We start from the raw sequence: 101,945 nt of genomic DNA, 5'->3' as shown, positions 1-101,945 counted from the left end.
ATGCTTGCATAGAGGAGGTATATAATCTAGTGTAGCTCTGATAAGGATATGGGTATCATATTTCATGATTTCGTTTAGTTTGATATTTTTATCTTTCATTCCGATGAGTTGTGTGGTATGATTGATGTGTTCCATAAGATGCTTTCTAATGAGTTGGTTAGCGCTTTTCATTATAAGTCTTATGGGACTTTTTGTGTACTCAAAAAGCCCTATACTATCCAAAGTGGAGTTACCCACTACAGATAGTATAGAGCCCTAAAAATCACTGCTGGTCGGTGATTTTTTCTTTATCTGCTTATCCATTTTCCCAGACTTGTGATACAATAGAAGCTGAGATTAATTCTAATGGAGAGTGTTTATGAAACGATCGCTTTATGCTGGATTGGTGCGTGCAGAGCATGTTGGTCAGGAATTGACCTTGAAAGGTTGGGTTAGCCGTCGTCGTGATCTTGGGGGCTTGATTTTTATTGATTTACGGGATCGTGAGGGGATCATGCAATTGGTTATCAATCCCGAGGAAGTAGCTGCTGATGTGGTGGCTGTGGCTGAAAATCTGCGGACTGAGTACGTGATCAGTGTAACAGGGACAGTTGCTCTTCGCGAGCAAGCTAATCCTAAGCTGCCGACTGGTGAGGTGGAATTGCAGGTGACTAGCTTAACTGTGCTCAATACTGCTAAGACAACACCGTTTGAGATTAAGGATGGTGTGGAAGTTAGTGATGAGACACGACTGCGCTACCGTTACTTGGATTTGCGTCGTCCTGAGATGCTAGCTAATTTTAAACTACGGGCAGCAGTGACACACAGCATTCGAAACTATTTGGATGCGCATGATTTTATTGATGTGGAGACGCCGATCTTGACCAAGTCAACGCCTGAAGGGGCGCGTGACTACTTGGTACCGAGCCGTGTTAGCCAAGGGCATTTTTACGCCCTTCCACAGAGCCCACAGATTACCAAGCAACTTTTGATGAATGCTGGTTTTGATCGCTACTATCAGATTGTCAAGTGTTTCCGTGATGAAGATTTGCGTGGGGACCGCCAACCAGAGTTTACTCAGGTCGATTTGGAGACATCTTTCCTTGATGAGCAAGAGATTCAGGACTTAGTAGAAGGCATGATTGCTCGTGTCATGAAAGAAACCAAGGGAATCGAAGTGACCTTGCCTTTTCCACGGATGGCCTACAACGATGCTATGAACAACTATGGCTCTGACAAGCCAGATACCCGCTTTGACATGCTTTTACAAGACATCACAGAATTGGCAAAGACTGCTGATTTCAAGGTCTTCTCAGAAGCACCTGTGGTCAAGGCTATCGTTGTTAAAGGTTTGGCAGACAGCTATTCGCGTAAGGACATTGACAAACTGACCGAGTTTGCTAAACAGTTTGGCGCTAAGGGGTTGGCTTGGGTGAAATATGCCGAAGGAGAGTTCGCTGGACCAATCGCTAAGTTCTTAGGCAGTGTGACATCAGGCTTGGTAGAGCGCTTAGAATTGGGTGATAAGGATTTGGTTCTCTTTGTGGCAGACGAGTTAGAGGTTGCTAATAACACCCTTGGTGCGCTTCGCAGCCGTATTGCCAAGGAGCAGGGTTTGATTGAGCAGAACCTCTTCAACTTCCTCTGGGTTGTTGACTGGCCAATGTTTGAATGGTCTGAAGAAGAAGGCCGCTACACCTCTGCTCACCACCCATTCACCTTGCCGACTGAGCAATCCGCTCACCATTTGGAGGGTGACTTGAGTCAGGTTCGTGCTGTTGCCTATGACATTGTGTTAAATGGTTATGAATTGGGCGGTGGGAGCCTTCGTATCAATCAGCGCGAGATGCAGGAGCGCATGTTTAGAGCGCTTGGCTTTTCAGCAGAGGAAGCCAACGAGCAATTTGGCTTCTTGTTAGAGGCCATGGATTATGGCTTCCCACCACACGGAGGGCTGGCTATCGGTCTTGATCGTTTGGTTATGCTCTTAGCTGGTAAGGACAATATCCGTGAAGTTATTGCCTTTCCAAAGAACAATAAGGCGTCTGACCCAATGACCCAGGCTCCGAGTCTGGTCGCAGACAAGCAGTTGGAGGAGTTGAGTCTCCAAGTACAGGAACATGAAAACGAGTAAATATTATCGCTTTTTTCGAAAAAAAATCCTTCGCTTAGCAAGAGAGCATGAAATTCTCAAGGTGCTCATCAGCATTTCAAGAGAAAAGTATGCCGAGCGTCTGACAGGGTCCATCATGTATGGGCTATTATCTGCCATTGCGGTCAACGTTTTTTATGCACCCAGCGGGGTCTACTCTAGTGGTGCGACAGGGTTGGCACAGATTATGTCGAGTTTAGTAGAACGCTTTTGGGGAGTTCATCTTCCGATTGCGGTCGGCTTTTATGTCATCAATGTCCCACTTCTACTGTTAGCTTGGTATAAGATTGGTCAAAAGTTTACCATCTTTACCTTTTTGACGGTGACGATGAGCGCTTTCTTTATCCATTTTGTGCCACAGATTACCCTGACCGATGAGCCTTTGCTCAATGCTATTTTCGGTGCCATCTTTATGGGAGCAGGTGTCGGCTACGCGCTTAAAAACCGTGTCTCTAGTGGCGGGACGGACATTGTCAGTATTTTAGTGCGCAAAAAAACAGGTAAGAATGTCGGTGTCATCTCAACAGTGGTCAATCTCTGTATTGTGACGATGGCAGGCCTTCTTTTTGGCTGGGAAGCAGGTCTTTATTCCATGGTGGCTGTCTTTGTGTCAGGTCGAGTGGTGGATGCGGTCTATGTCAAGCAAAAGAAAATGCAGGCCATGATCATCACTAATAAGCCAGAGCGGGTTATCGCACGGATTCACAAGAAATTGCACCGTGGGGTGACCATTATCAATGAAGCCGAAGGGGCTTATAATCATGAGAAAAAAGCAGTGCTGATCACTATCATCACTCAGGCTGAGTTTAATGACTTTAAATACCATATGCGAAAAGCGGATCCGGCAGCTTTTATTTCAGTCGCTGAAAATATCCAGATTATTGGGCGTTTCGTGGAAGATGAGACTTAGAACCTGTATTCACAAGTAAAATGCCTGGCTGAAAGTGCTGCTTTTGACTAATCAAGAGCGTTTTTGCCGAGCTTACAGGCAAACATTAACAATGAGTAGCCAAACAGGTAGTCTTTAAGGAGCGTGCTTGTGTGATAAATATAGAGCTACATACTTTAGAGAGTAACAAGTAAGGAGAATAGGAACAATTATATGAAGGTCGACTATCGGATCACACCCTTTAATATTTTGATGATTACCCTAGGTACGGCGCTTTATGCCTTTGGGTTTGTCAATTTCAATATGGAAAATCATCTGGCAGAGGGTGGTGTCAGCGGGATTACCCTGATCTTGCACAATCTGTGGGGGCTTAATCCTGCCTATACTTCTTTAATCATCAACATTCCCATTATTTACATGGGAGCTAAATATTTTGGCAAAACGTCTTTGCTATTGACGATTTATGGTACGGTTGCCTTATCTGTCTTTTTTGAAATTTTTCAGCGTTTAGGGCTTCATATCAATGTGGGGCAGGATTTGCTGATTGCAGCTTTACTGGCAGGCGTTTTTGCAGGAACAGGCTTGGGGTTGGTCTTTCGCTACGGTGGAACAACTGGTGGCACAGATGTCATTGCTCGGATTATGGAGCATAAGACTGGTAACCAGGTCGGCCAGAGTTTACTGATCTTGGATATTTTTGTCATGCTGGCATCGCTCAGCTACATTGACCTACGGCATATGATGTATACGGTCATTATGTCTTTTGTCGTCAGCCAGATTATTGACCTAGTGCAAAGTGGTGGTTACGCGGTTCGCGGGATGCTCATTATTACGAAAAAGCCTGAAGAAGTGGTTACGACTATTTTGCATAAAATTGGCCGTGGAGCGACTTATCTTAAGGCTCAAGGCGCCTATTCTCGGGCGGATATGGACGTTCTGTATGTCGTCTTGAACCCTCAGGAAATAAACTATGTCAAGGAGGTACTCAGCCAGATTGATCCTGATGCCTTTATCTCTGTCATCAATGTTCATGAGGTTATTGGCGAAGGCTTTACCTGGGATGTGCAGAAAAAATTACCTTGGAAAAAATAAGAACCTGTATTCACAAAGGAAGATCTCCCAGATTAGCTCTGATTTTAGGGGCAATCAAGGCAGAGTTTTGCAGAAATACTGACGTATTTCAAAAAAATCTAACGACGGGTGGCTCAAAATAAGGGCTGAGATGGGAAATATGCCTGTAAATACAGGTTCTAAGATAATCCACCTATGGTCAAACCAGTTATTTCAAAGAATGATCAATGAGCCGATGAAAACGGTTTGGTCTAAGAGCTTGGAGGTCAAGCTTAGTTAGGAAAGAACATGATAACATTACGATTTGTATACATTAGCTTAAGTGGTAACACAGCCTCCTTCGTCCGTCGAATGAGTCAGTATCTGGAGGAGAGACATGGTGATGCGATTGCGATTGAAACGGTTGACATCAAAGAATTGATCAGAGAAGATCACAGTTTTTATGCGATGCAGGGCGATTTTGTCGCCTTTTTACCAACTTACTTGGAGGGTGGAAACGGGATTGACAATGGCGATCAGGAAATTTTGACCAATCCGCTTGGAGACTTTATCGCTTTTGAAGATAATTTCAAGAACTGCCTTGGTATTGTCGGGTCAGGAAACCGTAATTTCAACAATCAGTACTGCTTAACAGCTAAGCAGTATAGTCAGCGTTTCGGTTTTCCTGTCTTGGATGATTTTGAAATGCGTGGAATGACAGATGATATCAAACGCATTGCAGAAAAAATCGAAAAGCTCTACAAAATTTAGTAAAATTTACTAAAATATGTTATACTAGAGAAAAACAAGGAAAATGGAGTAGCATATGGCGATTTTAATTACAGGTGGTGCAGGTTACATTGGTAGCCATACCGTGGTTGAGCTGATTTCGGCGAGTTATGATGTTGTGATTGTGGATAATTTTTCCAATTCGTCTCCTGAGGTTCTAAACCGTCTCAAGATGATTACAGGAAAAGACATTCCCTTTCACGAAGGCTCTATTCTTGATAAGGCGTTTCTAAGGAAAGTCTTTGCTCAACATACCATTGAGTCGGTTATTCATTTTGCAGCTTTTAAAGCGGTTGGTGAATCAGTGGAAAAACCGCTCATGTACTACCATAATAATATTTCTGGAACCATTGCACTGCTTGAAGTTATGGCAGAAGTTGGTGTTAAAAATATCGTCTTTTCCTCCTCAGCGACTGTGTACGGCATGAACAATCCAGTGCCTTTCCTTGAGGAGATGCCAACTTCGGCAACTAATCCGTACGGTTATACCAAAGTCATGATGGAGCAGATTTTGAACGATGTAGCTCAGTCTGATCCAGAGTGGTCAGTGGTCAATCTTCGTTATTTCAATCCGATTGGTGCACATGAATCGGGTCTGATTGGCGAAGCGCCAAATGGCATTCCTAACAATTTGATGCCCTATATTTCCCAAGTTGCAGTAGGCAAGCGCGAGCAGTTATCGGTTTTTGGGGATGATTATGATACGCCAGATGGTACTGGTGTACGCGATTATATCCATGTGGTTGACTTGGCTAAGGGGCATGTTTTAGCTGTTGCCAAAAATTTAAAAGAATCAGGTGCTAAGGTATATAACCTGGGAACAGGTATCGGCTACAGCGTGTTGGATCTGGTCAAGGCCTTCGAGCAGGAAAATGGCATTTCCATTCCCTACACGATCAGTCCACGGCGTGCTGGAGATATTGCAACATGCTATGCGAATGCTGAAAAAGCCAAGGCAGAGCTTGGCTGGGTAGCTGAGAAAGATCTAGCAGACATGGTACGTGACACCTGGCGCTGGCAAAAAAACAATCCGAATGGTTACGATGCTTAAGTAAGATAACAAAGAAAAGTCCCAATCGTGCGATTGGGACTTTTCTCAGGAGATTATGAAAAATTTTAGGATTGAGTTAAGTGTACATCACTTCGCTTAAGAAAACCTTAATTCTAGCAAGAGATTAATATTTAAAAAAACATCAAAATAAGTGCTAGTTTGGTGATGTTGCCTACTATCTACTCCTTGGTAGGGGGTCAACAAGAAAGTCATACGTTTGGGAAAATAAAAGTGAATAAGCTCTCTTTAGAAGCTATTAAATGAAGGTTCCTAAGATTTCTTTTTCAAGAATAAAATGAGCATCAACTATCATTTTAAAAATACTTGACTTACCGAACAGGTCTAGTATAGAAAATCGCTAATTGTCCTCTTGCAGATTTTCCTGTATCGAAGTAGAATGAATACATTAATCTCAGATTTCAAAGAAATTCTTCTACTTTTTCTTTGCTCTTGCATGATTTTTTGCTATACTATAAGAAACAAACGCAACCGGTTGCGTTGATAAAATATGGCCTCATGCTTGGTAAAATGTATGACTGTTTCAAGTTTAGAAACTTGTTTGCAGTTGAATTCGGACTAAAATGCTAAATGGAGGTTGGTATGGTTAGGGCCGTAGCCGTCTGGCTTTCCTTCGATTTTATCTGTGGAAATCCTAGTCGTCTGGGCCGGGGCGCGTCAACGTCATCGAAGATGACCGACTTACCGCCATTTTCCATCGCATTTTTGAACGCCCTCATATCTTAATTAACTGAATTCGGCCTAAAATCCTCGGTAAAATGCGTGAGTTCCCTTGAGTCTTTGGACTCATCGGTCACTCCCTTATTTTCCAACGCATTTCTACACGCCCTTTGTATCTTGGAATTGAACACGCCCTAAAAAGCTCGATAAAATTCAAAAATTTCCTAGAGTCTACAGACTCATCGTCAATTTTTTCATTTTTCGTCGCTTTTTTTAACGGGCTTTGTACCTTAATCTTAATACAGGAGAAAACGCATGCAAGAAAAATGGTGGCACCGCGCAACAGTTTATCAGGTTTATCCACGGTCTTTTAAGGACAGTAATGGAGATGGGATTGGTGATCTGAAAGGGATTACGGAAAAGCTAGATTACCTTGAAAAACTTGGTATCACAGCCATCTGGTTATCGCCAGTTTATCAGAGTCCTATGGACGACAATGGCTATGACATATCGGATTATGAAGCTATCGCTGAGATATTTGGCAGTATGGCAGATATGGAGGAACTGCTAGATAGCGCTAATCAGAGAGGAATTAAGATTATCATGGATTTGGTGGTCAACCATACCTCTGATGAGCATGCTTGGTTTGTCGAAGCGAGGAAAAATCCCGATAGCCCAGAGCGCGATTTTTACGTCTGGCGTGACCAGCCTAATCATCTCATGTCCACCTTTGGCGGATCTGCTTGGGAGTTGGACGAAGCTTCTGGTCAATATTATCTGCACCTTTTTAGTCGTAAGCAGCCAGATCTTAATTGGGAAAATGCTGCGCTTCGTCAGAAGATTTACGACATGATGAATGTTTGGATTGACAAGGGCATCGGCGGTTTTCGGATGGATGTTATTGACCTGATTGGGAAAATTCCTGATCAAGAAATCACAGGAAATGGCCCAAAACTGCACGATTACCTGAAAGAAATGAGCCTAGCTACTTTTGGCAACAAAGATCTCTTGACTGTCGGGGAGACTTGGGGAGCAACGCCTGAGATTGCTAAGACTTATTCAGGGCCTGATAATCAAGAGCTATCCATGGTTTTTCAGTTTGAACATATCGGTCTGCAACATAAGCCAGACCGCCCGAAGTGGGAGATTGAAAAGGAGCTGGATGTCCCTAAACTCAAAGAAATTTTTGCTAAATGGCAGTTAGAATTAGGTGTAAACGAGGGCTGGAACTCGCTTTTCTGGGACAACCATGATTTGCCACGTGCCCTTTCAATCTGGGGAAGCCCTGAGCATTATCGTGAAAAATCGGCCAAGGCCCTGGCTATCTTGCTCCATCTGATGCGAGGGACGCCTTACATTTATCAGGGTGATGAGATCGGCATGCTTAACTACCCGTTCAAGGATTTGACCGAAATTGCAGATATTGAGTCCATCAACTATGCCAAAGAAGCCTTGGGAGAAGGGCGATCTGAGCAGGATATCATGGCCAGTATCCGTCATATCGGGCGGGACAATGCTCGTATTCCAATGCAATGGAACACTTCTCCTCAGGCAGGTTTTACCACAGGTCAGTCCTGGTTGCCTGTCCATCCTGACTTTCAGGAAATCAATGTGGCATCGGCTCTTGCAGATCCACAGTCGATTTTTTACACTTATCAGCACTTGATTAGTCTGCGCAAGACGGAGGATTGGCTGATTTATGGGGATTTTGAGTTACTGGACACAGAGGATAAGGTTTTTGCTTATACGCGTCAGTATCAAGGAAAAGCCTATCTCATCGCTGTCAACCTGTCTGACGACACACAACCGTTCAGCTTTGCTGGTCAACCAGAAGCAACCGTCATCAGCAACACAGATGTTGCTTCCATTTTCCAAAACCAGATGATGCAGCCATGGGACGCAGTGTGTGTGGCAATCAGGTATTAGAATCGCTATTTACCAGTAAAATGACTTAATTCAGGAAATTATTTGGTGATAATATAACAATCAAAAACATAGAGCTGTAGGTAAATCTGTAACCACAACAGAAGAGCTGACGATGTGTTTTCTAATTTCCAAAGCGTATACAAAAAGAAGCATGGGCTCCAAATAGGGTTCATGCTTTTTCATAATATTTTTGACGGTAATGTTTAGGGCTAAGTCCGTAGAAATTTTTAAAGGAATGACTAAAGGCTAACTGGTCAGAATACCCGACAGAGATGGCGACATCTTGAATAGAAAGAGAGAGGTTTTGCAGGAGCTCATCACTTCGATTCATGCGGACTCGGATGAGGTATTCTTGGATGGACTGTCCTGTATGTGCCTTAAAAATCTGATAAAGGTAACTGCGATTGATATTGAGTTTTTGAGCAATTTCAGAAACCTGTAATTTACGATGGTATTGCCCATGGATCATTTTGACCGTTTGCTCGACGTAGGTCTTTGCTACACTAGCGTCTAAGTGATCTTGCATTTGACTAGGGCATTCTTCAATTAAAAGAGCTAGCAGCTTATAAAGTTCACTCGTCAGTAATAAATCATTTATGGCATCAAGCGGTTGACTACCATAGTTGTTAATCTGAATCATTTGTTGATAAATCTTGGAATCAAGCGTGGAATGCGCTATGTACTGTCCTTGGAGAGAGGTTTTTTGAAAAAGGTGTCCCGCTTGCGCGCCAGAAAATCCGACCCAAGAATATGTCCATGGATCTTCTTCATCTGCTTGATAAAAAGTCACCTTGTCAGGAGGAAGAATAAACAGGTCTCCAGCACGAAGATGATGCATTTGCTGATCGATGTAAAATTTTCCTGAGCCCTTGGAGATGAAATGAAGGACGTAGTTGTCTCGGACACTAGGACCAAAGCTGTAGTTAGATTGACAGGCCTCAGTGCCATAGTGGTCAACATTAAGCTCAAAATGGCTATTCTTAAATTCGTTATATGATTTTAAAATGTTCATGACAAATTCCTTTTCACTAACATTATAACATATAATGCAAACACCAGACTATTTTTGTAAGCGATTGCTTTTGGTAAACTAATTAGCAAGCGAGGAGAAAACGAATGATTTTATATGACGCTCAACGGCATATTTTTCACTTACAAACAGAAGAATTCTCATATGTCATGCAGATTTTAGAAGATGGCCAATTGATTCATCGGTATTTTGGTCAAAGGGTAAACTACTTTGGGGATCACCCCTTGGTTTTGCTCAATCGGTCTTTTTCACCAAATCCGACAGCGTCAGACCGCACCTATTCGCTAGATACACAACTTTTAGAGTATTCGACGAATGGTTTAGGGGATTTTCGGGAATCTGCTATTGCTGTCTCCTATGAAGATGGTTCTAGCTTGGACTTGAGGTATAGACAACATAGGATTTATAAGGGGAAAAAAGCACTAGCAGGCTTACCAAGTTCTTATGGGGATGATGATCAGGTAGAGAGTCTTGAAATCGATCTGTATGATGATTATCTGGATCTGACTGTCACGTTATTTTACAGCCTCTTTCCTGAGACAAATATGCTTGCCAAATCAGTGAAAGTAAGGGCAGGCCAAAGAGCTGTCTGTTTAGAAAAAGTACTATCGTTAAGTCTCGATCTGCCAGATTCAGCTTATCAAGTTCATACTTTAAATGGTCGCTATGCTCAGGAAAAGTTATGGACAATATCAGAATTACGTCAAGGTAAATTTAGTATTGAAAGTCGGCGTGGTGCTTCTGGTCACGCACAAACACCTTTCATCGCTTTAGCAGATGAGCAAGTGACAGAAGACAGTGGACAAGTCTACAGTGCGCACTTGATTTACAGTGGTAATTTTGTAGCCTTTGCTGAAGTCAATCAGTTAGAAATGACGCGTTTAGGTATAGGAATTAACGATTATCATTTTAGATGGCGACTTGAAGCTGGTGAGGAATTTCAAACTCCAGAAGCCCTGCTGAGTTATACGAATCGTGGTTTTTCTGGAATGACTCAGACGAGCCATCACTTTATTCGCAAGCATATCTTATCCGGAAAATATAAAGAAAAGACAAGGCCAATCCTTGTCAATAATTGGGAAGCCACTTATTTTCAATTTACGGAGCAGAAGATTTTAGAGCTTGCCGAGGTTGCTAGTCAAGCAGGCATTGAAATGCTAGTGCTTGACGATGGCTGGTTTGGGCACAGGGATGACGATAATAGTTCTTTAGGAGATTGGTTTTTATACCAAGCAAAATTACCAAACGGTTTGGCTCATTTGGTACAAAAAGTTAATGAAAAAGGGCTTGATTTTGGCTTATGGTTTGAGCCAGAAATGATTTCTGAAGACAGCAACCTTTATCGTCAGCATCCAGATTGGGCTATCCAAATGGCTGGTAGAAGTCATCGGTTTGGTAGAGAGCAACTTGTTTTAGATTTGACAAAACCAGAGGTCTGCGACTACATTGTCAAATCTGTCACGGCGGTTCTTGAGAGCGCCAATATTTCCTATGTCAAATGGGATATGAACCGAAACATTACCAATCCGTCAGATGATTTAGCCAATGATGTCAAGCAAGAATTCTATCATCGATATATGTTAGGCTTATACGATATTCTTGAGCGCTTGACAAAAGCTTTTCCAGAAGTTTTATTTGAATCCTGTTCAGGAGGTGGCGGACGGTACGATTTGGGAATGCTCTGCTACATGCCTCAGACTTGGACTAGCGACAATACCGATGCGATCAGTAGACTTAGCATTCAAGAAGGAACTTCGCTGATTTACCCAACGTTGACCATGGGAGCCCATGTTTCTGCGGTGCCCAATCACCAAGTTGGACGGCTTACCCCGCTTGAAACGAGAGGGCATGTTGCCATGATGGGAAATCTAGGATTTGAGCTTGATCTGACGAAGCTATCAACTCAGGACTTAAGCGGTATCAAGGAACAAGTCAAAACGTATAAAGCAATCCGAGATACGATTCAGCTAGGAGATTTTTACCGGCTTTCGACTAAGTCAGAAAATGAAAAAGCTTACTGCCAAGTCAGTTCTAATCGAGATCAAGCGGTTCTCACCTATGTCAAAATTTTGGCGCAACCAGAATCTCCCATCTCGCGGATCAAGCTGAAAGGATTGGACCCAGACGCTTGTTATGACTGTGACTTGTTAGGACGATCGTATTACGGTGATGAGCTTATGCGTATCGGTCTTGATATGCCGCTTATCCAACAGGATTACCAAAGTGTTCAATATTTATTTAATAAAAAACGAGGAGAAAACTTATGAAACTCAAAAAGATTATAGCAACAGTAACTCTAGCCTCAGCAGCGCTTCTGCTAGTAGCTTGTGGAAATGGCGGATCATCCTCAGATAGTGATGTCGTTGCCTTGGAATTTTTCTCTCAAAAGCCTGAAATGCAGGCAACTTTACAGGAAATTGTTGATGATTATAATGAATCTCAAGACAAGGTAGAAGTCACTTTGACAAATGTCCCTGATGCAGGGACTGTCTTAAAGACACGTATGGCTAATAAAGAAGCACCAGATATTATCAACATTTACCCTCAAAATGCCGATTTCAAAGAATACGCGGCAGATGGTCGTTTTGTCGAATTGACTGATGATGCAGGAATAGGCAATCTGAAAGAAGGAGCTGCTGAGGCTTACGCTGTTAATGATAAGGTTTACTCATTGCCGTTAAATGCCAACGCCTATGGCATTTATTACAATAAAGATAAATTTGAGGAGCTTGGCCTTGAAGTGCCAAAAACTTATGCTGACTTTAAAGATTTAGTCGCTACAGTCAAGGCAGACGGTTCAATCGCACCCTTTGCCCTGTCATTAAACGATGCTTGGTCACTTAATGGTTATCACCAATTGTCTTGGATTACGGTCGCTGGCGGCTTTGATGGTGCAGAAGACTTGCTAATCCGCAGCGCTAAAGGGGCTATTGATAGCAATGCACAAACGACTAAAGATGTTCTGGAGCGCTTGAAACTATTGACTGACAATGGTCAAAAGGGATTTAAAGGTGCGAAGTATGCTGATGCTGTCGCTGCGTTTGCAGCTGGCGAGGCACTTATGATGCCACAAGGCACATGGGCAGCAGCCGTTATCAATCAACAAGAGCCAGATTTTGATTATGGAATGTTTGCCTTTCCGACAGAAGATGGAAATAGCTACACAGTAGGTGCAGCCGATATGGCTTTGTCTATCAGTGCTGAATCCAAACATCCAAAGGAAGCTGCTGATTTCTTATCTTATCTCTCAAGTCCAGAAGTCTTCCAAAAGTATTATGACCAAGACGGCTCCCCAACTGCTGTCAATGGAGTAGATACAGCAGGCAAATTCCAAGAGACTGAGGGTGTTACGAAACTTGCCTTTACAGAGTTCCACCCTGTTTGGCTTCAAAGCGAATGGGAATCCGAAGATGGCTTTTGGAATGTTACTGTTGAGACGGTGAAAAAACCAGATGCAACCAAGCTAGCAAAAGACTTAAATGCCTTCTTTGACCCGATGAAGAAATAAAAATTTGATCTAGCAATTAACCTTGTGGAAAGGATTTGAACTAAAAATGAATGGCTAACTGGTGGAGATAAGCATTTGGCTTGAGAAGTCAAGGGTAGAAATCTTGTTTGATGAGTAGGTTCATCACGACAAGCATTTTACCCTGACTTTTCCAACCACGCCGTTGCACCTCTGATATTTTCAACGTTCTAGGTACCTTAATATGACAAAAAATAAAGACTTTGTGGCCACTTATTGGCCCTATCTATTTGTAGCGATTCCAGTTTTATTACAACTCATTTTCTTCTTTTACCCTCTCTTTAATGGCATTTTCTATAGTTTGACAGACTGGAATGGCCTATCTAGTTCATACGAGGTCATAGGGCTGCAAAATTATATCGATGTTCTCAAAGATGGGGATTTCTACACGAGTATTGCCTTTACCTTTATCTTTACCGTTGGTCTCATTGTAGGTGAAATTGTGATTGGTATCCTTATGGCGTCCCTTCTCAATCGTAAGATTAAAGCGCTTGGTTTTTTTAGGACATGGTACTTCTTCCCAGCAGTTCTATCTACGGTAACACTTGGTTTGATTTTTAGTCAACTTTTCAATTTTGGTATTCCTCAGATTGGTGAATTTCTAGGGATTGAGTGGCTATCTGAAAACTTATTGGTACAAGAAAACACCGTTATTCCATCTGTTATCTTTGTGGCTTTGTGGCAAGGGTTGGCTATGCCGATTATCATTTTCTTAGCCGGTCTACAGAGCATTCCTTCAGAAATCATCGAAGCAGCAGATATTGATGGTGCTAATCGTTCGCAAAAATTTTTCAAAATTGAATTGCCGTTTTTGTTGCCATCAATTAGTATGGTCTTTATCTTGGCCTTAAAGTCTGGTTTGACAGCTTTTGACCTCATTTTTTCATTGACGAGCGGAGGACCAAATGGGAAAACAGAGTCTCTAGGCCTGTTGGTGTATAATTACGCTTTTGTAGATAATAAATTCTCTTACGCGAATGCACTTGCCGTCATTCTTTTCGTGATCATTGGGGTCATTTCAATCGTCCAAATTTCATTTTCTAGAAAATTTGAGGTGTGAGGTTAGTTTTATGGCAACTAAAAAACAAAAAAATTGGTGGGTTTATCTGATTCTTTTTGCAGGAATCTTACTGATGCTTATTCCGCTCCTTGTCACGATTATCAGTTCTTTTAAAACAACACGCGAGATCACAGGAAATTTCTTTGGGCTTCCAGAAGAATGGACTTTAGCCAACTACCTGCGTTTGTTTGAGGATGGTGTGATTCAATACTTTGGAAATTCTGCCTTAATTACCATTTTAGCAGTCGGTCTAATCATTGCTATTATACCGATGGCTGCCTTTGCAATTGCTCGTCATATGGACCGAAAGAAGAGCTTTGCTATTATGTACATGTTGCTCATTATCGGTATTTTCGTTCCTTTCCAAGTGATCATGATTCCGATGACAAAGTTGATGTCACAGCTCGGTTTAAGCAATATAACTGGTCTGGTTCTCTTATATCTGGCTTACGCTGTTCCTCAAACCCTCTTTCTCTATGTCGGTTATATCAAAACGATTGTTCCTAAAGACATGGACGAAGCAGCCGCGATAGATGGTTGTGGGAAATTTACAATGTATTGGAGAATTATTTTCCCACTGATGAAGCCGATGCATGCAACTGTCCTCATTATCAATGCCCTCTGGGTGTGGAATGATTTCCTCTTGCCATTATTGGTTCTTAATAAGGATCAAAAGATGTGGACAATGCCTCTTTTCCAATATAATTACCAAGGGATGTACTTCAGTGATTATGGGCCATCTTTTGCATCCTATGTCGTTGGGATTATTCCGATTTTGATAGTATACCTTATTTTCCAGAAGAATATTATTTCTGGAATGACCAGCGGTGCAGTTAAATAACGAGGAGAATTGTATGAAAATCAAAAATCAAGCCATGTTAATCACCTATGCCGATAGTCTCGGTCACGATCTAAAAGATTTGAAACGCGTCCTAGATGGGCCATTAAAGGATGTTGTGGGAGGAGTTCATATCTTACCTTTCTTTCCATCATCAGGAGACAGAGGCTTTGCACCGATGGATTACACTAAGGTAGAACCCTCTTTCGGAGACTGGGAAGATATTGAGACTTTAAGTCAGGACTTTTATCTGATGTTTGATTTTATGATCAATCACATTTCAGCTCAGTCACCTTATTTTAAAGACTTTTTAGCCAAAAAAGACGATTCTGCCTATGCCGATCTTTTCTTGCGCTATAAAAATTTTTGGCCAAATGGCGAGCCGACTCAAGCAGACATAGATTTGATCTACAAGCGTAAGCCAAGAGCGCCCTATCGGATTGCAACCTTTGCAGATGGTAGCACAGAAAAGGTTTGGTGTACTTTTGATGAAGAGCAGATTGATTTAGATGTCACAACAGCAACAACACGCCAGTTTATCAAGGATAACCTGATTCATTTAGCCCAAAAGGGTGCCTCTATTATTCGTTTGGACGCCTTTGCCTATGCCAATAAGAAAATCGGAACAAACTGTTTCTTCGTGGAGCCAGATATTTGGGAAATGCTAGAGTATCCGAAGGAACTTTTGGATCCTTATGGTGTTGAGATCTTGCCAGAAATCCACGAACACTATACGATTCAGCAAAAAATTGCGGATCAGGACTATTATGTTTATGATTTTGCTTTGCCTATGCTGGTGCTTCATGCCCTCTATAGTGGTCACGCTAATCGTCTGGTTCATTGGATGGAAATCTGTCCGCGAAAGCAGTTTACGACCCTTGATACGCATGATGGTATTGGTGTAGTGGATGTTAAGGATCTTCTGACAGATGAAGAGACCGAGATGACTCGGGAAGCTCTGTATAGTCAAGGGGCTAATGTGAAAAAGATTTACAGCACAGAAGCCTATAACAATTTGGACATCTACCAAATCAACTGCACCTATTATTCAGCCTTGGGCAATGATGATCAGGCCTATCTTTTGGCACGTGTTCTTCAGTGTTTTGCACCAGGAATCCCTCAGATTTACTATGTTGGTTTGCTTGCAGGTGAAAACGATATTGCCTTGCTTGAACGTACAAAAGAAGGGCGAAATATCAATCGCCACTACTATGACTTGGATGAGATTAGCTGTGAAGTAGAACGCCCTGTGGTTAAGGCCTTGTTCAATCTCCTCAAATTCCGTAATACAAGTTCTGCATTTGATGGCGAGTTTGCTGTTAGGGCCATTGATGACAATCAGTTGGAAATCCTATGGTCTAATAAGGATACTGAAACAGAGGCCCGCTTGCAAGTTGATCTAAAAGCGAAGGCATTTACGGTGACTGAGACAGTTAAAGGAGCGACGCAGACCATCAACTTTTAAACAGCTCATCCATAAGACCTGTTCAGAAATCTCATTAGAAAGTTATTCTCCTGCAATAAATGCCCGTTCTAAGTTTTTAAACGGCTGTTACAATTCACCCTCCTAGACTATGTTGAAACATTTTTGGTTTCCGAACAAGTTTATAGTACATGTTCAACCATATTATATTGCAAAACAGTTGGTGTACTAGAAGCAAATGAAGTTACTCTATCTTTTAGTTTTAGCCTGATACTCTTTAAAAATCAAGTTCAAACTTCGTCAGCATCGTCTTGCCATACGCTATTACAGCCTTCGGCTAGCTTCTTAGTTTGCTTGAGTATAAAAAGAAAAATCACAGCAGGTCTGCGACTCGCTGTGATTTTTGGCATTCTCCATCAGACAAAGGAGAGGATAGATTGTTTTAGAATAATTACATCTCATTTGGGGCACTAACACCTAAGAGGCGAAGGCTCTCTTTGAGGACGAGGCCTGTCGCGTAGGCAAGAGCTAAGCGACTGTCGCGTTCTGGGCTGTCGTCCAAGATACGGGTGTGAGCGTAGAATTTATTGAAGGCTTGAGCGAGATTGACCGCGTATTTAGCGACAATTGAAGGCTCGAACTTGTCAGCGGCACGCTCTACCGTTGCTCCAAATGATTGAAGAAGGGTGAGAATATCCCAGCTTTCAGGGTCATTTAGGCTATAGGTTTGATTCGCATCAGGTGTGAAATCTGCCTTTCTCAGGATAGACTGAATACGGGCATGGGCATACTGAACGTAAGGACCAGTCTCACCTTCAAAGGAAACCATGGCTTCTAGGTCAAAGTCATAACCGTTGTTACGATCGGTCTTGAGGTCGTAGAACTTGATAGCACCGACACCGACAGCGTGAGCGACAGCTTCTTTGTCAGCTAAATTAGGATTTTTAGCTTCGATCTGTGCTTGGGCGCGGCTGATAGCTTCTTCAAGTGTTGGTTCAAGCAGGATGACGTTTCCTTTGCGGGTCGAGAGTTTTTCACCACCTTTAGTGACAAGTCCCATAGACACATGAGTCATGTCATCGCTCCAGTCGTAGCCCATTTCTTTGAGGACGGCCTTGAGTTGCTTGAAGTGAGCAGACTGTTCTTGGCCAACAACGTAGATTGATTTAGCAAAGTCATAGTTGCGCTTGCGGTAGAGAGCGGCAGCCAAGTCACGGGTAATGTAAAGGGTTGCCCCGTCTGATTTTTTGATAAGAGCAGGGTGCTCAATACCATATTTTTCAAGGTTGACAACCTGAGCTCCTTTAGACTCTGTCAGGAGATTTTTCTCAGCTAAGAGGTCAAGGATTTCATCCATCTTGTCATTGTAGAAGGCCTCACCGTTTAAGCTGTCAAAAGTAACTTGGAGTTTATCGTAAATGCGGTTGAACTCTACCAAACTTTCATCACGGAACCATTGCCACAATTCTTGGGCTTCTGGATCACCATTTTCGAGTTTACGGAACCAAGCGCGCGCATCATCATCGTACTCAGGATGGTCTTTTACCTCATCGTTAATGCGAACATAGAGCTTCAATAGCTCACTGATTGGATTCGCCTCGACAGCAGCTTTGTCCCCCCAGAGTTTGTAGGCAACGATGAGAAGGCCAAACTGCTTGCCCCAGTCTCCTAGGTGATTAACCTTGACCGTCTTATAACCTAATTTTTGGAAAATATTGGACAGAGAATCTCCGATAACGGTCGAGCGTAAGTGACCGACAGAAAACGGCTTGGCAATGTTTGGTGAAGAAAGGTCGATAACAACATTTTTCCCTTTACCGAGGTCAGTTTGTCCATAGTCAGATCCCGCTTCAATCACATCGTGTAGAATCTGGCTAGAAACCTGTGCTTTGTCTAAGAAAAAGTTGACGTAAGGACCAGTTGCGACAACCTTGTCAAAGCCTGCTGTGTCAATTTTTTCAGCGAGTTCTGCTGCGATGGCTTGAGGAGCTTTGCGCTCAACCTTAGCCAAGGAAAAAGCTGGGAAAGCAATGTCTCCGAGGTCAGCGGATTTTGGCTTCTCAAGTAGATTGAGAAGCGTCTCTTCATCCAAGCTAGGGATGATATGAGCTAGATTTTTAGCGGCTTGTAATTTATAATCCATGAAGCATCTCCTTTGAATAAGATACAAGGGCTCTTGCAAAAGCAACTGTAAAATAGAGAATCTGACGCAGAATAGACGCGTTAGGAAGACTTACTATTTTTTCAAACTTTTAGCCCAAGTTTAATTAATGTCTATGCTTCTATTCTAACACAAAAAACGGTAAAATCCGCTTGTAATGATGAAAAATAAGGCTTTTTTTGGTATAATTTCTCATGAAGAAAACAAAAACGGAGTAAATAATGAAAAAAAGAGATCGCCATGAACTGATTAAAGAGATTGTGCGTGCGACTCGCTTATCAACTCAGAGAGAGATTCAAGTTGGTTTAGAAGCTAGAGGCATTGAAGTCACTCAGACGACACTGTCTCGTGATTTAAGGGAGCTTGGGCTCATTAAGGCGCGTGATAAGGCAGAGTCCTTTTATATTTTACCAGAAAGTCAGGAAACAGAAGCCTTTATCCAGATGCTTGCTAGCTATGTTCAAAAGGTTGAGCGGAGCAGTTTTATGCTGGTTATGCATACGCAGCTGGGTGAAGCAGGGGTAACTTCAAATATTATTGATGCTGCTAAACCCCATGCCATTTTAGGGACGGTGGCCGGTGCAGATACGGTCATTGCTATTTGTCGAGATGAAGCATCAGCGATTTGGGTGCAAAAACAGCTTATCTTAAATGATGTTTTGTCGGACTTGGACGACTTAGAAATTGAGGAACAAGCTCATGACAACTGAGAAACTTTCCCCAGGCATGCAGCAGTATCTGGAAATCAAGGCAGATTATCCAGATGCTTTTTTGCTTTTTCGCATGGGTGATTTTTATGAACTTTTCTATGACGATGCGGTGGAGGCGGCTCAAATTTTGGAGCTGACCCTAACCAGTCGAAATCGAAATGCAACCAATCCTATTCCTATGGCAGGGGTTCCTTACCATTCAGCCCAAGCTTACATTGATACTTTGGTTGATTTGGGACACAAAGTGGCCATTGCTGAGCAGATGGAGGATCCAAAGACTGCTGTTGGTGTGGTTAAGCGGGCGGTTGTCCAAGTCGTCACCCCAGGGACAGTGGCAGAGTCTAGCAAATTAGACGGTGGCAATAATTTCTTGATTGCACTGGACAAGTGGGGTGCAAGCTACGGACTAGCTTATATGGATGTGGTTACGGGTGATTTTTACGTGACTGAGATGGCTGACTTGGCTGGCGCGACAGGAGAAATTCGCAATCTGCGTGCCCGCGAGGTGGTTGTTGGCTGGACGCTAGAAGAGGGAGATTCAGCTCATCAGGTGCTGTCTGGACAGATGAACCTTGTCCTGTCTACCCAGCTTGAGGCCGACTTAGAAAGTCCTTTGTTAGACCAGCGCCTCAGCGATTTGGAAAAGCAGACGGCAGGGAAGCTTCTGGCCTATGTTGCTAGAACCCAGCTGAGAGAGCTCAATCATCTCAAGCCGGTGCGGCCTTATCAGGTTCGCGATGTTCTTCAGATGGATTATGCAACCAAGGCTAGTCTGGATTTGCTGGAAAACGCCCGTACTGGCAAAAAACACGGTAGCCTTTTCTGGCTTTTAGATCAGACCAAGACAGCCATGGGCATGCGACTTCTGCGGGCTTGGCTGGATCGTCCCTTGATTGAACGCAGTCAGATTGAAGAGCGGCAGCAGGTCGTTCAGGTCCTCATGGATGCCTTTATCGAACGGGCCGATTTGGTCGAATCCCTCAAGGGTGTCTATGACATCGAGCGGTTGGCCAGCCGAGTTTCCTTTGGCAAATCAACGCCTAAGGATCTGCTCCAATTGGGGCAGACATTAGGCAATATTCCTCAGATTAAGGCTATTTTGTCAGGTTTAGAGCAGCCGGTTCTAGGCAGCTTGATTGAAGGGCTTGATCCCTTGCCTGAACTGTACAGTTTGATTACGGCAGCCATTGATCCAGATGCTCCGACAGTTATCACTGAAGGAGGAATTATTAAAACTGGTTTTGATGAAACCTTGGACAAATACCGAGTTGTTATGCGTGACGGGGCAGTCTGGATTGCTGAGTTAGAAGCCAAGGAACGTGAGGCTTCTGGCATTAGCAATCTCAAGATTGACTACAACCGCAAGGACGGGTATTACTTCCATGTGACCAATTCGCAATTGGGCCATGTGCCTGATCATTTCTTCCGCAAAGCTACTTTGAAAAATTCGGAACGTTATGGGACGGAGGAATTGACCCTACTAGAGCGAGATATTATGGAAGCGCGTGAGCAGTCAGCCAGTCTTGAGTATGAGATCTTCATGCGCCTGCGAACTGAGGTCAGCAAATATATCCAGCGTCTGCAGAGTCTAGCTCAGACCATTGCAACTGTTGATGTGTTGCAATCCTTGGCAGAAGTAGCGGAGACTCAGCATCTGGTCTGCCCAACCTTTACCGAGGAGCGGGTGCTGGACATTGTCAATGGTCGCCATGCCGTGGTCGAGAAGGTCATGGGTGCTCAGCGCTATGTACCTAATCATATCCAGATGGATCAAAACACCGCCATTCAGCTGATTACAGGGCCTAATATGAGTGGGAAGTCAACCTACATGCGCCAATTGGCAATCATTGTCATTCTAGCTCAGATTGGTTCTTACGTGCCAGCTGATGTAGCGACCCTACCGTTATTTGATGCCATTTTCACCCGTATCGGAGCGGCAGATGATTTGGTTGGCGGCCAATCTACCTTTATGGTTGAGATGATGGAAGCCAACAAGGCCATTCGTTTAGCGACGGAAAAGTCGCTGATACTCTTTGATGAGTTGGGGCGCGGAACTGCCACTTATGACGGTATGGCTCTGGCTCAAGCTATCATCGAGCACATTCATAACCATGTAGGTGCCAAGACCCTCTTTGCAACCCACTACCATGAATTAACCAGTCTTAGTGATCAACTGAAACATCTGGTCAATGTCCATGTGGCAACCTTAGAGCAAAATGAACAAGTGACCTTCTTGCATAAGATTGCTCAGGGGCCTGCGGACAAGTCCTACGGAATTCATGTGGCTAAGATTGCTGGCCTACCAGAGGGATTGCTGAAGCGGGCGGATCATATCTTGGGACAATTAGAGGCTCATTCAGCCCAATTAGCAGCAGACCAGTCGAGATCATCAGAGCCAGTGCAAGCTAATCAAGCAGCGCAGCTAGACCTCTTTGCAGAGCCGACTTCTCATCCGATTCTTGAGCAGTTGCGCCAACTTAATCTCAATACCATGACACCCATGGAAGCCATGCTGGCCTTAGCAGACTTGCAACAGAGTCTGAAGTAGATGAGTTAGAAAGGCAACGATTAGGCTGAACTCAATGATTTTTTAACAAACAAACGAGACTGAGACAAGTGAACTCAGTCTCGTTTCTTTTATAGATAGACCAGTTTGACGCAGTAGCTGTCTGGTCTGTATAGTCGATTTCAATGAAGTCATGGCTGCTTATACGTCATCTTTAAAAGGTGCATGTTTGTATGTGTGCAACCAAAGTCATCATGCCGTTTGTCTCACTCCCTTTTGCCACTTAGTCTGACTTTTCAACCACATGGTCAAAAACTATTGAAGTGGGCGTTCAAACATGGTTTAATAAACTTAGGAAAGCTAGCTATTCTATTTATCAAAGAGGAGGAAAATCATTGAAAGTTCAATTAACTATTGCAGACCATATCTTAGAAGACTTGGTCACTATTGAAGTTAAGACGTACACATCAAGAATTAGTCAATTAGTAGCTTACATCCAGAATTTAGACCAGCAGATTGATCGCTTGACTGGTAAAAAAGGTGATGAAGTTCATTTGTTGGACTTGGCAGACATCTATCGCTTGGTTGTTGATGAGAAGGTCGTTCACATCAAGACGGAAAAAGAAGATTTCACGACGAATTACCGACTTTATCAGGTCAAAGATCTGCTGTCATCGGATTTTTTACAGATTTCGCAATCCGAAATCATCAATATCAAACAGTTAGACCATCTCCAAATCACGCCTAATGGCTTGGTCAAGCTCAGCTTAAAAAATGGGGATTTCACCTATTCCTCGCGGCGTTATTTAAAACTAATTAAGGAGGCTTTAGGGCTATGAAAAAATATATCTTATCAGGCGCACTTGGCGTCACTATCGGAACAACAATCTCGCTGTTGATGTCAGCTATCTTTGGAAAAGGAGTTTACTTGCCTGTCAATCCCTTGTCAACCATGGGGAGCTACTATCACGCTCATTTTACCCCAGTCGCTGTTATGGCAATTGCAGTTGTCATCTGGTTTGCGATTGGCTTGCTTTTTGAAGTTGCAGATCTCTGCTTTAAGCAAAATTGGAGTCTCTTGCAGATGAGTGTGACCCATTTTATTCTGACCAGTATAGGGTTTACTGGCTTAGGGATTTTGGCTGGCTGGTTTCCGCTAGACCTTGCACACTTGCTTTTCTTCTGGGCCATCTACCTTGCCCTTTATGGCTTGCTATACTGGATTAACTACGAGAAGATGAAGCGGGAAGCCTTGGAAATCAACAAATCTCTGCATTAGGGCAATTTCAATCCACGCACCCGCGAAGGGTACGACGTCAGGAGTTTGGGAAACCCTAAAAGGGGTTGTTGATTTCAATGTGTTCAAAATTTAACGTTTTCCAGTCATAAAACCTTGACACAGTGCTGGTCAGTTTCGCTTCCTTTTCGCAGTTTCTAGACTTTGTGGTATAATAGTCACAACATAGAACTGTCAAATTTTCAGTGAAAGGAGAGTTATGACCACTTCAAAAATTATTGAATTACCAGAGATTCTGGCCAATCAGATTGCGGCTGGCGAAGTTATTGAACGACCAGCCAGCGTTGTCAAAGAGTTGATTGAAAATGCCATTGATGCGGGTTCTAGCCAGATTACAGTGACCATCAAAGAAGCTGGCCTGTCCTTGATTGAGGTAACGGATAATGGTGAAGGGATGACTTCTGAGGATGCCAAACTCAGCATTCGCCGTCATGCGACCTCAAAGATTAAAACTCAGGCCGATCTTTTTCGGATACGAACATTGGGCTTTAGAGGCGAAGCCCTCCCGTCCATCGCGTCCGTCAGTCAACTGACCATCGAGACTGCGCCAGCAGGTGAGGGTCAAGGAAGTCTTATCGTCACCAAGGGGGGAAAGATTGAGCAGGAGGACACGTTAAGCCGCCCTCAAGGGACAACAATCAAGGTCGAAAATCTTTTTTTCAATACACCTGCCCGTCTCAAGTATGTCAAGAGCCAGCAAGCAGAGCTGTCCCATATCGTTGATGTGATCAATCGTCTCAGTTTAGCCCATCCAGAGGTAGCCTTTACCCTTGTCAATGATGGCAATACGTTGACACAGACGGCAGGCTCCGGCCAGCTCCGCCAAGCGATTGCTGGCGTCTATGGCCTGATGACAGCCAAGAAGATGGTCGAGATTACCAAATCAGATCTAGATTTCGAGGTCTCAGGATATGTCAGCCTGCCTGAATTAACCCGTGCTAACCGTAACTATATCACCATTCTTATCAATGGTCGCTATATCAAGAACTTTCTTCTTAACCGCGCTATTATTGATGGTTATGGTTCTAAACTTATGGTGGGACGTTTCCCCATTGCAGTGATTGATATTCAGATTGATCCTTATCTAGCGGATGTCAATGTTCATCCGACCAAGCAGGAAGTAAGGATTTCTAAAGAACGAGAGCTGATGACTTTGATCACTCAGGCTATTCAGGAAGCCCTCAAATCTCAGGACTTGATTCCAGATGCTTTGGAAAATTTAGCAAAATCGACCGTCCGTAAGGCAGACAAACCGATTCAAACTAGCCTACCGCTCAAGGAAAACAAGCTCTACTATGACCCAGAAAAGCAGGATTTTTTCCTCAAGAAGTCAGAGCAGCCCCATTCACAAGTAGCAGAAGAAAGCCCATCTTTACAGGATATTGACAAGGTTGACAACGCTGTCAAGATCCAAGTTGAGCCAGAGCAAGTCACCCAACCTCGGATTAAGTTCGCTCAGCGTGACCAAGCTGACTACGAAGAGACCGACTATGACCACCCTGAGCTCAATCAAAAAGAGCTTGAAAAAGCTTTGGAGAAGCTCGAAAAGGAAGAAAAATCGACCTTCCCAGAGATAGAGTATTTTGGGCAGATGCACGGCACTTATCTCTTTGCTCAAGGTAAGGGAGGTCTTTACATCATTGACCAGCATGCGGCTCAGGAACGGGTGAAGTACGAGTATTATCGGGAAAAAATCGGCGAGGTGGACAGCTCTCAGCAGCAATTGTTGGTGCCGTATATCTTTGAATTTCCAGCCAATGATATGCTACTCTTAAAAGAGCGTATGGCGAGTCTGTATGAGATTGGTGTGCATTTGGAGGAGTATGGGGTTAATCAGTTCATCTTGCGAGAGCATCCCATCTGGTTCCGCGAAGATGAGATTGAGTCTGGCATCTATGAAATGTGCGATATGCTACTCCTGACCAAGAACGTTTCCATCAAGCGTTATCGGGCGGAATTGGCCATCATGATGAGCTGTAAACGCTCCATCAAGGCCAATCACCGTCTGGACGACTACTCTGCTCGTGAACTCATCAAGCAGCTAGCCACTTGTGATAATCCCTACAACTGTCCGCACGGCCGACCAGTCCTTGTCAACTTTACCAAATCCGACATGGAAAAAATGTTCCGCCGCATTCAAGAAAATCATACAAGCCTGAGAGAGTTGGGGAAGTACTAGTTTGGTATTTTTTGGTAAAATAGGGATTATTGCTATTTAAGGAGTTGAGATGTACGATTATTTACAAGGACAGTTAGTTAAAATCACGGCCAAGTTTATCGTTTTGGATGTGGCAGGTGTCGGTTATCTGATTAATGTGGCCAATCCTTATGCCTTTTCCGGTCAGCTCAATCAGGCCACCAAGATCTATGTTCACCAAGTTGTCCGAGAAGATGCCCATACCCTTTATGGCTTCAAGGACGAGGAGGAGAAAGCCCTCTTTCTCAATCTGATTTCTGTGTCAGGCATTGGCCCAACCTCTGCGCTAGCGATTATCGCCGCCGATGACAATGCAGGTTTGATTCGTGCCATCGATGAGAAAAATATTACCTATCTAACCAAGTTTCCCAAGATTGGTAAAAAAACAGCCCAGCAGATGGTACTGGACTTAGAAGGTAAAATCACCAGTGGAGCAGATAATGACGTAGCTCAGACTGTCGTCGCAACACCGTCAAGCAATGAAGCTCTGGATGAGGCCATGGAGGCCATGGAAGCCTTGGGCTATAAGGCTAGAGAACTCAAGAAAGTCAAGACTTTCTTTGAAGGGACGAACGATACCGCTGAAAACTATATCAAGCAGGCGCTCAAGATGCTGATGAAATAGACACTAAGAGTGATTGTCGCCAAAGCAACTAATCACTCAACGGCAATCGCTATCAGGCGATTTGCCTAAGCGGCTTATTAGCTCGAAGCTAAAATGATAGCGATTTTAGCTTCTCACGTCATAAGTCATTAATTAGGAGGGAACTAAGTTTGAATCGCTGTGGCTGGGTTAAGATGTCTAACCCTCTCTATATTGCCTATCACGATGAGGAATGGGGCAAGCCCCTCCATGATGACCAGAAATTGTTTGAGCTCCTCATGCTGGAGTGCTATCAGGCAGGCCTGTCTTGGGAGACCATTCTCAACAAGCGTCAGGCCTTTAAGCAATCTTTCTACAACTATAATGTGAAAAGAGTAGCTCAGATGACGGATGAAGACTTGGAAATGATTCTGCAGAATCCAGAAGTCATTCGTCACCGAGGTAAGATTTGGGCAACTAGAGCGAACGCTCAGGCTTATTTGCAAATTCAAGAAGCATTTGGCTCTTTTGATGCTTACCTTTGGGCTTTTGTGGACAATCAGCCGATCATCAATAATGTCCATGATTACCGAGAAGCGCCAGCCAAAACAGCTCTCTCCGAACAGCTTGCCAGAGATCTCAAAAAACGAGGCTTCAAATTCACAGGCCCCGTAGCTGTCTACTCCTACCTACAAGCTGCAGGTCTAGTGAACGACCATGAGAACAGTTGTGAGTTTAAGTCATCCTATTAAAATGATACCACTATAAACAGATCAGTTCAGTAGTCAAAAATAGCACCATATCACGGGGTGCTGTTTTTGCTTGCTCTACTATTTAGATTAGATTTTGCAACTGTTGGCGAGAGCATTTAAAAGTTTCTGAAACGATAAATGAAATCAGATAACGCCGTCATGCTAGAGTTAATATAACTTACAAGAAGTTGGGTTAATTGCCCTAACTGATGCTATGTCATTTTTGTAGTTTTAAGGTAACAGAAATGAAAAAAATGTTAAATTAGTCTAGAAAAGCCTGATTTAAAGCGATTTTTAGATGTCATATAATACAAAGCTTAAAAAAAACTTAAAATTTTTTTAAAAAATACACAAAAATATGTTGACAATCTCTGTAGCATGGTGTAGAATGTAATCATCCCATGTGGGAAATAAAAAAATAAATTTTAGGAGATTTTTTACAATGAAAAAATCAATCGTAACTTTGCTTGCAACTGTAACTCTTGCAGGCGTTGCTGCTCCAGCTGCTACTGTGTTTGCTAAAGATACTGCTCTTCATGCAGCTGATGCTGTTCGTCGTATGACCGATTACGCTAATGCTGTTGCTGCTTTGGAAACTCAAAAGGGTGTTGTAGCTACTGTTCAAGGAAACTTAGATACTGCGAAAGCTGAATTAGCAACAGCCCAAAACAAAGCTGAACGTGCTTTCAAATTCGTAGAAGCTAACAAAGATTATACAGTTGCTGAAAAAGATGCAGCTGCTAAAGCTGCTGGTTACGCGGACTTCAACGCTGCTGTTGCTGCTTTAGATGCTCTTAATAACGATGTTGCTACTAAGCAAGCTGCAGTCACTAACCTTACTTTGCAACTTGAAACTGAAACAGGTAAACTGCCTGCTTTGGAATCAGAAGTAGCTCGTACTGTAGCTATCTTGACTCCAGAAGAAAAAGCACAAGCTGACAAAGGTGAAGTTCCAGCTCCAGCTCCAGAAGAAAAGAAAGAAGAAGCACCTAAGGCTGAAACTAAGTCAGAAGAAAAGAAAGCTGAGCCAGCTAAAGCTGTTAAAGCTGCTGCAACTAAGACAGCTTCAAAAGCTCTTCCAAAAACATCTGCAGCTAAATAATTTAGTTTGCTAAATTAAATGAAAGAGTTGCCTGCGGGCAACTTTTTCTATTTTAAGGAGATTTTACCCAATGAGTTTTAAAAATGCGTTTCCTCGTTTAGTTATTCTAATCAGTTTTTTGACACTCTTTTTACTAGGTTGCTCTCAAAAGTCTAACACTTCTGAGAAAAGCAAAGCTTCGACAATGCCTTTGCAAATCGAAAAAACGTATACTGTTAGTGAGGAAGAAAAGGCTGCTCGCAAGGAACAATTTGAGGGGCTTAGAGCTGTCAATCCTGAGGCTGTAGGTTATGTTTATGCTCCAGGAACGATGCTTGATGAGCCTGTTGTGCAGACAACAGATAATGCAACCTATCTTGATAAGACATTTGAAGGTGGTCACGAACCCTATATGGGTGCCGTTTTTATGGATGCAGATAATAAGGCTGACTTTAGTGACCAATTGACCTGGTTATTCGGCCATGCCCGTGGTTCAAAAGTACCAGATCATCGTATGTTTAACGATGTCAACTTTTACGATGATCAAGCTTTCTTTGACCAGCATCCTTATGTGGTGGTCCAAACACCTGAGCGTAACTACTATTATGAGGCAGCCTTCTTGATTATCGTGCCGGAGACAACTGCTTTTTATAAGACAGAGTTTGCATCAAAGGAAGAGTTTGCTCAGCAATTGACCGAGGTCAGCGAGCTAGCGCATACGAAGAATCCTAATATTAAAGTTTCTAAGGATGACAAGTATCTTGTGTTATCCACTTGTCGCGAGGATGATGAGACGATCCGATCTAATCTGTATTTAAGACAGATTCCAGATTCTGAGATGGTAGACTTTTTAGCAGCAAATCAAGATAAGTTAACTTACACGCCAACGCGTTAATGTTAGGAGAGTGGGGCAAAAAAGTACTCAGTCTCGTTTCTTTTATAGATTGGCCAGTTTGACGCAGTAGTTGTCTGGTTTGTAAAATGCTGATGAATCACCATTCTACAAACCTAGCCAACCTTGCGGGGGTGAGACGACGAAGTCGATTTCATTGAAATCACGACTTCTGTCTCACTCCCTTTTTTGTCGTTTTTATGAGGAAAAGATAGTATAATAGGAATGTCTATGACAAGATGAGGAGGACGTTATGGCAAAACATGGGTTTTTAGATATTTTGGATGAGGTCTTGGCTGAACGCTTTGCCTATGATTATGAGATTAACTGGGATAAGCGCAATCATGCGGTGGAAGTCGGATTTGTCTTGGAAGCTCAAAATACGGCTGCTGTGCAGACGGTGGATGCGGATGGTGAAGTATCATCTGAAGATATTCTCTTTGAGGATTACGTCCTCTTTTACAACCCTGCCAAGTCGCAATTTGATAAGGAAGACTATCTGGTCACTCTCCCCTATGAGCCTAAAAAGGGCTTGTCGCGTGAGTTTTTAGTCTACTTCGCAGACTTCCTGAACGAGACGGTAGAGCGCGGTCTGGATGATTTGATGGATTTTCTAGCAGATCAAGAGTCTGAGGAGTTTGCGATTGTCTGGGATACCGAAGCTTTTGAAAATGGCAGAGCAGCTTTGCAGGAGACAGCGTTTTACAGTTATCCGAGATATTAGGAAGTTCACGAATGATACTTTCGATGAGATAAATCTTATATGACTGCTTAATACAGTATCGATTAGAAAAGATTTTATGAAGGATTATTTTGAAATAAAAAAAGAAAGATAGAGAATAACATGAACACATGGCAAGAATTAACTGTCCGCGTTAATCGTGAGGCGGAGGAAGCAGTGTCGGATCTGTTGATTGAGACAGGAAGTCAGGGTGTCGCGATTGCTGACACAGCTGATTACCTCGGCAAGGAAAATCTTTTTGGCGAGATTGTTCCCGATGTGGTGCAGTCTGAACAGGTCGCGATTACAGCCTACTATCCTGATACGGTGGATCTGGCCGTGGTCAAGGAAGCCTTATTTGCTGGACTTGAAGCGATGCGGTTACGTGGCTTGGAGCTAGGTGAGGTCATGGTTTCCAATCAAGATCTGGCTGAGGAAGACTGGGCAGATAACTGGAAAAAGTATTTTGAGCCAGCCCGAATCACTCATGATTTGACCATCGTTCCGTCTTGGACGGACTATGAGGGAAGCTCTGGGGAGAAACTCATCAAACTAGATCCAGGCATGGCTTTTGGAACAGGAACTCACCCGACAACCAAAATGAGCCTTTTTGCGCTGGAGCAGGTTCTGCGTGGTGGTGAGACAGTGATTGATGTGGGAACAGGCTCTGGAGTGCTTTCTATCGCTAGTTCGCTATTAGGTGCTAAGGAAATCTTTGCTTATGATCTTGACGATGTCGCGGTGCGCGTGGCTCAGGAAAATATCGAACTCAATTCTGGTATGGGGAATATTCAAGTAACGACAGGTGATTTGCTAAAAGGCGTTGACATTCAGGCAGATGTTATCGTGGCCAATATTCTAGCAGACATTCTCATTCATCTCACAGATGACGCTTATCGTCTACTCAAGGATGACGGCTATCTCATCATGAGCGGGATTATCTCCGAGAAGCTGGATATGGTGCTGGAAGTGGCTTATAGCACAGGCTTTTTCTTGGAGACCCACATGATTCAGGGTGAGTGGAACGCTCTGGTCTTTAAGAAAACCGATGATATGTCAGGCGTGATGGGAGGCTAGATGCAGCAGTATTTTGTAAATGGCAGAGCTGAAAATCCAGTGATTATCAGGGATAGAGACACTGCGAAACACATGTTTTCAGTGATGCGCTTGGTGGCAGGTGATGAAGTCGTTTTGGTTTTTGATGATGGGATCAAACGTCTGGCCAAGGTTTTGTCAGCTGAAAATCATAGCTTTGAGCTGATTGAGGATTTGCCTGATAATGTCGAACTACCTGTTCAGGTGACGATTGCTTCAGGATTTCCAAAAGGTGATAAATTAGATCTCATTAGCCAAAAGGCGACGGAGCTTGGTGCAGCAGCTATCTGGGCCTATCCAGCTGACTGGTCCGTGGTCAAGTGGGATGGTAAAAAACTAGCAAAAAAAGAAGAGAAGTTGGCCAAAATTGTGCTCGGTGCAGCGGAGCAGTCTAAGCGGAATCGCGTGCCAGAGGTTAAACTTTTTGACCAAAAGGCAGCTTTCCTAGAGCAATTGACAGGTTTTGATAAGATTTTTATCGCCTATGAAGAAACAGCTAAGGCAGGTGATTTGTCAGCCTTGGCGCGAGAGTTAGAGACTGTTGAGACTGGGCAAAAAATCCTCTTCATCTTCGGACCTGAGGGTGGTATCTCGCCCAAGGAAATCGAGCTTTTTGAGCAGGCAGGAGGCATCAAGGTTGGCCTCGGGCCTCGTATTTTGCGAACGGAGACAGCTCCTTTATATGCTCTTTCAGTGCTATCTTATGCTTTAGAAATGAAAGAATTTAAGAGTTTAGATAGTTGAAACTAATCAAAAGGATTTTCTGGTTTTCAGCAATCCTTTTCTATTTGGAAAACTTATCCACACCCTGTGGACAACTGGGGAGAAAACGGGTGAAAATTTAGGAAAGCAGGCTAGATCAAGGTGCAAAACGGTTCTTTGTTTTCCACATAGACAGAAACTTATCCACAAAATTGTGGATAAGTCTGTGTAAAGGGGTGTAAAGCTGATTTTCATAGGTGAAAACAGCTGACTGCTCTGCTATTTTTCCAAAAAAATGGTAAAATAGGAACAAGATTTCAAGGAGACGTGCGAGAATGCCGAAAGAAGTGAATTTGACGGGCGAAGAGGTGGTGGCCTTAACAGCTCGGTACTTAAATGAAGAAGATGTGGCCTTTGTTAAAAAGGCTTTGGACTATGCTGTGGAGAGCCATGAGGGGCAATTTCGGCAGTCGGGCGAGCCTTACATCATCCATCCTATTCAGGTGGCGGGGATTTTGGCTGGTCTGCAGTTGGATGCTGTGACGGTAGCTTGTGGTTTTTTGCACGATGTGGTCGAAGATACGGATGTGACGCTTGAGGATTTGGAGCGCGATTTTGGATCGGACGTGTGCTTGATTGTGGATGGTGTGACCAAGCTCGGTAAGGTTGAGTATAAGAGTCACGAGGAGCAGCTGGCGGAGAATCACCGCAAGATGCTGATTGCCATGTCTGAGGATATGCGGGTGATTTTGGTCAAGCTGGCGGATAGGCTGCACAATATGCGAACGATTAAGCATCTACGCAAGGACAAGCAGCAGCGGATTTCACGTGAAACAATGGAAATATATGCACCGCTAGCTCACCGTTTGGGGATTTCCTCTATGAAATGGGAGCTGGAAGACATGAGTTTCCGCTATCTGAATGAGGAGGAATTTTACCGCATTTCGCGTTTGATGAAGGAAAAACGCCGTGAACGGGAGGCCTTGGTTGAGGAGATTGTGGCTAAAATCACAGCTTATACAGAGGAGCGAAATCTCAAAGGTAAGGTCTACGGTCGTCCGAAGCACATCTACTCGATTTACCGCAAGATGCACGATAAGCATAAGCGGTTTGATGAGCTTTATGACCTGATAGCGATTCGCTGCTTGATGGACACGCCGAGTGATGTTTATGCTATGCTGGGTTACATTCATGAACTGTGGCGGCCTATGCCAGGTCGGTTTAAGGATTACATTGCGAATCCTAAGGCTAATGGTTATCAGTCAATTCACACGACGGTTTACGGGCCTAAAGGGCCTATTGAGTTTCAGATTCGAACCTATGAGATGCACGAGGTGGCTGAGTACGGGGTTGCGGCTCACTGGGCTTACAAAAAAGGCGTCAAGGGCAAGGTTGATGAGAAGGAAACCGCTCGAAGTATGTCTTGGATTGCTAATATGTTGGAACTCCAAGCAGACAGCGATGATGCTCAGGGATTCGTATCGTCAGTCAAGGAGGATATTTTTACTGAGCGTATTTATGTTTTTACGCCTAATGGAGATGTTCGTGAGTTGCCAAAGGATTCTGGGCCGATTGATTTTGCCTATGATATTCATACCAATGTGGGAGAGAAGGCAACTGGTGCCAAGGTCAACGGTCGAATGGTGCCTCTGACGACCAAGCTTAAGACTGGTGATCAAGTCGAGATTATCACCTCTGCTAATTCTTTTGGACCGAGTCGTGACTGGATTAATATTGTCAAAACCCACAAAGCACGTAACAAAATTCGTCAATTTTTCAAAAATCAGGACAAGGAGCTCTCTATCACCAAGGGTCGAGAGATGCTTCAGGAGGTTTTACAGGAAAATGGCTATGTGGCCAATAAGTATCTGGATCGCAAGCACATGGAAGAGGCTCTGCAAAAGACGGGCTATCGGACCGAAGAGGCAGTTTTTGCGGCGATTGGTTTTGGAGAGGTTTCAGCGACTGCGATTTTCAATCGCTTGACCGAAAAAGAGCGCCGTGAGGCTGAGCGGGCTAAAGCTAAGGCTGTGGCCGATGAATTGGTCAAGGGTGGCGAGGTTAAGCAGGAAAATCATAAGGAAAACCTTAAGGTCAAACACGAAGGTGGCGTTATTATCCAAAGGGCTTCAGGTCTCATGATGCGGATTGCCAAGTGTTGTAGTCCTGTCCCGGGAGACGCTATCGTTGGTTACATCACCAAGGGGCGTGGAGTGGCGATTCACCGTGTGGACTGTATGAATTTGAAGAGTCAGGAAAATTACGAGCAGCGCTTAATCGATGTGGAATGGGAAGAGGCGAACTCAAGCAAGGAATACTTAGCTGAGATTGACATCTACGGGCTCAACCGTTCTGGTTTGCTCAATGATGTGCTCAAGGTCTTGACCAACTCTAACCATAACATCTCCAGTGTCAATGCCCAACCAACTAAGGATATGAAGTTTGCCAATATCCATGTTAGCTTTTTCATTCCTAATCTGTCCAGCCTGACCACGATTGTGGATAAGGTCAAGTCAGTGCCGGAGGTGTATTCTGTGAAACGTACCAACGGCTAATTTTTGGTCGGGTAAATGTGATATGTCGGCTTTGATAGTTCCAAGTCTTATCTTCGGTTTCATTTCCTTGATTGTGTTCTAATCCCTTGCCTATTGCGTGAGCTCAGCTTGGTGCCCTTGTATCTGAGGAAAAAACGTTCAAATTTAATGAGTATCATTTTCATATCTGATATGATAGCTCGACACATTCATCCAAGTTCGTTTTTACAAATTACGGTGTATGCTTTCAAAAAATAATCTCCTGAATCAAAGTCTCTTGCCTCTGAATACTGATTTCTAGTCCTGCAGGGCAAAAAATCGTATTTTTCAAATCTCAAATTGTGAGGGTAGTATGAAAATTATTATTCAGCGCGTGGCGCAGGCTAAGGTGGAAATTGATGGTGCCGTTGAGGGACAGATTGAGCAGGGCTTACTGCTCTTCGTTGGAGTGGCGCCTGATGACACGTCGGAGGATTTAGCTTATGCGGTACGCAAGATTGTCCAGATGCGGATTTTCTCTGATGATGCTGGCAAGATGAATTGCTCGGTTCAGGATATTGGTGGTAGGATTCTCTCAATCTCTCAGTTTACCCTCTTTGCGGACACGAAAAAAGGCAATCGTCCAGGTTTTAATGGCGGTGCTAAGCCTGAGATGGCCAGTCTGTTTTATGACCAGTTCAATGCTGCGCTAGCCCAGCATGTTCCTGTTGAGACTGGGGTTTTTGGTGCGGATATGCAAGTCAGTCTCATCAATGATGGCCCAGTGACGATTATCTTAGACACAAAAAATAGATAAAAAGAAACCTTCTTCAAGTCGTTTGGAGGAGGTTTTTGCATAGAACATTTTTTCTAAACAAAGGATTCTTTAAGATGTCTTTCTAAAACGAAACTATATTCAATCGATTATACATGAGAATTAGCTGTCCTCGGTATTTCTTTGAAAAAGCGTTTCAACGGGAACTTGGAAGATTTCAGCGAGTTTGAGAGCAATGTCCAGAGAGGGATTGTAGAGGTTCTTTTCTAGCCGAGCGATGGTTTCTCGGCGAATACCGACCAGATCAGCCAGTTCTTGCTGAGTCATTTTTTTGGCTTCTCTAAATTGCTTGATCTGTGTGATGATTTTTCCCATACTAGTTCCTCGTTTCAAAAATGAAGAAGAAAATGCCAAAGAGAAGGCAGAGAGCACCTAGGACTATCAAGACGAGACCTGCTGAGATGGCTTTCGGACCTGATTGGCATAAGAAGATTGCAAAAGCCAGTGTCAATAGCAAAATCAGTAGCAAGAGTGATAGGGCTGCTCGTGAGAGATTGGCGTGAAATCGTTCATCAGGAGTTTCTCTAGCAGGTTTTAAGCTATAGTAAAGGAGAAGTCCTAGTAAGATTAGCAATCCTACACCAAGAAAAAAGGACTTGAGCCAGCTAGGATTCGTTGCTGGTGTGGTTAGCCAGATGCCGACTGTGTAAATGCTAGAAGCCGTTAACGTTGTAAGCAAGTAGACCTTGCTTGTCAGGTTGAAAGGGTGTCTGGCTTGCTCTTTCTTGTCTGGAAATTTGACAAAGGCGAAACAGAGACCAATAAAAAATTGAAACAGAACGGTTATCCAGATAGCAGAGATGGCAGCCTTGGATTGTGGCTGGACCGTTAGAGCAATATAGGCTGTCATAAAAGTAGCAGTAAACATTGACAAAGAAATAGGATTTTTAATGTTCATGATGTTCTCCTTTTTGTGACAAATAAGTCACTATTTATGATACAAATATATCACATAAATAAGATGGTGTCAACAAAAAAATTCTCCAGACAGAGAATCTTGTTAGCTAGGGTTAATTGAGTAAAGGGTGAGGCGGTTTGATTTCAGCCTGACACGCTAGGGAGATCCGATTTTTTGAGGAAGTGCTGTCCTAATTAATCTGGCTGAACGTCAGTTCTACCTGCGCCTTCGTTGCTTAATCAGGCATGGTTTATTAGCCCAAGTAAAGCCAGCTGGCAACTCCCATCATGATCGGAAAGCTGATGAGGGAGAGGGTGGTGGTCAGGAGGACTAGGCGAGAGCCATATTGGTAATCACCACCGTAGACTTGGCTGAGAAGGGCAGCGTTCATGGCTGTTGGAGAGCAAGAGGCGATGGTTAGGGCCAGTTTTAAGGCTGTGACGTCTAGCGGCAGCAACCAGATGAGGACAATAGACACGAGAGAAGTGACAATCAACCTAAGGAAAGCTGTCCAGTAGGCTGGTAGATAGCAGAAGACGTCCCGCCAGTTGACCTTGTAGAAATAAGTTCCTAGCACCAAGGTAGACAGCGGTGTATTGAGCTGGGCAAAGTTGCTGACAGCATCGGTCAGGACAGTCGGAAAAGTAAACGGTAGTACAAAACAAACGAGACCTATAGCGGTAGAAATCGAAGCTGGATTGAGCAGAGCGCTGCGAAGGGAGACCTTGGTCTTATCTTGTGTGATGAGATAGATTCCGTAGGTCCACTGCATGATTTGATTGGCAACGACAAAACCAGAAATGTAAAACACGGCATCTTCCCCGCCTACGGCGAGAGCTAATGGGGTCCCTAGGAAACCCACATTGGCAAAAAGAACAGCATAGGTATCAATGCTTCGTCCTTTGGGAACCAAAAAGCGCGTGAGAATGATTCGGATAATAAGGATGAAGAAGGCCATGGCGATGGTGATAAGCAAATAGATGAGGCGGTCGCTGGAGAAGGTAGCCTTTAAGAAGGTGGCAACGAAGAGGCTTGGCGCCACATACGTTGTGAGGAGCTTGGAGAGCTGACGCGTGACGTCCTTAGTCAGAATGTTTTGCGCGAGAAAACAGCCCATTCCCATGAGGAGAAAGAGGACGAGGAGCTTTTGGAAAACCATGAAGGCGATTGACATGTTGATGTACCTTTCTATTTATAGTTATTATAGCATAAAGCATCTCTCTTACGTGTGCGTCAATCGGTTAAACTATAAAAGAAAGGAAACTGAGGGCTTTTGCCCCAGCCCAATACATTTCATTCAAGATATTCACCGCTTGTTTTGGAAATGGGATTAACTCCGACAAATCAAGAAAGAGTTTCTTCGTTTTGTTGTTTTCAGATTCAAATCACTGCGCCTGAGCAAATGTAATAATATTGGATTTTTACCGTAACAGTTACAAAACTGGTTAAAAACTTTTGACTATTTAACTGGTTAATGATAAAATAAACCTGTTAACAAATTTCAGATAAGGACCTTACATTCAAATGACTGATTTAGCTAAACAAATTGATCAGGCGATCAATTCGATTATTCTCAAGTCCGAAAATCATCTGGAGCTCTTGGTAGGCGCCTGCCAAAGCGATGTTTCTCTGACCAATACTCAGGAGCATATCCTGATGCTGATTAGCGATGGTGTGCTCAATAACTCAGACTTGGCCAAAGCTCTCAATGTTAGTCAGGCTGCGGTGACCAAGGCGATTAAATCCCTCATAAAGCAAGGGATGTTGGAGTCTGCTAAGGATGCAAAAGATGGCCGTATGACCTACTATACCTTGACAGATTTGGCTAAGCCTATTGCTGAGGAGCATGAACACCATCATGCACACACCCTCAGCACTTATGATGAGGTGGTCGTGGCTTATTCGGATGAGGAGCAAGCTGTCGTCAGTCGTTTCCTCAAGGACTTGCTGAGCAAGATTGAGGGGGCTTGATGCGCTATATTACTGTTAAAAATTTAGCTTTTCAGTATGATAAGGAGCCTGTTTTGGACAATATTTCCTATCATCTGGATAGTGGAGAGTTTGTCACTCTGACGGGTGAGAATGGGGCGGCCAAGACGACCTTGGTCAAAGCAACTTTGGGCATCTTGAAGCCTCAAGTCGGTCAGGTGGAAATTTCCAAGACGAGTACGTCTGGGCAAAAATTGCGCATGGCTTACCTGCCTCAACAGGTGGCTAGCTTTAGCGCAGGTTTTCCATCGACCGTTTACGAGTTTGTAAAATCTGGTCGCTACCCACGTAAAGGCTGGTTTCGCAAATTGACAGCTCACGATGAGGAGCATGTCAAAATCAGTCTAGAATCTGTCGGCATGTGGGAGCAACGCCATGAGCGCTTAGGCTCTCTTTCTGGCGGCCAGAAGCAACGGGCGGTGATCGCGCGAATGTTTGCTAGCGATCCAGATATTTTCATCTTGGATGAGCCAACAACGGGAATGGATATTCACTCTAAGGAAGAGTTTTATGGTCTAATGCACCACTCAGCGAAGCACCACGGAAAATCGGTTCTTATGATTACCCACGACCCAGATGATGTCAAGACATTTGCGGATCGCAATATTCACCTGTTACGTAATCAAGACTCGCCTTGGCGGTGCTTTAATCTACATGAGACTCACCATCATTCTGGTGCTGCGCTAGATTCGGAGGTGGAACATGCTTAGTCTGTTTGATTACACCTTTATGCAACGAGCCTTTATGGCTATGGTGGCTATGGCTTCTTTTGCTCCAATTTTGGGGATTTTTCTGATTTTGCGCAGACAGTCGCTGATGAGTGATACGCTTAGCCATGTGTCCCTAGCCGGTGTGGCTTTCGGCTTGATTCTGGGAATTGATTTAAGTTTGGCGACGGTTATAGTTGTTCTTATCGCAGCGATTTTCCTAGAATATCTGCGGACGCTCTACAAGGATTTTATGGAAATCGGAACAGCCATTCTTATGTCAACAGGTCTGGCTATCTCCTTGATTGTGACGAGCAAGTCTGGTGGGTCTTCCAGCATGAGTTTAGACCAGTACCTCTTTGGCTCAATTCTGACCATTACCCAATCACAGGTCATTGCTCTCTTTGTGATCGCAGCGATTGTCTTAATACTAACAGCCCTCTTTTTGCGACCGATGTATATCTTGACCTTTGATGAGGATACGGCCTTTGTGGATGGCTTGCCAGTGCGGGGGATGTCCATTCTCTTTAATATGGTGACAGGGGTTGCTATTGCGCTGATGATCCCAGCTGCGGGAGCACTGCTGGTCTCAACCATTATGGTGTTGCCAGCTTCAATTGCTCTGCGTTTGGGGAAAAGCTTTAAGACAGTCATGGCCTGGTCAGTCGGAATCGGCTTTATCGGGATGTTGTCGGGGCTCTACATTTCCTACTATATGGAGACACCGGCCTCTGCTAGTATTACCATGATTTTTATCATCATTTTTGTGGTGGTCAATGTCTTGAAAAAAATAATAAAATAACACTCTCTCAAAGTCAAATCAGAGAACGACACCGCAGGTAGCTGATACCTATTTCAAGTGGGAGATAGGAGAGAGATCGTTTAGCATTTGATTTTTGATGTGTATAAAATGAAAGAAACACGCTCTAAAAAGTTAGATTTCGTTTGGTAGGATTAGGCTCGTAACTGTCTAGATTTCTTTATCTGTAAACATCTAGTCGTTCAAGTTGGGACAACTACGAAATTGAAGAATTTTGACTTACTAGCATTTGTCATTAACCTAGTTCGGAATTCAGAAAATGGTTTAAGAGTCAATTTTTCCCAAAAAGTAGGATTCTATAGCGTGTTTTTAAACAAATCTATTGCTTTTCTTAACGGGCTTTGTATCTTAACCAACTGAATTCGGCCTAAAATCCTAGATTGATTTTGGTATGACTAAGACCGTAGCCGTCTGGGTTTTCTTCGATTTCATCTGTGAAAACCCTAGTCGTCTTGGTCGGGGTGCGTCGACGCCATCAAAGATGGCTGACTTACCGCCATTTTCCATCGGATTTTTACACGCCCTCATACCTTAATGAATACAGGAGATTTTCACATGAAAAAATTAGCCTTACTTGGCTTATCATTGTTTGCAGTGCTTTTAGCAGCTTGTTCAAATCAATCAGGTTCGGACAAGCGGACGATTGTGACAACGTTCTACCCAGTTTATGAATTTACCAAGCAAATCGTTGGAGATAAAGCTAACGTTGAGCTTTTGGTGGAGGCAGGTACTGAGGTTCACGGTTTTGAGCCGTCAGCTAAGGATATTGCAACTATCGAAGATGCAGATGCTTTTGTCTATGCGAATGAAAACATGGAAACATGGGTTCACGATTTAGAGGAGAACTTAACGAAATCAAAGTCTGGCGTTAAGGTCATTTCGGCAACTGAGGGCATGTTGCTCTTGCCGGGTTCTGAGGATCATCACCACGACCACGATGAAGAAGGCCACAGTCACGAATACGATCCACACGTCTGGGTATCGCCTTATCGGGCCATCAAGATGGTGAAAACCATTCGTGATCAGTTAGTTGAAGCTTATCCTGATGATAAGGAGGCCTTCACAAAAAATGCAGATGCTTATATCAAAAAATTAGAGGCGCTAGACAAAAAGTATAGTGACACACTTTCTAAAGCTAAGCAAAAGAGTTTTGTCACACAGCACGCTGCCTTTAACTATCTGGCCTTGGACTACGGTTTAAAAGAGATTGCTGTATCTGGTTTGACACCTGACGCGGAGCCATCTGCGACACGTCTGGCAGAATTGGCAGAATACATTAAAAAATATGACATCAAGTACATCTACTTTGAAGAAACAGCGTCATCAGCAGTTGCTGAAACTTTGGCCAAGGAAACAGGCGTTGAAACAGCGGTTTTGAATCCATTGGAAAGCCTGACAGCCGAAGCGATGAAAGCTGGGGAAGACTACATTTCAACGGCACAAGCGAACCTTGAAGCTTTGAAATTGACGACAGAGACCGAAGGCACTGAGGTCTTACCGGAATCTGGTGAGCCAGCTAAAACGGTCTATGCGGGTTACTTTGAAGATAGCGCTGTGGCAGACCGCAAACTCTCAGATTACGCGGGTCAGTGGCAGTCGGTCTACCCTTACTTGCTTGATGGTAGTTTTGACCAAGTTTGGGACTACAAGGCTAAGGAGTCAAACGGCGCTATGACAGCGGCGGAGTACAAGGACTACTATGATGTTGGCTACAAGACGAATGTTGAGAAAATCAACATTGATGGTGACACGATGGAGTTCATTGCTGATGGTAAGGCGCATAAAAATACTTACAAGTATGTCGGCTATAAAATTTTGACTTATAAGAAAGGCAATCGTGGGGTTCGCTTCCTTTTTGAAGCGACCAATGACGACGCTGGCGACTACAAGTATGTTCAGTTCAGCGACCACAACATCGCTCCTGTCAAGGCTGGGCATTTCCACATCTACTTTGGCAGTGAGAGCCAAGAAAAACTCTTGGAGGAAATGGATAACTGGCCAACTTATTACCCCGTTGGGATGAATGCATTTGAAATTGCCCAAGAAATGTTGGCACATTGATAGCAACTGGTTTATCAGTATTGGGATGAAAATGGGCTATCATCTTGGTGACTGAAATAACAAACAATAATTTAAAGTAAAACAAATCATCAGTTCAAAAAGTGTCATTCTGATCTTTCCTGATGATTTGTTTTTTTGGGGTGTGGGCGAAGCCATCATGGCTGTCTGTCTCACTCCCTTTTTGGGTGTCAGTAACGAAACATGCAAAAATCTATTAAATCAAAGCAAGCACTTTTACCTTAATCCTTCAATAGTAGTGATTAGATTCTCAAAAATTAGTTCTCGGAGCTTATGTAGTTGAGAAATGACATCATTCACCCGGTGTATATACTGTATTTTTTGTATATTTTTGATACAATGTATTTATAGAATGAAAGGGGATATACGATGAACGTTATTTTAAGAAAAACAGGAAATAGTACTGTTATTACTATTCCAAGCAATATAAAAGAAATGCTAGGTGCAGAAATTGGGGAAGAAATCGAATTTGTGACATCTGGAAATACGGTGATTATTCGCAAAGCGGAGCCAAGATTTAATTTTGATAAAGAACTTGAAAATGCCATGACGCAATACGATGAGCTTTTGAAAGAATTGGTGGATAAATGAAATATCTCACAGCAGAAGATCTTATCAAAATCAACGTTATGGTCATTGGGAAATATTCTCCCAAAGAACCCGTTGGAATCGCTGACATTAATAGTCTCCAAATGATTGTGGAGCAGCCCAAACAAGAAATTTTCGATAAGGTTTTATATCCAGACATTTATAGCAAGGCTGCTATCATCTGGATTAACTTAATTAAAAAACACCCTTTTTATAACGCTAATAAACGTACTGCTGTTCTAGCGCTACACATGTTTCTTGCTATGAATGGCTATCAATCGAATCTATCCTTAAATGATGGCCTTCAAAAGACTATTGACATCGTAACTTTTCAAGGTGATTTTGAAGAACTAAAAGAAGACATTATTCATTTTCTCCAAGAGAATAATCGTGTCATAAAAAAGTAGTCCCTAAGCATTGAAATTTGCTAAAGGGTTTTTCTTGACATTTTATGATTACAGATGTAATCTATCTATATAGATGACAAGTGTAATCAATTTTGTGGAGGTTAAGAAATAGATGGAAAGAGAAACCATGTCTCAGGCAGAGTGGCAAGTGATGCGCGTGCTTTGGGCTAGTCCTGGAGCAACCAGCGCACAGGTTATAGCCAGCCTAAGTCAGGCTTACGACTGGCAGGGAGTAACCATTAAGACCCTCTTGGGGCGTTTGAAAAATAAAGCTTTGGTAGCTGCAGAAAAATCAGGAAAGAAATTCCAGTATTTCCCCTTAGTCAGCGAAGACGAGCAGCTACGCCAGAGTCTTGAGAGTTTACAGGCTAGCGTTTGCAATACCAAGCAGGTTGACTTGGTGAGGCTTTTGATAGAGACAGGCCAGTTTAGCCAAACGGATCTAGAACAGATCAGCCAGCTAGCTTTAGAAAAACGTGACCAAGCGCCAGAACGCTTGATTTGCAACTGTATTCCAGGGCAATGCACCTGCGGCCAACACGGAGGTCACCATCATGGTTGAGAAAATATTTAAGGTATCGGGAATGACCTGTGCTGCCTGCTCGGCAACTGTTGAAATGGCAGTGAAAGATGTACCAGGAATTGTGGAGGTCTCAGTCAATCTAGCCACAGAACGCCTCACAGCTAAGACCAATCAGGCGGATTTTGATTGGCAGGCGGTCGTTAAGGCAGTAGAGGATGTGGGCTATGGCTTGTCAGAGAAGACCGAGCGGGGACAATCGGCTTATCAGGCTGAAAAGGCTGAGAAGCTCGCTCGTTATCAAAGCCAAAAACGCTCAACCCTTATTGCTATTGCATTGGCGCTACCCTTGCTTTATCTCTCTATGGGAACGATGGTCGGATTGCCTGTACCAGCTCTGTTGTCGCCAGACGAGGAACCTCTGAATTTTGCTATGGCCCAGTTCATTTTGACCGTGCCAGTTATGTGGCAGGGTCGTGGTTTCTACGTGCGAGGTTTTCGAAATCTGGTAAAAGGCCATCCTAATATGGACAGTCTCATTGCCGTGGGAACAGGTGCCGCCTTTGTTTATGGGCTGTATGCCATCTACAGTATCAGTCAGGGAGAGACTCATTTTGCTCATCACCTCTATCTAGAGTCTGTCGCTGTCATTATCAGTTTGATCATGCTGGGTAAGCTTTTAGAAGCTAGGGCTAAGGGGCAGACTTCTCAGGCCATTGAGCATTTGATTCATCTATCTCCCAAAAAGGCAACGGTCATTCGCTATGATCAGGTCGTTGAGATTGATACCGAGGATATTAAGGTCGGAGATATTGTTCGTGTCAAACCAGGCGAAAGTATTCCTGTTGATGGGGAAATCGTTTCAGGCCAGACTAGTGTTGACGAGGCCATGATTACGGGTGAGAGTCTGCCAGTGTCTAAGGCTGTCGGTGATCAGGTTATCAGCGCTACCATAAATCAAAATGGTAGCATAGACTACCGAGCCACTCGAGTTGGAGACGAAACCACTCTGGCTCAAATTATTCAGTTGGTCGAGCAGGCTCAAGGATCTAAAGCGCCGATTGCGGCCATGGCTGATCGCATTTCTCTTTACTTCGTGCCGATTGTGATTGGTCTAGCGACGCTAGCAGCTCTAGGCTGGCTGATTGTTGGGGGTAAGGGTTTGGATTTTGCCTTGCAAATCTTTGTCTCTGTCTTAGTCATCGCCTGTCCGTGTGCCCTTGGTTTGGCAACGCCGACCGCCATCATGGTCGGTACCGGTAAGGGGGCTGAGCAAGGCATTTTGGTGAAGTCGGGACAGGCTTTAGAGGCTACTCATATGATTGACACAGTTGTTCTGGATAAGACAGGGACGATCACCGAGGGGCGTCCCCGCGTGACTAGTCTTCATCCACAAGCTCCTTGGACAGAGCAAGAACTTCTTCGCCTAGCGGCCTCTAGCGAGGTTGGCTCCGAGCACCCCATGGCTCAAGCGTTACTGGATGCAGCGAAGGAAGCAGGACTTGACCTCTTGCCTATCAACGACTTTGAAGCAGTATCAGGACAGGGCTTGACTGCTCGTTACCGCAATCACCAGCTAGCTCTAGGAAATGCCAAGCTTATGGCGCAGCAGGGAGTTGACATCTCCAGTCTAGCTCGTCTAGATGCCCTGCTTGCGCAATCTGGTCAGACTCCCCTTTATCTCGCTTCAGACGGCCAACTGGCAGGCCTGATCGCAGTGGCGGATCAGATCAAAGAGACTAGCAAGGCTGCTATTGATCAGCTTAAAAGTATGGGGCTGTCTGTTGTCATGCTGACAGGAGACCATGAAAAAACCGCCCATTCGATCGCGGCAGAGGTAGGTGTGACCGAGGTTGTTAGCCAAGTGTTACCAGCGGACAAGGTCCAAGCTGTTAAGCGCCTGCAAGCTAATGGTCAGAAGGTTGCCATGGTTGGTGATGGTATCAATGATGCTCCAGCACTGGTGCAAGCTGACGTTGGCATCGCGATTGGTTCTGGGACAGATGTAGCTATCGAATCTGCCGATATCGTCCTCATGCATGGGGATCTTCAAGATGTGCCAGCCTCCCTCAAACTCAGTCGCGCGACTATCCGTAATATCAAGCAAAATCTCTTTTGGGCTTTTGCCTACAATGTTCTGGGTATCCCAGTTGCCATGGGTTTGCTGTACCTTTTTGGTGGCCCCCTGCTTGACCCTATGCTGGCTGGCCTTGCCATGAGTCTTAGCTCTGTATCCGTCGTGACCAATGCTTTGAGATTGAGGTATTTGAAATAACAGAGACTCTCCAGACGAATCAGATGAAGTCCCTACTCCTATCAGACAAAGGTATAAAAACAGAGAAACCCTGCCATCCGAGGACACGGTGAAAAAGTTGAAAAAAACGTTATAAATGGCTTGACAAAAGGAAGCGGGGGGGGGGGGGGGGGGTATAATAAGTTTGTATAGGTAATTTTAGGACCTAATCATTTGCAAATAAGGAGAAAACTTTTGATGAAAAAGAAAACAATCGTGGGTAGTCTGACCCTAGCTTCTGCCTTGGCAGCAACAGCCCTAGCTCCGAATGTCTCGGCTGCGGAGAACCAGTCTGAGGCTGCACCGACGACTGAAGAAGTCAATAAGACAGTCACGCTTACAGAAGTCAACGAAGCAAAGGATAATCTGGATCAGGCCGAAGACAAGGTCAAGGAGCAAGAAGACATCGTAGCAGAAGCTAAAAAAACTGACCAGGAGGCAGACCAAGCGCTGACCGATGCCGATACGACTCTGAAAGAGTTAAAAAGCTTAAAAAAGCAAGCGACGCCAGAGAACATTCAGGAACAGACTGACAAGGTCAAGGAAACCAAACAGAAAATTGAAAATCTGAATGGTGACATCCAAGCAGCAGAAAGCGACGTCACCAAGGCTGAGGAAGAGCTAAAAGCTCAGCAACAAGCTGAAGAGGATGCTCAAAAAGCCCTAGACAGTGCAGGAGAAGACGTCACTAAGGCTGAGGAAGCTGTAGAAAAAGTAAAGAAAGCCTTAGAACCGAGCAAACTTCAAGAGGAGCTTGAAGCTGCTAAAACTAAGGTCAAAGACTTAGAAAGCCAGCTTGCGCAAGCGAAAAAAGAGCTCGAAACAGCTAAACAAACAGCCGAAGATAATGCCCAAGCGGTCACAGATGCTCAGACCTTGGTTGATGATTTGACTGATCAGCTCAAAGATGCCGAGAAAGATGTCAAAACAGCCAAAGATACTGTCCAGAAAGCACGTGAAGAAGTTGAAAAACTTGCAGGCACGACAGCAGAGCCTGCAAGAATCGTACTTTCAGCTGCCTATATAGAAAACCTGAAAAAAGTAAGTGCACTACCTACTGGTCGAGTAACATCGGATGAAGGTAAGAAGATTGTAGATATTCAAAACGCTCTCTATAATGCTGCTAAAACTAATAAACCTGCCTACCTCACAGCACCTGACACAACTCGTTACGATGTTAATAATTTGCCACAGAAAGTTCGAGAAGAGCTTTCACTATTTGCCAATGATTTGATTAACGACATCCGTAAGCAGATAGGTACCTACGATGCGAATCCATCGGTTGTGACAGCTTCATCAGTAGCGATGGCCAATCGTGTGGCAAAACTTAACATTTCGAATAAATCTAAGCACGATGCTCATGATCTTGAAGTGTTGTCACAAGTAACAAAGGAATTTGGTTTTGGTATTTCTGGCGGAATAGATCAATCCTCTGATTTAACAATTGGTGAGAACTTGTATCTTCCAGGTGTCCCGCTTACTCAAATCAGTTTAACAGAGGCTAAGTCCTTAATTTACGATGCTATTGCCTTTTTCTTGTTCCAAGATGCAAATAAAGACAATCTAAAGAAAAACAATGATTTTGGACATGCTTTGTCAATCACAGGTCTTCAAAGAATCGAATTTACATATAATAATGTGCCTAGCTATGTACATGAGCCGTCTAAACAGTATTTAGGGATTGATTTTGCTACTTACACTGATGTAGAAGGTAAAACTGGTACTAAGGTATTCTTCAATGATGGTAAAGAAATTTATCATGGAGGAACTAGAGCTTTTGATAAAACACCTCTTAGCCCAACCCCAGCTCCAGAAAGTCCAGAGTTGAAGCAAGCGCGTGAAGACTTGAAAAAAGCTTTGGAAGAGCAGACAAAAGCTACAGACAAGTTGACTGAGTTGACCAAACAATTAACCGACGCAACTAAGGATCGTGACCAGAAGCAAAACCGTCTAAATCCAGTTCCAGAAGCTGAGGACAAGGTAACGGACATCGAGTCTCAGTTAGGGACAGCTGAGACTGAGCGCGACAATGTTCAACAAGCTATTGACGAGGCTAAAAAAGGCGAAGCCCAATTGAAGAAAGACCTTCAAAATGCAGAAGACGATCTGGAAGATAAACAGAAAATCCATGACCAAAAACAAACCGATTTGGACACGGCTATCACAGACCGTCAAAACCTTGAAACAGACTTAAAAGCTAAAGAGGAAATACGAGATCAGTTGCTCAAAGAGCGTAGACTGACTCAGGACGAGTTGAAAACGCTGGAAGACACTCTGGACAAACTCCAAAATATTGATCAATTGATCACGGATGCTGAACAGAAACTTGAGGATGCTAAAGAGAACAAGTTAACGACAGCTTCAACCCTAAAAGACGCTGAGGAAAAACTTCAAGATTTAAACACGGAACGCGACCGTCTGGAAGGCATTTACCTAAGCCTTTTGAACCGCTACAATGCTCAACGACCAAAACCAGGTAGTGGCGGTTCATTGATTAGTGGCAAGGTTGAAATCTTGAATCTGTCATCACCACAAGATAGCGCAAGTGGCGACTTTAGCTACAGACCGTCGCTCACAGGCCTATCAACAGCAGCTGGTGCTTCAAGCCAGACAAGAACCTCAAGAGCAAGCCTCCCAAATACAGGAAGCCAGTCATCAATGACAGCAGTGCTCCTAGGCTTGGCGTTAAGCCTCTTGTCCCTTGGCCTTTACAAGAAAAAAGAGACCGAAATCTAATGTAAAAGAGGTCGATTTTTTCCCAAAGTCGTTGAAGCAGGCAAACATGTCGATTCTCAACGCTCCACAAGCGAATGCGTGTCCTTTTCGAGTGAGAAAGGGGCGAGGCATTCGCTTTTTAAGCACATTTTGTTTACCGTGCTTTTTATGGTATAATTTGCTTATATCAGTGTTGAGACTAAGGCTTTAAACCTGTCAATCCTCAGCCACTCGTGGGCAAACAAGATTAAGACCGCTTCACTAGAAAGAAGGAATCCTTATGAAACAAACCCTTACCATTGACAAGATGTCTTGTGACCATTGTGTGGCGCGTGTGACAGCAAAACTCAGCCAAATAGCTGGTGTGGAAGATGTTGCTATTGATCTGGAAAAAGCACAAGCTGTGGTGACAACGCGTCAAGAACATAGCCAAGCAGACTATCAGCAAGCGCTTGATAAGACGATTTACAAGGTGATAGATCTTTCTTAGGACTTTTGCTGTTTCGTAGCTCACCACCCTTTTGGGTGTCAGATTTCTTCCGTTGTTTATTGTTCGTTTTCTTCAAAATATCAGCTTAACACATATCTGCCTATGAATACAGCCCGCCCGGCTTTTCAAGGAAATAGAAAATTTATTAACTGGTTTAGTAATGTTTTTGTTAAAAATTTCGCAAAATGCTTGTAAACGGTTGCCGAAAGTATTATAATGAATACGAAAATGAAAAATATGTCACAAGGAGGACAAAAATGAAAGCAGTCGTTGTTAATCAAGAAGGAGTTTATCCAGAAATTGCTGAGCATGAGATGCGTGCTCTTGAAGCAGGAGAAGCGCTCGTTGATATTGAATATTGCGGAGTATGCCACACAGACTTACACGTTGCACTCGGTGACTTTGGTAAAGTGCCAGGTCGTGTCCTTGGCCACGAAGGGATTGGTATTGTCCGTGAGGTAGCGCCTGATGTGACTAGCCTCAAGCCGGGTGACCGCGTGTCTGTAGCTTGGTTCTTTGAAGGCTGTGGCCACTGTGAATACTGTACAACAGGCAATGAAACGCTTTGCCGTTCTGTTAAAAATGCTGGCTACTCTGTTGATGGTGGTATGGCTGAGCAGTGTATCGTTACAGCAGATTATGCGGTTAAGGTGCCAGAAGGTCTTGATCCTGCCCAAGCAAGCTCAATTACTTGTGCCGGTGTAACAACCTACAAAGCTATCAAGTGTGCGAAACCAACTCCAGGCCAATGGGTAGCTATCTATGGTGCTGGTGGACTTGGAAACCTTGCTGTTCAGTACGCAAAAAATGTCTTTAACTGCCATGTCGTTGCTATTGACATTAACCAAGATAAATTGGACTTGGCTCTCGAATCTGGAGCAGACTTTGTGGTGAATGGCCGTGAAGTGGAAGACGTTGCTGGTCTCATCCAAGAAAAAACAGGTGGTGTGCACATCGCTGTTGTAACAGCTGTTTCTAAAGTAGCCTTCAACCAAGCGATCGACTCTGTGCGTGCAGCAGGTAAAGTCGTTGCTGTTGGTTTGCCATCTGAAACCATGGATGTGCCAATCGTGAAGACTGTTCTTGATGGTATTGAAATCATCGGTTCTCTAGTTGGTACTCGTAAAGACTTGGAAGAAGCCTTCCAATTTGGTGCAGAAGGTAAGGTTGTCCCTGTCGTTGAGAAACGCCCTGTTGAAGATGCTGTTGCAGTCTTTGACGAAATGGCAGCAGGAACTATCCAAGGTCGTATGGTACTTGACTTTACCAAGTAATCTCCTGAGAAGAACTCGTTAAACAAAACCGCTAGGATGTGATCTTAGCGGTTTGTTTTAAAAATGGAGCCTACTTTCTAAAGAATGCCATTGGCCTATATTTCTAAAAGGAAGATGTGTCCCTCTAATATAAAAAAACTAGGATAGACGTGAATCTATTCTAGTTTTTATATTAGGTTAAGCTGGGCTGATATCATTTTCGATAATAACTTTAAGGGCGTTATTTTCACCAGCATTTTTAAAGACTTCATAAGCCTTATCAATTTCAGAGAGCTTAAAGTGGTGAGTGACCAATTGAGTCGCATCAATCTTACCGGACTTCAAGACGTTGAGGAGCATTTCAGTTGTGTTGGCATTGACCAAACCAGTTGAGAGCGTGATGTTCTGAATCCAGAGGTCTTGAAGATCAAAGGAGACAGGTTTACCGTGTACCCCAAGGTTAGAGATGTGTCCTCCGATAGAGATAATCTTTTGGCAAATATCAAAGGTTGCAGGGTAGCCAACGCATTCCATAGAAATATCAACGCCACGGCCATCGGTGATCTCAGCAACCTTGGCTTTGATTTCTTCAAGATCGCTTGAGCAGATGGTGTGGGTCGCGCCAAATTTACGTGCGGCTTCCAACCGTGATTCAGACAGGTCAATCATGATAATCTTAGATGGTGAATAGAACTGAACTGTCAAAAGCGCAGCCAAGCCGACTGGGCCAGCACCAACGATACAAACAGTATCGCCTGGTTTCACGTGGGAAGGTTGGACTCCGATTTCATAAGAGGTTGGGAAGATGTCAGACAGCATGACCAGAGCGTCATCTTCCACAGTCTTAGGCGCATGGTAGAGACTGCCATCAGCGTGCGGGATATGCACATACTCGGCTTGGGTACCGTTGATCAAGTGACCCAAAATCCAGCCACCGTCTTCACAGTGCGATGGCAATTGGCGCTTACAGTAGTAGCAAGTGTTACATGCAGTTACACAGGATACGATTACCTTGTCGCCAACCTTGAAATTGTTGACAGCGTCACCAACTTCCTCAACGATACCGATCCCTTCGTGACCTAAGATAGTTCCAGGCTTACAGGCAGGGACATCACCACCTAGGATATGAAGGTCTGTTCCACAGATAGTTGTCTTGACAATCCGCACCACAGCATCTGTTGGTTTAACAACACTCGGTTTAGGTTGTTCCATAAGTTCTAGTTGGCCAGCGGCCACATAGGTTGCAGCTTTCATCAGAAAAACTCCTTTAGCTATTATTGATAGATTGTTATTGGTTAATATTATTATACTATCTTTGAAAAGCGTTTTCAACATCTTTTTTAAAAATTTTAATAAAAAGATAAAATGAACGGTTTTGTCTTGTTAAGATTATGTCTTGAAAAAGAAGAAAATAATAAAACAAGAAAAAGAAAGCGTTTGCTAAGATTGTGAAACAAAAAAGTTTTTAACCAAGGCAGGAGAGATAATCACTGGCCATCAGCATTGTAAAATCTAGGTAAAAAAACATTGTGAAATTACTTTCAAAGTGTTTACATTTTTTTGAAAATGTAGTATAATAATATTGTGAAAAAATTAACAAACTCATCAAAAGGAGTCAAACATGAGTGATAAAGCAAAAGCAGCTGCTGTCGAAAATGTAGAGCAATCTATCGACGCTTTGGTTCAAAAAGGCTTGGTGGCCTTGGAAGAAATGCGCAAGCTCAACCAAGAGCAGGTTGACTATATTGTGGCTAAGGCCTCTGTTGCAGCCCTTGACGCCCATGGCGAGTTGGCCATGCACGCTGTTGAGGAAACCGGCCGCGGTGTCTTCGAAGACAAGGCGACTAAAAACCTCTTTGCCTGCGAACACGTTGTTAACAACATGCGCCACACTAAGACAGTTGGTATCATCGAAGAAGACGATGTGACAGGCTTGACCATGATCGCTGAGCCAGTTGGGGTTATCTGTGGTATTACACCGACAACAAACCCAACTTCTACAGCTATCTTCAAATCCTTGATTTCCCTCAAGACCCGTAACCCAATTATCTTTGCTTTTCATCCATCAGCACAAGAGTCTTCTGCTCATGCAGCGCGTATCGTTCGTGATGCAGCGATTGCTGCAGGTGCACCTGAAAACTGTGTGCAGTGGGTTGAGACACCATCGCTTGATGCGACCAATGCCCTAATGAACCACCCAGGTATTGCGACTATCCTTGCGACTGGTGGTAACGCTATGGTGCGTGCTGCCTACTCTTGCGGTAAACCTGCCCTTGGGGTTGGTGCTGGTAACGTTCCAGCTTATGTTGAAAAATCAGCTAACATCCGCCAAGCAGCTCACGACATTGTGATGTCTAAATCCTTTGACAACGGTATGGTCTGTGCCTCTGAACAAGCTGTTATCATTGACAAGGAAATTTACGATGAATTTGTTACAGAATTCAAGTCTTACCACACTTACTTTGTGAATAAAAAAGAAAAAGCACTCCTAGAAGAATTCTGCTTCGGTGCTAAAGCGGGCGGAAAGAACTGTGCAGAAGCAAAACTTAATCCAAATATCGTTGGAAAATCAGCTGTTTGGATTGCTGAGCAAGCAGGTTTCTCAGTGCCAGAAGGAACCAATATCCTTGCAGCAGAATGTAAGGAAGTGGGTGTGAAAGAGCCTCTAACACGCGAAAAACTTTCTCCAGTTATCGCTGTTCTCAAATCAGAATCACGTGAAGATGGTCTTGAAAAAGCGCGTCAAATGGTTGAGTTTGATGGCCTTGGGCACTCAGCAGCTATTCACACCGAAGACCCTGAATTAGCTAAAGAGTTCGGGACTTTGATCCGTGCGATCCGTGTTATCTGGAATTCACCATCTACCTTCGGTGGTATCGGTGACGTTTACAATGCCTTCTTGCCATCTCTGACATTGGGCTGTGGGTCATACGGTCGAAACTCTGTCGGTGATAATGTTAGTGCAGTAAACCTTTTGAATATCAAGAAAGTGGGTCGTCGGAGAAATAATATGCAATGGTTCAAAGTTCCTTCAAAAACATACTTCGAGCGTGATTCTATCCAGTATTTGCAAAAATGTCGTGATGTAGAACGTGTTATGATCGTTACAGACCATGCGATGGTTGAGCTTGGCTTCTTAGATCGTATTATCGAACAACTAGATCTTCGTCGTAACAAGGTAACTTATCAAATCTTTGCAGATGTTGAGCCAGATCCAGATATTACAACAGTTTACAAGGGTACTGAGCTGATGCGTACCTTCAAGCCAGATACCATCATTGCCCTTGGTGGCGGCTCTCCAATGGATGCAGCTAAGGTGATGTGGCTCTTCTATGAACAACCAACTGTGGACTTCCATGACCTTGTTCAAAAATTCATGGATATTCGTAAACGTGCCTTTAAGTTCCCAGAACTTGGTAAGAAAACGAAGTTTATCGCTATTCCAACCACATCTGGTACAGGTTCTGAGGTGACACCGTTTGCTGTTATCTCTGACAAGGCTAATAATCGTAAGTACCCAATCGCTGACTACTCATTGACACCAACAGTTGCCATCGTTGACCCAGCGCTTGTTCTTACTGTACCTGATTTTATCGCAGCAGATACTGGTATGGACGTCTTGACACATGCGACAGAGGCTTATGTATCAACAGTTGCCAACGACTTTACAGATGGTTTGGCTCTTCAAGCTATCAAACTGGTCTTTGAAAATCTTGAAAAATCTGTCAAAGAGGCTGACTTTGAGTCTCGTGAAAAGATGCATAACGCTTCAACTATGGCAGGTATGGCTTTCGCCAATGCTTTCCTTGGTATCTCTCACTCTATGGCTCATAAGATTGGTGCCCGCTTCCACACAGTTCACGGTCGTACCAATGCCATCCTCTTGCCGTACGTTATCCGCTACAATGGTACCCGTCCTGCTAAGACAGCAACATGGCCTAAGTACAACTACTATCGTGCTGACGAGAAATACCAAGATATTGCTAAGCTCCTTGGTTTGCCAGCGTCAACGCCTGAAGAGGCTGTTGAGTCATACGCTAAAGCGGTCTACGACCTCGGTTGCCGTCTAGGTATTCAAATGAACCTTAAAGCACAAGGCATTGAAGAAGAAGAGCTTAAGAAATATTCTCGTGAATTAGCGCTTCTTGCCTATGAAGATCAGTGTTCTCCAGCCAATCCACGTCTGCCAATGGTTGATCACATGCAAGAAATCATCGAAGACGCTTACTATGGTTATGCGGAACGCCCAGGACGTCGTAAATAATACTCTCTTTGAAAATCAAATTCTAACCTTGGAAGTCTAGATAGAATTGCTGGCTATTAGCTTCACGAAAGAATTCGCAATAGAGCGGGATTAACTTTTAGTCATAGTGCTAATGGATACGAGCCTACTAAAACTGGTGAAGACAGATGTCGCCCGATTAAGGTTTGATTTTCATCCATTAGTGACTCCAACTAGCTAGACAAAAAATCTAGCTAGTTTTTTGGGTACGACGGGCATGTCGTACATTTGAGGTGCAAGTCCTCTGTGGTCACCCGTAGAGAGTAGAGCCTGATTATCGTGAGGTAGCGGATTAAAACGGTCTGGGGAGAGACCGTTTTAAGTCTGACGTTAGAAACCATGACCGTCAGAAGAAGGGATAGCGAATCGTGTCTCTACGAACAGAAATGTGATACCAAGGTGTGTATAGAAGATGAGGAGGCTTAAAACTCTAAAGTCCAAAAAGGTAATCGTAACCTATAGGTGTAAATCATGACAGTTCGTTCACTTTTGACTGAAAAATTGTGTTTATTAAACAGACCGAGCTATCTTATCCTAAATTTATGGTAGAATAGTAAGAAAGCTTTTGAAGAGGACTTTTCATGACATTACTTTACCAATCCACGCGTGACGCAGCGAACAAGGCGACTGCCAGCCAAGCAATTTTGCAAGGGCTAGCGACAGACGGTGGTCTTTTCACGCCAACAGAACTTCCCAAAGTCAATTTGGACTTTGACAGGCTCAAAGATGCTTCTTATCAGGAAGTGGCAAAGCTGATCTTGTCAGTCTTTTTAGATGATTTTACCAGCGATGAGCTGGACCACTGTATCGCGTCAGCCTATGATCAAAAATTTGACACAGCTACGATTGCACCTCTGGTGAAAATCAGCGATAATCAGTTCAACCTAGAGCTCTTCCACGGTTCAACGATTGCCTTTAAGGATATGGCCTTGTCTATCTTGCCGCACTTGATGACAACAGCGGCTAAGAAACATGGCTTGACTAAGAAAATCGTGATTTTGACAGCCACATCAGGAGATACAGGTAAAGCTGCCATGGCTGGTTTTGCGGATGTGCCTGGTACAGAGATTATTGTTTTTTACCCTCGTGACGGTGTCAGCAAGGTTCAAGAACTGCAAATGACCACACAGACGGGCAGCAATACCCATGTCGTTGCCATCAAAGGGAACTTTGACGATGCTCAGACCAAGGTCAAGGAAATGTTCAACGACCAATTGCTTCGTAAAACATTAGCTGAGGATGGCTATCAGTTTTCTTCAGCCAACTCTATGAATATCGGGCGTTTGGTACCTCAAATTGTCTACTATGTTTACGCTTATGCCCAACTGGTCAAATCAGGTGAGGTTGCAGTCGGTGACAAGGTTAATTTCGCTGTGCCAACAGGTAACTTTGGCAATATCTTGGCCGCTTATTATGCCAAGCAAATCGGCTTACCGGTCGGAAAGTTGATCTGTGCTTCTAACGAAAACAAAGTCCTCACTGATTTCTTCAAAACGGGTGTTTATGATAAAAAACGGACCTTCAAGGTCACCTCGTCACCATCTATGGATATTTTGGTGTCGTCTAATTTGGAGCGCCTGATCTTCCATTTAGTTGGCAATTCGGCAGAAGCAACCTTGAGTTTGATGACAGCTTTGACTGAGCAAGGACAGTACACCCTAAAGGATTTCGATCGGGAGATCGCAGACCTTTTTGCGGCAGATTTTGCGACAGAAGCTGAAACTAAGGTTGAAATAAAACGTGTTTACGATGCAGCTCTTTATGTAGAAGACCCACATACAGCAGTGGCTTCAGCTGTTCACCAAAAATATATGGCTGAGACCAATGATACGACTAAGACCGTTATCGTCTCCACAGCTAGTCCTTACAAATTTCCAGTGGTTGCCGTAGAAGCCATCACAGGAGAAGAAAATCTGGAGGACTTTGCAGCCTTAGCACAGCTCCACGATTTATCTAAAGTCGCTTATCCAGCGGCTGTTGCTGGACTTGAAACAGCCCGAGTGCTTCATGATATTGTGGTTCCAGTGTCTGACATGCAAGATGCGGTTGAACGCTATCTCAATATCGCAGGCGATTAATTGAGAGCGAGCTTTTTTGCCAATCTTTTTGATCACTTATGACTATTCAAAAACAACTAACAGACATAGCCTTTCCTGTCATGGCTGAAAATGCCTTACAGGGCTTGATGACCTTGGTAGATACTTATTTGGTCTCTCAGCTAGGTCTTGCGGCCGTTTCAGGTATAGCTCTTGCGGGAAATATCTTAGCTGTCTATCAAGCGCTTTTCATAGCGATCGGAGCAGTCGTTTCAGCATCAGTAGCTAGGGCCTATACTCAAGACAAACCAGATGACCTCAGAAGTATCAGCCAGATGGCTCTGACGCTGACTTTGGTGGTCAGTGTAGGGCTTGGAATCTTGTCTGTCTTAGTAGGGCCAAGCTTACTCGCCTTTTTAGGAGCCACTGCTGAGGTAAGCCAGCGGGGCGGACTCTACTTAGCTTGGGTCGGTGGTGCTTCGCTATCGTTGGGTCTCATGGTCAGTCTAGGCGCTATGATGCGAGCCCAAGGACGAGCTAAGTGGCCAATGGTTGTTAGTTTTTTCGTCAATGGCCTCAATATAGCCTTATCCACTCTAGCGGTGTTCGTTCTTGATTGGGGTGTCGTCGGTGTTGCCTTAGGAACGGTACTGGCGCGCTTTGCTGGGGTAATGTTGCTCTGGTGGCGTCTGCCTAATCGACCTAAACAATTGCGGTTACGCATCTCAAAATCGCTGTTTCAGCAAGTCTTACCAGCAGCAGGTGAGCGTCTTATGATGCGAGCAGGAGACTTAATCGTGGTTACCTTAGTTGTCCAATTGGGCACTAAGGTGGTGGCAGGTCATGCCATCGGTGAGGCCTTGACCCAGTTTAATTACCTGCCTGCTACAAGTGTTGCGGTGGCGACAGTCATCTTATCTGCACAAGCTCATGCACAGCAGGATTACCAGTTGTTAGAGACGATTCGTCAGAAAAGCCACTGGTTAACCTATTGTCTTATGGCCCTAGTGTCGGGAACGGTTTTACTGCTCAGCCCTTGGCTGATCCGACTTTACACCCTAGATGCTCAAGCAATCTCAGCTGCTCGCCAAGTCATCTGGATGTCCTTTATTAGCTTTCCCATTGTGACTGGGACACTTAGTATGACCGCTCTTTGGCAGGGTGTCGGTCGACCTAAGTTGCCCTTTTATGCGACAACGCTGGGAATGTGGCTCATTCGTGTCGGTTTAGGTTTTCTGCTGACGCGAGTTGTTCACATCGGTTTAACCGGTGTCTTGCTAGCAACCTTGGCAGACAACCTTTTTCGAATGCTTTATTTAAACACTCTCTACCATCAAAAATTTAGGAGTACCTCTCTTGTTAAAAAATCATAAAAATCTTATTGTGACCCTTTTAGTTTCTCTAGTCGTGGTGTTAGCTGTTTTCCGTTATTGGGAAATTGCTGAAAACTTCTTAATTACTATGTGGCAGGCGACCTTGCCTTTCATTGGCGGAGCTATGGTGGCCTATGTGGTCAATATCCTCATGTCTGGTTACGAACGAGGCTACTACCATGTATTCAAAGGAGAAACGGCCCGCAAATTTTCGCGCCCCCTAACTCTCTTACTGGCCTACGCAACATTTTTAGTCTTATTGATCATCTTATTGGGAATTGTTATTCCTGAGCTGATTGATAGTATCCAAACCCTGATTGCGAGTGCTCCTCGAGCAATTCAAAACCTGATAGAGGTTGTTCAGGAAAATGAGTGGCTGAATACCCATATTAATGAGTTTTTTGGCAGCGATGCGTCAAATGGTCTAGTTGAACGGGTTAATGCCTATGCTACGGAAATTCTAAATGGTACAGGCACTTTCTTGCTAGGTCTCTTGACCTCGGTGACAGATATTTTCTCGGCTTTGCTTAATATCTTCATGGCCCTGATTTTCTCAGTCTATGTCCTTGTCAGCAAGGAAGAACTTGGCAGTCAGATTCGCCGGCTTATCAAGACCTATCTTCCTAGTTTTTACGAACCTTTTGAAAATGTTCGTAAAGTTTTTCATGAGTCTTTTCGAAACTTTTTCACTGGTCAGATGACCGAAGCTGTTATTTTGGGAGTTTTGGTCTTTCTAGGGATGACACTCTTTAAGTTTCCTTATGCGTCAACGATTGGAATCCTAGTCGGATTTACCAATATGTTTCCGATTATCGGGGCCTATATCGGTGGCATTGTTGGCATGATTCTTGTCATGACTCAGTCTTTTAGTCAGGCGCTTTGGTTCCTTGTCTTTATCGTTGTCTTACAGCAAATTGAAAGTAACCTCATCTATCCGCGCGTGGTTGGTAATTCTGTTGGTCTTCCGGGCATGTGGGTTATCGTGGCAGTCACAGTCGGAGGTGCCTTGGGCGGGATTTTTGGTATGTTGGTCTCTGTTCCTTTCTTTGCATCGCTTTATAAATTAATCCGTCAAGATGTCTTGCGCCGTGAGGCTAGGCAATTGCTGCGTCAGGAGGAAGAAGCTCTATGACAACTTTCATTTGGGATTTGGACGGTACGCTTTTGGATTCTTATGATGCGATCCTAGCTGGAATCGAGGCAGCTTATACTCATTATCAGATCCCTTTTGACCGTGACGCTATCCGTACCTATATCATGAAAGAATCTGTCCATGCCCTGTTTGAGCGAGTAGCAGCAGAAAGAGGGATTGATTATACAGCTTTTAATGCAGCGCGTGCGGAACATCTGACCATCCATAATCATCTGGTTAAGCTCTTACCAGAAGCGAGGGCTATTCTCCAATGGGCTAAGGGACAAGGGATTGAGCAGTTTGTTTACACCCACAAGGGACACAATGCGCATCGGCTTTTAGCGGATTTAGAGCTGGATCATTTCTTTACAGAGGTGATTACAGGAGATGATGGTTTCAAACGAAAACCTGATCCAGAAGCCATTGATTATCTGGTAGATAAGTACAGGTTTGACAAGGCTGATGCTTATTATATTGGCGACCGCCAGCTGGATGCTGAATGCGCTCGGAATGCTGGCATAAACAGCCTCAACCTACATGTGGAGAGCAATAGCTATAACCAGCATATCAGTAGTCTTCTAGCTATCGCGCAGCATGTCAAAAAAGGAGAACTTTAGCCATTTCTAACACATCGCTTCAACTAAAGGAACGGGCTATTAGCAAGCTATTTGGTCAAAAAAAGTAAAAAATCTGTCAAGTAACTTTACTTTACAAAAAAGATGTGTTATTATAGTTGAGTTGATGAAAATCAAAGCATTAACCAAAAAGAGGGCTTAAACAGAGAGCGCTAGTTCTGCTTATCTGTCAATGCCCTGATGATTTAATCTAATGGAGGAAATAACCAATGGCAGTACCTGCACGTCGCACATCCAAAGCGAAGAAAAACAAACGTCGCACTCACTACAAATTGACAGCTCCAACTGTGAAATTTGACGAAACAACTGGTGACTACTCACGTTCGCACCGTGTATCTTTGAAAGGATACTACAAGGGACGTAAGATCGCTAAAGCTGGCAACTAAGAGAGGGGATTCAAATGCGCGTAAACATTACACTTGAACACAAAGAATCTGGTGAACGCTTGTACCTCACTTCAAAGAACAAACGTAACACACCAGACCGTCTTCAATTGAAAAAATACTCACCAAAATTACGTAAACACGTGATTTTTACAGAGGTGAAATAAGACGACACAAATAAAGCCTATGAAATCAGCGTTTCTAGGCTTTTTATAGTGCTTGAAATGTAGTTTTGTCTGATTAGAAGATAGATTATCTATTCAAACATCTCCTATATTGCTCTTCGTGTGTTGTCATACTTCCAAGTTTTTATAGAATTACTTTAAAGCAATTTTCTTCCATTTACGAATTTTAGTTCTGAATGTCCCAAAAGGAGCTACCGTATTAATGTGAATAAACTTATAAACTTCCCAGACCGCATTCTTGGTGGCTCCATCAGCCCATTTGCGCATATGAGGTTTAAATAAGGCCTCGTCATCCATGGAATCAATCATATGACATATAGCATACACATTGTCACTAAGCAGATTTGTAAGTTCTTTAATTGTTAGACCAGCATAGGTGTCAGTAAAGTACTGATAGAGCTCCCCGAGTTGATTCCACTTAAAGGTTTCAGTAGGTGTTTTAACCTCTAAACCACTCAATTCATCTGATTCCCATTTTAGTATTAAAGTCGTCCATCCAACCTGATAGGCTAGATTCTCCGCCGGTGTTCTATCAACCTCATCAATTCTTAAATCCTTCAAATCTTCGGGAATGTCATCAAACTCAGCAATATACTTTTTGTACGATTTTAATATTTCTTCTTTAAGTTCATCTTTATCTGCATATGTTCTCATTGTTTCACCCCTTTGATTCAATTAAATTCATTACATCTATAGTAGTTACTCTTTTTATTGGAAAACACGGCTTTTACAATTCCATAATTTACAATGATTTTTATTCAATCAACTTCTCAAGTTTTTCTATTATGAGGCATCAGAGGTCAGCTAACGGTGTGCAAAGCTCTAATGTGTTTCCTCTACATAAAGCTTCCTAGCGATTGGCTCTGTTACCTGCAGGGTATTGTGCTTGGTTTTCAGTGTGTAGGTTCTGGCGTAGCTATCATAACTAATCAGTTCCAAGTGATCGCCAACCTTGAGCTGGTGTTGTTCGAGGTATTCAAGTAATTGGTAATCGTCCTGAACCCTTGCTAAATAAAGTTGTCCAGGTTGGGTCAGTTGATCCAGAGTTTGCTGATGTTCTTCGATGAGTAGTTCGCCTGGCGCAGGAATCGTCCCACCATGTGGACAGGTCTTAGGGAAGCCTAGTGTTTTTTCCAGACGATCAATAAAAAGGGTTGATACAGTATGCTCTAAGATTTCAGCTTCCGCATGAACTTGCTCAACATTGTAACCCAAATGATTGACCAAAAAGACCTCAATCAAGCGATGCTTACGGTAGAGAGAAGCCACCAGATACTGACCTGTTTCTGTCAGAAGATAGCCTTTGGCCTTGTCTTTGATGACCAATTCATCTGCCAAAAGCTTTTTCATCATCTCAGTGACAGCAGGCGCAGAGACCTGCATACTTTCTGCGATCCTTTTATTAGAAATTTTAGCGTCGCTTAGTCCAAGTTCGTAGACGCATTTTAAATAATCTTCTTTATTTGGTGTCATGGCAATCCTCGCTTTTCTTTCTTTAATTATAACAAAAATTTAAAAAATACTTGACTTTAAAAACGATTTAATGTAAATTATCTATATAAGTTAACTAAGGTTAATAAAAATTATAACAACAATTAAGGAGAAGCTATGTTTAAAAGAACGTTAAGCATACTGACAGTTTTATTACTATCTTTGGGCTTAGTAGCCTGTGGCAATAGCGGAGCTGCCAAGAAAGCAACAGGTGGTGATAAACAAACAGTGACGGTGACCACTTCTTTCCTAGAAGACATGGTCAAACAGCTGGCTGGGGACAAAGTGAAAGTTGAATCCATTATCCCAGCAGGAGAAGATCCTCACCTCTATACGCCAAAATCGAGCGATTTAGATAAATTATCTTCAGCTGATTTGGTGCTTTATCATGGTCTTCATTTTGAAGGAAAAATGGTTGACGCTTTGGAGCAATCTGGTGTTGCGGTGTCTAAGAATTTCGCAGAAGCTGATCTCAATACCATGGACGAAGATGGTAAGAAAGTGACAGACCCCCATTTTTGGTTTGACATCAAACTCTACAAACAAGCCGTTGAAGTGGCTTCTGAAGAGTTACAAAAGCTCGTCCCTGATGCAGCAGATGACATCAAAGCGAAGACAAAGAGCTACTTGGCTGAGTTGGATGATTTGCATGCTTGGAACAAGGAGCAATTAGCACAAATCGCAGAAGGTAGCCGTTACCTCATCACACCGCATGATGCGTTCAACTACTTTGCACGCAGCTACAATTTTGAAATTGCAGCACCACAAGGTGTCAGCACGGATTCTGAAGTGGCTAACAGTGATATGATGGAAACGGTTGACCTGATTGTGAATAAGAAAGTCAAAGCTATCTTTACAGAAAGCACAACTAACCCTGAGCGTATGGAAAAACTGAAGGAGGCTGTTGAAGCAAAAGGTGGAACAGTTACTGTGGTAACTGGTGAAGGCAAGGAGCTCTTATCAGATTCATTAGCGCCAGTTGGTGAAGAAGGGGATACCTTTATTGATATGTACAAGCACAACGTCAGTTTGATTGTTGAGCATTTGAAGTAACTTTTTTGAAGAGAGTGGGACACGAAATCAATTCCTTTGGGAACAGATTTCTGTCTCGCTCCCTTCCTATTTTTAGAGCTATTACAGCACTAAAATAGTCTTAGACCAGTATTTATCGCAAAAATGTGTTTTAACACGCTAAAAAACTCAAAACGTTCCCTACTCAGACAGCTGTGATGCGACCTAATAAGCGCTATTTTTAACATGATTTTTGGAGCTTTAGATTCACAAATCAGCTATGAAACTCTGAAGGAGGTTGTTTGCGCTTGCATTGGTTTAAGAAACTAGCAAAGAAGTCAGTTTTGAATGTAGTTAAGGATAAAGATTATCTTTTTGGATTGCAGCTCGTCTACTGTGAAAATGGTTTTGATGGTTGAAAAAGGCTCGCCTAATCAGGTATTTTGCTTGTGGATATAGGTTCTTTATGACATCAATAAATGAAAAAAGAAAAAGAAGGATGGAAATGGTGATGACTAAAAATGCAGTGACCGTTAAGGATTTAACGGTACGATATGGTGAGATTTTGGCCCTATCAGGTGTTAATTTATCTATCCCTAAAGGGAGTCGTACGGCTATTGTTGGCCCAAATGGCGCAGGAAAATCAACCCTTTTCAAGGCGATTTTAGGGCTTGAAAAAAGCCAAGGCAGTCGAGAAATTTTAGGACAAACAGTGAATCTAGACAAGGTTATTGAACAGTCTATTGCCTATATTCCTCAAGCATCGGATGTTAACTGGCAATTCCCAGCGACTGTTTATGAAATTGTCATGATGGGGCGTTTTGCAAAAATCAAGGGCTGGTTCAAGAAAGCCTCAGCCAGAGACAAAGAGATCGTCCAGCGAGCTTTGGCGACGATGGCTTTAGAAGATTTGCAGGAACGCCAAATTGATCAGCTCTCGGGTGGACAACGCCAGCGGGTGTTTATTGCGCGTGCCTTAGCTCAGGAAGCTGATATTTACATGATGGATGAGCCGCTGGCTGGTGTGGACATCCAGACAGAGAAAATCATTATGGACACTCTTAAAGGCTTCCAAGAAGAGGGCAAAACCTCAATTGTGATTCACCATGACTTGCATAGTTTGGCAACCTATTTTGATCATTTAATCTGGGTTAATAAAGGGCTGGTGGATGCTGGGCCAATCGAGGAAGTTCTAACGACTGAAAACTATCAGCGAGCTTATCACACCGATCAGGAGATGGTTAGCTGGATCGCTTCTGGTCAAGAGGAGGTCTAAGAGATGGGAATTTTAACGGACTATGCTTTTTTGACCGTTGCTGCAGGGACTTTAGTCTTGGCTTTGGCCTCTAGTGTGGTTGGGACAATTACGGTTTTGACCAAGCAGAGCTTGATCGGGGATATGTTGGGGCACGCTGCCTATCCAGGAGTTGTTTTTGCCTTTATGGTCTTTCAATCTCGGCAGCCACTCCTGCTCATGTTAGGGGCCATGGTGTCGGGTTACATTTCTTACCGCTTGGTTTATTGGATTTCGAAGCACCGGAGACAGTCGCTTATTAATAGCTTGGCTTTGGTTTCAGCCTCCTTTTTTGGTCTGGGTATGGTGCTTAAGCAGTATGTCCAAGGGAATGAAGCCTTTGCCAACAGTTCTCAGGCAGGTTTGCAAACCTATCTTTTTGGTCAAGCCGCCTTTATCAAGCGAGCGGATGTGGCCTTGATTATGGCTGTGTCTGTCCTGTGCCTTTTAATCTATTTTACCTACTATCAGCGTTATCGCCTTTACCTCTTTGATCCTGTATTTGCTAGGCTCTCAGGTGTCTCTATCAAGCTTTTGGACTTCCTCACTCGTCTCATGATGATTGCCCTGATTTCTGTCGGGCTCAAAGTCGTAGGTGCTGTGCTTATGAGTGCTTTTCTGATAGCGCCAGCTAGCCTAGGCTTGATGTGGGGCGAGTCTTATGGAAAATCGCTGCGCTTCTCAGCTAGCTTAGCTGGATTGTCAGCCTTGATTGGTAGTTACTTGAGCTCTGCCATTTCCGGTATGTCAACGGGGCCTAGTATCATTGTGACCATGAGTGTTTTTGCGCTCTTGATTTGGGTTGGAAAACAGGTTTTAGGAGGGAGAAGTCATGTCTGAAGTATTGATCATTTTATGTTTGATTGCAACATCAACGAGTCTACTTGGCAGTCTTCTGGTTTTGAAAAATCAGGCCATGATTGCTGACGCTCTATCGCATTCGGTTTTATTGGGAATTGTGCTAGGATTCTTCATTAGCCATAGCTTGGATTCACCGCTCTTAGTGCTTGGAGCAGCTGTGTTTGGAGTTGTTACGGTCCTTTTGATTGAGAAAATTCAGTCCAAAAAGCTCGCTCAGGATGCAGCGACAGGCTTGGTCTTCTCAACGCTTTTTGCTCTTGCGGTTTTACTGATCTCCATGTTTGCCCGTAACGTCCATTTGGATATGGACATGGTACTGATGGGGGAAGTGCTCTTTGCACCGTTTTATCGGATGGATTTGTTCGGAATATCCTTGCCAGTTGCTTTGGTAAAGGCTCTTGTGGTATTGTTGGTTAACCTTGCTTTTTTAGGAATTTTCTATCCGCAATTGAAACTGATGCTCTTTGATGGAACTCAGGCAAGGCTACAAGGTGTTCCGGTTAGACAGTTACAGCTAGTGACCATGGTCTTGGTCTCACTGACAACGGTTGTCTCTTTTGATGTTGTGGGCTCAATTGCTGTCATCGTCTTTATGGTGGCGCCTAGCATGACCGCTCTTATCTGGGCTAAAAATTTGCGCTATTTACTGGGAATGACAGTATTCATTGCCCTTCTCAATAGTCTTTTTGGCTTTACCATTGCCAACCAGCTGGATTTAACCATGGCGGGTGCCTGTGCTGTGGTAAGTTTGGGAGTATTTATACTTGCGCTGGTTTCGCAAGAACTCTCCCTGAACTTATGGCGGAAAAAGAAAAGCTAGTGTAGCAGTCTCTGAGAAAACTAGATGAAGTTTATCTGAGATTTTTCAGTTTCGTATCTTCTAGCGATCTATGAAAAGTGTTTTCTGCAACTATAGGCTTGAGTTTACGGTATTTCAGAAATAATTTGGAAGAGTTTTCTTCATGTGTTTGTCATACCATCATATAACTTGGCAGGTGATTTCATTCTACTTTTTTGTTAGAATAAAACTAGTAGTCAGTGGAAACGGCTCCAAAATAGTTTGTTTTGCTGATAAGATTTTAGAAACGGAGAATAGATAATAGTGCGTTTACAAGATGATTTTTATGACGCTATCAACAGCGAGTGGGAAAAGACGGCCGTTATTCCTGATGACAAGCCTACGACAGGCGGATTTATGGACTTGCATGATGAGATTGAGGATTTGATGTTAGAGGTCACGGACAAGTGGTTAGCAGGTAAGGATGTGCCTGAGGATGCCATCTTGCAGAATTTTGTCAAGTTCCACCGTCAGGTGGCTGATTTTGACCAGAGAGAAGCCGATGGCGTGACACCAGTCCTTCCGTTAATCGAGGAGTACAAGAGCCTGTCTTCCTTTGCAGAATTCACCAGCAAAATCGCTGAGTACGAGATGGACGGTAAACCAAATCTTTTGCCATTCGGTGTATCTCCAGACTTCATGGATGCCCAGACCAATGTCCTCTGGGCACAGGCGCCAGGCACAATTCTGCCTGATACGACCTACTACGCAGAAGAGCACCCGCAAAAGGCAGAACTTCTAGCTAAATGGCGTGAAACTCAGGAAGCCCTCTTGCCAAAATTTGGTTTTTCTGAAGCTGAAATCAAGGACATGTTGGACAAGACTTTGGACTTGGATGCCCGCATTGCCCAGTACGTCCTCTCCAGCGAAGAGAGCTCTGAGTACGCTAAGCTTTACCATCCTTATGATTGGGCGGACTTTGTAAAATTGGTGCCAGAATTGCCTCTGGATGCTATCTTTACCACTATTTTAGGTCAGATTCCAGACAAGGTCATCGTGCCAGAAGAGCGTTTTTGGACAGAGTTTGCTAGGGATTTCTATTCAGAAGCTAACTGGGAATACCTCAAGCCAGCCTTGGTTCGCAGTGCAGCACTCAGCTACACTTCTTACTTGACCGACGACATTCGTGTCCTCTCAGGTGCTTTTTCCCGTGCTCTTTCTGGAACACCGCAGGCCATGGCCAAAGAAAAGGCTGCCTTCTACTTGGCTCAAGGACCTTATAGTCAAGCCCTAGGACTTTGGTACGCTGGCGAAAAGTTCTCTCCTGAAGCCAAAGCGGATGTGGAAAACAAGGTTGCAACCATGATTCAGGTCTACAAAGATCGTCTGGGAAAAGCTGATTGGTTAGCGCCTGAAACCCGTGATAAGGCTATTGTCAAGTTAAATAGTATCACACCACATATCGGTTATCCAGAGAAATTGCCTGAAACTTACGCTAAGAAGATCATTGATGAGAAGAAGTCCTTGGTTGAAAATGCACAAGAGTTGGCTAAAATTAGCATTGCTCATACGTGGAGCAAGTGGAATCAGCCTGTGGACAAATCCGAGTGGCACATGCCAGCCCATATGGTCAATGCTTATTACGATCCTCAACAGAACCAGATCGTCTTTCCCGCTGCTATTTTGCAGGCGCCTTTCTACAGTCTAAAGCAAAGCTCATCAGCTAACTATGGTGGAATCGGTGCGGTCATTGCCCATGAAATTTCTCATGCTTTTGACACAAATGGTGCTTCCTTTGATGAACATGGCAGTCTCAATAATTGGTGGACTGAGATGGATTACACCGCTTTTAAAGAGCGTACTGACAAGGTTGTGGAACAGTTTGATGGCCTAGACTCTTATGGTGCTAAAGTTAACGGTCAGCTAACGGTATCTGAAAATGTGGCTGATCTAGGCGGTGTGGCCTGTGCTCTTGAAGCTGCTCAAAAAGAGGCGGACTTCTCGGCAGAGGAGTATTTCACCAACTTTGCGACCATTTGGCGCATGAAAGCTCGTCCAGAGTATATGCAACTGTTGGCCAGTGTTGATGTCCATGCCCCAGGCAAGCTTCGTACGAATGTCACTGTGACAAACTTTGAAGAATTTCATCAAACCTTTGATGTCAAGGAAGGTGACGCCATGTGGCGGGACCCAGCTGACCGTGTGGTTATTTGGTAAAACTTTTCTGAAACCAATAAGCAAGACTTCTCCATTTAGTTGAGTGGGGAAGTTTTTTTGGATTGTGAGCGCAGATATCTTTTAACATGTTCTCATAGTTGCTATTTCAGTGGTTTAATACTCACTAAAAATCAAACGAACTGAACTTGGCCTAAAACCTCAGAAAACAGATGTCTTACCCTTGAATGACGCGGTCACCGGTCAAGCCTCTATTTTTCATTCGGCTTTTTAACGGTTTCATATCTTGTAGGAAGTTAGCCGAAGGAGGCTGGAAAAAATCTAGCCTCACCACTCATAGTTTACGTCAACATTTCAGTGCAGTGATTGGGGGTAAGACTTATTGGCCATGCCAACTTAGTCTTGCCCCTGCACAGGGCATTGGAGGCTGGGCAAAAAATTCAATCTCACCTCTCATAGTTTGCGTAAATATCTCATCGCAGTGGTTGATTAGCAGATTTGTTCGTGTTTTACACTCCAAATCTGGCCTAAACAACTGTGCGGGGGTGGGAAAACGAACTCTTTTTTGATTGTTCGAGTTCTTTCCCACTCCCAAGGCGATGCTGACGACGTTTGAATTTGATGTTTGAAGAGTATAAACACTTGGTCAAGTTCCTTTTTCCTGCTATACTAGGGCTATGAATATCTATGGATTATGGTTGGGTCTAGGCTTGATTTTTCTTGGCCTTTTAGTCACGCTGGTTTGGAGAAGGCGGCAGATGATGGCGACAAAGCTCAGTCGTTTACCCTTGAATGACGATTACCAAGCGAGTTATCACGGTTTTTTAGATGCTCAGGATCGGGACATTTGGCGAGGGCTGTTGTTAGAACAAGTCAAGATCTTGCACCAATTGGGTTGGAGCAAAAGTTGTATTGAGCAGGGCTATTTATCCCTGTTGAAAGTGCCAGAAATTAGGGAGGAACACCTTTCTTATCTGCAAAAACGGCTGGTGGATAGTCAGCTGTTTGGCTCTCTGGTTTTCCAGAAAATGTGGCATGTCGGAATGCAACAAAGTCGGATGACAGATGCTCAGGTGTTACTCAAGATTGCCATGCAGGTGACGGGGATGCCTGATGATCTGTCAGGAAGACTTGAGGAGACACAGGAGCTGTTACGTCGGTTTGATCCAGACTTGGAACCTGGAGATGCGTTTTGGAAACACTTTGCCCAGACCGTGCAGCGTGCTTTTCCAGGACAGAGTTTGGCTGGTGATGGTAAGCTCAATCGTCAGATTCACCAATTTCGCTATTTGATTTCCTCCCAGCAGGCCCAGTGGCTGCGTCAGCATTTTCGCAAGGATAATGACACAGATGCTCAGGCTCTGGCTAAGTATATACGCGATATGGATCAGAGGGATTCTTTGTTAGAAAAGTTGGGAATCACCAATTATGACTACTATTTTGAATACAGCCTGACGGATTCTTCTCGTCTGCATAATAAAATTGCCCTAGATCGGTCTGGGAAAACGGAGCAAGTGATTTATCCAGATGGTCAAGTTGGGGTAAATTTTAAAATTTTACTGCATTTTCATACGGAGTTTATCCTAGATGAGGCTGGCCATTTTCTCAATGAAGTGGATGCGGAGAGGGTCACTGAAAATGGGGTTCTAAATGGAGCAAGTTTCAACTATGCGAATCGCAATGGCGCTCAGCATAGTTCCTTAGATGTTTCGCCAGTGAATGTGCATGATCCAAAATTCCGAAAAAAGTTGGCTAGGCAGAAGAAGTTGCGCTATATTTCGCCCAATCGCACGCAAGGCAGGCGCGGGGCAAAATCGATCTCAGACTGGGAACTGTCTTATTTCAATCCAAGAGGTTACTTTTCCCAAAATGGCAAATCAGCTGCGCAAAGGGTGCAAGAGGCCGCAAAGGCTTTTGAAAAGTTGCTGTAAAAATTTTAAAATAATCGCATTTTCGTTTACTGGTAAATGCTTTAAGGTTACTTTAAGGAAGTTTCTGTATCATTTAATCAATCCTAAAATTTTTTCTAATAAGTTAGCAGCTAAAGTTCCTAAAAGCTTGCTAACACTCACATATCTCCTAAAGAATGGATCAACTGCGGTTGGTCTTTTCTTTTGTTTTCAAGTGTTTTAAAATCTGCTATAATAAGGACATGACAAGAATTTTAGACAGTGACATAATGGGGGATGAGGCGCTAGTTGAACGCACCCTTCGCCCGCAATATTTAAGGGAGTACATCGGTCAGGACAAGGTTAAGGACCAGCTCAAGGTCTTTATTGAGGCAGCCAAGCTTCGGGATGAGGCCATGGACCACACTCTGCTTTTTGGGCCACCAGGCCTAGGGAAGACCACCATGGCTTTTGTGATTGCTAATGAGCTCGGTGTCAACCTCAAGCAGACTTCGGGCCCTGTTATCGAGAAGGCTGGCGATTTGGTGGCCATTTTGAATGATTTAGAACCAGGAGACGTCCTCTTTATCGATGAGATTCACCGCTTGCCGATGGCGGTAGAAGAGGTTCTATACAGTGCTATGGAAGACTTCTACATTGATATCATGATTGGTAGTGGGGATACGAATCGCAGTGTGCATTTGGAATTACCGCCTTTTACCTTGATTGGGGCGACAACGCGAGCAGGAATGCTATCTAATCCCTTGCGGGCACGCTTTGGCATTACTGGTCACATGGAATACTATGAGCAGACTGATTTGACGGAGATTGTGGAGCGTACCGCGGATATTTTTGAGGTAGAGATTACCCATGAAGCAGCGGTTGAGCTGGCAAGACGGAGTCGCGGCACCCCGCGTATTGCTAACCGCCTGCTCAAGCGGGTGCGAGATTTTGCCCAAATCATGGGTGATGGTCAGATTGACGCCGTCATCACGGACAAGGCCTTGACCATGCTGGATGTGGATAGTGAGGGGCTTGATTATGTTGATCAAAAAATTCTGCGGACGATGATTGAGATGTATAAGGGTGGCCCAGTCGGTCTAGGCACTCTGTCGGTGAATATTGCCGAGGAGCGCGAGACGGTGGAGGATATGTATGAGCCTTATCTCATTCAGCAAGGCTTTATCATGCGAACCCGCACGGGGCGCGTGGCCACGCCCAAGGCTTATGAGCATCTGGGATATGCTGTGGAGGGGAACTAGCTATTATTGAGTCAGGGATTTCTCTGGCTCTTTTGTATTTTGAAAGCCTTTTGAAATCGTGCTATAATAGTCTTAGGAAATACGGTCAAAATGAGAAAGGAAGTGGTTTGATGAACGATTATAAGTTCAAAGACTTTGTGCTTGGCTTTGTCAAGTTTTGCCTGATTATCGGCTTGATTTTGGGAGCGATGTACTTGCTGCAAGACCATATTCCTTGGCTTTATAAGATTGTAAATACCCTCTGGGTCTTTGCTCTTTTAGCAGTGATTTTCTATATACTTTACTGTTGGATTAGATTTTATTGGAAGAAGTGAGGAAAGTCAGTTTCGGCTGGCTTTCTCCTTTGCTCAATAATGGTTAAAATATGATAAAATAGAGGAAACTATTTTTTTGGAGGACTATATGACACAAGCGTTACCAAAACGTCAGGATGTACCAGTGGAGAACACTTGGGACACGAGCCTGATTTATGCTACTTTAGATGACTACAAGGCTGCCTTAGAGAATTTTGACGGAGCGACCAAAGCCTTTGAGGAGACCTACCGTGATCAATTGCACCGTCTGGATCAGGTCTTGGATGCTTTGCCTGTCTATGCGGCTCTTAGCAAGGAACAATCCTATCTGTCAAGCTATGCCTATCTCAATCTAGATGTCGATAAACTCAACGATGCGCGAGCGGAAGAAGCTAACCTTTTCGATCAGGTGTATGAGAAAGCCTACCCGCGCATGGCTTTTTTGCCGACCGAGCTCATGGCCATGGATGAGAGTTATTTGGATCAGATTGGTCAGCGTCAGCCAGACTATCAGCCGTATCTGACAGAGTTGAAACGCCAAAAAGCTCATCAATTGAGTGCCGATCAAGAAGCACTTTTGAATCAACTTCGTCCTGTCTTTTACCATCCTGAGACCATCTATAGCGCAGCTAAGTTTGAAGATATGGTTTTCGATGATTTTGAGGTAGCTGGTAAGACCTACGCCAACTCCTACGTGCTATTTGAAAATGATTATGAGTTCAGCCATGATACCGACTTGCGCCGAGCGGCAACAGATTCTTTCTACAAAACTCTGAGGAAGTACAAGAACGTTACGGCACAGGCCTACCTGTCTCAGATTAAAAACGAACAAATCGAAGCTCGTCTGCGCGGGTTTGATTCGACCATTGACTACCTGCTCCACCAGCAAAATGTTTCGCGTGACCTCATGGATCGTCAGATTGATGTCATCATGAGCGACTTGGCACCGCACATGCGCCGTTTTGTCAAGTTGGTGGCTAAACAGCACGGCCTGGATAAGATTACCAGTGCTGACCTCAAAGTGGGGCTGGATTCTAGCTATAACCTCCGCATCACGCCAGAAGAGTCTCGGAAGCTCTTGAAAGATGCCCTCAGCGTCTTGGGTGAGGACTATGGCAAGATGATTGATCGTGCTTATGACGAGCGCTGGATTGACTTTGCCCAAAACGAAGGCAAGTCAACAGGTGGTTACTGTGCGACCCTCTACGAGGGCCCGTCTTATATCTTGCTGTCTTGGACAGGTCTCATGAATGAGGTCTTGGTCCTAGCTCATGAGCTGGGACATGCAGGGCATTTCCAGTTGGCTAGCAAGCAGTCTATTCTCAATTATGACCCGTCGCTTTACTTCATCGAAGCTCCATCAACAGCTAATGAAGTTTTGACCTGCAACCAACTTCTCAAGGCCAATGCTGATCCTGAGTTTCAAGCCTACTTGATTAGTGAGCTAATCAGTCGAACCTACTTCCACAATATGGTCACTCACCTCTTAGAGGCTGCTTTCCAGCGTGAAGTTTACACTAAGCTAGACAACAATGAATTCTTGAATGGGGATAAACTTTGCCAAATCAAGCGTCAGGTTATTCAGGACTTCTGGGGTGAGGAGTTTGACATCACTGAGGATGCGGGCCTGACTTGGATGCGTCAGCCGCATTATTATGGCGGTCTATATCCTTACACTTACTCAGCTGGTTTGACTATCGGAACAGTTATGGCTCAGGAGCTAGAAAGAAATCCTGACGAGACAGTGGTTAAATGGCTGGAAACTCTGGAGCTGGGTGCTAGCCTGTCTGCTCAGGAGCTGGCGCAACATGCAGGTGTTGATGTGACAACTGATCAGCCTTTGCGTGATACCATCGCCTATGTTGGTGGTTTGGTAGATCGTCTTGAGGCCTTGGTTGATTGAACGCATAAAGAAAGTTTCGTTTTTTAGATAATATTTTCGTAAAATCATGCTCATCTCCCTCGTTCATAATAGACGTGGGAGGTGTTTTTATGTCTCAAAAACGACAGCGTTTTTGACTGCGTTTGTGATGATTGGGAGAGTTGGAAAAACAAACACACCTATCTGACATCGTGCTGCTTATCTTTTTTACCCGTCTTTCAGGCGCAAAATACTGAGAAGATATTGAAGATTTTGGTAACGTTTATGAATTTTGATCAGTACCTGAGCAAGTTAATCTAGGCAAAAAAGTGAGAGGCAACGACAAAGTGTAGAAGAAATCTCGTGCCTACAGCGTGTTTTTCTGTATTGCTCCCTTTTGATTTCGCCAAAATTGTGCTAAAATAGAAAACGGTACGTGGTTTTGTGCAAAGGGGAGCAGATAGGCTTTTTTTGGAAAATAGCAGAGCGGGTGATCGGTTGCCCTTTGTGGAAAACACGTCCTAAGAAAAAGACAATAGTCAGGAGAAATAATGACAAAACAAGTGTTTGAGATGACTTTTGCCGGTCGTCCTTTAATCGTTGAAGTGGGGCAAGTGGCTCGCCAAGCAAATGGTGCTGTGGTGGTGCGTTACGGAGATTCGACTGTTCTTACAGCGGCGGTCATGTCCAAGAAAATGTCCACAGGAGACTTTTTCCCACTTCAGGTTAACTATGAAGAAAAAATGTATGCGGCTGGGAAGTTCCCTGGTGGCTGGATGAAACGTGAAGGGCGTCCGTCAACGGATGCGACCTTGACAGCGCGCTTGATTGACCGGCCAATCCGTCCTATGTTTGCTGAAGGATTCCGCAATGAAGTACAGGTGATCAACACCGTGCTTTCCTATGACGGCGATGCCTCTGCGCCGATGGCTGCGATGTTTGGATCATCCTTGGCGCTTTGTATTTCAGATATTCCATTTGACGGGCCGATTGCTGGTGTTCAGGTGGGGTATGTGGATGGTGAATTAGTCATCAACCCGACAGAAGCTCAACAAGAAGCTTCTCTCTTAGAATTGACAGTGGCTGGTAACAAAGATGCGATCAACATGGTGGAGTCTGGCGCCAAAGAATTGTCAGAAGAAATCATGCTGGAAGCTCTGCTATTGGGCCATGCCGAAATCCAAAAACTCTTGGATTTCCAAAATGAAATCGTAGCAGCAGTCGGTAAAGAAAAGGCTGAGGTTGAGTTGCTTCAGGTGGATGCAGACTTGCAGGCTGAGATTGTCGCAAACTACAACAGTGAGCTTCAAGCGGCTGTTCAAATCGAAGAAAAATTAGCTCGCGAAGATGCGACTAATGCAGTGCGTGAGCGTGTGATTGCTGATTACGAGGAACGTTATGCGGAACATGAAGAGCATGACCGCATCATGCGTGATGTCAACGAAATCTTAGAATTGATGGAGCACGCCGAAGTGCGTCGTCTCATCACGGAGGACAAGGTTCGTCCTGATGGGCGCCGTGTGGACGAGATCCGTCCTTTGGCTGCGGAAGTGGACTTCTTGCCAAATGTACACGGTTCAGGTCTCTTTACTAGGGGTCAGACGCAGGCCTTGTCTGTTTTGACTTTGGCACCAATGGGAGAGACTCAGATCATCGATGGCCTTGGTGATGAGTATAAAAAACGTTTCTTGCACCATTACAATTTCCCACAATATTCGGTCGGCTCAACCGGTCGTTACGGAGCGCCGGGACGTCGTGAGATTGGGCATGGTGCGCTTGGTGAGCGTGCGCTTGAGCAGGTCTTGCCAAGTTTTGAAGAGTTTCCGTATGCGATTCGTCTGGTAGCAGAAGTCCTTGAATCCAACGGATCGTCCTCGCAAGCTTCGATCACAGCAGGTACTCTGGCTCTCATGGCTGGCGGTGTGCCGATTAAGGCGCCTGTCGCAGGAATTGCTATGGGCTTGATTTCAGATGGAAATAACTATACAGTCTTGACCGATATCCAAGGTCTTGAGGATCATTTTGGTGATATGGACTTCAAGGTAGCAGGTACGCGCGAGGGGATCACAGCCCTTCAGATGGATATCAAGATTTCAGGGATTACACCAGAGATTTTGACGGAAGCTTTGGCACAAGCTAAGAAAGCACGTTTTGAAATCCTTGATGTGATTGAAGCGACCATTCCAGAAGTTCGTCCAGAATTGGCTCCTACTGCACCGAAAATTGATACAATCAAGATTGATGTGGACAAGATTAAGGTTGTTATCGGTAAGGGTGGCGAAACCATTGACAAGATTATTGCAGAAACAGGCGTGAAGATCGATATTGACGAAGAAGGCAATGTCTCTATCTACTCAAGCGACCGTGATGTGATTGAGAAAGCTAAAGAGATCATTCAAAACTTAGTGCGCGATGCCAAGGTCGGTGAAGTCTTTGAGGGAGCTAAGGTCGTGCGCATCGAAAAATTCGGCGCCTTTGTCAATCTTTTTGAGAAGACAGATGCCTTGGTTCACATCTCTGAAATGGCTTGGGCACGTACAAATCGTGTCGAAGATTTGGTTGAAATCGGTGACGAAGTCGATGTAAAAATCATCAAGATTGATGATAAGGGGCGTATTGATGCTTCTATGAAAGTTCTGCTTCCAAAGCCAGAAGGCTATGTTGAACCAGAACGTCATTCACGTGAACACAATGGTCACAAACGAAGCGCGCATAGCAACGGTCAGAGCAATCACCAAAACCGCAGACCACGTCAAGATGACAACAGTTTCGGCGGTCTCAAGTTTCATGAGGTCAAACGCGATCAATAAAGCAAGATAAAAGAAGGGGCAGAGGTGAAAATCTCGCCTCGTCTCTTTATCAGAAAGCCGAAAAAGTGCAGTGAGGAATGTTGGGTCTTAGGAACTGAACTTAGAGGCTGGGCAAGACCACCATGATGGCTTCGCTCTTGCTCACAAAAATATGTAATATTGAAGATTACGTATAAAAAATCCAATCTCACCTCTCATCGTTTGCGTAAACATCTCAGTGCAGTGGTTGGGAGTAAGATGTGTTGGCCATGCCAACTTAGTCGGGTCACTAGGCGCTTTAGCGCCAATGAACCACTGCTGATTAGCTAGCTTAGTAGCAATCAGGCTTAGTGGCTTAATGAGTGAGTACGGCTCTAAAAGCTTGGAAAAATAACCAAATCTCCTGGAGTATCCGCACTTTTTGTTAGCTTACCTGTTTTCCATCGTATTTTTCAACGCTCTCATATCTTGTACAACTGAATTCGGCCTAAAATCCTTGATAAAATTCGAAAACCTCCTCAAGTCCAGAGACTTGTCGTCAATTTTCTCATTTTCATCGGATTTTTTAACGGCCTCATATCTTAAAACTGAACACGCTCTATAAAGCTAGATAAAATTCAAAAATTTCCTAGAGTCTGAGTGACTCTGCGTCAATTTTTTCATTTTTCGTCGCTTTTCTTCACGGGCTTTGTATCTTAATGGAGGTGTCTATGGGTTGGTGGAGTGAATCCATTGCGATTGTAAAAGAATTGGATCCTGCGGCTCGAACTAGCTTGGAGGTTATCCTGACTTATCCGGGGATCAAAGCCTTGGCCGCCCATCGGCTGAGCCATTTTCTCTGGAACCATAATTTAAAACTTTTAGCTCGAATACATAGTCAATTTTGGCGCTTTTGGACTCAGATTGAGATTCACCCGGGTGCCCAAATTGCGCCAGGTGTGTTCATTGATCACGGGGCTGGGCTCGTTATTGGGGAGACTGCTATTATTGAAAAAGGGGTTATGCTCTATCACGGGGTGACGCTCGGTGGAACTGGTAAAGATGTGGGCAAACGTCATCCGACCATTCGCGAAGGTGCGCTGATTTCGGCCCATTCTCAGGTCATTGGGCCAATTGAGGTTGGTCGCAATGCTAAAGTTGGGGCAGCGGCGGTTGTCTTAGCAGATGTCCCAGCCGATGTGACGGTAGTGGGTATGCCAGCTAAGGTTGTCCGTGTTCACGGTCAAAAGGATGAACTTGCGATTCATCAGATTGAGGCAGTGCGCGAAGGTCAGTACTACACGACCAAGTTAGAGGCCATGCGCGATGCCAGCCACCATTCATCGCATTTGTAGGAGAAAAATGGAAAATATTGTTGAGTTGACCGCTGAAGAGGTCGGAGTAATTGAAGAGGCCTTGGAAAATTATGACAAGCAGTTCATTCGTTTTCCAAGAAAAGGCTGCCTTTCTCTTGGCATAAAGGATAAGTCTGGTCAGTTGATAGCAGGTCTTGATGCGACCATGACGGCTTTTCAGATTCTCTATGTTTCGACCGTCTTTGTGGCAGAAAGTCATCGGAGAAAGGGCTTGGGCCGCCGACTAATGGCAGAGCTGGAAAAACGAGCTAAATCCCTTGGGGCTAATACGATCCGTTTAGACACCTTTGATTGGCAAGGCCGTGCCTTCTACAAAGCCTTGGGCTACGAGGAAGTTGGTTCCTACTGCCATCATGAAGACGGCTATTCGGAGCACTTCTTTGTCAAATTTATATAGGAAAATGTATATGCTTTTTACTAACAGGTTAAACACAGAGCAGCTAACGGCTGTCAAACAGCTAATAAAAATCGTCCAGCAGTCAGATGGAACAGCACGGACGCCATATTTATCCAATATGCTGAATTTTGATCACGAGTTGCCTACATTTTTCTTGTCCTATGAGGGAGAGCAGCTGGTCGGTCTTTTGACGGTTTATGCGGATGAACCTGATGATGTGGAATTGGCTATTCTAGTTCACCCTGAGTTTCGCAGGCAAGGGATAGCGACTGATTTGCTAAATGCTTTCTATCGGGAGACGGCTGACTTTTCTCTTGCAGCACCGAACTTTTGGACGGAGCGGGCGTTTTTAGACAAGCATCCTGATTTTCCGGCTCAATGGAATCTGGTGGCAGATGAAGAGACAGATATTTGGTTAACGCGTGAGCGAGAACCCTATCTGGCCAAAACTCGCACTGATGTGCAGATGTGCCAAGCTGAGGAGGCACTTCTTCATGCTATCGCACAGTTTCAAAGTCAAACCTTTGACAATGATTATCAACTCAGTTTGCGTTATGCAAAAGAAGCCCTGCAGGACGAGGATAGTTGGCTCTATGTTCTTCTAAAAGAGAATCAGGTTATCGCGTCTTGTACGGTGGATCTCAGCTCGGACTACAATTACCTTTATGGCTTAGCAGTGTTGGAAAATTACCGTGGGCAAGGCTACGGCACATATCTTGTCCAGCAACTGGTCAATGAGTTGCTGAGTAAAAATGACAAACCATTTCAAATCGCAGTGGAGGATGATAATATCAGCGCCAAGCGTCTCTATGAAAAAATTGGCTTTGTCCAGCAGACCCAGATTATTTACCTAAAACCTGCTAAAGAGGAGTGATTATGTTACTGGAAGAGTTTGAAGATGGACCAGCAATAATTGAACCAGGAAGTCCAGCTGTTCAGAAACGAGCAAAAATCATTTGTGATACGCTAATTTATTCCTTTAATGGAGAGATTGTAGACCGCATTTGTCAGAAAGAAGGTGTTATCAAGGGTGGCTACCTTAATAGTCTCAACGGCCATCATCCTTGGTACATTTATGAAAAAGATGGCTTAAAGGTAGCGATAATGCTAGCGACCATTGGTGCTGCCATGGCTGTCGGTCAGCTAGAGGAGCTAAACGCCCTTGGTTTTAAGAAATTCATTGTTTTGGGGTCTTGCGGTGTTTTGGATAAATCCATCGCGGCAGATAAGATTATTTTACCTGCGTCAGCTCTACGGGACGAGGGAGTGAGCTATCATTATGCTCCAGCTAGCGATGAGATTGACTATGATGAAGCTTTGTTATTAACCATGGAAAAAGCCTTGGACAAGCAAGAGATTGAGCATGTGCGGGCGAAATCTTGGACGACCGATGCCTTTTACCGGGAAACGGCGGAAAAGGTCAAGCGGCGCCTTGAAGCTGGTGCGACCGTGGTTGATATGGAAGCATCAGCCATTATGGCTTGGGCCCAATTTCGAAAGGTTCAGGTCTATCAGTTTTTCTACACGGCCGACTACGTGGACCACAAGAGGAATATCTGGGACAAGCGTAAGGAAGAACGTACAGCAGATGTGATGGTCTTTTTCGAGATTGCTTTGACGATTGCACAGGAGGTGTGAAATGAGAGTCTTTCTCAAAACTTATTGGGCTTATTTGCTGCTTGTGATCGGTTTTTGTGGTTTGGCGGTGAATTATTTCCTATCTGATAAGATTTGGATGGGAATTATCTGGCTGACAGTAGCTATGACTTGGTTTAATCGTCTTTGCCAGAAATACCAGCAGGATCAGAAAAATAAGTAGTGAAGATTGAACGCAGCCCAAGGCAATGTTTGGTGGCTGTTCTGGAAATGGATAAAATAACTTTTTCGAAAACGATTGCAATCCATCCTCTTTTACTCTATAATGAATTGAAATCAAATAAAATTGTCCATTTCACTTCGTATGTCCATAGGAATAGGTAAGGCTCTATGAATAAAAAGCTTACTGCTATTGTTAGTTTCCTTTTATTATTGGTAGGAATAATAGGTTTAAAAACGATCTTTAAATCGCCTGATACATTCACTACTCATTCAAAAACAGACTTTTATATCATCAGTTATGGAGATGTTCAAGGATATCGTTTTAAGAACAATTCTCTGAAACAAACTTCAAAAGACAAGATCCAGCTTGTAAAAGGACAGATTAACCCTGCAGTTCAGAGGGCTGAAATAGACAAGCGTTATCTACTCTTTTCTGAAGAAGGGCCACCCCTTGGAGTTGTCGGTAGAATTATTGCCATGGATTTTCAAAAAGGAACCATTAAATATAATCAAACACCTGATTACGCTTACTCTTCATCTGGTATTTCTGCAAGTTACTATTTTACTTCAGAAGCTAGCACCGACAGTACCTTCCTAGCCTCTTTTGATTCAAATTTAAAGGAAGTTAGTAAATACACCTTTGATGAGGCTGTTCTTGGCAGAGATTTCTCAGTAGATGACAATATTCTCTATTTTTTAGGGACGAAAGTACATGGGGATGGTAATTATCCGACCGATTTATATAAGCTAGTCAGTGATAATGGAAAGGTTCATCTCGAAAATGTAGAGAGGCTTTTCGAAACTTCAGATAAAACGTATTTGTTTGGCGATAATATCGTAAAAAACAACAACTTATACGCTGCTGTAAACGGTTATAGGATAAATAGCACTAAAGAAAGAATTCCTATAGGCCAAATGTTGACATATGACATGCAAACAGGACATAAGGCATTGATAGATTTGCCAGAAATTGCTCCCCTTAATATTTTTGACTTAGGCCAAGATATGATTGCTATTGAGCATGAAAGAAATGATTCTAGAAAGCTTGGTTTCAGTTTGTTTAATTTGAACAATAACAGCTCATCTTTCATTGATTTATCCACTTTTGGTCTATCAGTTGAAACGGACTATATAAAAGATGTTAAACGTTTAAATAATGACCTGTTATTGATATTGTCTGGAAGTCAGTTACTCATTTACAATACACTTACAAGTCAGGTAGTTTTGCAAGAAAGTAATATGAGTCCAGATTCTTTCCATATTTGGGTTAATAGGCAATAGAAATGATAAATCAAAGAGATAAAAACGGGGTTTAGCCTACTTTTGTGCAATGGGTGCTTTACTCCGTTTTGTGATATAATGGGATTATTAGAAATGTAAAGTGAGTTTTCAGATGACAATTTCCATTTACGATACCATGAGTCGCAGTCTACGTGAGTTTGTCCCGCTTGAGGAGGGCAGGGTCAAGATGTATGTCTGTGGACCAACGGTTTATAACTATATTCATATCGGCAACGCCCGGAGTGTGGTGTCTTTTGATACCATTCGGCGTTACTTTGAGTACCGCGGGTTTGAGGTGACCTATATTTCCAACTTCACCGATGTGGACGATAAGATTATCAAGGGCGCTGCTGCAGCTAAGATGGACACCAAGGCCTTTGCGGATAAATTTATCAAAGCCTTTCGTGAGGATGTGACCAAGCTGGGCGTCAAGCCTGCAACTGTTCACCCACGGGTCATTGACTATGTGGCTGAGATTATCGCCTTTGTGGCGGATTTGATTGCTAAAGGGTACGCTTACGAGAGTAGTGGCGATGTTTATTTCCGAGTTGAGAAAGCTAAGGATTATGCCAAGCTAGCCAATAAAACCCTTGAAGACCTAGAACTGGGCGCCAGCGGTCGGGTTGATGCGGAAACACAGCTTAAGGAAAATCCCGTTGACTTTGCTCTTTGGAAAGCAGCCAAGCTTGGCGAAGTGTCTTGGGACAGCCCTTGGGGAACAGGACGTCCTGGTTGGCATATTGAATGCTCAGTCATGGCGACCGAGTTGCTCGGGGATACCATTGATATCCATGGCGGTGGTGCTGATCTTGAATTTCCGCACCATACCAATGAAATCGCCCAGTCCGAAGCCAAAACTGGTCAGACTTTTGCCAATTACTGGATGCACAATGCCATGCTCAATATTGACAATGAGAAGATGTCTAAGTCTTTAGGCAATTTTGTGACGGCCCATGATATGTTGGAAAAAGTGGACGGGCAGGTTTTGCGTTTCTTCCTAGCCACCCAGCATTATCGCCGTCCGCTCAATTACACAGACAAGGCTGTTCAGGATGCCGAAATTAACCTCAAGTACCTGAAAAATGCTTACACTCAGGATTTTACCGATCAGACAGATCTTGAAAAATGGCAGAGCTTAAAGGCTGATTTTGTACAGGCTATGGACGATGATTTCAATACGGCAAATGGTATTACCACCGTCTTTGACATGGCTAAATTCATTAACTCAGGTAATTATAACCAAACTATCAAAGAGGAGTTCGCGGCCATTTTAGCTGTTTTTGGTATTGTATTTGAGACCGAAGTGCTGGATGAGGAGATTGAAGCCTTGATTGCAGAGCGTCAGGATGCCCGTGCCAAGCGCGACTTTGCCACAGCAGATCGCATTCGGGACGAATTGGCTGCCCAGGGTATTAAGTTGTTAGACACTAAGGACGGTGTGAGGTGGCTTCGTGACTAAGGTTGATGTCAGTTTAATCAATGGGATTGCCCTAGCCTTTGAAGGCGATGCCGTTTATTCCATGTATATTCGCAGGCACTTAATCTTTAAAGGCCAGACCAAACCTCGTCAATTGCATCGCTTGGCAACTCATTATGTGTCGGCCAAGGCTCAGGCTATGTTAATCAATCTCCTGCTAGAGCAAAAGCTTCTGACAGAGGAAGAAGAGGCTATCTATAAACGAGGCCGCAATGCCCCGACCCACACCAAGGCCAAGAATACCGACATCATCACCTACAAGATGTCGACAGGCTTTGAAGCGGTGATTGGCTACCTCCACATGCTGGAGCGGACTGAGCGGCTTGAAGAGTTGATCGGCTGGTGTATTGCAACTATTGAAGAAAACTAAACGGAAGAGACTTGTCTTACCAAGTTTCTTTTTGTTATAATAGCACCATGGAACATACTGATATTGTCTACGGGGTGCACGCCGTAACAGAAAGCCTTCGGGCAAACACTGGAAATAAGCTCTATATCCAAGACGATCTTAGAGGAAAAAATGTAGAGACGATCAAGCAGTTGGCGACTGAGAAAAAAGTCTCCATTTCATGGACACCGAAAAAGAGCCTGTCTGAGATGGTAGACGGGGCTGTCCATCAAGGATTTGTTCTACGTGTGGCTGAATTTGCCTACGCTGAGCTGTCCCAGATTTTAAAAAAGGCAGAGCAGGAGGACAATCCTCTCATTCTTATCTTGGACGGCTTGAACGACCCGCATAATTTTGGCTCTATTTTGCGAACGGCTGACGCGACCAATGTGTCTGGGGTCATCATTCCCAAACATCGTGCCGTTGGGGTGACACCTGTCGTCTCCAAGACGTCAACTGGTGCGGTGGCTCATGTGCCTATTGCTCGAGTAACCAATCTCAGTCAGACGCTTGACACCTTGAAAGAAGCTGGTTTCTGGATTTTTGGAACAGATATGAACGGAACGTCGGTTCATAAGTGGAATACTAGTGGAAAATTAGCCCTGATTATCGGGAATGAAGGCAAGGGGATCAGTCCCAATATCAAAAAGCAAGTCGATGAGATGATCACCATTCCTATGAGTGGTCATGTACAGAGCCTCAATGCCAGTGTTGCAGCGGCGGTTCTCATGTACGAAGTTTATCGTCATCGCAAGTGAGGAGTTTTATGAGTTTTCAGATTTTAACCGATTCCACAGCGGATTTACCAGAACAATGGCTGGCAGATAATGCTGTCCAAGTTCTAGGCTTAACTGTTCAAGTTGATGGTATGCATTTTGAGACTGTTGGGGCAGAGCGACTGACTAGTCCTGTATTGTTAGAAAAGATGGCAGCAGGTAGTCAGCCAACAACTAGCCAAATCAATGTTGGCCAATTTGAAGAGGTCTTTCGAAATCATGCTCAAAATGGAGAAGCCTTGCTCTATATCGCTTTTTCGTCAGTCTTATCAGGGACCTATCAGTCGGCGGTTATGGCGCGTGATATTGTTATAGAAGAATTTCCTGAAGCCATTATTGAAATTGTAGATACTTTGGCCGCCTCAGCTGGGGAAGGTTATCTGGTTATGGAGGCTGCGGAAGTCCGTGCAGCAGGTGGCAGTCTGAGTGAAGCCAAGGCTAGAGTTGAAAATTTAGCACCACGCTTGAAAACTCATTTTTTGGTTGATGATCTTAATCATTTGATGCGTGGTGGTCGTATTTCCAAAGCCTCTGCTGTTATTGGTGGAGTTATTAATATCAAACCAATCATCAGTATCCAATCTGATGGAAGTCTAGGAACAGCTGCTAAAGCCCGTGGTAAGAAAAAAGCGATTGCTGAGTTCGTTCGTCTAGGTCTTAATGATTTGGCCGAATCAACCGTCATTGTGGCTTACGCTGATGACCAAGAAGCGGCAAAAGCTATTAAAAACGAGATTTTAAAAGACCCTCGTGTAAAACAAGTCCTGCTCTTTCCGCTTGGTCCAATCATCGCAGCTCATGTGGGGTCAGGAACCCTTGCCTTATTTACAATTGGAAATAAAGCACGCTAAAGTTAAGAATATGTGATTACAAGCAAAAGATTGAAAGTGTTTTTGACAATCAAGGTAATTTTTGACAGGCCAAATTTTCTGGAGAATCCATCACTTTCTGTAAACTATATAATTTGTCTGAAAAATTTTTCTAGCTTTAGCAGATAAGTGCAAGAATTTAAAAGGAAATAGCAACTCATAATTTTAAAATGCCTTTTAGTAGTCAGCGCTAAAGGCATTTTTGATAGGCTCATCCCGAAACGCTGATAGCAGAGTCCGTATTTCCCGAAAGGTTTAGTTAGGCGATGATCGTAAAAATCTTGTCTTGCTTTTACTGTGAGCGACTTCTAATCTCTCCCTTGTTCAATTGGAGAGAGAATGATTTTGTGACAACGAGTCTTGAAGCAGATTGGGAGTGCTATCAATGGGTCTGCTTTTGTCTTTCTTTAAGTATTCAAACAAGAAGTTACGAAAATAAGGCAAAAAAGGTAACTTCCAGAGTAAGTTCCACCAGTCTCAGCAGTGGACATTAGTGTGAGAAAAAATCGTTTAAATCAGTGGGTATTAGTCACAGATTAAGTTTCATTGATTTTTCATTTCCCTTTATTGGTGAGCTTTTTAACGGTTTCTGGTCTCAAAAAAGGGTACACGAAAATAACCGAATCCGAAAGTGTTTCAGATTAAATTCCGCTGGTGTGGAAGTTACCAAGAAAAAAATAAAAATATAGCATCAAATGTCTTGCATTCTCGTTGGAGATTTGGTATCATATTATGGTGCTGTAAAAATAACAGCTTTAGCTTTGACGCGAGAGGTTGCGACACGCTTGGTTGCATTGCCACGCAACACGTGTTGGTTTTCTCGAAGAGCTAGCCTATTATCTTAAATAGACGAAAAGGAGAACAAGATGGCAAACAAAAAAATCCGCATCCGCTTGAAAGCATACGAACATCGTACGCTTGATACAGCTGCTGCAAAAATCGTAGAATCAGCTACTCGTACTGGTGCACAAGTTGCAGGTCCAGTACCGCTTCCAACAGAGCGTAGCCTCTACACAATCATTCGTGCGACTCACAAATACAAAGACTCTCGCGAACAGTTCGAAATGCGCACTCACAAACGTTTGATCGATATCATCAACCCAACACAAAAAACTGTTGATGCTTTGATGAAGCTTGATCTTCCAAGTGGTGTAAACGTCGAAATCAAATTGTAATCAAGTCATTAAAGAAAGTAAGTGTTGGAGTAACATCAAACACAGGCTGAACTTCTTTTGAAAAAGAGATGCGATCGCTATAGTTTTGACTAGATTGCGGCTGTGTATCCCTTTGGATATAAATCTTTCGTTTCTTCGTTAGATTTCCTATTTCGCTGAAAGCAGTTTGGCGTCTATGTATCTTGGTTTGAGCATAAAAAACGCTCATTAAAAACTTTTTAAACAAAAATTTAGAAAAGGAAACATTTTCTCATGACAAAAGGAATCTTAGGGAAAAAAGTGGGAATGACTCAAGTCTTCACTGAATCAGGCGAATTCATCCCTGTAACTGTCATCGAAGCAACACCAAACGTAGTGCTTCAAGTGAAAACAGTTGAAACAGACGGTTATGCTGCTGTTCAAGTTGGTTTTGATGACAAACGTGATGTATTGAGCAACAAACCTGCCAAAGGCCATGTCGCTAAAGCTAACACGGCTCCTAAGCGCTTCATTCGTGAATTCAAAAACATTGAAGGCTTAGAAGTTGGTGCAGAAATCACTGTAGACACATTTGAAGCTGGTGATGTTGTTGATGTCACAGGTACAACTAAAGGTAAAGGTTTCCAAGGTGTTATCAAACGCCACGGTCAATCTCGTGGTCCAATGGCTCACGGTTCTCGTTACCACCGTCGTCCAGGTTCGATGGGTCCTGTTGCACCTAACCGTGTATTTAAGGGCAAGAACCTCGCAGGTCGCATGGGTGGCAACCGTGTAACGATTCAAAACCTTGAAATCGTACAAGTTGTTCCAGAAAAGAACGTTATCCTGATCAAAGGTAACGTACCAGGTGCTAAGAAATCTCTTATCACTATCAAATCAGCAGTTAAAGCTGGTAAATAATAAGGAAAGGGGAATTCAGTCAACATGGCAAAAGTAAAATTGTTTGATCAAACTGGTAAAGAAGCTGGCGAAGTAACATTGAACGACGCAGTCTTCGGCATTGAACCAAACGGGTCAGTTGTTTTTGATGTTATCATCAGTCAACGCGCTAGCCTTCGCCAAGGTACTCATGCGGTTAAAAACCGTTCAGCAGTATCAGGTGGTGGACGTAAACCATGGCGTCAAAAAGGGACAGGTCGTGCCCGTCAAGGTTCTATCCGTTCTCCACAATGGCGTGGTGGTGGTGTTGTCTTCGGACCAACTCCACGTTCATACGGCTACAAACTTCCACAAAAAGTTCGTCGCTTGGCATTGAAATCAGTTTATTCAGAAAAAGTTGCTGAAAACAAATTTGTAGCTGTTGAGTCTCTTTCATTTGCAGCTCCAAAAACTGCTGAGTTTGCAAAGATTCTTGCAGCACTTAGCCTTGATACAAAAGTTTTGGTTATTCTTGAAGAAGGAAACGAATTCGCTACATTGTCAGCTCGTAACCTTCCGAATGTTAAGGTGGCAACTGCAACAACTGCAAGTGTTCTTGACATTACAAGTGCGGATAAACTTCTTGTAACAAAAGCAGCTATCTCTACTATTGAGGAGGTTCTTGCATAATGAATTTGTACGACGTCATTAAAAAACCTGTCATCACTGAAAAGTCTATGACTGAACTTGAAGCAGGCAAATATGTTTTTGAAGTTGACACTCGCGCGCATAAACTTTTGATCAAGCAAGCTGTTGAAGCTGCTTTCGAAGGTGTAAAAGTTGCCAACGTCAACACTGTAACTGTGAAACCAAAACAAAAGCGCATGGGGCGTTACGTTGGTTACACAAGCAAAGTTAAAAAAGCAATCATCACTTTGACAGCTGATTCAAAAGCTATTGAGTTGTTTGCTGCAGAAGCTGAGTAATCTAAGGAGGAATTAACGTGGGTATTAAAGTTTATAAACCAACGACAAATGGCCGTCGTAACATGACTTCTTTGGATTTCGCTGAAATCACAACAAGCACACCAGAGAAAACCTTGCTTGTTTCTTTGAAGAAAACAGCTGGTCGTAACAACAACGGTCGCATCACAGTTCGTCACCACGGTGGTGGACACAAACGCCATTACCGTTTGATTGACTTCAAACGTAACAAAGATGGTGTTGAAGCAGTTGTTAAAACAATCGAGTACGATCCAAACCGTACAGCGAACATCGCTCTTGTACACTACACTGACGGTGTTAAAGCTTACATTATCGCTCCAAAAGGTCTTGAAGTTGGTCAACGCATCGTTTCTGGTCCAGAAGCTGATATCAAGGTGGGGAACGCTCTTCCGCTTGCTAACATTCCAGTTGGTACTGTAATCCACAACATTGAGTTGAAACCAGGTCGTGGTGGAGAGTTAGTGCGTGCTGCTGGTGCATCTGCTCAAGTATTGGGTCAAGAAGGTAAGTACGTCCTTGTTCGTCTTCAATCAGGCGAAGTTCGTATGATTCTTGGAACTTGTCGTGCTACTGTTGGTAGCGTCGGTAACGAGCAACAATCACTTGTTAACCTTGGTAAAGCGGGTCGTAGTCGTTGGAAGGGTATCCGTCCAACTGTTCGTGGTTCTGTAATGAACCCTAACGATCACCCACACGGTGGTGGTGAAGGTAAAGCACCAGTTGGTCGTAAGGCACCATCTACACCATGGGGCAAACCAGCTCTTGGTCTTAAAACACGTAATAAGAAAGCTAAATCAGACAAACTTATCGTTCGTCGTCGTAACCAGAAGTAATAATCTAGTTGCGTATCTTACGTTGATTGATTCAGTCAATCAAATCTTCCGCCAGCTCGGTAGGGTCTGTCAGGAAAAGAAATCTAATTTGCATGTATGTAAAATAGTTCTGACCTTATCCCAAGCCGCTGTGGTACATTATTTAAAGGAGAAAACTACATAATGGGACGTAGTCTTAAAAAAGGACCTTTCGTCGATGAGCATTTGATGAAAAAAGTTGAAGCTCAAGCAAACGATGAAAAGAAAAAAGTCATTAAAACTTGGTCACGTCGTTCAACGATTTTCCCAAGCTTTATCGGTTACACAATCGCAGTTTATGATGGTCGTAAACATGTTCCTGTTTACATTCAAGAGGACATGGTAGGTCACAAACTTGGTGAATTCGCGCCAACTCGTACTTACAAAGGCCATGCAGCTGACGACAAGAAAACAAGACGTAAATAATAGAAGGAGAACACAATGGCAGAAATTACTTCAGCTAAAGCAATGGCTCGTACAGTGCGTGTTTCACCTCGTAAAACACGTCTTGTACTTGACACTATTCGTGGCAAAAACGTTGCAGACGCAATTGCTATCTTGACATTCACTCCAAACAAAGCTGCGGGGATCATCTTGTCAGTGTTGAACTCAGCTGTTGCTAATGCTGAAAACAACTTTGGTTTGGAAAAAGCTAACTTGGTCGTTAGCGAAGCTTTCGCCAATGAAGGACCAACGATGAAACGTTTCCGTCCGCGCGCGAAAGGTTCAGCTTCACCGATCAACAAACGTACAGCCCACATCACTGTGGTTGTATCTGAAGTAAACTAGGAGGTAAAAACGTGGGTCAAAAAGTACATCCAATCGGTATGCGTGTCGGTATTATCCGTGACTGGGATGCCAAATGGTACGCTGAAAAAGAATACGCGGATTACCTCCATGAGGATCTTGCAATCCGTAACTTCATCAAAAAAGAATTAGCTGACGCGTCTGTTTCGACAATCGAAATTGAACGTGCAGTAAACAAAGTTATCGTTTCACTTCACACTGCGAAGCCAGGTATGGTGATTGGTAAAGCTGGTAGCAATGTTGATGCACTTCGTGCACAATTGAACAAATTGACTGGTAAGCAAGTTCACATCAACATCATCGAAATCAAACACCCTGATCTTGATGCTCATCTTGTTGGTGAAGGAATTGCTCGTCAATTGGAGCAACGTGTGGCATTCCGCCGTGCTCAAAAACAAGCTATCCAACGTACAATGCGCGCTGGTGCTAAAGGAATTAAAACTCAGGTTTCTGGTCGTTTGAACGGTGCAGATATCGCTCGTAGCGAAGGATACTCTGAAGGTACAGTTCCACTTCATACACTTCGTGCGGATATTGACTACGCTTGGGAAGAAGCAGATACTACTTACGGTAAACTAGGTGTTAAAGTATGGATTTACCGTGGTGAAGTCTTGCCGGCTCGTAAAAACCAAGGAGGTAAATAACACATGTTAGTACCTAAACGTGTAAAACACCGTCGTGAATTCCGCGGAAAAATGCGCGGTGAAGCTAAAGGTGGAAAACAAGTAGACTTTGGTGAATACGGTCTACAAGCGACAACAAGTCACTGGATCACTAACCGTCAAATCGAAGCTGCCCGTATTGCTATGACACGTTATATGAAACGTGGTGGTAAAGTTTGGATCAAAATCTTCCCTCACAAATCATATACAGCTAAAGCTATCGGGGTTCGTATGGGTTCTGGTAAAGGGGCACCTGAAGGTTGGGTAGCGCCAGTAAAACGTGGTAAGGTAATGTTTGAAGTTGCTGGTGTATCTGAAGAAGTTGCACGCGAAGCTTTGCGCCTTGCTAGCCACAAATTGCCAGTTAAATGTAAATTCGTCAAACGCGAAGCAGAATAAGGAGAAGACATGAAACTTCAAGAAATTAAAGATTTTGTCAAAGAACTTCGTGGCCTTTCTCAAGAAGAACTTGCTAAAAAGGAAAACGAACTCAAGAAAGAATTGTTTGAGTTGCGTTTCCAAGCAGCTGCAGGTCAACTTGAGCAAACTGCTCGCTTAAACGAAGTTAAAAAGCAAATTGCACGTGTAAAAACAGTGCAATCTGAAATCAAATAATAGACTAGGGAAGGAGAATTTTCAATGGAACGCAATAAACGTAAAGTCCTTGTAGGGCGTGTTGTGTCTGACAAAATGGATAAAACAATCACTGTTGTAGTTGAAACGAAACGTAACCACCCAGTCTATGGTAAACGTATTAACTACTCTAAAAAATACAAAGCACATGACGAAAACAACGTTGCCAAAGAAGGCGATATCGTTCGTATCATGGAAACTCGTCCACTTTCAGCTACAAAACGTTTCCGTTTGGTAGAAGTTGTGGAAGAGGCAGTTATCATCTAATTAACCAGAAAGGAGAAAACTTAAATGATTCAAACAGAAACACGTTTGAAAGTCGCTGACAACAGTGGTGCCCGCGAAATCTTGACCATCAAAGTTCTTGGTGGTTCAGGACGTAAATTCGCTAACATCGGTGATGTTATCGTCGCTTCAGTTAAACAAGCAACTCCTGGTGGTGCGGTTAAGAAAGGTGACGTTGTAAAAGCTGTTATCGTTCGCACTAAAACAGGTGCTCGCCGTCCAGATGGTTCATACATCAAGTTCGACGACAATGCTGCTGTTATCATCCGTGAAGACAAAACACCTCGCGGAACGCGTATCTTTGGTCCAGTTGCACGTGAACTCCGCGAAGGCGGCTATATGAAGATCGTGTCCTTGGCGCCAGAAGTGCTTTAATTGATTATAACGATTTGAAAAAGGAATAAGACAAGATAGCAAATGATGGATAGTGCTAACGTTCATCAAATGAGTTAACGAAGCCATATTCCTTAAATCAGATCAATAATAAAACACAAACGAAGTCCCCTAGGAGCTATCCTAGGGTGCCCATTCGGGCGTAAGAAATACATAGGAGAAAACCATGTTTGTAAAAAAAGGCGACAAAGTTCGCGTGATTGCAGGTAAGGATAAAGGAACTGAAGCTACAGTTCTTGTTGCATTACCAAAAGTAAACAAAGTTATCGTTGAAGGCGTAGCTAAAGTTAAGAAACACCAAAAACCAAACAACGAGTACCCTCAAGGTGCTATCGTTGAAAAAGAAGCTCCAATCCACGTTTCAAACGTTCAAGTATTGGATAAAAATGGTGTTGCTGGACGCGTCGGCTACAAGTTTGTAGACGGTAAAAAAGTTCGCTACAATAAAAAATCAGGCGAAATGCTTGACTAATCACGAAGGAAAGGAGAAGTATAATGGCTAATCGTTTAAAAGAAAAATATCTTAAAGAAATTGTTCCTTCATTAGTTGAACAATTTAACTATAGCTCAGTAATGGCAGTGCCTAAGGTTGATAAAATCGTTATCAATATGGGTGTTGGTGATGCTGTATCAAATGCGAAAAACCTTGAAAAGGCTGCTGAAGAATTAGCATTGATCTCAGGTCAAAAACCATTGATCACTAAAGCTAAGAAATCAATCGCCGGCTTCCGTCTTCGTGAGGGTGTTGCTATCGGTGCAAAAGTTACCCTTCGTGGCGAGCGCATGTATGAATTCTTGGATAAATTGGTATCAGTTTCTCTTCCACGTGTACGTGACTTCCACGGTGTGCCAACAAAATCATTTGATGGACGTGGTAACTACACGCTTGGTATCAAAGAGCAATTGATCTTCCCAGAAATCAACTTTGATGATGTTGATAAGACTCGTGGTATGGATATCGTTATCGTTACAACAGCTAACACTGACGAAGAATCACGTGCTTTGCTTACAGGCTTAGGAATGCCTTTTGCAAAATAAGGGGAGGTAAAGAATGGCTAAGAAATCAATGATCGCTAAGAACAAACGCCCAGCGAAGTTCTCGACACAAGCTTACACACGCTGTGAAAAATGTGGCCGTCCACATTCCGTTTACCGCAAGTTTAAACTTTGCCGTGTTTGCTTCCGTGAATTGGCATACAAAGGTCAAATTCCAGGCGTTACCAAAGCTTCTTGGTAATGAAAATGATACTAAGCCCGCGATGAACATAGCAAAATTAGAAAGTTATCGCTGTTTGCTTGCAAACAAGATAGCTTATCTATTTTGCACAGAGTTCTAGGGCGAGTTCAAATAATGAAATGATGCAAAGGACGTTTAAAAATCCGTATGAAAATAGGAAGGCAACGTAGAAGTCATTGGACTTCAAGGAGACCTATCTTTTTCACTAGGATTTTAGTCCGTGCTCAAATAACATGATGTGAGAGCGTTAAACTCGCATATCACATGCCTTCGGGCACACATTAACTAGCAAGTGATTTAGTCAAACTACTAGTAAGAGGAGAAACTAAAAATGGTTATGACCGACCCAATTGCAGACTTTTTGACACGCATCCGTAACGCTAACCAAGCGAAACATGAAGTGCTTGAAGTGCCTGCATCAAACATTAAAAAGGGGATTGCAGAAATCCTTAAACGCGAAGGTTTTGTGAAAAACGTTGAAATCATCGAAGATGATAAGCAAGGAATCGTCCGCGTTTTCCTTAAATACGGTCCAAACGGTGAAAAAGTTATCACAAATTTGAAACGTGTTTCAAAACCAGGTCTTCGTGTTTACTCAAAACGCGACGATATTCCTAAAGTTCTTAATGGACTTGGCATTGCGATTATCTCCACATCAGAAGGTCTTTTGACAGATAAAGAAGCACGTCAAAAGAACGTTGGTGGGGAAGTTCTTGCATACGTTTGGTAATCTAAGATACTAAGGACGTTAAAAAATTCGTATGAAAATAGGAGATTGACGCAGAAGTCCGAGGGCTTCAAGGGAATCTATCTTTTTCACTAGGATTTTAGTCCGTGTTCAATTCAGCAAGCTTGTTGAATTGTTCGTATCAGATTTAAAGATAGAAACAAGATATTGGAGTCGAACACGCCTACAACTCTTTGAAAAGCACAGCTAATGCTTAATCAGCAAGTGCCTAGCGTCGTAAACGTCTGGACTTTCTTAGATTTCATCTGTGAAAGTCCTAGTCGTCCTGACGGGGGTGCGTCTTCGAAATCAAAGATTTCGGACTTACCGCCTATTTTTCTTTGAGTTGCTTAACGGCTAAGTATCTTGTTTGCCCCGTGAAAACTGGTCGCTAGTCGGCCTGACAATTTAACAGGAGAAAATAATAATATGTCACGTATTGGTAATAAAGTAATTACTTTGCCTGCAGGTGTTGAACTTTCTCAAGCTGATGGTGTAGTTACTGTAAAAGGTCCTAAAGGAGAGTTGTCGCGTGCGCTTTCCAAAGATATTGAAATCCGTGTTGATGGTGTTGAAGTAACGCTTCACCGTCCAAACGATTCAAAAGAAATGAAAACAATCCACGGTACAACCCGCGCTTTGCTTAACAACATGGTTGTTGGTGTTTCAGAAGGCTATAAAAAAGAGCTTGAAATGAGAGGTGTTGGTTACCGTGCACAATTGCAAGGTAGTAAATTAGTACTTGCAGTTGGTAAATCTCATCCAGATGAAGTTGAAGCTCCAGAAGGAATCACATTTGAGTTACCAAACCCAACTACGATTCATGTTTCTGGCATTGACAAAGAGGTTGTCGGCCAAACAGCGGCCTATATCCGCAGCCTTCGTTCACCAGAGCCTTATAAAGGTAAAGGGATTCGCTACGTTGGTGAGTACGTTCGTCTTAAAGAAGGTAAAACTGGTAAATAATCTTGAGCTTTTGCTAGGAGAATTTCTCCTAGTAGCTTAAGACTTCTAAGACCATTATATTAAGAGGAGAAATAAAGTGATTTCTAAACCAGATAAAAATAAAATCCGCCAAAAACGCCATCGTCGCGTTCGCGGTAAAATCTCTGGAACAGCTGAACGCCCACGTTTGAACATTTTCCGTTCTAATACAGGCATCTACGCTCAAGTGATTGATGACGTAGCGGGTGTCACACTCGCTCACGCTTCAACTCTTGATAAGGCTGTTTCAAAAGGAACAAAAACGGAGCAAGCCACTGAAGTTGGTAAGCTTGTTGCAGAACGTGCAGTTGCTAAAGGTATTACTGAAGTTGTCTTTGACCGCGGTGGATATCTCTATCATGGACGTGTAAAAGCTTTGGCTGATGCAGCCCGTGAAAACGGATTGAAATTCTAATAGGGAGGACACTAGAAAATGGCATTTAAAGACAACAATGCAGTTGAACTTGAAGAACGCTTGGTTGGTATCAACCGTGTTACTAAAGTTGTAAAAGGTGGACGTCGCCTTCGTTTTGCAGCCCTCGTCGTTGTAGGTGATCGTAATGGTCGTGTTGGATTTGGTACTGGTAAAGCGCAAGAAGTTCCAGAAGCAATCCGTAAGGCAGTTGAAGCTGCTAAGAAAAACCTCATCGAAGTTCCAATGGTGGGTACAACAATTCCTCACGAAGTCTATTCTGAATTTGGTGGCGCTCGTGTCTTGTTGAAACCTGCTGCGGAAGGTTCTGGGGTAGCTGCTGGTGGTGCGGTTCGTGCCGTTGTGGAATTAGCTGGTGTTGCTGACATCACGTCTAAGTCACTCGGTTCAAACACACCAATCAATATCGTTCGTGCAACTGTGGAAGGTTTGAAACAGTTGAAACGTGCTGAAGAGGTTGCGGCTCTCCGTGGCATCTCAGTTTCTGATTTAGCTTAAGAAAGGAGATTCTAATGGCTCAAATTAAAATTACTTTGACTAAGTCTCCAATCGGACGCAAACCGAACCAACGAAAAACAGTTGTTGCACTTGGACTTGGTAAATTGAATTCTTCTGTTATCAAAGAAGACAACCCAGCTATTTTGGGTATGGTTAACACCATCGCTCACTTGGTAACTGTAGAAGAAGTTAAATAGGAGAGCGGGCAGAGCCATCATGGTGGTCTGTCCCAGACTCGTACAGAGGTTTTAAGTCGCTGGGAATCCCCTGCGACTTAAACACCATTCTATCGTATAGGCGAGTTTTAACAGTAGCCTCCCTTGACTACTGCTAAGGCGCTAGCATTTTACAAAAAATAGGAGAAAATGATAATGAAACTTCATGAATTAAAACCTGCAGAAGGTTCACGTAAAGTTCGCAACCGTGTCGGTCGTGGTACTTCATCTGGTAACGGTAAGACTTCAGGTCGCGGTCAAAAGGGTCAAAAGGCTCGTAGTGGCGGTGGTGTGCGTCTTGGTTTTGAAGGTGGTCAAACACCGCTCTTCCGTCGTTTACCAAAACGTGGTTTCACTAATATCAACACTAAAGAGTATGCTATTGTCAACCTTGATCAATTGAATACTTTTGAAGACGGTGCCGAAGTAACACCAGTAGCACTTGTTGAAGCTGGTATCGTTAAAGCCGAAAAATCAGGAATCAAAATTCTTGGTAACGGCGAATTGACTAAGAAATTGACTGTCAAAGCAGCTAAGTTTTCTAAATCAGCTGAAGAAGCAATCACAGCTAAAGGTGGCTCAATCGAGCTCATCTAACGAGGTGGCTTTACATGTTTTTTAAACTTTTAATAGAGGCACTTAAGGTCAAGCAGGTTCGATCCAAGATTTTATTCACTATTTTTATTATCTTGGTTTTTCGAATCGGGACTCATATTACAGTTCCAGGAGTTAATGCTGCTGCGCTAGGAGCACTCAGCGAATTGTCATTCTTAAACATGCTGAGTTTGGTTTCTGGTAATGCCATGCAAAACTTCTCTATTTTTGCTTTAGGTGTCAGCCCTTATATTACAGCTTCAATCTTTGTTCAGCTGTTGCAGATGGATATTTATCCCAAATTTGTCGAATGGGGCAAGCAGGGGGAGGTCGGTCGCCGTAAGTTAAATCAAGCGACCCGATGGATTTCTCTTTTCTTAGCTTTTGCTCAATCAATCGGTATTACCGGTGGCTTTGAGGCCTTGGCTAGTGCAAAACTAGTACCCAACCCAAATTGGCAAACTTATTTGATGATCGGGACGATTATGACGGCAGGAAGTATGATTGTGGTTTGGCTAGGTGAGCAAATCTCTGACAAGGGTTATGGAAACGGCGTTTCGATGATCATCTTTGCAGGTATTATTTCATCGCTTCCAAATATGATGCATTCCATCTACGAAGATAAATTTGTTAATATTTCTAGCGATCGCTTGGTGTCATCCATTATCTTTGTGGTGATATTGATTTTTGCAGTGCTTGCTATCGTCATGTTCACAACCTTTGTCCAACAGGCAGAATATAAAATCCCAATTCAGTATACAAAGCTTGCTCAAGGTGCACCGTCTAGTTCTTATCTTCCATTGAAGGTGAATCCAGCGGGAGTTATTCCAGTTATCTTTGCAAGTTCTATTACGGCAGTACCGAGTGCTGTGATTCAATTTTTTAGCGCTCGAAATCAAGATATTACTTGGCTGTCAAAATTGGGTAACTTATTCGTGACAACAACACCTGCTGGAATGCTTGTCTATCTTTTGTTTATTATTGTGTTTACGTTCTTCTATACATTTGTGCAGGTCAATCCTGAGAAGACTGCTGAAAATTTACAAAAGAGTGCGGCTTATATCCACGGTGTACGACCTGGACGCGAAACAGAAGCTTACTTATCAAAATTGCTGAAGCATTTGTCTCTAGTTGGTGCTTTATTCCTTGGCTTTGTTGCAATCTTGCCAATTCTAGCACAAAATGCATTTGGCCTTTCAAATGCTGTTGCCCTCGGTGGTACAAGTCTTTTGATCATCATTTCAACAGCTATTGAAGGAATTAAGCAACTAGAAGGATACTTGCTGAAGCGTAAATACACAGGCTTTATGAATAAATAAGGAAGCGCGGGGATTGTAACGTTAAAGAAAGTGACTTTGCAGTCAATGAAAAGAGCTGGGAATGTGGTCATTTCCAACCTTTATCCTCATTTTAACTGTCCAGAATTCGCGCGGCTGCTTGCTCCTATAAAGTCTGCTAAAACCAGTAAATGAAAAAGTCATCAGCTGAGGCTGAGACAGAAAGTACTCAGCCTCATTTCTTTTATCATTTGCCCCCAGTTTGACACAGTAGGTGTCTGGTTTGTAAAATGGGACACATCACTATTCTACAAACCTAGTCAGCAGTGACTCATTGGTGCTAAAACACCTAATGACCTACCTGTGCAGGGGTGAGCAGACAAAGTCGCTTTACGGCTTTTATCTCATCCCCTCTTCAAAATAGAGAGACTGAGTCATCAATGTCCAGTCTCTTCTGTTTTGTTTTTGAATAAGTTTGTCAAAGATGGCAGATTTATTGAAAAACAAAATAAGGAGTCGTTATGAATCTTTTAATTATGGGCTTGCCAGGTGCAGGTAAAGGAACTCAGGCTGCTAAAATCGTTGAGCAGTTTAAAGTTGCCCACATTTCAACAGGTGACATGTTCCGCGCAGCTATTGCCAATCAAACAGAGCTTGGGCTGCTCGCTAAGTCATACATGGACGGTGGAAATTTAGTGCCAGATGAAGTTACGAATGGCATTGTGAAAGAGCGTCTTGGCCAAGAAGATATTAAGGCTACAGGGTTCTTACTGGACGGTTATCCGCGTACCATTGAACAGGCTCATGCTTTAGATGCAGCGCTTGCTGAACTTGGGATCTCACTTGATGGCGTGATCAATATTGAAATTGATCCAGCAAAATTACAAGAGCGTTTAAGCGGTCGTATTATCCATAAAGCTACAGGTGAAACTTTCCATAAAGTCTTTAACCCACCAGCTGAAGGCTATAATGAAGAGGATTATTACCAGCGTGAGGATGATAAGCCTGAGTCGGTAGCTCGTCGCCTGGAAGTTAATATCAGCCAAAGTCAGCCGATTATTGAGCATTACCGCTCAAAGGGATTGGTTCATGACATTGAAGGTGATCAGGATATTGAAGAGGTTTATGCAGAGATTGAAAAAGTGCTCTCAAATCTCAAATAAAATGGCCACTCTACTTGCTTTTTACTTGAAATAATGGTATGATAAGCTAGTCTGACTTATAATTGTTACCTCTGTGTTCAGAGGACATCAAATCGAAATTTAAAGGGGGCTTTTGCGTGGCAAAGGAAGATGTGATTGAAATTGAAGGCAAGGTAGTTGATACTATGCCCAATGCAATGTTTACTGTCGAACTTGAAAATGGTCATCAGATTTTAGCAACAGTTTCAGGAAAAATTCGTAAGAATTATATCCGTATTTTGGTCGGTGACCGTGTTACTGTTGAGTTGAGTCCGTATGATTTGACAAGAGGCCGTATCACATACCGCTTTAAATAGTCGAAAAAATTGGAGGGATAAGAATGAAGGTAAGACCATCGGTTAAACCGATTTGCGAATACTGTAAAGTGATTCGTCGTAATGGTCGTGTTATGGTTATTTGCCCAGCAAATCCAAAACACAAACAACGTCAAGGCTAATAGATAGAAAGGAGAAAAAATGGCTCGTATTGCTGGAGTTGATATTCCAAATGATAAACGTGTAGTGATTTCATTGACTTACGTGTACGGTATCGGTCTTCCAACATCTAAGAAAATTTTAGCAGCTGCTGGAGTTTCAGAAGATATTCGTGTTAAAGACTTAACATCAGATCAGGAAGATGCAATCCGTCGTGAAGTAGATGCGATCAAAGTTGAGGGTGATCTTCGTCGTGAAGTAAACTTGAACATCAAACGTTTGATGGAAATTGGTTCATATCGTGGAATCCGTCATCGTCGTGGACTTCCTGTTCGTGGACAAAATACTAAAAACAACGCTCGCACTCGTAAAGGAAAAGCTGTTGCGATTGCAGGTAAGAAAAAATAAAATAGGAGGTAAAGAAATTGGCTAAACCAACACGTAAACGTCGTGTGAAAAAGAATATCGAGTCAGGTATTGCTCATATCCACGCGACATTTAACAACACAATTGTTATGATTACAGATGCACAAGGTAATGCTATTGCATGGTCATCAGGCGGTCAATTAGGTTTCAAAGGCCCTCGTAAGTCTACACCGTTTGCAGCTCAATTAGTATCTGAAGCAGCGGCTAAGGCAGCACAAGAGCATGGTCTTCGTACGGTTGAAGTTTCTGTTAAGGGCCCTGGTCCAGGTCGTGAGTCTGCTATTCGTGCACTTGCAGCAGCTGGTCTTGAAGTAACAGCTATCCGCGATGTGACTCCTGTGCCACACAATGGTGCTCGTCCTCCAAAACGTCGCCGTGTATAATTGATCATACAACTTACACAACAGACGTTGAAGAGGGAGTACTGTAAATGATTGAGTTTGAAAAACCAATAATAACAAAAATTGATGAAAACAAAGATTATGGCAAATTTGTAGTCGAACCGCTTGAACGTGGTTATGGCACAACTTTAGGAAATTCTCTTCGTAGAGTTCTGTTGGCCTCACTCCCTGGCGCTGCGATTACCTCTATTAAAATCGAGGGTGTCCTTCATGAATTTGACACTGTTCCAGGTGTTCGTGAAGACGTTATGCAAATTATCCTAAATGTAAAAGGAATTGCTGTAAAATCTTATGTAAATGACGAGAAGACAATCGAACTAGATATTGAAGGTCCAGCAGTTGTCACTGCAGGTGATATCTTGTCTGATAGCGATGTTGAAATCGTCAACCCAGATCATTATCTTTTCACAATTAGCGAAGGTAAGAGCTTTAAAGCTGTTATGACTGTAAACAAGGGTCGTGGCTATGCTCCTGCTGAAAGCAATAAAAAAGACGATGCTCCAGTTGGTACCTTAGCGGTAGATGCAATCTACACACCGGTATCAAAAGTCAATTACCAAGTTGAACCAGCTCGTGTGGGAAGCAATGATGGTTTTGACAAATTAACACTTGAAATCATGACAAACGGCACAATCATTCCAGAAGATGCGCTCGGTCTTTCAGCACGTATTTTAACAGAACACTTGGATCTTTTCACTGATTTGACAGAAGTTGCGAAGTCAGCTGATGTTATGAAAGAAACGGAGACCAGTTCTGAAGATAAGATGCTTGATCGCACCATTGAAGAGCTTGATTTGTCAGTTCGCTCTTATAACTGTTTGAAACGTGCAGGGATTAATACTGTATACGATTTGACAGAGAAAACTGAGCCAGAAATGATGAAAGTAAGAAACCTTGGACGTAAGAGTCTTGAAGAAGTTAAATATAAGCTTGCAGACTTGGGACTTGGTTTAAAAAACGATAAATAATAGAGGAGGAAGACATGGCATACCGTAAACTTGGACGCACTAGTTCACAACGTAAAGCGATGCTTCGTGATTTGACAACTGACTTGTTGATCAACGAATCAATCGTGACGACTGAAGCTCGTGCTAAAGAAATCCGTAAAACTGTTGAAAAAATGATTACGCTTGGTAAACGTGGGGACTTGCATGCTCGTCGTCAGGCTGCTGCATATGTTCGTAACGAAATCGCTTCAGAAAACTATGATGAAGAGTCAGATAAGTACACATCTACAACTGCACTTCAAAAGTTATTCTCTGAAATTGCACCTCGTTATGCAGAACGCAATGGTGGATACACTCGTATCTTGAAAACTGAGCCACGCCGTGGTGATGCTGCACCAATGGCTATCATTGAATTAGTATAAGATCATCAATTTTGTTGAGTGTTATGATGGTGGGTTTCTGTTTGAACCTTAGTCTAGCTCTGGTCTACTGCTGAGGCTTTGCCTCAGCGGTAACACTCATCAGATTTGTAGATGATATACGCTTGTTTATGAAATGACTCACATGTTTTGAATCATTTCATAAGCAGGCGTTTTTTGGGACACCTTGTCAACTGTGGTGACTCATAGCGTAACCGCCCGATAACGAAGCTCATTGTCAACTGTAGTGGGTTGAAGAAAAGCGGCTATAAAGTTAGATTCTAGAGAGGACTAGGTTGGTTCTCTCAATTTTGATGTTCAAAAAATTCAGAGACTCGGTTTGGTCGCTTGTCATTATAAGTCATATGGAACTTTTCTACCATTTGTCAAGTCTATCAATGGTTTTCAATCATATTTTGTAAAAAGTCAGTGGATTTATGGGATCTACTGACTCTTTTAAGTCGTTTAATTTTAAAAAAGGTACACTAAAATAGCACCTTATCTAGTGATTTTTTCGATAAGGTGTTACAATAATAACGCATAGCCAAACTTTATTGACTTTTGGTCGAATGGTAGTCGTACTGTTTGTTATGCGTTATGAGGTCATCCATCGTCCGAATAAGACGGTGCATAGCGGCAAGTATGTGGCTTGGTTGAGATCATCTGCGATTGTCTTTTTCTTTTGTCATAAAACTCCTAGCGATTTCACGATTGGACTGTCCTTCTTAAAGCCAACGTTCAATCTTTCTACGGTCAGCTAGTGTGAAATGTTTTCCTTTTGGTGTATAATAGTTTTGCATCTCAGAGTCTTTCTAATTGTTGTTTTGGTCGATTACAATTATATATCTCTCTGAGATGTTTTTTCATACCTATCAGGTGGCTAACTTCATTTTAGAACTTTCAATTGAAAATATATAAGCAGAATATTATGAATTATTGTAAACCAACATTTGAATCAATTGCAACATTCAAAGAAGATAAGAAAGAGCTATGAATAGGTAAGTTCCGTGATATTTTTAGAGGAAAAATCTCAGTAGGACCAACATGGTCGAGATGATGATATTAAGTATATTTTATTTTTCTGATATTTTTCTGAACTTTACATTATATACTGTGTCGTATCCAGGGTTACACTCTTGAAGAAATTTAGTTCAATAATGAGTTCTGGCATTACTTGTAATTATCGGAAGTGGGACACATGAAGAACTATTAGAGTCGGTTCCTTTATATAGAGAATTAGCAAAAGAACAATTTTTAGTTTGAGGTGCATCATGTCTAAAGATATTGAAATAAAACATATTACAAAAAAATATAATAAAACAACGATTTTAAATGATGTTTCTTTTACTGCAGAGGTAGGGAAAGTCACAGCATTTTTGGGTCCTAATGGAGCAGGGAAAAGTTCTACTTTGAGAATTCTCCTTGGACTAGACACTGCCACATCAGGAACGGCTCTAATAGGAGGAGAAAAATATTCGACCATAGTCTGTCCTCTTTTAACAGTAGGATCCTCTTTTGATGGAGTGGGTTCTCCAGGAGATCGCACAGTTAGTCAGTATTTAAAAATTGCAGCTGCCAGTAATGGGATTAGTTTTTCAAGAATTGCTGAAGTTTTAAAAATTACGGATATTGAACATAAGAAAAATTCTAGGATTGATAGTTTATCTTTAGGAGAAGGTCAAAGATTAGGTATTGCAACTGCATTGTTAGGTGAACCACAATATCTTATTTTGGATGAACCAACTAATGGGCTGGATCCTAGCGGTATTCGCTGGTTTAGAAATTTTATTAAAGAACAAGCGAATAACGGCAAAACTATATTGTTATCTTCCCATATATTGTCCGAGGTTGAAGCAGTAACCGACTATGTTGTTTTTATTAATAAAGGCAATATTGTCTCTAAAGGAGATTTGAAAACAATGATGGCTGGTTTCGATAGTTTGGAAGAAGTTTTCTTGGCTCCTTGTCAACTGTAGTGGGTGACTTATCATTAAGCACGAGAGAGAATCAGAATGGTTCTCTCTTTTGTGATGTTCAAAGCGATGAGAATTTTCGTTTTGAAGTTCTTGAAATTTCGGAAGCCAAAAGCTTGTCGTTTGATATCCTTGATGAGCTTGTTGGTGGCCTCCAGCTTGGCGTTAGAATAAGGAAGATTTAAAGCATTGGTAATGTAAGCTTTGTATTTCAGAAAGGTTCTGAAGACTTTTTTAAAAGTAGGGTTGGCCGTTGAGACGTTTTC

The 101,945-nt window shown here is 43.3% G+C and carries 102 protein-coding genes and 2 pseudogenes; 93 read left to right on the top strand and 11 right to left on the bottom strand.

Annotated elements, in window-relative coordinates; all coding sequences use genetic code 11:
- A pseudogene (locus A3I5_RS12815) lies at positions 1-135 on the bottom strand (ISL3 family transposase); the annotation flags it as partial.
- A gap of 223 nt (positions 136-358) precedes the next feature.
- Between A3I5_RS12815 and aspS the strand changes: the two are divergent.
- The 6 genes from aspS to A3I5_RS0110425 all read left to right on the top strand — a co-directional run bounded on the left by aspS (position 359) and on the right by A3I5_RS0110425 (position 8,514).
- Positions 359-2,113 (top strand): aspartate--tRNA ligase, encoded by a 1,755-nt coding sequence (gene aspS, locus A3I5_RS0110450; protein WP_018374557.1) that lies wholly within the window; start codon positions 359-361, stop codon positions 2,111-2,113.
- The gene (locus A3I5_RS0110445; protein WP_018374556.1) at positions 2,100-3,041 is read left to right on the top strand and encodes a YitT family protein; all 942 of its coding nucleotides are present in this window, start codon (positions 2,100-2,102) and stop codon (positions 3,039-3,041) included. The genes aspS and A3I5_RS0110445 overlap by 14 nt, the downstream gene beginning before the upstream one ends.
- A gap of 192 nt (positions 3,042-3,233) precedes the next feature.
- Positions 3,234-4,112, top strand: coding sequence for a YitT family protein (locus A3I5_RS0110440; protein ID WP_018374555.1), 879 nt, complete (start codon positions 3,234-3,236; stop codon positions 4,110-4,112).
- A 267-nt stretch (positions 4,113-4,379) separates the two neighbouring features.
- Positions 4,380-4,841 carry a class Ib ribonucleoside-diphosphate reductase assembly flavoprotein NrdI gene (nrdI, locus tag A3I5_RS0110435; protein WP_018374554.1) on the top strand — a complete coding sequence of 154 codons (462 nt, stop codon included), beginning with the start codon at positions 4,380-4,382 and terminating at the stop codon, positions 4,839-4,841.
- A gap of 55 nt (positions 4,842-4,896) precedes the next feature.
- Positions 4,897-5,910, top strand: a complete 1,014-nt coding sequence (gene galE / locus A3I5_RS0110430; RefSeq protein WP_018374553.1) for a UDP-glucose 4-epimerase GalE — start codon at positions 4,897-4,899, stop codon at positions 5,908-5,910.
- A 993-nt stretch (positions 5,911-6,903) separates the two neighbouring features.
- Entirely contained in the window at positions 6,904-8,514 is a 1,611-nt protein-coding gene (locus A3I5_RS0110425; RefSeq protein WP_018374552.1) for a glycoside hydrolase family 13 protein, read from the top strand.
- A 169-nt stretch (positions 8,515-8,683) separates the two neighbouring features.
- Here the strand turns inward: A3I5_RS0110425 and A3I5_RS0110420 are convergent, their stop codons facing one another.
- Positions 8,684-9,526 (bottom strand): AraC family transcriptional regulator, encoded by an 843-nt coding sequence (locus tag A3I5_RS0110420; RefSeq protein ID WP_018374551.1) that lies wholly within the window; start codon positions 9,524-9,526, stop codon positions 8,684-8,686.
- 104 nt (positions 9,527-9,630) lie between these two features.
- On the opposite strand from A3I5_RS0110420, the gene A3I5_RS0110415 reads away from it, so the two are divergent.
- The 5 genes from A3I5_RS0110415 (at position 9,631) to gtfA (ending at position 16,433) form a co-directional block, all read left to right on the top strand.
- Positions 9,631-11,811, top strand: a complete 2,181-nt coding sequence (locus A3I5_RS0110415; protein WP_018374550.1) for an alpha-galactosidase — start codon at positions 9,631-9,633, stop codon at positions 11,809-11,811.
- Positions 11,808-13,052: an ABC transporter substrate-binding protein gene (locus A3I5_RS0110410; RefSeq protein ID WP_018374549.1), complete on the top strand. Its 1,245-nt coding sequence runs from the start codon at positions 11,808-11,810 to the stop codon at positions 13,050-13,052. Before A3I5_RS0110415 ends, A3I5_RS0110410 begins: the two co-directional genes overlap by 4 nt.
- Before the next feature lie 202 nt (positions 13,053-13,254).
- A complete protein-coding gene (locus A3I5_RS0110405; RefSeq protein ID WP_018374548.1) occupies positions 13,255-14,130 on the top strand; it encodes a carbohydrate ABC transporter permease in 876 nt (291 codons plus the stop codon).
- A gap of 10 nt (positions 14,131-14,140) precedes the next feature.
- Complete coding sequence (locus A3I5_RS0110400) at positions 14,141-14,971, top strand: carbohydrate ABC transporter permease (protein WP_018374547.1); 831 nt, start codon at positions 14,141-14,143, stop codon at positions 14,969-14,971.
- A 13-nt stretch (positions 14,972-14,984) separates the two neighbouring features.
- Positions 14,985-16,433: a sucrose phosphorylase gene (gene gtfA / locus A3I5_RS0110395; protein WP_018374546.1), complete on the top strand. Its 1,449-nt coding sequence runs from the start codon at positions 14,985-14,987 to the stop codon at positions 16,431-16,433.
- Between the two features lie 409 nt (positions 16,434-16,842).
- Here the strand turns inward: gtfA and argS are convergent, their stop codons facing one another.
- Positions 16,843-18,534: an arginine--tRNA ligase gene (gene argS / locus A3I5_RS0110385; RefSeq protein WP_018374544.1), complete on the bottom strand. Its 1,692-nt coding sequence runs from the start codon at positions 18,532-18,534 to the stop codon at positions 16,843-16,845.
- A gap of 239 nt (positions 18,535-18,773) precedes the next feature.
- Between argS and argR the strand changes: the two genes are divergently transcribed.
- The 14 genes from argR (at position 18,774) to dtd (ending at position 34,418) form a co-directional block, all read left to right on the top strand.
- Positions 18,774-19,262 carry an arginine repressor gene (argR, locus tag A3I5_RS0110380; protein ID WP_018374543.1) on the top strand — a complete coding sequence of 163 codons (489 nt, stop codon included), beginning with the start codon at positions 18,774-18,776 and terminating at the stop codon, positions 19,260-19,262.
- Complete coding sequence (mutS, locus tag A3I5_RS0110375) at positions 19,252-21,810, top strand: DNA mismatch repair protein MutS (RefSeq protein ID WP_018374542.1); 2,559 nt, start codon at positions 19,252-19,254, stop codon at positions 21,808-21,810. The genes argR and mutS overlap by 11 nt, the downstream gene beginning before the upstream one ends.
- 353 nt (positions 21,811-22,163) lie before the next feature.
- Positions 22,164-22,607, top strand: coding sequence for a LytTR family DNA-binding domain-containing protein (locus A3I5_RS0110370; RefSeq protein ID WP_018374541.1), 444 nt, complete (start codon positions 22,164-22,166; stop codon positions 22,605-22,607).
- Positions 22,604-23,047 (top strand): DUF3021 domain-containing protein, encoded by a 444-nt coding sequence (locus tag A3I5_RS0110365; protein ID WP_018374540.1) that lies wholly within the window; start codon positions 22,604-22,606, stop codon positions 23,045-23,047. Before A3I5_RS0110370 ends, A3I5_RS0110365 begins: the two co-directional genes overlap by 4 nt.
- Positions 23,048-23,264: 217 nt before the next feature.
- Complete coding sequence (mutL, locus tag A3I5_RS0110360) at positions 23,265-25,244, top strand: DNA mismatch repair endonuclease MutL (RefSeq protein ID WP_018374539.1); 1,980 nt, start codon at positions 23,265-23,267, stop codon at positions 25,242-25,244.
- A gap of 49 nt (positions 25,245-25,293) precedes the next feature.
- Positions 25,294-25,887 (top strand): Holliday junction branch migration protein RuvA, encoded by a 594-nt coding sequence (gene ruvA, locus A3I5_RS0110355; protein ID WP_018374538.1) that lies wholly within the window; start codon positions 25,294-25,296, stop codon positions 25,885-25,887.
- Between the two features lie 173 nt (positions 25,888-26,060).
- A complete protein-coding gene (locus A3I5_RS0110350) occupies positions 26,061-26,597 on the top strand; it encodes a DNA-3-methyladenine glycosylase I (protein ID WP_018374537.1) in 537 nt (178 codons plus the stop codon).
- Positions 26,598-27,039: 442 nt separating this feature from the next.
- Positions 27,040-27,699 (top strand): hypothetical protein, encoded by a 660-nt coding sequence (locus A3I5_RS0110345; RefSeq protein WP_018374536.1) that lies wholly within the window; start codon positions 27,040-27,042, stop codon positions 27,697-27,699.
- 70 nt (positions 27,700-27,769) lie between these two features.
- Positions 27,770-28,573 carry a class B sortase, LPKTxAVK-specific gene (gene srtB, locus A3I5_RS0110340; protein ID WP_018374535.1) on the top strand — a complete coding sequence of 268 codons (804 nt, stop codon included), beginning with the start codon at positions 27,770-27,772 and terminating at the stop codon, positions 28,571-28,573.
- A 250-nt stretch (positions 28,574-28,823) separates the two neighbouring features.
- Positions 28,824-29,294, top strand: a complete 471-nt coding sequence (locus tag A3I5_RS0110335; RefSeq protein WP_018374534.1) for a DUF3013 family protein — start codon at positions 28,824-28,826, stop codon at positions 29,292-29,294.
- A gap of 120 nt (positions 29,295-29,414) precedes the next feature.
- Positions 29,415-30,368 (top strand): 50S ribosomal protein L11 methyltransferase, encoded by a 954-nt coding sequence (gene prmA, locus A3I5_RS0110330; RefSeq protein ID WP_018374533.1) that lies wholly within the window; start codon positions 29,415-29,417, stop codon positions 30,366-30,368.
- Entirely contained in the window at positions 30,369-31,130 is a 762-nt protein-coding gene (locus tag A3I5_RS0110325; protein ID WP_018374532.1) for a 16S rRNA (uracil(1498)-N(3))-methyltransferase, read from the top strand. It abuts the gene before it with no gap.
- 293 nt (positions 31,131-31,423) lie between these two features.
- Positions 31,424-33,643, top strand: coding sequence for a RelA/SpoT family protein (locus A3I5_RS0110320; protein ID WP_018374531.1), 2,220 nt, complete (start codon positions 31,424-31,426; stop codon positions 33,641-33,643).
- A gap of 331 nt (positions 33,644-33,974) precedes the next feature.
- On the top strand, positions 33,975-34,418 hold the full coding sequence (gene dtd / locus A3I5_RS0110315) for a D-aminoacyl-tRNA deacylase (protein ID WP_018374530.1): 444 nt from the start codon (positions 33,975-33,977) through the stop codon (positions 34,416-34,418).
- A 120-nt stretch (positions 34,419-34,538) separates the two neighbouring features.
- Here the strand turns inward: dtd and A3I5_RS0110310 are convergent, their stop codons facing one another.
- The 3 genes from A3I5_RS0110310 to A3I5_RS0110300 all read right to left on the bottom strand — a co-directional run bounded on the left by A3I5_RS0110310 (position 34,539) and on the right by A3I5_RS0110300 (position 36,508).
- A complete protein-coding gene (locus A3I5_RS0110310; RefSeq protein WP_018374529.1) occupies positions 34,539-34,751 on the bottom strand; it encodes a helix-turn-helix transcriptional regulator in 213 nt (70 codons plus the stop codon).
- Between the two features lies 1 nt (position 34,752).
- Positions 34,753-35,334 carry a hypothetical protein gene (locus tag A3I5_RS11960; RefSeq protein WP_018374528.1) on the bottom strand — a complete coding sequence of 194 codons (582 nt, stop codon included), beginning with the start codon at positions 35,332-35,334 and terminating at the stop codon, positions 34,753-34,755.
- A gap of 253 nt (positions 35,335-35,587) precedes the next feature.
- Complete coding sequence (locus A3I5_RS0110300) at positions 35,588-36,508, bottom strand: AEC family transporter (RefSeq protein ID WP_018374527.1); 921 nt, start codon at positions 36,506-36,508, stop codon at positions 35,588-35,590.
- Between the two features lie 350 nt (positions 36,509-36,858).
- Here A3I5_RS0110300 and A3I5_RS0110295 point away from each other — a divergent pair, with 350 nt between their 5' ends.
- The 11 genes from A3I5_RS0110295 to adhP all read left to right on the top strand — a co-directional run bounded on the left by A3I5_RS0110295 (position 36,859) and on the right by adhP (position 49,216).
- On the top strand, positions 36,859-37,305 hold the full coding sequence (locus A3I5_RS0110295; protein WP_018374526.1) for a zinc-dependent MarR family transcriptional regulator: 447 nt from the start codon (positions 36,859-36,861) through the stop codon (positions 37,303-37,305).
- A complete protein-coding gene (locus tag A3I5_RS0110290; RefSeq protein WP_018374525.1) occupies positions 37,305-38,033 on the top strand; it encodes a metal ABC transporter ATP-binding protein in 729 nt (242 codons plus the stop codon). The genes A3I5_RS0110295 and A3I5_RS0110290 overlap by 1 nt, the downstream gene beginning before the upstream one ends.
- Complete coding sequence (locus tag A3I5_RS0110285; protein ID WP_018374524.1) at positions 38,026-38,832, top strand: metal ABC transporter permease; 807 nt, start codon at positions 38,026-38,028, stop codon at positions 38,830-38,832. Before A3I5_RS0110290 ends, A3I5_RS0110285 begins: the two co-directional genes overlap by 8 nt.
- A gap of 573 nt (positions 38,833-39,405) precedes the next feature.
- Positions 39,406-40,911 carry a zinc ABC transporter substrate-binding protein AdcA gene (locus A3I5_RS0110280; RefSeq protein WP_018374523.1) on the top strand — a complete coding sequence of 502 codons (1,506 nt, stop codon included), beginning with the start codon at positions 39,406-39,408 and terminating at the stop codon, positions 40,909-40,911.
- A gap of 387 nt (positions 40,912-41,298) precedes the next feature.
- On the top strand, positions 41,299-41,520 hold the full coding sequence (locus A3I5_RS0110275) for an AbrB/MazE/SpoVT family DNA-binding domain-containing protein (protein WP_018374522.1): 222 nt from the start codon (positions 41,299-41,301) through the stop codon (positions 41,518-41,520).
- Positions 41,517-41,924 (top strand): type II toxin-antitoxin system death-on-curing family toxin, encoded by a 408-nt coding sequence (locus A3I5_RS0110270; RefSeq protein WP_018374521.1) that lies wholly within the window; start codon positions 41,517-41,519, stop codon positions 41,922-41,924. Before A3I5_RS0110275 ends, A3I5_RS0110270 begins: the two co-directional genes overlap by 4 nt.
- A 112-nt stretch (positions 41,925-42,036) precedes the next feature.
- Positions 42,037-42,486 carry a CopY/TcrY family copper transport repressor gene (locus A3I5_RS0110265; RefSeq protein WP_026217038.1) on the top strand — a complete coding sequence of 150 codons (450 nt, stop codon included), beginning with the start codon at positions 42,037-42,039 and terminating at the stop codon, positions 42,484-42,486.
- Entirely contained in the window at positions 42,479-44,719 is a 2,241-nt protein-coding gene (locus tag A3I5_RS11955; RefSeq protein ID WP_018374519.1) for a heavy metal translocating P-type ATPase, read from the top strand. The genes A3I5_RS0110265 and A3I5_RS11955 overlap by 8 nt, the downstream gene beginning before the upstream one ends.
- A gap of 216 nt (positions 44,720-44,935) precedes the next feature.
- A complete protein-coding gene (locus A3I5_RS0110255) occupies positions 44,936-47,473 on the top strand; it encodes an SEC10/PgrA surface exclusion domain-containing protein (protein ID WP_018374518.1) in 2,538 nt (845 codons plus the stop codon).
- A gap of 259 nt (positions 47,474-47,732) precedes the next feature.
- Positions 47,733-47,942 (top strand): heavy-metal-associated domain-containing protein, encoded by a 210-nt coding sequence (locus A3I5_RS0110250; protein WP_018374517.1) that lies wholly within the window; start codon positions 47,733-47,735, stop codon positions 47,940-47,942.
- Between the two features lie 257 nt (positions 47,943-48,199).
- Entirely contained in the window at positions 48,200-49,216 is a 1,017-nt protein-coding gene (gene adhP, locus A3I5_RS0110245) for an alcohol dehydrogenase AdhP (RefSeq protein WP_018374516.1), read from the top strand.
- Positions 49,217-49,393: 177 nt separating this feature from the next.
- Here the strand turns inward: adhP and A3I5_RS0110240 are convergent, their stop codons facing one another.
- Complete coding sequence (locus tag A3I5_RS0110240; protein ID WP_018374515.1) at positions 49,394-50,449, bottom strand: zinc-dependent alcohol dehydrogenase family protein; 1,056 nt, start codon at positions 50,447-50,449, stop codon at positions 49,394-49,396.
- A gap of 367 nt (positions 50,450-50,816) precedes the next feature.
- On the opposite strand from A3I5_RS0110240, the gene adhE reads away from it, so the two are divergent.
- The 7 genes from adhE (at position 50,817) to rpmG (ending at position 59,203) form a co-directional block, all read left to right on the top strand.
- Positions 50,817-53,459 (top strand): bifunctional acetaldehyde-CoA/alcohol dehydrogenase, encoded by a 2,643-nt coding sequence (gene adhE / locus A3I5_RS0110235; RefSeq protein WP_018374514.1) that lies wholly within the window; start codon positions 50,817-50,819, stop codon positions 53,457-53,459.
- A 599-nt stretch (positions 53,460-54,058) separates the two neighbouring features.
- A complete protein-coding gene (gene thrC / locus A3I5_RS0110230) occupies positions 54,059-55,555 on the top strand; it encodes a threonine synthase (protein WP_018374513.1) in 1,497 nt (498 codons plus the stop codon).
- 38 nt (positions 55,556-55,593) lie between these two features.
- Complete coding sequence (locus A3I5_RS0110225; protein ID WP_018374512.1) at positions 55,594-56,886, top strand: MATE family efflux transporter; 1,293 nt, start codon at positions 55,594-55,596, stop codon at positions 56,884-56,886.
- Positions 56,870-58,018 (top strand): AI-2E family transporter, encoded by a 1,149-nt coding sequence (locus A3I5_RS0110220; RefSeq protein ID WP_018374511.1) that lies wholly within the window; start codon positions 56,870-56,872, stop codon positions 58,016-58,018. The genes A3I5_RS0110225 and A3I5_RS0110220 overlap by 17 nt, the downstream gene beginning before the upstream one ends.
- Positions 58,015-58,635, top strand: a complete 621-nt coding sequence (locus A3I5_RS0110215; protein WP_018374510.1) for an HAD-IA family hydrolase — start codon at positions 58,015-58,017, stop codon at positions 58,633-58,635. The genes A3I5_RS0110220 and A3I5_RS0110215 overlap by 4 nt, the downstream gene beginning before the upstream one ends.
- 227 nt (positions 58,636-58,862) lie before the next feature.
- Positions 58,863-59,039, top strand: a complete 177-nt coding sequence (rpmF, locus tag A3I5_RS0110210; protein ID WP_018374509.1) for a 50S ribosomal protein L32 — start codon at positions 58,863-58,865, stop codon at positions 59,037-59,039.
- A gap of 14 nt (positions 59,040-59,053) precedes the next feature.
- Complete coding sequence (gene rpmG, locus A3I5_RS0110205) at positions 59,054-59,203, top strand: 50S ribosomal protein L33 (RefSeq protein ID WP_002262412.1); 150 nt, start codon at positions 59,054-59,056, stop codon at positions 59,201-59,203.
- A gap of 150 nt (positions 59,204-59,353) precedes the next feature.
- Here rpmG and A3I5_RS0110200 read toward each other — a convergent pair whose 3' ends face one another.
- Both A3I5_RS0110200 and A3I5_RS0110195 read right to left on the bottom strand, forming a co-directional pair.
- On the bottom strand, positions 59,354-59,875 hold the full coding sequence (locus A3I5_RS0110200) for a ClbS/DfsB family four-helix bundle protein (RefSeq protein WP_018374508.1): 522 nt from the start codon (positions 59,873-59,875) through the stop codon (positions 59,354-59,356).
- Positions 59,876-60,043: 168 nt separating this feature from the next.
- Positions 60,044-60,694 (bottom strand): metal-dependent transcriptional regulator, encoded by a 651-nt coding sequence (locus A3I5_RS0110195; RefSeq protein WP_026217037.1) that lies wholly within the window; start codon positions 60,692-60,694, stop codon positions 60,044-60,046.
- 135 nt (positions 60,695-60,829) lie between these two features.
- On the opposite strand from A3I5_RS0110195, the gene A3I5_RS0110190 reads away from it, so the two are divergent.
- From A3I5_RS0110190 to rplQ, 49 genes are all read left to right on the top strand, one after another.
- Positions 60,830-61,765 (top strand): metal ABC transporter solute-binding protein, Zn/Mn family, encoded by a 936-nt coding sequence (locus A3I5_RS0110190; protein WP_018374506.1) that lies wholly within the window; start codon positions 60,830-60,832, stop codon positions 61,763-61,765.
- 469 nt (positions 61,766-62,234) lie between these two features.
- Positions 62,235-62,999, top strand: coding sequence for a metal ABC transporter ATP-binding protein (locus A3I5_RS0110180; protein ID WP_040834862.1), 765 nt, complete (start codon positions 62,235-62,237; stop codon positions 62,997-62,999).
- Positions 63,000-63,002: 3 nt separating this feature from the next.
- Complete coding sequence (locus A3I5_RS0110175) at positions 63,003-63,857, top strand: metal ABC transporter permease (protein ID WP_018374503.1); 855 nt, start codon at positions 63,003-63,005, stop codon at positions 63,855-63,857.
- Positions 63,850-64,698, top strand: coding sequence for a metal ABC transporter permease (locus tag A3I5_RS0110170; RefSeq protein WP_018374502.1), 849 nt, complete (start codon positions 63,850-63,852; stop codon positions 64,696-64,698). Before A3I5_RS0110175 ends, A3I5_RS0110170 begins: the two co-directional genes overlap by 8 nt.
- 279 nt (positions 64,699-64,977) lie before the next feature.
- The gene (locus A3I5_RS0110165) at positions 64,978-66,873 is read left to right on the top strand and encodes a M13 family metallopeptidase (RefSeq protein ID WP_026217036.1); all 1,896 of its coding nucleotides are present in this window, start codon (positions 64,978-64,980) and stop codon (positions 66,871-66,873) included.
- 635 nt (positions 66,874-67,508) lie between these two features.
- Positions 67,509-68,762, top strand: coding sequence for a DUF3114 domain-containing protein (locus A3I5_RS11950; RefSeq protein ID WP_051071106.1), 1,254 nt, complete (start codon positions 67,509-67,511; stop codon positions 68,760-68,762).
- 221 nt (positions 68,763-68,983) lie between these two features.
- Positions 68,984-69,982 (top strand): Holliday junction branch migration DNA helicase RuvB, encoded by a 999-nt coding sequence (gene ruvB / locus A3I5_RS0110155; protein WP_026217035.1) that lies wholly within the window; start codon positions 68,984-68,986, stop codon positions 69,980-69,982.
- Between the two features lie 110 nt (positions 69,983-70,092).
- Positions 70,093-70,296 (top strand): hypothetical protein, encoded by a 204-nt coding sequence (locus tag A3I5_RS0110150; protein WP_018374498.1) that lies wholly within the window; start codon positions 70,093-70,095, stop codon positions 70,294-70,296.
- An 88-nt stretch (positions 70,297-70,384) separates the two neighbouring features.
- On the top strand, positions 70,385-72,178 hold the full coding sequence (gene pepF, locus A3I5_RS0110145) for an oligoendopeptidase F (RefSeq protein WP_018374497.1): 1,794 nt from the start codon (positions 70,385-70,387) through the stop codon (positions 72,176-72,178).
- Positions 72,179-72,687: 509 nt separating this feature from the next.
- Positions 72,688-74,946 carry a polyribonucleotide nucleotidyltransferase gene (gene pnp / locus A3I5_RS0110140; protein WP_018374496.1) on the top strand — a complete coding sequence of 753 codons (2,259 nt, stop codon included), beginning with the start codon at positions 72,688-72,690 and terminating at the stop codon, positions 74,944-74,946.
- 689 nt (positions 74,947-75,635) lie between these two features.
- Positions 75,636-76,259 carry a serine O-acetyltransferase gene (gene cysE, locus A3I5_RS0110135; protein WP_018374495.1) on the top strand — a complete coding sequence of 208 codons (624 nt, stop codon included), beginning with the start codon at positions 75,636-75,638 and terminating at the stop codon, positions 76,257-76,259.
- Positions 76,260-76,266: 7 nt separating this feature from the next.
- A complete protein-coding gene (locus A3I5_RS0110130) occupies positions 76,267-76,677 on the top strand; it encodes a GNAT family N-acetyltransferase (RefSeq protein WP_018374494.1) in 411 nt (136 codons plus the stop codon).
- Positions 76,678-76,687: 10 nt separating this feature from the next.
- Entirely contained in the window at positions 76,688-77,551 is an 864-nt protein-coding gene (locus A3I5_RS0110125; RefSeq protein ID WP_018374493.1) for a GNAT family N-acetyltransferase, read from the top strand.
- Between the two features lie 2 nt (positions 77,552-77,553).
- Complete coding sequence (locus A3I5_RS0110120) at positions 77,554-78,315, top strand: nucleoside phosphorylase (RefSeq protein ID WP_018374492.1); 762 nt, start codon at positions 77,554-77,556, stop codon at positions 78,313-78,315.
- A gap of 1 nt (position 78,316) precedes the next feature.
- Complete coding sequence (locus A3I5_RS0110115) at positions 78,317-78,496, top strand: hypothetical protein (protein ID WP_018374491.1); 180 nt, start codon at positions 78,317-78,319, stop codon at positions 78,494-78,496.
- Positions 78,497-78,663: 167 nt separating this feature from the next.
- Complete coding sequence (locus A3I5_RS12140) at positions 78,664-79,776, top strand: hypothetical protein (protein WP_018374490.1); 1,113 nt, start codon at positions 78,664-78,666, stop codon at positions 79,774-79,776.
- A gap of 112 nt (positions 79,777-79,888) precedes the next feature.
- A complete protein-coding gene (gene cysS / locus A3I5_RS0110105) occupies positions 79,889-81,235 on the top strand; it encodes a cysteine--tRNA ligase (RefSeq protein ID WP_018374489.1) in 1,347 nt (448 codons plus the stop codon).
- Complete coding sequence (locus tag A3I5_RS0110100) at positions 81,228-81,623, top strand: Mini-ribonuclease 3 (protein WP_018374488.1); 396 nt, start codon at positions 81,228-81,230, stop codon at positions 81,621-81,623. The genes cysS and A3I5_RS0110100 overlap by 8 nt, the downstream gene beginning before the upstream one ends.
- Positions 81,624-81,670: 47 nt before the next feature.
- Complete coding sequence (rlmB, locus tag A3I5_RS0110095) at positions 81,671-82,399, top strand: 23S rRNA (guanosine(2251)-2'-O)-methyltransferase RlmB (protein WP_026217034.1); 729 nt, start codon at positions 81,671-81,673, stop codon at positions 82,397-82,399.
- 8 nt (positions 82,400-82,407) lie between these two features.
- Positions 82,408-83,268, top strand: coding sequence for a DegV family protein (locus A3I5_RS0110090; protein ID WP_018374486.1), 861 nt, complete (start codon positions 82,408-82,410; stop codon positions 83,266-83,268).
- Positions 83,269-84,152: 884 nt separating this feature from the next.
- The gene (rpsJ, locus tag A3I5_RS0110085; protein ID WP_018374485.1) at positions 84,153-84,461 is read left to right on the top strand and encodes a 30S ribosomal protein S10; all 309 of its coding nucleotides are present in this window, start codon (positions 84,153-84,155) and stop codon (positions 84,459-84,461) included.
- A gap of 252 nt (positions 84,462-84,713) precedes the next feature.
- Complete coding sequence (gene rplC / locus A3I5_RS0110075; protein ID WP_018374483.1) at positions 84,714-85,340, top strand: 50S ribosomal protein L3; 627 nt, start codon at positions 84,714-84,716, stop codon at positions 85,338-85,340.
- A 24-nt stretch (positions 85,341-85,364) separates the two neighbouring features.
- Positions 85,365-85,988: a 50S ribosomal protein L4 gene (gene rplD, locus A3I5_RS0110070; RefSeq protein ID WP_018374482.1), complete on the top strand. Its 624-nt coding sequence runs from the start codon at positions 85,365-85,367 to the stop codon at positions 85,986-85,988.
- Positions 85,988-86,284: a 50S ribosomal protein L23 gene (locus A3I5_RS0110065; RefSeq protein ID WP_018374481.1), complete on the top strand. Its 297-nt coding sequence runs from the start codon at positions 85,988-85,990 to the stop codon at positions 86,282-86,284. The genes rplD and A3I5_RS0110065 overlap by 1 nt, the downstream gene beginning before the upstream one ends.
- Before the next feature lie 17 nt (positions 86,285-86,301).
- A complete protein-coding gene (gene rplB, locus A3I5_RS0110060) occupies positions 86,302-87,135 on the top strand; it encodes a 50S ribosomal protein L2 (protein WP_018374480.1) in 834 nt (277 codons plus the stop codon).
- 162 nt (positions 87,136-87,297) lie between these two features.
- Entirely contained in the window at positions 87,298-87,579 is a 282-nt protein-coding gene (gene rpsS / locus A3I5_RS0110055; RefSeq protein WP_000533766.1) for a 30S ribosomal protein S19, read from the top strand.
- A gap of 15 nt (positions 87,580-87,594) precedes the next feature.
- Positions 87,595-87,942, top strand: coding sequence for a 50S ribosomal protein L22 (gene rplV / locus A3I5_RS0110050; protein WP_018374479.1), 348 nt, complete (start codon positions 87,595-87,597; stop codon positions 87,940-87,942).
- 11 nt (positions 87,943-87,953) lie between these two features.
- Entirely contained in the window at positions 87,954-88,604 is a 651-nt protein-coding gene (gene rpsC / locus A3I5_RS0110045) for a 30S ribosomal protein S3 (RefSeq protein ID WP_018374478.1), read from the top strand.
- 3 nt (positions 88,605-88,607) lie between these two features.
- Positions 88,608-89,021 (top strand): 50S ribosomal protein L16, encoded by a 414-nt coding sequence (rplP, locus tag A3I5_RS0110040; protein ID WP_018374477.1) that lies wholly within the window; start codon positions 88,608-88,610, stop codon positions 89,019-89,021.
- Positions 89,022-89,030: 9 nt separating this feature from the next.
- Positions 89,031-89,237 carry a 50S ribosomal protein L29 gene (gene rpmC / locus A3I5_RS0110035; RefSeq protein ID WP_018374476.1) on the top strand — a complete coding sequence of 69 codons (207 nt, stop codon included), beginning with the start codon at positions 89,031-89,033 and terminating at the stop codon, positions 89,235-89,237.
- Positions 89,238-89,261: 24 nt separating this feature from the next.
- Complete coding sequence (gene rpsQ, locus A3I5_RS0110030) at positions 89,262-89,522, top strand: 30S ribosomal protein S17 (protein WP_018374475.1); 261 nt, start codon at positions 89,262-89,264, stop codon at positions 89,520-89,522.
- Positions 89,523-89,546: 24 nt separating this feature from the next.
- Complete coding sequence (gene rplN / locus A3I5_RS0110025) at positions 89,547-89,915, top strand: 50S ribosomal protein L14 (RefSeq protein ID WP_018374474.1); 369 nt, start codon at positions 89,547-89,549, stop codon at positions 89,913-89,915.
- A 184-nt stretch (positions 89,916-90,099) separates the two neighbouring features.
- Complete coding sequence (rplX, locus tag A3I5_RS0110020; protein ID WP_018374473.1) at positions 90,100-90,405, top strand: 50S ribosomal protein L24; 306 nt, start codon at positions 90,100-90,102, stop codon at positions 90,403-90,405.
- Between the two features lie 23 nt (positions 90,406-90,428).
- Positions 90,429-90,971, top strand: a complete 543-nt coding sequence (gene rplE, locus A3I5_RS0110015; RefSeq protein WP_018374472.1) for a 50S ribosomal protein L5 — start codon at positions 90,429-90,431, stop codon at positions 90,969-90,971.
- A gap of 13 nt (positions 90,972-90,984) precedes the next feature.
- Positions 90,985-91,170 carry a type Z 30S ribosomal protein S14 gene (locus A3I5_RS0110010; RefSeq protein WP_001085697.1) on the top strand — a complete coding sequence of 62 codons (186 nt, stop codon included), beginning with the start codon at positions 90,985-90,987 and terminating at the stop codon, positions 91,168-91,170.
- Between the two features lie 331 nt (positions 91,171-91,501).
- Complete coding sequence (gene rpsH / locus A3I5_RS0110005; RefSeq protein ID WP_018374471.1) at positions 91,502-91,900, top strand: 30S ribosomal protein S8; 399 nt, start codon at positions 91,502-91,504, stop codon at positions 91,898-91,900.
- A 426-nt stretch (positions 91,901-92,326) separates the two neighbouring features.
- On the top strand, positions 92,327-92,863 hold the full coding sequence (gene rplF / locus A3I5_RS0110000; protein ID WP_018374470.1) for a 50S ribosomal protein L6: 537 nt from the start codon (positions 92,327-92,329) through the stop codon (positions 92,861-92,863).
- 76 nt (positions 92,864-92,939) lie between these two features.
- A complete protein-coding gene (gene rplR, locus A3I5_RS0109995) occupies positions 92,940-93,296 on the top strand; it encodes a 50S ribosomal protein L18 (RefSeq protein WP_018374469.1) in 357 nt (118 codons plus the stop codon).
- A gap of 18 nt (positions 93,297-93,314) precedes the next feature.
- Positions 93,315-93,812, top strand: coding sequence for a 30S ribosomal protein S5 (rpsE, locus tag A3I5_RS0109990; RefSeq protein ID WP_018374468.1), 498 nt, complete (start codon positions 93,315-93,317; stop codon positions 93,810-93,812).
- 14 nt (positions 93,813-93,826) lie between these two features.
- A complete protein-coding gene (gene rpmD, locus A3I5_RS0109985; RefSeq protein ID WP_018374467.1) occupies positions 93,827-94,009 on the top strand; it encodes a 50S ribosomal protein L30 in 183 nt (60 codons plus the stop codon).
- Between the two features lie 174 nt (positions 94,010-94,183).
- Positions 94,184-94,624, top strand: coding sequence for a 50S ribosomal protein L15 (rplO, locus tag A3I5_RS0109980; RefSeq protein ID WP_018374466.1), 441 nt, complete (start codon positions 94,184-94,186; stop codon positions 94,622-94,624).
- A 14-nt stretch (positions 94,625-94,638) separates the two neighbouring features.
- Positions 94,639-95,940 carry a preprotein translocase subunit SecY gene (secY, locus tag A3I5_RS0109975; protein ID WP_018374465.1) on the top strand — a complete coding sequence of 434 codons (1,302 nt, stop codon included), beginning with the start codon at positions 94,639-94,641 and terminating at the stop codon, positions 95,938-95,940.
- A gap of 479 nt (positions 95,941-96,419) precedes the next feature.
- Positions 96,420-97,061 carry an adenylate kinase gene (locus A3I5_RS0109970; protein ID WP_018374464.1) on the top strand — a complete coding sequence of 214 codons (642 nt, stop codon included), beginning with the start codon at positions 96,420-96,422 and terminating at the stop codon, positions 97,059-97,061.
- Positions 97,062-97,177: 116 nt separating this feature from the next.
- Positions 97,178-97,396 (top strand): translation initiation factor IF-1, encoded by a 219-nt coding sequence (infA, locus tag A3I5_RS0109965; RefSeq protein ID WP_018374463.1) that lies wholly within the window; start codon positions 97,178-97,180, stop codon positions 97,394-97,396.
- 23 nt (positions 97,397-97,419) lie between these two features.
- Positions 97,420-97,536 (top strand): 50S ribosomal protein L36, encoded by a 117-nt coding sequence (gene rpmJ / locus A3I5_RS12450; RefSeq protein ID WP_001808836.1) that lies wholly within the window; start codon positions 97,420-97,422, stop codon positions 97,534-97,536.
- A gap of 19 nt (positions 97,537-97,555) precedes the next feature.
- Positions 97,556-97,921, top strand: a complete 366-nt coding sequence (gene rpsM, locus A3I5_RS0109960) for a 30S ribosomal protein S13 (RefSeq protein WP_018374462.1) — start codon at positions 97,556-97,558, stop codon at positions 97,919-97,921.
- A 17-nt stretch (positions 97,922-97,938) separates the two neighbouring features.
- Positions 97,939-98,322, top strand: coding sequence for a 30S ribosomal protein S11 (gene rpsK, locus A3I5_RS0109955; protein ID WP_018374461.1), 384 nt, complete (start codon positions 97,939-97,941; stop codon positions 98,320-98,322).
- 47 nt (positions 98,323-98,369) lie between these two features.
- Positions 98,370-99,308, top strand: coding sequence for a DNA-directed RNA polymerase subunit alpha (locus A3I5_RS0109950; protein ID WP_018374460.1), 939 nt, complete (start codon positions 98,370-98,372; stop codon positions 99,306-99,308).
- Positions 99,309-99,322: 14 nt separating this feature from the next.
- Positions 99,323-99,709: a 50S ribosomal protein L17 gene (rplQ, locus tag A3I5_RS0109945; RefSeq protein ID WP_018374459.1), complete on the top strand. Its 387-nt coding sequence runs from the start codon at positions 99,323-99,325 to the stop codon at positions 99,707-99,709.
- Positions 99,710-100,257: 548 nt separating this feature from the next.
- On the opposite strand, the pseudogene A3I5_RS12955 reads toward rplQ, so the two are convergent.
- A pseudogene (locus A3I5_RS12955) lies at positions 100,258-100,402 on the bottom strand (IS110 family transposase); the annotation flags it as partial.
- Between the two features lie 575 nt (positions 100,403-100,977).
- Here A3I5_RS12955 and A3I5_RS0109940 point away from each other — a divergent pair.
- Positions 100,978-101,682 carry an ABC transporter ATP-binding protein gene (locus A3I5_RS0109940; protein WP_018374458.1) on the top strand — a complete coding sequence of 235 codons (705 nt, stop codon included), beginning with the start codon at positions 100,978-100,980 and terminating at the stop codon, positions 101,680-101,682.
- A gap of 14 nt (positions 101,683-101,696) precedes the next feature.
- Here the strand turns inward: A3I5_RS0109940 and A3I5_RS0109935 are convergent.
- The coding region (locus tag A3I5_RS0109935) for a transposase (protein WP_018373286.1) at positions 101,697-101,945 on the bottom strand (249 nt) is incomplete at its 5' end.

It is taken from the genome of Streptococcus merionis DSM 19192, assembly GCF_000380085.1.
GTDB lineage: Bacteria > Bacillota > Bacilli > Lactobacillales > Streptococcaceae > Streptococcus > Streptococcus merionis.
This window is presented reverse-complemented; position numbering and strand designations above follow the sequence as displayed.

Excerpts from the sequence above, each read along its gene's own strand:
- A3I5_RS0109940 (WP_018374458.1), top strand. The coding sequence starts at position 100,978 with ATGTCTAAAGATATTGAAATAAAACATATTACAAAAAAATATAATAAA.
- rplD (WP_018374482.1), top strand. The coding sequence starts at position 85,365 with ATGGCAAAAGTAAAATTGTTTGATCAAACTGGTAAAGAAGCTGGCGAA.
- A3I5_RS0110190 (WP_018374506.1), top strand. The coding sequence starts at position 60,830 with ATGTTTAAAAGAACGTTAAGCATACTGACAGTTTTATTACTATCTTTG.
- A3I5_RS11955 (WP_018374519.1), top strand. The coding sequence starts at position 42,479 with ATGGTTGAGAAAATATTTAAGGTATCGGGAATGACCTGTGCTGCCTGC.
- rpsH (WP_018374471.1), top strand. The coding sequence starts at position 91,502 with ATGGTTATGACCGACCCAATTGCAGACTTTTTGACACGCATCCGTAAC.
- secY (WP_018374465.1), top strand. The coding sequence starts at position 94,639 with ATGTTTTTTAAACTTTTAATAGAGGCACTTAAGGTCAAGCAGGTTCGA.
- rpsQ (WP_018374475.1), top strand. The coding sequence starts at position 89,262 with ATGGAACGCAATAAACGTAAAGTCCTTGTAGGGCGTGTTGTGTCTGAC.
- A3I5_RS0110365 (WP_018374540.1), top strand. The coding sequence starts at position 22,604 with ATGAAAAAATATATCTTATCAGGCGCACTTGGCGTCACTATCGGAACA.
- A3I5_RS0110350 (WP_018374537.1), top strand. The coding sequence starts at position 26,061 with ATGTCTAACCCTCTCTATATTGCCTATCACGATGAGGAATGGGGCAAG.
- rpmD (WP_018374467.1), top strand. The coding sequence starts at position 93,827 with ATGGCTCAAATTAAAATTACTTTGACTAAGTCTCCAATCGGACGCAAA.
- A3I5_RS0110130 (WP_018374494.1), top strand. The coding sequence starts at position 76,267 with ATGGAAAATATTGTTGAGTTGACCGCTGAAGAGGTCGGAGTAATTGAA.
- cysS (WP_018374489.1), top strand. The coding sequence starts at position 79,889 with ATGACAATTTCCATTTACGATACCATGAGTCGCAGTCTACGTGAGTTT.
- nrdI (WP_018374554.1), top strand. The coding sequence starts at position 4,380 with ATGATAACATTACGATTTGTATACATTAGCTTAAGTGGTAACACAGCC.
- A3I5_RS0110010 (WP_001085697.1), top strand. The coding sequence starts at position 90,985 with ATGGCTAAGAAATCAATGATCGCTAAGAACAAACGCCCAGCGAAGTTC.
- rplF (WP_018374470.1), top strand. The coding sequence starts at position 92,327 with ATGTCACGTATTGGTAATAAAGTAATTACTTTGCCTGCAGGTGTTGAA.
- A3I5_RS0110200 (WP_018374508.1), bottom strand. The coding sequence starts at position 59,875 with ATGAGAACATATGCAGATAAAGATGAACTTAAAGAAGAAATATTAAAA.
- A3I5_RS0110270 (WP_018374521.1), top strand. The coding sequence starts at position 41,517 with ATGAAATATCTCACAGCAGAAGATCTTATCAAAATCAACGTTATGGTC.
- A3I5_RS0110295 (WP_018374526.1), top strand. The coding sequence starts at position 36,859 with ATGACTGATTTAGCTAAACAAATTGATCAGGCGATCAATTCGATTATT.
- A3I5_RS0110265 (WP_026217038.1), top strand. The coding sequence starts at position 42,037 with ATGGAAAGAGAAACCATGTCTCAGGCAGAGTGGCAAGTGATGCGCGTG.
- A3I5_RS0110285 (WP_018374524.1), top strand. The coding sequence starts at position 38,026 with ATGCTTAGTCTGTTTGATTACACCTTTATGCAACGAGCCTTTATGGCT.
- mutL (WP_018374539.1), top strand. The coding sequence starts at position 23,265 with ATGACCACTTCAAAAATTATTGAATTACCAGAGATTCTGGCCAATCAG.
- A3I5_RS0110425 (WP_018374552.1), top strand. The coding sequence starts at position 6,904 with ATGCAAGAAAAATGGTGGCACCGCGCAACAGTTTATCAGGTTTATCCA.
- pnp (WP_018374496.1), top strand. The coding sequence starts at position 72,688 with ATGACAAAACAAGTGTTTGAGATGACTTTTGCCGGTCGTCCTTTAATC.
- A3I5_RS0110115 (WP_018374491.1), top strand. The coding sequence starts at position 78,317 with ATGAGAGTCTTTCTCAAAACTTATTGGGCTTATTTGCTGCTTGTGATC.
- rpmC (WP_018374476.1), top strand. The coding sequence starts at position 89,031 with ATGAAACTTCAAGAAATTAAAGATTTTGTCAAAGAACTTCGTGGCCTT.
- rplO (WP_018374466.1), top strand. The coding sequence starts at position 94,184 with ATGAAACTTCATGAATTAAAACCTGCAGAAGGTTCACGTAAAGTTCGC.
- rlmB (WP_026217034.1), top strand. The coding sequence starts at position 81,671 with ATGGAACATACTGATATTGTCTACGGGGTGCACGCCGTAACAGAAAGC.
- A3I5_RS0110310 (WP_018374529.1), bottom strand. The coding sequence starts at position 34,751 with ATGGGAAAAATCATCACACAGATCAAGCAATTTAGAGAAGCCAAAAAA.
- A3I5_RS0110170 (WP_018374502.1), top strand. The coding sequence starts at position 63,850 with ATGTCTGAAGTATTGATCATTTTATGTTTGATTGCAACATCAACGAGT.
- gtfA (WP_018374546.1), top strand. The coding sequence starts at position 14,985 with ATGAAAATCAAAAATCAAGCCATGTTAATCACCTATGCCGATAGTCTC.
- A3I5_RS0110090 (WP_018374486.1), top strand. The coding sequence starts at position 82,408 with ATGAGTTTTCAGATTTTAACCGATTCCACAGCGGATTTACCAGAACAA.
- A3I5_RS0110255 (WP_018374518.1), top strand. The coding sequence starts at position 44,936 with ATGAAAAAGAAAACAATCGTGGGTAGTCTGACCCTAGCTTCTGCCTTG.
- argS (WP_018374544.1), bottom strand. The coding sequence starts at position 18,534 with ATGGATTATAAATTACAAGCCGCTAAAAATCTAGCTCATATCATCCCT.
- A3I5_RS0110125 (WP_018374493.1), top strand. The coding sequence starts at position 76,688 with ATGCTTTTTACTAACAGGTTAAACACAGAGCAGCTAACGGCTGTCAAA.
- A3I5_RS0109970 (WP_018374464.1), top strand. The coding sequence starts at position 96,420 with ATGAATCTTTTAATTATGGGCTTGCCAGGTGCAGGTAAAGGAACTCAG.
- ruvA (WP_018374538.1), top strand. The coding sequence starts at position 25,294 with ATGTACGATTATTTACAAGGACAGTTAGTTAAAATCACGGCCAAGTTT.
- A3I5_RS0110405 (WP_018374548.1), top strand. The coding sequence starts at position 13,255 with ATGACAAAAAATAAAGACTTTGTGGCCACTTATTGGCCCTATCTATTT.
- galE (WP_018374553.1), top strand. The coding sequence starts at position 4,897 with ATGGCGATTTTAATTACAGGTGGTGCAGGTTACATTGGTAGCCATACC.
- thrC (WP_018374513.1), top strand. The coding sequence starts at position 54,059 with ATGACATTACTTTACCAATCCACGCGTGACGCAGCGAACAAGGCGACT.
- A3I5_RS0110290 (WP_018374525.1), top strand. The coding sequence starts at position 37,305 with ATGCGCTATATTACTGTTAAAAATTTAGCTTTTCAGTATGATAAGGAG.
- mutS (WP_018374542.1), top strand. The coding sequence starts at position 19,252 with ATGACAACTGAGAAACTTTCCCCAGGCATGCAGCAGTATCTGGAAATC.
- A3I5_RS0110420 (WP_018374551.1), bottom strand. The coding sequence starts at position 9,526 with ATGAACATTTTAAAATCATATAACGAATTTAAGAATAGCCATTTTGAG.
- rplP (WP_018374477.1), top strand. The coding sequence starts at position 88,608 with ATGTTAGTACCTAAACGTGTAAAACACCGTCGTGAATTCCGCGGAAAA.
- ruvB (WP_026217035.1), top strand. The coding sequence starts at position 68,984 with ATGACAAGAATTTTAGACAGTGACATAATGGGGGATGAGGCGCTAGTT.
- A3I5_RS11960 (WP_018374528.1), bottom strand. The coding sequence starts at position 35,334 with ATGAACATTAAAAATCCTATTTCTTTGTCAATGTTTACTGCTACTTTT.
- A3I5_RS0110250 (WP_018374517.1), top strand. The coding sequence starts at position 47,733 with ATGAAACAAACCCTTACCATTGACAAGATGTCTTGTGACCATTGTGTG.
- rplQ (WP_018374459.1), top strand. The coding sequence starts at position 99,323 with ATGGCATACCGTAAACTTGGACGCACTAGTTCACAACGTAAAGCGATG.
- cysE (WP_018374495.1), top strand. The coding sequence starts at position 75,636 with ATGGGTTGGTGGAGTGAATCCATTGCGATTGTAAAAGAATTGGATCCT.
- A3I5_RS0110335 (WP_018374534.1), top strand. The coding sequence starts at position 28,824 with ATGGCAAAACATGGGTTTTTAGATATTTTGGATGAGGTCTTGGCTGAA.
- A3I5_RS0110345 (WP_018374536.1), top strand. The coding sequence starts at position 27,040 with ATGAAAAAATCAATCGTAACTTTGCTTGCAACTGTAACTCTTGCAGGC.
- A3I5_RS0110445 (WP_018374556.1), top strand. The coding sequence starts at position 2,100 with ATGAAAACGAGTAAATATTATCGCTTTTTTCGAAAAAAAATCCTTCGC.
- A3I5_RS0110150 (WP_018374498.1), top strand. The coding sequence starts at position 70,093 with ATGAACGATTATAAGTTCAAAGACTTTGTGCTTGGCTTTGTCAAGTTT.
- A3I5_RS0110280 (WP_018374523.1), top strand. The coding sequence starts at position 39,406 with ATGAAAAAATTAGCCTTACTTGGCTTATCATTGTTTGCAGTGCTTTTA.
- rplX (WP_018374473.1), top strand. The coding sequence starts at position 90,100 with ATGTTTGTAAAAAAAGGCGACAAAGTTCGCGTGATTGCAGGTAAGGAT.
- dtd (WP_018374530.1), top strand. The coding sequence starts at position 33,975 with ATGAAAATTATTATTCAGCGCGTGGCGCAGGCTAAGGTGGAAATTGAT.
- A3I5_RS0110275 (WP_018374522.1), top strand. The coding sequence starts at position 41,299 with ATGAACGTTATTTTAAGAAAAACAGGAAATAGTACTGTTATTACTATT.
- A3I5_RS0110195 (WP_026217037.1), bottom strand. The coding sequence starts at position 60,694 with ATGACACCAAATAAAGAAGATTATTTAAAATGCGTCTACGAACTTGGA.
- A3I5_RS0110065 (WP_018374481.1), top strand. The coding sequence starts at position 85,988 with ATGAATTTGTACGACGTCATTAAAAAACCTGTCATCACTGAAAAGTCT.
- A3I5_RS0110180 (WP_040834862.1), top strand. The coding sequence starts at position 62,235 with ATGACTAAAAATGCAGTGACCGTTAAGGATTTAACGGTACGATATGGT.
- rpsE (WP_018374468.1), top strand. The coding sequence starts at position 93,315 with ATGGCATTTAAAGACAACAATGCAGTTGAACTTGAAGAACGCTTGGTT.
- A3I5_RS12140 (WP_018374490.1), top strand. The coding sequence starts at position 78,664 with ATGAATAAAAAGCTTACTGCTATTGTTAGTTTCCTTTTATTATTGGTA.
- rpmJ (WP_001808836.1), top strand. The coding sequence starts at position 97,420 with ATGAAGGTAAGACCATCGGTTAAACCGATTTGCGAATACTGTAAAGTG.
- rpsS (WP_000533766.1), top strand. The coding sequence starts at position 87,298 with ATGGGACGTAGTCTTAAAAAAGGACCTTTCGTCGATGAGCATTTGATG.
- A3I5_RS0110410 (WP_018374549.1), top strand. The coding sequence starts at position 11,808 with ATGAAACTCAAAAAGATTATAGCAACAGTAACTCTAGCCTCAGCAGCG.
- prmA (WP_018374533.1), top strand. The coding sequence starts at position 29,415 with ATGAACACATGGCAAGAATTAACTGTCCGCGTTAATCGTGAGGCGGAG.
- srtB (WP_018374535.1), top strand. The coding sequence starts at position 27,770 with ATGAGTTTTAAAAATGCGTTTCCTCGTTTAGTTATTCTAATCAGTTTT.
- adhE (WP_018374514.1), top strand. The coding sequence starts at position 50,817 with ATGAGTGATAAAGCAAAAGCAGCTGCTGTCGAAAATGTAGAGCAATCT.
- A3I5_RS0110440 (WP_018374555.1), top strand. The coding sequence starts at position 3,234 with ATGAAGGTCGACTATCGGATCACACCCTTTAATATTTTGATGATTACC.
- rplC (WP_018374483.1), top strand. The coding sequence starts at position 84,714 with ATGACAAAAGGAATCTTAGGGAAAAAAGTGGGAATGACTCAAGTCTTC.
- A3I5_RS0110325 (WP_018374532.1), top strand. The coding sequence starts at position 30,369 with ATGCAGCAGTATTTTGTAAATGGCAGAGCTGAAAATCCAGTGATTATC.
- A3I5_RS0110175 (WP_018374503.1), top strand. The coding sequence starts at position 63,003 with ATGGGAATTTTAACGGACTATGCTTTTTTGACCGTTGCTGCAGGGACT.
- A3I5_RS0110215 (WP_018374510.1), top strand. The coding sequence starts at position 58,015 with ATGACAACTTTCATTTGGGATTTGGACGGTACGCTTTTGGATTCTTAT.
- A3I5_RS0110400 (WP_018374547.1), top strand. The coding sequence starts at position 14,141 with ATGGCAACTAAAAAACAAAAAAATTGGTGGGTTTATCTGATTCTTTTT.
- rplN (WP_018374474.1), top strand. The coding sequence starts at position 89,547 with ATGATTCAAACAGAAACACGTTTGAAAGTCGCTGACAACAGTGGTGCC.
- A3I5_RS0110120 (WP_018374492.1), top strand. The coding sequence starts at position 77,554 with ATGTTACTGGAAGAGTTTGAAGATGGACCAGCAATAATTGAACCAGGA.
- aspS (WP_018374557.1), top strand. The coding sequence starts at position 359 with ATGAAACGATCGCTTTATGCTGGATTGGTGCGTGCAGAGCATGTTGGT.
- A3I5_RS0110225 (WP_018374512.1), top strand. The coding sequence starts at position 55,594 with ATGACTATTCAAAAACAACTAACAGACATAGCCTTTCCTGTCATGGCT.
- rpmG (WP_002262412.1), top strand. The coding sequence starts at position 59,054 with ATGCGCGTAAACATTACACTTGAACACAAAGAATCTGGTGAACGCTTG.
- pepF (WP_018374497.1), top strand. The coding sequence starts at position 70,385 with ATGACACAAGCGTTACCAAAACGTCAGGATGTACCAGTGGAGAACACT.
- rpmF (WP_018374509.1), top strand. The coding sequence starts at position 58,863 with ATGGCAGTACCTGCACGTCGCACATCCAAAGCGAAGAAAAACAAACGT.
- adhP (WP_018374516.1), top strand. The coding sequence starts at position 48,200 with ATGAAAGCAGTCGTTGTTAATCAAGAAGGAGTTTATCCAGAAATTGCT.
- A3I5_RS11950 (WP_051071106.1), top strand. The coding sequence starts at position 67,509 with ATGAATATCTATGGATTATGGTTGGGTCTAGGCTTGATTTTTCTTGGC.
- A3I5_RS0110300 (WP_018374527.1), bottom strand. The coding sequence starts at position 36,508 with ATGTCAATCGCCTTCATGGTTTTCCAAAAGCTCCTCGTCCTCTTTCTC.
- A3I5_RS0110240 (WP_018374515.1), bottom strand. The coding sequence starts at position 50,449 with ATGAAAGCTGCAACCTATGTGGCCGCTGGCCAACTAGAACTTATGGAA.
- argR (WP_018374543.1), top strand. The coding sequence starts at position 18,774 with ATGAAAAAAAGAGATCGCCATGAACTGATTAAAGAGATTGTGCGTGCG.
- rpsJ (WP_018374485.1), top strand. The coding sequence starts at position 84,153 with ATGGCAAACAAAAAAATCCGCATCCGCTTGAAAGCATACGAACATCGT.
- A3I5_RS0109950 (WP_018374460.1), top strand. The coding sequence starts at position 98,370 with ATGATTGAGTTTGAAAAACCAATAATAACAAAAATTGATGAAAACAAA.
- A3I5_RS0110415 (WP_018374550.1), top strand. The coding sequence starts at position 9,631 with ATGATTTTATATGACGCTCAACGGCATATTTTTCACTTACAAACAGAA.
- rplE (WP_018374472.1), top strand. The coding sequence starts at position 90,429 with ATGGCTAATCGTTTAAAAGAAAAATATCTTAAAGAAATTGTTCCTTCA.
- rpsM (WP_018374462.1), top strand. The coding sequence starts at position 97,556 with ATGGCTCGTATTGCTGGAGTTGATATTCCAAATGATAAACGTGTAGTG.
- A3I5_RS0110320 (WP_018374531.1), top strand. The coding sequence starts at position 31,424 with ATGCCGAAAGAAGTGAATTTGACGGGCGAAGAGGTGGTGGCCTTAACA.
- rplV (WP_018374479.1), top strand. The coding sequence starts at position 87,595 with ATGGCAGAAATTACTTCAGCTAAAGCAATGGCTCGTACAGTGCGTGTT.